Below are 115343 nucleotides of genomic sequence, written 5' to 3' on the forward strand. Positions count from 1 at the left end.
TCGGAGAAACCGTTACCGATTTCACGACCGCCGATGAAGAATTCAAAGCGGTCGGTGATTTCCGGGTTCTCGTCGTTACGACGTGCCAGTGGTGACACTTCTGCCGGATATTCGGTGATGAAGGTCGGCTGAATCAGATGCGCTTCGGCAGTCTCTTCGAAAATCTCCGTCACCACACGGCCCAGACCCCAGCTCTTCTCGACTTTGATGTGCAGGGCGTTGGCAATCGCCACCGCTTTGTCGAAATCATCCAGATCCGCCAGATCGGTTTCCGGGCGGTACTTTTTGATCGCTTCGCGCATGGTGAGTTTTTCGAACGGCTTACCGAAATCGAAGGTGTTGTCACCGTACGGGACTTCAGTGGTGCCCAGAACGTCCTGCGCCAGAGTGCGGAACAGGCTTTCGGTCAGCTCGATCAGATCTTTGTAATCTGCATACGCCATATAGAGTTCCATCATGGTGAACTCTGGATTGTGACGCGGAGAGATGCCTTCGTTGCGGAAGTTACGGTTGATCTCAAACACGCGATCAAAACCGCCAACCACCAGACGCTTCAGATACAGCTCCGGCGCAATACGCAGGTACATATCGATGTCGAGCGCATTGTGATGGGTGATAAACGGGCGGGCTGACGCGCCACCCGGGATCACCTGCATCATCGGGGTTTCCACTTCCATAAAATCGCGACCGACCATGAACTGGCGAATACCGGCCATGATTTTTGAACGCACCTGGAAGGTGTGACGCGATTCGTCGTTGGCAATCAGATCCAGGTAACGCTGGCGGTAACGGGTTTCCTGATCGGCCAGGCCGTGGAATTTGTCCGGCAGCGGGCGCAGCGCTTTGGTCAGCAGGCGCAGTTCAGAACAGTGGATCGACAGCTCGCCGGTTTTGGTTTTGAACAACTTACCGCGCGCGCCGAGGATATCGCCGAGATCCCACTTTTTGAATTGCTCGTTGTAGACACCTTCCGCCAGGTCATCACGCGCCACGTACAACTGAATGCGGCCACCGACGTCCTGTAACGTGATGAATGACGCTTTGCCCATGATACGGCGAGTCATCATACGGCCAGCAACACTCACCTCGATGCCGAGATCTTCCAGCTCTTCGTTGCTTTTCTCGTCGTAGCTGGCGTGCAGCTGATCGGAGGTGGTGTCACGGCGGAAATCGTTAGGAAACGCCACGCCGGTTTCACGCAGCGCGCTGAGTTTTTCGCGACGCGTTTTCAGTTCGTTATTTAACTCAAGTGCGGCATCGGCGCTCTGCGGTTGTTGTTCAGACATGTCGGTTCCTTATAGCCCTGCTTTTAAACTTGCTTCAATAAAACGATCGAGATCGCCATCCAACACCGCCTGGGTGTTGCGCGTTTCTACGCCAGTGCGCAGATCTTTGATGCGCGAATCATCAAGAACGTATGAACGGATCTGGCTGCCCCAGCCGATGTCAGATTTGTTATCTTCCGCCGCCTGTTTCTCAGCATTTTTCTTCTGCATCTCAAGCTCATACAGCTTCGCTTTCATCTGCTTCATGGCCTGATCTTTGTTCTTATGCTGCGAACGGTCGTTCTGACACTGGGTCACGGTGCCGGTGGGAATGTGGGTGATACGCACCGCAGATTCCGTACGGTTAACGTGCTGACCACCCGCGCCCGAAGCACGGTAAACGTCAATACGCAGATCCGCCGGGTTGATTTCGATATCAATATCGTCATCCACTTCCGGGTAGATAAAGGCAGAACTGAAGGAGGTGTGGCGGCGACCACCGGAGTCAAACGGACTCTTACGCACCAGGCGATGTACGCCGGTTTCGGTACGCAACCAACCGAAAGCATATTCGCCAGAAACGCGAATGGTGGCAGATTTCAGACCGGCCACTTCACCTTCTGACTCTTCAATAATCTCGGTTTTGAAACCTTTGGCTTCCGCCCAACGCAGGTACATGCGCATCAGCATGCTGGCCCAGTCCTGCGCTTCGGTGCCGCCGGAACCGGCTTGCAGATCGATATAGCAGTCGGCGCTGTCGTATTCGCCGGAGAACATACGACGGAATTCCAGTTCACCCAGCTTGGTTTCCAGCACGTCCAGCTCGGCAATGGTGTCGTTGAAGGTCTCTTCGTCGTCGGCTTCAACTGCCAGCTCCAGCAGACCCTGCACATCTTCCAGCCCCTGATACATCTGGTCCAGGGTACCGACGATGATTTCTAACGACGAACGCTCTTTACCCAGCGCTTGTGCACGCTCAGGTTCGTTCCAAACGTCAGGTTGTTCCAGCTCGGCGTTTACTTCTTCGAGACGTTCTTTCTTGGCATCGTAGTCAAAGATACCCCCTAAGAACGTCGCTGCGCTCGGTGAGGTCCTGAATACGGTTTTTGACCGGGTTGATTTCAAACATGGCTTTTCAGTCTTTTTTGACGATTCGTGAGAGGAGAAAAATCTAACGCGCTAGTCTAACCGAAAGCGCGCTTTTTTTATAGCCTCTGTGGCCGCTTATGCCAGCGCCCACAGATGGTCGATAATCAGCTGCACCGAACGGTTGCCGCGATACTCGTTAATGTCCAGCTTGTAGGCCAGTTCAACCTGACGCACGCTGCTGTCCGGCCATAAGGTCGTATCGACATTAAAAGCGATCCCATCCAACAACGGACCACCACCGATCGGCTCCACCATCACTTTCAGATGACGTTCACCCACCAGCCGTTGTTGCAGCAGTTTAAAGCGACCATCAAATACCGGCTCAGGGAATGCCTGGCCCCACGGACCTGCTTCACGCAGCAGCTCGGCGGTTTGCAGCGAAAACTCCTGCGCGCGCAATTCGCCATCGGACCAGATCACCCCCTGCAACGCTTCGCCAGCCAGCCATTCATCGATCAACGCGGCAAAACGCTGACGAAACTCGTCATAACGGGCTTCTTCCAGCGATAAACCTGCCGCCATCGCGTGACCGCCAAATTTGATCATCATGCCAGGAAACAGGGTATCGAGCCGTTCCAGCGCATCTCGCAAATGCAGCCCGGCAATCGAGCGACCTGACCCCTTCAGCGTACCGTCACCTGCCGGGGCGAAAGCGATCACCGGACGGTGGAAGCGCTCCTTCAGGCGTGAAGCCAGAATCCCCACCACGCCCTGATGCCATTCGGGATGATAAAACGCCAGACCGAGCGGCAAATCGGCGTGCTGTCGCTCCAGCGCATCACACAACGCCAGGGCTTCGCTTTTCATGCCCTGCTCGATCTCTTTGCGCGTCTGATTCAACGCGTCCAGCTCGTTTGCCAGCATGCGCGCTTCGGTGATGTCTTCGGTCAGCAACAAGGCGACCCCCACCGACATATCATCCAAACGCCCGGCCGCGTTGAGGCGCGGACCGATCGCGAAGCCTAAATCGCTCGCTACCAACTGCCGTGCATCACGATTGGCAATTTCCAGCAAGGCACGAATACCCGCACGGCATTTCCCGGCGCGGATGCGACTTAAGCCCTGCCACACCAGAATACGGTTGTTGGCATCGAGCGGCACCACGTCAGCCACAGTGCCCAGCGCCACCAAATCAAGCCATTCCGCCAGATTCGGTTCCGCACGGCCATCACTAAACCAGTTTTGCGTCCGTAGATAGGCGCGCAGCGCCAACATCAGATAGAAGGCAACGCCCACGCCTGCCAGCGCCCGTGAGGGAAAATCGCTGTCGTTCAGATTCGGGTTAACAATGGCTTCGGCGGCAGGCAACGTTTCACCCGGCAGATGGTGATCGGTGACCAGCACCGGAATGCCATGCTGATGTGCCGTATCAACACCCGCATGCGATGAGATACCGTTATCCACCGTGAGGATCATCTCGGCACCGCGCGCCCGCGCCTGCTCCACCACTTCCGGGCTGAGGCCATAGCCATCTTCGAAACGGTTGGGCACCAGGTAATCAATGTTGCCGCCGAGGCTGCGCAGCGCCAGTACCGTTAATGCGGTACTGGTAGCGCCATCGGCATCAAAATCCCCCACCACCACAATACGCCGACCATCACGCAGCATCTGATACAGCAGCGTAACGGCGGCATCAATGCCGCCCAACGTTTGCCACGGCAGCAGATGTTTCGCACCTCGTTCGAGTTCCGCAGCATCGCGTACGCCGCGTTGCAGGTAGAGCCGACGCAGCAGCGGCGGCAAATCACCAGGTAAGGTATCGTCGGCATGAAATTCACGCCGACGCAGTTCAACAGAATGGGTCACTGTGGATTAACCGCCACTTTTCTGGCTATCGAGCGCCTGCTTCAGCTCCTGCGGTCCCTGATAGCCAGGGATCATCATGCCGCTGTCAGTCAGGATAGCCGGGGTGCCCTGGATACCGAACAGGATGCCCAGTTTATATTGCTGGTCGAGGTCGATTTTGCAGGTCGCCGGAGCATCCATCTGTGGTGCATTGCCTTTCATCGCTTCATCAAACTGTTTGTTACGATCGGCACTGCACCAGATAGCTCTCATCGCTTTTTCTACCTGCCCATGCAGGCCTTCACGCGGGAACGCCAGGTAACGCACGGTGATGCCCAGTGCGTTGTAGTCAGCCATCTGCTCATGCAGCTTGCGGCAATAGCCGCAGGTGATATCGGTAAAAACGGTGATCACATGTTGTTCTTTCGGCGCTTTGTAGATAATCATCTGTGGTTCCAGCGCTTTGACTTTGGTCTCCAGCAACTGGTTGGTGACGTTCACCGGCTGTGCGCCGCTGACATCGTACAACGGCCCCTGAATCATATGTTTACCATCTTCGGTGACGTACAATACGCCACTCTCCGTCAGCACGGTTTTGATGCCAGGCAGCGGTGACGGTTGAATTTCCGTCTGTTGCAGGCCTAATTTTTTCAAAGCCTGCTGGATAGCGCTGTCATCGGCATGCACCAGCCCGGAGAAAGTGCTGACCAGCAGAGCCAGCATCGTTAACTGTTTTTTCATCTCATTTCCTTGTTGCCGCGAATCAGGCGCGCGGATGATGCTGTTGATGTAACAATCGCAAGCGCTCGGTGGCAACGTGCGTATAAATTTGGGTAGTGGAAAGGTCGCTGTGACCTAACAACATCTGTACGACGCGCAAATCGGCACCATGGTTCAATAGATGTGTCGCAAAAGCGTGGCGCAACACATGCGGCGACAGTTTTTCGCTGTCGATTCCGGCCAGCAAAGCGTAGTGCTTAATACGGTGCCAGAACGTTTGACGCGTCATCTTTTGCGCGCGATTGCTGGGGAAGAGCACATCCAGCGTCTGGCCATTGAGCAACCACGGACGGCCATGCGTCATATAATGCTCAATCCAGTAAATCGCTTCTTCACCCATCGGCACAAGCCGTTCTTTGTTGCCTTTACCAATCACCCGCACCACCCCCTGACGCAGGCTGACATCACTCAACGTCAGACCCACCAGCTCAGAAACACGCAGGCCGGTGGCGTAAAGTAATTCCAGCATCGCTTTGTCGCGCAGTTCGAGTGGAACCTCAATCGAGGGAGCCTGTAACAGGCGTTCCACCTGGCTTTCGCTCAGATCCTTCGGTAAACGCTGCGGCAGTTTTGGGGCGGAAAGCAGTGCGCTGGGATCATCACTGCGCAGCTTTTCGCGATACAGATACTGAAACAACCGACGGATGGCGCTCAGGGTACGAGCCGAACTGGTGGCTTTGTAACCCCCTTCTACCCGCTCCGCCAGAAACTGCTGCAAATCGAGCGCTTCCAGCGTCAGTAGCGTGCGCTCATGGTGATGCAGCCAACCGGTGAGGGTTTGCAGATCCTGACGATAAGATGCGAGGGTATTTTGTGCCAGATTGCGCTCAATCCAGAGCGTATCCAGAAACTGTTCGATCAGGTCGCTGTCTGTCACTTTCTCCCTCCAGCCGGTATGAAATCGTGCTCATTATGCCTGAAAAGCACCTGCTTCTGGTACAATTGCGCCAGAGTCAGTTTCAGACAGAGCATTAATTGCATGAATATCGGCCTGTTTTACGGTTCAAGTACCTGCTACACCGAAATGACTGCGGAGAAGATCCGCGACTTTATTGGCGAAGAATTAGTCACCCTGCACAATCTGAAAGATGACGATCCAGCACTGATGGAGCAGTACGATTTGCTGATCCTTGGTATCCCTACCTGGGATTTTGGTGAGTTACAGGAAGATTGGGAAGCGATTTGGCCGCAGATTCCGGCGCTGAATCTGCGCGGGAAGATCGTCGCGCTATATGGTATGGGCGATATGATCGGCTACAGCGAATGGTTTCTCGACGCGCTGGGCATGCTGCATGAACTGTTGCAGCCGATGGGCGTGCAGTTCGTTGGCTACTGGCCGCTGGAAGGCTACGAATTTACCAGCCCGAAACCCTTAACCGCCGATGGCAAACAATTTGTTGGTCTGGCGCTCGATGATGTGAACCAGTTCGAACTGAGTGATGAACGTATCGAACAGTGGTGTGAACAGATTCTGACGGAAACCGCCGCCCTGCTTTAAGGCGTAATGCTTGCTCACGTAGCGGCGTGATTTATCGCGCGTATTTTTGCCATCGTAAAAGTCAAAAGAGCGCGATAAATCGCGCCGCTACGGGCTTAAGCAGCAGGCGCGCAATCTGCGCCAGCTGCCTTCTGGCATGTTGTCATACATCAGCCATAACCGCCTGCGCTGCCCCTGCTCGTTACGCAGCACCAGCAACACGCCGAACGGCAACCATTCTGGCGTACGCACATTGCACCAGCGCATATTATCCCACTGCCAGATACCCTGTTGATCCAGTGAGAGTGGCCCGCAGCGCTGTTGCAGCTGGCGTTGGTGACGCCAGCCCTCTGCCAGCAACAGTAACAGCAACGGAACTTTGCTCCAGCGCCACATTTCCGGCCACGGCAGGCAAACCACCAACAAACAGCAGAACAGTAGCATCAGCGCCTGTATTATCCGGGCGCTGCGCGAGGGATGCAGCTTACATCGCCACCGGACCGCGTTCACGATTACGCTGCTGAATCAGTTTCACCATGCGTTGGAACTCGGGGTCGACCGGTTCACCGTGGTTCATCATCCAGTTGAATAAATCCGGATCATCGCTTTTCAGCAGCGCCACAAACACCTGTTTGTCGGCATCAGTCAGCGAATCATACTCATATTTGAAAAACGGCATGATGGCGATGTCCAGCTCCAGCATGCCACGACGGCACGCCCATTGGACGCGGGCTTTGTCATGAATATCCATGTCTCTTATTCCACAGCGGCAAACAATGGCGCTCAGTGTACCTGCTTTTTTTCGCGGGTGCAGGCGTCACTGCGCTGGCTGTGCAGCAACGCGCAAAACCCTTTTACACAATGCAGGGTTATCACGCGATTTGTGCGTCGGATTCCGCAAACAGGTTGCAATGCCGCGCTGCTCTTTTAACATGGAAACATTGTCTACGGATGAACCCATTGATCAGGAAAAACCCATGCCCATATTTACCCTTCCTCCTCGTCAGCCGACTGCATCATCTCGCCTGCCTTTAACCCTGATGTCACTCGATGAGTGGGCGCTGGTCGCGGTGCAGGGCAAAGACAGTACTTCGTATTTGCAAGGCCAGCTGACGCTGGATGTGGCCGCGCTGGATGCGACGCAGCATCGTCCGGCAGCGCACTGCGATGCCAAAGGGAAAATGTGGAGCAGCCTGCGTCTGTTCCATCGTGGCGAAGGTTATGGCTACCTGGTACGCCGTAATCTGCGCGATACTCAGCTTCCTGAGCTGAAAAAATATGCCGTATTCGCCAAGGTGACTATTGCCGCCGATGATGATGCGGTGCTGCTGGGTATGGCCGGTTTTCAGGCGCGCACCGCGCTGGCAGACCTGTTTCCGGTGTTACCGGATGCCACAACCCCGGTAGTCCAGCAAGGTGACACGACTCTGCTGTGGTTTGAACAACCAGCCGAACGCTTCCTGCTGGTCACCACGCTGGCTCAGGCCGAAGCGCTGAAGGATAAACTGACCGGTGATGCGCAGTTCAATGACAGCACGCAATGGCTGGCGCTGGATATTGAAGCCGGTATCCCGGTGATCGACAGCGCCACCAGTGCACAGTTGATCCCGCAGGCCACCAACCTGCAAGCGCTGGACGCCATTAGCTTCAAAAAAGGCTGCTACACCGGCCAGGAGATGGTGGCACGCGCGAAATTCCGTGGTGCCAACAAACGCGCACTGTACTGGCTGGCCGGTCATGCCAGCCATCTGCCACCGGCCGATGGTTCGCTGGAATTACAGATGGGTGATAGATGGCGTCGTACCGGTACGGTACTCACCGCCGTTCAGTTGGATGACGGTGAGGTATGGGTGCAGGTGGTGATGAATAACGACCTGGAGCCGGATAGCGTGCTGCGGGTCGAGGGCGATGAAGGCGGCAAGCTGACCATCCAGCCGCTGCCCTATTCTCTCGAAGATTAATCCAGGCCAGGCTCCGTAATGGCGCGATTTATCGCGCCTTTACATCACATAGAAATAAATCGCGCAGAAGTGGCAAACGCTGCCACCCAGCACAAAAGCGTGCCAGATCGCATGGTTGTAGGGGATGCGTCGCGCAACATAGAAGATCACCCCCAGCGAGTAAACGATCCCTCCCGCCGCCAGCAGCCAGACACCGCCCGCTGATAATTTTGTCGCCAGCTGATAAATCACCACCAGCGATAACCAGCCCATGCTGAGGTAAGTGACCAGTGACAACACTTTGAAGCGATGGGCGATGGTCAGCTTAAAGATAATACCCGCCAGCGCCAGGCTCCAGATGACAATCATCAGCCCTTTAGCCAGCGACGATGTTAGTCCTACCAGCAGGAATGGCGTGTAAGTGCCCGCAATCAGTAAATAGATGGCGCAGTGGTCCAATTTCTTCAGCCAGTACTTGGCCTTTTGGTGCGGAATGGCGTGATAAAGAGTCGACGCCAGGAACAGCAGAATCATGCTGCCGCCATACAAACTGTAGCTGGTGATCGCCGTGACATCTGCCTGCATTTCAACAGCTTGCGTCAGCAATAATACTAAACCAATAATGCCAAACAGGCAGCCCAATCCGTGGCTGATACTATTAGCGATCTCCTCTGCCAGCGAATAACCCTGAGCGATAAGACGTTTCTGTACCATGCGAGTGCGTCCCGAAAACGAAGAAACTGACTGTGCTTTTTCTGTGCATCAGAGTAACCAGAATTAATTTCAGTGTACACATGTACGCTTAAATTAAACTGTGAATCGGTGTTACAACCTGCGTGATCAGACAACGGGAAAGTGTGTAGCGGCGCGATTTATCGCGCAATTTCGTGCGCGGTGCCGGAAAACCTGCGCGATAAATCGCGCCGCTACGGATCGGAGAATATTTTGTTTACCGCCCACCCGCCGCATCAATGATGGTGCCGGTGATATAAGATGCTGCCTCGCTGGTCAGCCAGACAATAGCCTCAGCGATCTCCTGCGGCTGACCGCCGCGCCCCATTGGGATGACGCTGGCAAGCCGATCTACTCTGCCCGGTTCGCCGCCATCAGCATGCATCTCGGTGTAAATAAATCCCGGACGTACGCCGTTAACGCGAATCCCCTGCGCCGCAACTTCCAGCGATAAGCCTTTGGTGAGCGTGTCCATTGCCCCTTTGGACGCAGCGTAGTCGACATATTCCCCTGGCGCCCCGGTTCTGGCTGCCGCGGATGACACGTTGACGATGGTGCCACCGCTGCCGCCGTGATGTGTTCCCATGCGCTTCACCGCTTCGCGGCAGCACAGGAAAGTACCGGTGACATTGGTGGCAAACACGCGCTGGATACGCGCAGCTGTCAGGTCTTCAGTGCGGCACTGCTGAAACAGAATGCCAGCATTGTTGACCAGCACCTTGAGCGAAGCATCGTGACGATCAAGCTGCTGAAACATTTGCATCACCTGCGCTTCATCGGCGATATCTGCCTGCACCGTGAAAGCCTGGCCACCCTGTGCTTCGATGTCCGCCACCACCTGTTGCGCTTCGACCTCACGCTGACGGTAATTTACCGCCACACAATAACCTGCCTGCGCCAGTAATAACGCCGTGGCACGACCGATGCCGCGACTCGCTCCCGTGACTAAAGCCAGTTCCATTTTGCCTCCAAAGAAAAAGGCCGGTTTCCCGGCCTTCAATAACGTGTGGTTCAGTGTAGCTTATGCATACTCGCTCATCGGTACGCAGCTACAGAATAGGTTGCGATCGCCAAACACATCATCCAGACGTTTTACCGTCGGCCAGTATTTGTTGGCACTCCCTGCCGGGAATACCGCCAGCTCGCGGCTGTACGGATGCGCCCACTCACCGACGATTTCCATCTGAGTATGCGGCGCATTGACCAGCGGGTTGTCTTCTGCCGGCCATTCACCATCGGCCACACGATCAATTTCCATACGGATGGCCAGCATCGCATCGATAAAGCGATCCAGCTCGATTTTGCTCTCGGATTCCGTCGGCTCCACCATCAGCGTACCCGCCACCGGGAACGACATGGTCGGCGCATGGAAACCGTAATCGATCAGGCGTTTGGCGATATCCATTTCGCTGATACCGGTTTGTTCTTTCAGCGGACGAATATCCAGAATACATTCGTGCGCCACGCGATCATCGCGGCCGGTATAGAGAATCGGATAGGCGGACTGCAAACGGCTGGCAATGTAGTTAGCATTGAGGATCGCTACCGAACTCGCCAGCTTCAACCCTTCTGCACCCATCATGCGGATGTACATCCAGCTGATCGGCAGAATCGAGGCGCTGCCGAATGGCGCTGCGGAGACCGCCCCCTGCTGCGTCAGCACGCCGTCAATCTGTACCACGCTATGGCCTGGTACAAATGGGGCCAGATGCGCTTTCACACCGATCGGCCCCATACCCGGGCCGCCACCGCCGTGCGGAATGCAGAAGGTTTTATGCAAGTTGAGGTGCGAAACATCCGCGCCGATATAGCCTGGCGTGGTGATCCCCACCTGAGCGTTCATGTTGGCACCATCAAGATAAACCTGGCCGCCGTACTGATGCACGATCTGGCACACTTCACGGATGGTCTCTTCGTACACGCCGTGTGTAGACGGATAGGTCACCATGATGCAGGAGAGTTTATCCCCCGACTGCGCCGCTTTTTCACGCAGATCACCAAGGTCAATGTTGCCCTGCTTGTCACAAGCCACCACTACCACCGACATCCCGGCCATCTGTGCCGACGCCGGATTGGTGCCGTGTGCAGAGCTGGGGATCAGACATATATGGCGCTCGCCTTCGTTACGGCTTTCGTGGTAGCGACGGATCGCCAGCAGGCCTGCGTATTCGCCCTGCGCGCCAGAGTTCGGCTGCATACATAGCGCATCGTAGCCCGTCAGTTGCACCAGCCACTGCGACAGTTGACCGATCATTTGCAGATAACCACCAGCCTGTTCTGCCGGGCAGAACGGGTGCAGTTCGGCGAATTCCGGCCAGGTGATCGGGATCATTTCCGCCGCCGCATTCAGTTTCATGGTGCAGGAACCCAGCGGGATCATCGCCTGGTTCAGTGCCAGATCCTTTTTCTCCAGGCTGTGCATATAACGCATCATCTCAGTTTCGCTGTGATGACGGTTAAATACCGGGTGCTCCAGAATCGCGCTCTGACGCTGCTGGCCCGCCGGGATGGCGCTGTTTTCAGCGGCCACGGCGCTGTCCAGTGCATCAATGTCCAGACCGTGCTCATCACCAAGCAAAATGGCGAACAGCGCCTGGACGTCTTCACGACGGGTGGTTTCATCCAGCGTGATGCCCACGGCGTTATGAATGTCACTACGCAGGTTCACACCGAAGCTCAGCGCACGGTTTAGCACCGCCGCTTTGTCAGCCACTTCCACCGTCAGGGTATCGAACCAGCTGTTGTGACGTAGTTTCAGACCGCCATTTTTCAGCCCAGTCGCCAGAATACTGGTCAGACGGTGAATGCGTGAAGCAATACGCTTCAGACCTGCCGGTCCGTGATAAACCGCATAGAAACCGGCGATGTTCGCCAGCAGCACCTGTGATGTACAGATGTTGGAGTTGGCTTTCTCACGGCGGATATGCTGTTCACGGGTTTGCATCGCCATGCGCAGCGCGGTGTTACCGGCAGCATCACGCGAGACACCGATGATGCGGCCAGGCATCGAACGTTTGTGCTCGTCACGGCTGGCAAAAAATGCTGCGTGCGGTCCGCCGTAACCCATTGGCACGCCGAAACGTTGAGCAGAACCAAATACGATGTCTGCGCCCTGCTTGCCCGGTGCTTCCAGTTGAACCAGCGCCATAAAATCAGAGGCGACACTCACCACCACTTTGCGGCTTTTCAGCTCGGCAATCAGGGAACGGTAGTCATGCACTTCACCGGTGGTGCCAGCCTGCTGTAGCAACACACCAAACAGGTCATCATGATCGAGCGCTTTGGCTGCGCTATCGATGATCAGTTCAAAACCAAAGGTTTCTGCACGGGTACGCACCACATCCAGCGTCTGCGGATGGATGTCGTCGGCGATAAAGAATTTGTTGGCATTTTTCAGCTTGCTGACGCGTTTGGCCATCGCCATCGCTTCGGCGGCTGCGGTGGCTTCATCCAGCAGCGATGCAGATGCGATATCAAGACCGGTCAGATCCAGCGTCAGGGTCTGGAAGTTCAGCAGTGCTTCCAGACGGCCCTGCGACACTTCCGGTTGATACGGCGTGTACGCGGTATACCAGCCTGGATTTTCCAACATATTACGCAGGATCACCGGTGGGGTGATTACGGCGGTATAGCCCATACCAATCCAGGATTTGTAACGCTGGTTCTGACTGGCAATTGCCTTCAGCTCTGCCAGCGCCTGCTGCTCGGTGGCCGCATCACCCACTGCGGGCGGACCCGGCAGTTGGATATCGGCAGGCACAATGGAACCGATCAACGCTTCCAGCGAGCTGGCACCGATCGCTTCCAGCATGGTGGCCTGTTGTTCCGGCGTAGGTCCGATATGGCGCTCAATAAAAGCGCCGTTATGTTCAAGCTGGCTGAGAGTCTGAGTCATTAGCAGTAAATCCTGAATCGAGCTGGGTATTAACAGACAAAAAAGAAGGTGCCGCCACGCGACACCTTCTGTTACTGGCGCTTATTCTTCGATGGTTTTTTTATAACCGTCGGCATCCAGCAGCGAGTCGAGTTCTGACTCATCGCTGGCTTTGATTTTGAACAGCCAACCGTCGGTGTATGGATCGCTGTTGATCAGTTCCGGTGAACCTTCCAGTTCTTCGTTGACGGCCAGAATTTCGCCACTCAGGGGAGCGTAAATATCAGAAGCTGCTTTCACCGATTCCGCTACCGCGCAATCTTCACCGCTCTCAACGACACGGCCCACTTCCGGCAGGTCGACAAACACCATATCGCCCAACAGCTCCTGAGCATGTTCGGTGATGCCGACGGTATAAGTACCGTCAGCTTCTTTGCGCACCCACTCATGGCTGTCTTTGTACTTCAATTCGTTTGGTACATTGCTCATCGCCAAATCTCCTGAAAAAGTTACTGTGCGACCGGCTTACCGGCGCGAACAAAAATTGGTTTGGTGACCTTCACCGGCATTTCACGGTTGCGGATTTCCACAATCGCCTGCTCGCCAATGCCCGCTGGTACGCGCGCCAGCGCAATGCTGTAGCCCAGCGTCGGAGAGAAGGAGCCACTGGTAATAATACCCTGCTGCGGCTGACCCTGTTCATCGGTGAAACGTACCGGCAAACCGTTACGCAGCACCCCTTTTTCGGTCAGGATCAATCCGACCAGTTTTTCCGTACCGGCAGAACGCTGAGCTTCCAGCGCCTCGCGACCAATAAAATTACGGTCGCCCGGTTCCCAGGCAATGGTCCAGCCCATGTTAGCCGCCAGCGGTGAAACGCCTTCGTCCATCTCCTGGCCGTAGAGGTTCATCCCGGCTTCCAGACGCAATGTATCGCGTGCGCCGAGTCCCGCCGGTTTGACACCTGCTGCCAGTAGACGCTGCCAAAAATCCACCGCAGCAGCGGCAGGCAGCGCAATTTCGTAGCCCGCTTCACCGGTATAACCGGTGGTAGCGATAAACAGATCGTCTGCCTGTACACCGAAGAATGGCTTCATGCCCGCGACAGCATCACGTTGTGCCGCACTGAACAGCGACTGCGCTTTCTGCTGGGCATTCGGTCCCTGCACTGCAATCAGCGCCAAATCGTCACGTTCAGTCAGGGTAATGCCATACGGCTGCGCGTGTTCACCAATCCATGCCAGGTCTTTTTCACGGGTGGCCGAGTTCACCACCAGACGGAAGAAGTCCTCGGTCATAAAGTAAACAATCAAATCATCAATGACGCCAGCTGAGGCATTTAACATGCCGGTGTACAACGCTTTGCCCGGCTGAGTCAGTTTGGCGACATCGTTCGCCAGCAGATAGCGCAAAAATTCGCGGGTGCGTGCGCCGTGCAGGTCAACAATGGTCATGTGGGAAACATCAAACATGCCGGCATCAGTGCGTACCGCGTGATGCTCATCCATTTGCGAGCCGTAATGGAGGGGCATCATCCAGCCGTGAAAGTCCACCATACGTGCGCCGCAGGCCTGATGCTGTTCGAATAGAGGCGTTTGCTGAGTCATAACCATCCTGTAGAAACAAGTGAGCGTGACGCGCCTGCGCAGCCGATTGCGGCTGACGCAAACGTTCTCTTTGCGCTGACGTTACCACCGAACGGCGTAATTAACCATAAGCAAAACGAGGGTGAACCATCACTAAGCGTCAGCACAGCGCCGAACAGAATGCAGGATAATTAACTGTAATTCAGTGATTAACCACGAATAAAATACAACAAATTAACTTTTATACAGAAAAATAATGCAATCCAACACCTTTCATGGGCAAATGGCACCGCATCAGAAAACCTTTTGCATGAGAAAATATAATGCGAATCAGGGCGTAAAATTAGAATAAATCAAACGAGGCGCAAAAAGGGTGCGGTAATGCATCAGGATGGTGCAAGGAGGGGCAATGATCGTAGCGGCGCGATTTATCGCGCGGCTTTTACCGGCATCGCGCACGGATTCGCGCGATAAATCGCGCCGCTACGGAATGGGTGCGATGTGAAGGAGGGATTAACGCAGCCAGCCGGGGATATCATTCAACCCCATGGCTTGTTTGAGCATCATCGATTTGATACCGGGTAGGGTATCGGCCAGCTTCAGCCCAACGTCACGCAGCAATTTTTTTGCCGGATTGCTGCCCGCAAACAACTCGCGGAAGCCCTGCATACCTGCCAGCATCAGCGCCGCGCTGTGCTTACGGCTGCGCTCATAACGCCGCAGATACAGATGCTGACCAATATCCTTGCCCTGACTGTGCAAACGTCGAATTTCACCGATCAATTCTGCAGCATCCATAAAGCCTAAATTTACGCCCTGGCCTGCCAATGGGTGAATGGTATGGGCAGCATCACCAACCAACGCCAGGCGGTGCGCGGCAAAGTTTCGCGCATAGCGCGCCATCAGCGGGAAGGTTTTACGTTCGCTTTCCACCTGACATAAGCCAAGGCGCATATCAAAAGCCACGGAAAGCTGTTGATTAAACAGCGCTTCTGGCATCGCCTGCAAACGGCTGGCTTCCTGTGGTGACAGCGACCAGACGATCGAACTGAGATGCGGATCCTGCATCGGCAAAAAAGCCAGAATGCCGTCACCGTGAAAGACCTGGCGCGCCACGGCGTCATGCGGCAGATCAGTGCGAATATTCGCCACTAGCGCGTGATGATCGTAATCCCAGAAGGTGATCGGGATATCGGCCTTATCACGCAACCACGAGTTGGCACCGTCGGCGGCAATCAACAAGCGCGCACTCATCATGCTGCCATCCTGGAGCGTGATAAAGGCTTCATTGTCGCCAAACGCCACCTGCTGCAACTGCGCCGGTGCCAGTAAGGTGATATCGCTACAATGGCTGGCTCGTTGCCACAACGCGCTGTGAATCACCGGATTTTCAATGATATGGCCGAGATGCGCGAGCCCCTGCTGCTCGTCATCGAAACTGATGCTGCCAAAGCTGTCCTGATCCCAGACTTCCATGCCGTGATAAGCGCTGGCGCGCAGGGCCAGAATGGTTGACCAGACATCCAGTTTTTGCAACAAGCGTTCGCTGGCTGCATTGATTGCCGATACGCGGATCGATGGTGCAGCCGCCGGATCAAACTGCGGTTCTGCGGCCTTCTCCAGCACCGCAACGCGTAATCCGCTACCTTGCAGCCCACAGGCGACGGCCAGTCCGACCATGCCACCGCCAGCGATAGCCACATCAAAAGTTTGCATTGCTGCCCCTTAATTCATGCTTAACGTTTTACCCAGCCGAGCGTACGCGCGGCAAGGGGGTTTCGCAGCCACGGCAGGTGGTCCATCGCCACCAGCCCAAGATTTCGTCCTGCCACCAGCGGAGCATAACGGTTGGCGAACAACCGCACCAGACCATCGGTGACGCCAATGGTGGCGGCACGGTCTGGCTGGCGTCGCGCGGCGAAATGATGCAACACCGCATAACTGCCAGGGTCCTGACGCTGACGCCAGGCACTGGCGAGATTTTCCGCCAGTGACATCACATCACGCAGGCCGAGGTTAAAGCCCTGTCCGGCAATCGGATGTAGCGTTTGCGCCGCATTCCCCACCAGCGCCAGGCGGTGCGCCACCTGGCGTTCCGCGGTTTGCAATGCCAGCGGGTAGATTTCGCGCTGACCGGTATGGGTGAAGCGCCCAAGACGCCAGCCAAATGCCTGTTGCAGCTCGCGCAGGAAAGTGGCGTCATCCCACTGCGTCAGGTTTGTTCTGGCGTCCAGTGGATGGCACCACACCAGTGACATGCGGTTGCCCGACATCGGTAACAGCGCCAGCGGGCCGTGTTCGGTAAAACGCTCGAAAGCGCGTCCCTGATGCGGAAGCTGCGTGGTGACATTGGCTATCACCGCCAGTTGCTGGTAATCCTCACGCTGCCAGTGAATGCCGCAGGAGGCTGCCAGCGGTGAACGCGAGCCATCAGCCGCCACCAGCAAGGCACCGTCCAGCTGTTCGCCACTGTCCAGCGTTACCTGCACGCTATCAGCGCTGCGTGACACCGCCGTGACATGATTCGGGCAACGTACCGTCACACCCGGAGCCTGTTTCAGACGCTGAAACAGGCGTTGTCCAACATCGAACAACTCCACCACCTGACCCAACGCCGGTAACTGATAATCCGCCGCCTGCATCGAGACAAACCCGGTATGACCACGATCAGAAACGTGCACATGGGTGATGGGGGTGGCACAATCCTGCAATGATCGCCACAGATCAATCTCCGCCAGTTGCTGGCAAGTGCCCGCCGCCAGCGCGATAGCACGACCGTCATATCCCGGATGCGCACGGCTTTCCGGTTCGCTGCGTTCAATCAACGTTACCGGCAGTTTTCCCTGGGTCAGATGAGAGAGTGCCAGCGCCAGGGTGGCACCGGTCATGCCACCACCTGCAATCAGAATACTCATGCCTGTCGTGCCGCCGCCATTAAGGCTTCAATCGCGTCAGCATCTTTCACCACGCTGTCGGTCAGATTCTCGTTGCCGTCTGCGGTGATGACGATGTCATCTTCGATGCGAATACCGATACCGCGATATTGCGCGGGAACCTTAGCATCCGGCGCGATATACAGGCCCGGTTCGATGGTCAGAACCATGCCAGGTTCGAGGATGCGGTCGCGGCTTGGCGTGCCATAGTGGCCGACATCATGCACGTCCAGCCCCAGCCAATGGCTTAGCCCGTGCATAAAGAACTGACGGTGGGCCTGCTCTGCCAGCAGCGCATCCACTTCGCCTTCCATCACGCCCAGCTCCACCAGACCGGTCACCATGATGCGCACCACTTCATCGTTGACATCATGGATGCTGACACCTGGACGGAATAGTTCCAGCGCTTTGTACAGTGAAGCCAGCACGATGTCGTAAATAGCGCGTTGCGGGGCGCTGAATTTGCCGTTAACCGGAAAAGTTCGGGTGATATCTCCCGCATAGCCCTGGAATTCGCAACCTGCGTCAATCAGCACTAAATCGCCATCACGCATCTCGCATTCATTTTCGGTGTAGTGCAGGATGCAGCCATTTTCGCCCGCACCAACAATGGTGTTGTAAGACGGGAAACGCGCGCCGTGGCGATTGAATTCATGCTGGATTTCACCTTCCAGCTGATATTCGAACATCCCCGGACGGCAAGCCTGCATGGCGCGGGTATGCGCCAGCGCGCTGATTTCACCAGCACGGCGCAGGATGGCGATCTCCTCTGGTCCTTTGAACAGGCGCATATCGTGCACCCACGGACGCCAGTCGGTGAGCGTGTCCGGCGCGCTCAAATTCTGGCGGAAGCCGCGACGCAGTTTTTCCAGCGCGCTGAACACCAGTTGGTCCGCTTCGTCATACAGCCCCTGAGCGTGATACACCACATCCAGCCCGTTCAACAGCTGATGCAGTTGCTCGCCAATATCATCCCACGGCAATGCCCGGTCCACACCGAGCTTCTCCGGGGCAGCATCCTGGCCCAGACGGCGGCCAAACCAGATTTCGGCCGTCAGATCACGCACGCGGTTGAACAGTACGCTGTGATTATGTGTCTCGTCGCTTTTAATCAACACCAGCAACGCTTGCGGCTCGTTAAAACCGGTGAAATACCAGAAATCACTGTTCTGGCGGAAGGGATACTCGCTATCGTTACTGCGCGTCACTTCCGGCGCAGCAAAAATCAATGCGGCACTGCCGGGTGCCATACGGGCAATCAGCGCCTGACGACGTTGCTGGAAAGTTTCCAGTGTAATCATGTTTGCACTCCCTGTTGAAAAGCGGGCACGGCAGTACCCGGAATGACGCGCTTAATGTAGCGTGGGTTTCTGCACCTCAGGTGCTGTTGGCGGCCGTGGCTGGTTGAAGGTGTCGTGACACAGCAAAGCGGCAACGCGTACATACTCAATCACCTCTTCGAGTGATTGCTCAAGTTCTTCCTGATCTTCATCTTCGTCATAGCCCAGTTGAGCGATGGTGCGCAGGTCATCAATCGCTTCGCCGGTTTCGCCAGTGACTTTGTCCAGTTTCGGCTGGGTCACGCCGAGTCCCAGCAAGAAATGGTTGACCCATCCTGCCAGCGCATCAGCACGGTCAAATACCGTGATGTCATCGTCTTCAGGCAACATCAGCTGAAACAGGAAACCCTCTTCAGCAAGGGTGTTGGTCAGGCTTTCATGGAGCGCCTGCAACGGCTGCGACAGGCTTTGCGAAAACGCCATGCCTTCGTTGGTGAGATCGTGCACCAGCGTCTTCCAGCTGTTATCCTGGTTACCGCCGCATAGTATGCCGCAAATCAAGCCGTGCATTTCGGCGGGGGTCATTCCCACGCCCTGCTGGGAAAGCGCCGCTGCCAGCGCATTGTAAGTGGGGGTTGCGTTCTGTAAAGACATAAGCTTTGGTCGTCGTTGGCAGAATAAGTTCGTGTTATGCTACCACCAGGTGCCTCAGGGTTTCCAGAAAAGGGGTTGTAACTTATCACCCAGGTCTATATAGTTGCGCTCCTCCCAAGCCATTGACTGCTAAGGGAGATGCGGGCAAAGTAATCAGTCAGGAAGGTGGCATGTCTGCACAACCGGTAGATATTCAGATTTTTGGTCGTTCGTTGAGAGTGAATTGTCCGCCTGAACAGCAAGATGCGCTGAATGCGGCAGCTGAGGACCTCAATCAACGGTTGCAAGATTTAAAAGTTCGCACTAGAGTCACAAATACAGAGCAACTGGTGTTCATCGCCGCGTTAAACATCTGCCATGAGCTGGCACAAGAGAAAGGTAAGACGCGCGACTATGCAGCCAATATGGAACAACGTATTCGTATGCTGCAACAGACCATTGAACAAGCATTAGTTGAGCAAGGTCGCATAACTGATCGCCAGGGCACAAAGTTTGAATAACACTTCATGGTTATCGTGATACAGTAACGGTGAAGTAAATTTTCTCTGAGATGTTTGCATGCGGGCCAGTCCCCTGAGCCGATATTTCATTACCACAGAATGTGGCGCTCCGTAACTTGTGAGCATGCTCGGTCCGTCCGAGAAGCCTGATAGTTGCGACGACACATTCACCTTGAACCAAGGGTTCAAGGGTTACAGCCTGCGGCGGCATCTCGGAGATCTCCTCTTAGTTCCACTTCTGTTATCCCCCGGTACGCATGATATAGTGGCTGGCAACAGCCGACTTTGCCGGGGATATCATGTCTGAACCCTCATTTCGCGACCGACAAGACATTCGTCAACACGTGCGTCATTTGCGCCGCAACCTCACGGCTGAACAGCAGGAACAAGCTGCCGACTTGCTGGCAGAACATGCCATCAATTTTGCCCCGATCAGTAATGCCGAACGTATCGCGCTGTTTCTTTCCGTCGATGGTGAGCTGAATACGCGCCCATTGATCGCCAAACTCTGGCAGCAGAAAAAACAGGTTTATCTGCCGGTGCTCCACCCTTTTGCCCCCGGCAATTTGTTGTTCCTGCGTTATACGCCCGACACGCCACTCAGCCCGAATAAACTACGCATTCCAGAGCCTCCGCTGGATATCACCCAAATGGTAACCCTTGATCAACTGGACGTAGTGATGGTACCGCTGGTGGCATTTGACCATAGCGGTCAGCGATTGGGTATGGGGGGCGGTTTTTACGATCGCACGCTACAAAACTGGCAGCAGCATGGTTTTCTACCGGTGGGGATTGCGCATGATTGCCAGCGTGTTGAAACGCTGCCCGTGGCAGCCTGGGATGTGCCGTTACCGGTAGTGATTACACCGTCGAAATTGTGGCAATGGTAAAAGCGTTGTGGTGCGATAAATCGCGCCGCTACGATATCTGTAGCAGCGCGATGTTAAATCAGTACAGCAGACGTGCGCGCATGGTGCCCGGAATCGCTTTCATCAGTTGCAGCGCTTTATCCGCCACATCCTGTTGTGCATCGATATCGATCACCACGTAGCCCATCAACGGAGAGGTTTGCAGATACTGGGCGGCGATGTTGATGCCCTGCTCAGCAAAAATCTGGTTGATGGCGGTCAGCACACCCGGGCGGTTTTCGTGGATGTGCAGCAGACGGCTGGCGCTGGCGGCATGCATCGGCAGCGACACTTCCGGGAAGTTAACCGCTGACAGGGTTGAACCATTGTCAGAATACTTCGCCAGCTTGCCAGAGACTTCCAGACCGATGTTTTCCTGGGCTTCCTGCGTCGAGCCACCGATATGCGGTGTCAGGATCACGTTATCGAATTCACACAACGGTGAATTGAACGGATCGCTGTTGGTCGCCGGTTCTACCGGGAATACGTCAATCGCCGCCCCCGCCAGATGTTTGTTCGACAACGCATCGCACAGTGCCGGGATATCGATCACCGTACCGCGCGCGGCGTTGATCAGCAGCGCACCCGGTTTCATCAGTGCCAGTTCGGCGGCACCAATCATATTCTGCGTTGACGGCGTTTCCGGCACGTGCAGGCTGACCACATCGCTCATGTTGAGCAGGTCAGACAGATGACGTACCTGAGTGGCATTGCCCAGCGGCAGCTTGTTTTCGATATCGTAGAAGAATACATGCATGCCAAGGCTTTCTGCCAGCACACCGAGCTGCATGCCGATGTGGCCATAACCGATAATGCCCAGCTTTTTGCCACGCGCTTCATAGGAACCCGCCGCAATTTTATTCCAGATACCGCGATGCGCTTTGGCGTTCGCTTCCGGAATGCCACGCAGCATCAACAGCATTTCGCCAATGACCAATTCGGCTACTGAGCGAGTGTTGGAGAATGGGGCATTAAATACCGGCACACCGCGTTTTGCCGCCGCATTCAGGTCAACCTGGTTGGTGCCGATACAGAAGCAGCCGACCGCGACCAGTTTCTCAGCCGCAGCGAAAATCTCTTCGGTCAATTGGGTACGGGAGCGGATACCAATGAAGTGTGCGTCACGGATCGAGGACTTCAGCGTCTCCGCATCCAGCGCACCTTTGTGGAATTCGATGTTGGTGTAACCTGCCGCACGCAAATTATCCAGCGCACTCTGATGGACACCTTCCACCAGCAGGAACTTAATCTTGTCTTTTTCCAGTGATAACTCTGCCATTTCCCGACCCTATTCAGAATTCAACGAGGGCTGCCATAAGCCAGCCTTCTGTCAAAATATCAAAAAATTCGTTTGCAGCAAGACAATCGATTGCCTCAACCTCAGCACGCGTCAGTGCTACGGCAGCACAATGCCGTACAAAATCGGGATATGCGTCCAGGGCGAAGAATGAACCTGCTGTTGATGACCATTTTGTGACATAAGTCACCGAATTTCAGCATACGAAGAAAAGATGTTTTGCGTATGGAAATAAGCGGCGCGGCAACCGCGCCGGACAGATCATTTGGTAATGGTTTTTACGCCGTCCGCCGTACCAATCAGCGCAACATCGGCACCGCGTGCCGCGAAAAGCCCCACAGTCACCACACCCGGCAGCGCATTGATGGCTTTTTCCAGCGCGATCGGATCCAGGATGCGCAGATTATGCACGTCGAGAATAATGTTGCCGTTATCGGTCACCACGTTCTGACGGTATTCCGGCAGACCGCCCAGCTTCACCAGTTCGCGTGCCACATAGGAACGCGCCATCGGGATCACTTCAACCGGCAGAGGAAAATGACCCAGCACATCGACTTCTTTCGAGGCATCGGCAATACAGATAAATTTCTCAGCCACGGCGGAGACAATTTTCTCCCGTGTCAGCGCCGCGCCACCACCTTTGATCATTTGCATCTGCGGGTTGATCTCATCCGCACCGTCGACATAAACCGAGAGCGAATCCACTTCATTGAGATCAAATACGTGAATGCCGAGGGACTTCAGTTTCTGCGTTGAGGCTTCCGAACTGGAAACCGCACCCTCAATTTGATGCTTAATAGAACCTAACGCATCAATAAAATGGGCAGCGGTTGAACCGGTGCCAACGCCAACAATGGTGCCCGGCTGCACATATTGCAGTGCTGCCCAACCTACCGCTTTTTTCAGTTCATCCTGGGTCATGGTATGTTTAAAACCTGTGCGACAACGAGGTGCGCGTAGTATAAAACAAGGCGGCGTAAAAAAGCGCGGCTGTTAAAAGCTTTGTAACTCAGCCCACAAAAACCATCTTTTGATTTTTTGTGGCATAGTACCCTCCACCCTGAACGAGAGAGAACAACAATGAAACGCCCGGATTATCGAACGCTTCAGGCGCTGGATGCTGTGATTCGTGAACGCGGCTTTGAGCGCGCCGCACAGAAACTTTGTATTACGCAGTCTGCGGTGTCGCAGCGCATCAAGCAGCTGGAAAATTTATTTGGACAGCCGCTGCTGGTGCGTACCGTACCGCCACGCCCGACGGAACAAGGGCAGAAGCTGCTGGCGTTATTGCATCAAGTGGAGCTACTGGAAGAGGAGTGGCTGGGTGATGAAAGTGTCGGCACCACACCACTGCTGCTATCGCTGGCGGTCAACGCCGACAGCCTGGCAACCTGGTTGCTGCCCGCGTTGAAAGATGTACTGGCCGATTCCCCGGTGCGCCTCAACATCCAGGTCGAAGACGAAACCCGCACTCAGGAGCGCTTACGCCGTGGTGAGGTAGTGGGAGCAGTGAGTATTCAGCCGCAGCCATTGCCGAGCTGTCTGGTTGATCAACTGGGTGCGCTTGATTATCTGTTTGTGGCTTCGCCCGAGTTTGCCAATCGCTACTTCCCGAATGGTGTGACGCGTTCAGCGCTGTTGAAAGCCCCGGCCATCGCCTTTGATCATCTGGATGATATGCATCAGGCGTTTCTGCAACAGAATTTCGATTTATCACCGGGTAGCGTGCCCTGCCATATCGTTAACTCGTCAGAGGCCTTCGTACAGCTGGCACGTCAGGGATCGACCTGCTGTATGATTCCACATTTGCAGATTGAGCGTGAACTGACGAATGGCGATCTGGTGGATTTAACGCCCGGCTTGTACCAGCGGCGTATGCTGTACTGGCATCGTTTTGCGCCAGAAAGCCGTCTGATGCGCCGCGTCACCGATGCATTGATTGCCCACGGCCATCGCGTATTGCGCCAGGACGATTTAGCCGCTTAACAGCCTGGACAAATTCGTAGCGGCGCAATTTATCGCGCATTTTTTGCACGCACGGGATTGCGCCGCTACGGAAACATTACGGTGTATTCGGTTTGATATCGAATACCACATCCACCTGATCGTCAAAGTGAATAGCCTGCTGCTCATAGGTTTGCTGCGCTGAGGTATCCGCCTCGGCTGCTGCGGCTTTGTACATGCGCGCCATTGGCATCGGCTGATAGTTGGCAACGTGATAGCGGATGCTATACACCGGGCCGAGTTTAGCGTTGAAACCTTCCGCCAGTGCCGCCGCCTGCTGCGTCGCATTGGCGATAGCCGCCTTACGCGCCTGATCCTTATAGGTCTGTGGATTTGCCACGCCAAGATCCACTGCACGAATCTCGTTCAGACCGGTTTTCAACGCGCCATCCAACAGTTCATTCAGCTTGTCCAACTGACGCAGCGTAACCTGCACCTGACGCACCGCGCGATAGCCTTTCAGCACCGATTTCCCCTCTTTGGTGTAATCGTATTCCGGCTGAGTACTCAGGTTGGCTGCATCGATATCTTTCTTCTCGATGCCATTTTTTTGCAGGAAATCAAAATATTGTGCAACACGACTGTCAGCCTGCTTTTTGGCATCTGCCGCGTCTTTCGACGAAACATTCACTACAATCGAGAGCGTAGCAATATCCGGGCGCGCCTCGACACTTGCCTGCCCTGAAGTGACCACATGCGGGCCATTCGGCAGCTCGTCGGCCTGAACCATCGCAGGCAATGCGCCCGCGCTCATTACGGCGGCCAGCGCCAGTGCTTTGAGTTTCACGAAAGTCCTCCTTGAAGATTCAATTCTGAGGTCGCCACTATGGCGAAGCCTGCTACACATTACCATGCGTGATGGTCTGAGTTTTGATTCAGCGAAAAGTTCGGGCACTCTGCTGTTATATCGTCTCCGCGATCACAAAATAACCACGGTTTATTCGCTGAATCTTCACACAACTGTTTCTATAAAAGAAACATCCTGACTTCCGGGAGTGTTCCACGATGACAGAGCAACCGATAGCCCAACCTCGTGTCAGCGTCCGTGCCGGGCGTACACGCTTTCTGATGCTTGGCCTGGTGTTTATCAACATCATCATTAATTACATGGATCGTACCAACCTTTCGGTCGCCGCTACCGCGATAACCGGTGAACTACGCTTTACCCCGCTGGAGATGGGGTTGATTTTCTCCGCATTTGGCTGGATTTATGCCGCATTACAGATCCCTGGTGGTTTCTTGATCGATCGTCTTGGCGCGCGGCTGGTATATGGCATCGGGTTATTTGCCTGGTCGATGGTGACGGCGCTACACGCCTTTGCCGGTAGCTTCCTCGCGCTATTTGGCCTGCGTTTGGGTGTGGGTGCCTTTGAAGCCCCGGTGATGCCCGCCAACAACCGGGTGATTTCCAGCTGGTTCCCGGAACAAGAGCGCGCCAGCGCCATCGGTATTTATTCGTCGGCACAGTTTGTCGGCCTCGCCTGCATGACGCCGTTGCTATTCCATGTGCAGGATGCGTTTGGCTGGCGTGGTTTGTTTCTGATTACCGGCGTCGTCGGCATGATTTGGTCGCTGGTGTGGTATCGCCTGTACCGTGAACCCACCGAACACAAAGGCGTTTCACAGGCGGAGCTGAATTATCTGCGCAGCAATGGCGCGCTGCTGGCAGCTCGCCAAAACACGCCACAATCACGTGCCCGCTGGCAGGATCTGGCGCAGATGTTTCGCAGCCGCAAACTGGTGGGGATCTACATTGGTCAGTTCACCATATCCGCCACCTTTTGGTTCTTCCTGACCTGGTTTCCGACCTATCTGGTGGAATATCGACATATGACGTTTATCAAGAGCGGCTACGTGGCGTCACTGCCGTACTTCGCGGCCTTTTGTGGCGTACTGCTGGCGGGCTTTGCCTCGGACCGCATGATACGCCGGGGCGTTTCAGCCAGCGTGGCACGCAAGCTGCCGGTGATCCTCGGTCTCTCTCTGACGTTGTTTATTCTCGGCGCCAATTACACTGACAATTCCGCGCTGATCATCCTGTTTATGTCGGTCGCCTTCTTTGGTAACGGTTTGGCGACCATTACCTGGGTGTTTGTCACGGCGCTGGCACCACGCCATTTGATTGGGATGGCCGGTGGCGTGTTTAACTTCACCGGCGCACTCTCTTCAATCGTGGTGCCGATTGCCATTGGCGCATTGATCGATGGTGATAATTTTGCGCCAGCGTTAGCCTTTATCGCTGTACTGGCCGCCATTGGCATCGCCAGCTACCTGTTTATCGTCGGGAAAATCGACCATGTCAGCGCGCCATAATCAAGCGCTGCGCCAGCGCCTGCAACTGCGCCAGTCGCTGCTGGAGATACGCCTCATCCGCCTGCCAGATTTTGGCAAACGCCAGTGCCGCGCGATTGTTATTAATCGGCTGCGCCATGCTGACTTCACCATCATCACGATGCCAGATGAGAGTGTCCTGGGTGCGTTTACGCGCCAGCAACGGAGCAATCTGCGCCCATTGCTCGTCAGTGAAACGTGGCCGCAGGGCTTCATCGCTCTCCGCCGCCAGCAGCGATACGCCGATCACCGACTGCCAGGCAGGCAACATATGGTAGCCCGCCAGCGCCTGGCTGGTGCTGGTGCGCTCACCCGGCTCCGAGTGCCAGATATAGATCACCTGATCCTCCCACAGCACGCCCAGCGCCACCACAATATCGCGCGGCGCATTGGCTTCCAGTTGTGGCAGCGCCTGAGCAAACAACGACGATCCGCGAATCGCCTGCGCCGCCAATGCATGTACCCCCGGTCCTGGCAGGTAGCGACGATGCTCATCCTGCATCGTCAGACCAATCGAGGCCATGGTCATCAGCAGGCGGTTGACCCGCGTGCTGTTCATCCCCATCTGACGGGCCAGTTCGCGACAGCCAACGGCTTTGCCACTGGAAACCAAATATTGCAAGCAGCGAATACCGTCAATCAGGCTTTGATTGGGTTGAGAAGACATAAGTCACCCTGTGGCGGTCAAAAATTTAATCTTAGCGTCAGAGTTACAGGAATGAAATGATGCAAATTTTCTCCTCTCAGGATGCACGCCAATTTCCCCTGCAACCTTTGCAGGCCGATGTGTTGGTTGCCGGTGGCGGTCTGGCCGGTGTCTGCGCGGCGCTGGCCGCAGCACGTGATGGCATGACGGTGGTGCTGATTCAGGATCGCCCGGTACTGGGCGGCAATGCCTCCAGTGAAGTCCGCTTATGGGCCAATGGTGCCACCTCGCACATGGGCAACAACAATCGCTGGGCGCGTGAAGGCGGCATCATGGGCGAGATCATGGAGGAGAACCTGTGGCGCAACAAAGAAGGCAACCCGGTGCTGTTTGATCTGGTGCTGCTGGATCTCGTCCAGGCACAACCCGGCCTGACGTTGCTTTTGAATACCACCGTCAGTGATATCGAGAAATCAGATCGCCAGTTGCAGGCGGTACATGCCTTTAACGCTATCAACCAGACGCGCTATCGGGTTACGGCCCAACAGTTTATCGATGCCAGTGGTGACGGGGTACTGGGTTATCTGGCCGGAGCCGCTCACCGTGTCGGTGCGGAATCCGTGGCGGAATTTGGCGAAAAAATGGCACCCGGCGAGCATTTCGGCCACAAACTTGGCCACTCCATCTACTTCTACACCAAACGTACCGCCACACCCGTGCGTTTTATCCCTCCCAGCTTTGCCCTGAAGGATATCCAGGCCATCCCGCGCTATAGACGCCTGACCTCAGAACTGAACGGCTGCGACCTGTGGTGGCTGGAATGGGGAGGACGGCTCGACACGGTGCATGAGAGTGAAACCATCAAATGGGAACTGTGGAAAATCGTCTGGGGAGTGTGGGATTACATCAAGAATTCCGGTGAATTTCCCGATGCCGAAAACCTGACCATCGAGTGGGTCGGTCTGATCCCCGGTAAACGTGAAAGTCGCCGCTTTCTCGGCGATACGTTGCTGTGCCAGCAGGATATTGTCGAACAACGCGATCATTATGATGCCGTGGCCTATGGCGGCTGGTCGATTGATCTGCACCCCGCGGATGGCGTCTACAGCGAACATGATGGCTGTCGTCAGTTTCACAGCAAAGGCACCTACACCATCCCATTCCGCGCCTTGTACAGCCAGTCGCTGGATAACCTGCTGCTCACCGGTCGGCTGATCTCCGCCACTCATGTGGCCTTTGGTAGCGCACGCGTGATGTGTACCTGCGGCGTACTCGGTGAAGCGGTGGGCCGTGCCGCCGCGTTATGCCAACAACAACATCTCACCCCAGCCGAGCTGGCCGCTGCTGAACATATCGGGCAGTTGCAGCAGCATCTGCTGCGTTATGGGGCTTATATTCCGCGCCAACGGCTGATCAGTCCGTCCGGCCCAGCAAAGGTGCAGGTCAGCAGCACGCTTCAACTCAGTACCCTGCCCGCAGATGGCGGCTGGCAGCCACTGGCATCACGTTGCGCGCTGTTGCTGCCATTGAAAGCCGGAGAGCGTTTGCCCGCACTGAAGGTGTATCTGCGGGCGGCACAACAACAGTCGTTGCAGGTAGCGCTGCTGACCAGCGACAATCCGGCCAATACTTGTGGCGACCGATATCTGACCAGTCAGACGCTGAAGGTGAGCGATCAGGGTGAATATCGGCTGGATTTTGCGTATCGCGCTGACGGCGATCGTTACCTGATGATAGCCTTCGACGAGAACCCGGCGATTGAGATTGCCCTGACCAATCAACGCCTACCGGGTATTATGATGGTGTTTAACAGCCTGAATCCACGGGTGGCGAAACGTACCCGTCAGCTTAATGATGGCGATTATGGTGTCGATGAGTTTGATTTCTGGCTACCGCGCCGCGCACCACAGCAGATTCTCATCGCCTTTGCCCTTGAGACACCGTTGCAACTGTGGCACCGCGACTATCTGCTGAATGGCAAGCTGCGGCCGGAAAGTCATACCAACTGCTGGGTGCCAGCAGTGGATGATGCCGCACCGCTGGTGAGCTGGCAGTGGCCGCAACCGCAGCAGGCCAGCCAGCTCACCCTGTTGTTTGATAACGATTTTGACCATGCCATGGAGACAGTACAAATGGGCCACGCGCAGGCGGTCACGCCGCATTGCACCACCCATTACCGCGTATGGCTGGATGAGATGTTGTTGGCCGAAGTGAACGATAACCACCACTCACTTTGCCATCATGCCTTACCCCAGGGAGTGAGCTTCCGCCAGATCCGTCTTGAGTTGCCTGGCACCGCGGGCGCACTGCCCGCGCTGTATGGTCTGCATTTACATCACCAGTTGGCAATGCCCTGACGCGCCAGTTGGAAAGCAATCACCCACATCACCGCGCCTACCAGCAGGTTGATGATACGCTGCGCCTGTACGGTACGCAGTCGGGGTGACAGCCACGCGGCCAGTAACGCCAGGCCAAAGAACCAGATAATCGAGGCGCTGACGCTGCCAAGCGCAAACCAGCGCCGTGCCTCTTCAGACGGCAACTGCCCACCGAGGCTCCCCAGCACGACAAAAGTATCGATGTAAACATGGGGGTTGAGCCAGGTCACCGCCAGTATGGTAGCGATAATGCGCCAGCGTCCCTGTTTCATCACTTCCGCCGATGCCAGCGATACATCCCCCTGCCAGGCATTACGCAGCGCTCCCCAGCCATACCAGGCCAGGAATGCCACGCCAGTCCAGGTGATGAGCATCAGCAGCACTGGCGACTGATGCAGCAAGGCGCTGCCGCCAAAAATACCGCCACAAATCAAAGCAATATCACTCAGGGTACAGAGCGCCGCCGTCATCAAATGATAATGGCGCTTGATGCCCTGGTTCATAACGAATGCGTTTTGCGGTCCCAACGGCAGAATAAGCGAAGCCCCAAGAGCAAGCCCTTGTAAATAAACAGATAACACGGGAATTTTTCCATCAACAGTGGCGATGACGTGAAGTATAGAGAGGCACTTACATTAGAGGAAATTGAAAAATTTAATAGGTCATTAGCAAAAATGATATCGTAGCAGCACGATTTATCGCACGTCTTTTCAAACCACGCGCGATAAATCGCGCCGCTACGTAAGGGTGATTATTCAGCGCGCTCGGCTAACGCAGCTTCATTTTTCACCGGATGGAAATGCACATCCATCTGCGGATAAGGGATGCCGATACCATGCGCGTCCAGCGTGCGCTTGTAGTTCTTCAGCAGGTCCCAGTAGACGTTTTGCAGGTCGCTGCTTTTGCTCCAGCAACGCACCACGAAGTTGAGCGAAGAGGCCGCCAGTTCGTTCAGACCAATCTGGATACCCATATCCTTCAGCACACGCTCGTCGGCTTCGGTGACCTCTTTCAGTAAGCTAATCACCTGATCAACATCCGCATCGTAGGCCACGCCGATAATAAATTCGTTACGGCGAATCGGCTCACGAGAGTAGTTCACGATATTACCGGCAATGATTTTGCCGTTCGGTACCACCACAATTTTACCATCGGCGCTTTTCAGGGTGGTGGAGAAGATCTGCACGTTCTGTACCGTACCCATCACGCCACCGAGATCAACAAACTCGCCGGTACGGAACGGACGGAAAGTCACCAGCAGAACGCCAGCAGCGAGGTTGGAGAGCGATCCCTGCAATGCCAGACCTACGGCCAGACCTGCGGCACCCAGAACGGCGATCACCGAGGCGGTCTGCACGCCCACGCGTCCCAGCGCCGCAATAATGGTAAAGGCGATAATGCCGTAGCGCACCAGCGCTGACAGGAAGTCAGCCACGGTAGCATCAATATGACGCGCCACCAGCACCCGGTTGATCGCATTCGAAATGATACGTGCCACAATCATCCCGATGATGATGATAGCAATCGCCGCCACAATATTGACGACATAGCTCAGGATCAATTCCTGATTACGTACCAGCCATCCACCCGCGTTGTTAATGCCGTCAACGACATTTAAATCTTCCATTTGTTAGCCCTGTTGTTGAGTTTCCCGCAGGAAAGAACAAAAACTGCCAGAATGAATCCGACACTCCCGCGTACAAGGGTAAACAATAATGGGAGCCAGCGCCAAAGATGGTCAGAATTTACTGAATAATCCGAAAATAATGCATAAAAAAAGGCCCTTTCGGGCCTTTTTTGTACTGTAAGGAAAAATTACAGCACGTCGATAGCGTTAAGCTCTTTGAAAGCCTGTTCCAGACGAACCACCATAGATGCCTGGGCAGAACGCAGCCATACACGCGGATCGTAGTATTTCTTGTTCGGGCTATCTACGCCGTTCGGGTTACCCAATTGACCTTGCAGATAGTCTTCGTTCTTTTTGTAGTACTGCAGAATACCGTCCCAGGTCGCCCATTGGGTGTCGGTATCGATGTTCATCTTGATCACGCCGTAGCTGATAGATTCTTCGATTTCCGCAGCAGAAGAACCGGAACCACCGTGGAATACGAAATCCAGCGAGTTGTGCGGCAGGTTGTGTTTCTTAGAAACATATTCCTGAGAATCGCGCAGAATGGTCGGGGTCAGCTTGACGTTACCCGGCTTGTACACGCCGTGCACGTTACCAAAGGATGCCGCGATGGTGAAACGCGGGCTGATTTTGCTCAGCTCGGTGTACGCGTAATCCACGTCTTCCGGCTGGGTGTACAGGGCAGAAGCGTCCATGTGGCTGTTGTCCACACCATCTTCTTCGCCGCCGGTGCAGCCCAGTTCGATTTCCAGGGTCATATCCAGTTTCGCCATACGCGCCAGATATTTGCTGGAGATCTCGATGTTTTCATGCAGTGACTCTTCAGACAGGTCGATCATGTGAGAAGAGAACAGCGGTTTACCGGTTTTGGCGAAATGAGCTTCACCTGCGTCCAGCAGACCGTCGATCCACGGCAGCAGTTTTTTCGCGCAGTGGTCGGTGTGCAGGATGACCGGCACGCCATACAGCTCAGCCATCAGATGCACATGATGCGCACCGGCGATAGCGCCAGCAATTGCCGCGCCCTGCGGTTTGTCGGTTTTGTAACCTTTACCCGCGATGAAGGCAGCACCACCATTGGAGAACTGAACGATGACCGGCGATTTCACTTTCGCTGCCGCTTCCAGTACTGCGTTGATGGAATCTGTGCCGACGCAGTTTACTGCTGGCAGGGCGAATTTGTTCTCTTTCGCCACTTTGAAGATTTTCTGAACGTCATCACCAGTGACAACGCCGGGTTTTACGAAATCAAAAATTTTAGACATGGTTGTGTCCTGTTTCGTTTACCGTTCATCCCCGAATCGAGGGGGACTGGATTTTATGCCCCATAGCGTCAGGGCAAGTCTTCAGGCGACGCCAAAGCGCCGCCCCCAAATGATTACTGCTTCGCGCGCTCTTCCAGCATGGCAACGGCTGGCAGTTTTTTACCTTCCACGAACTCGAGGAATGCACCACCACCGGTAGAGATGTAGGAGATCTTGTCTTCGATACCGAACAGATCAATCGCTGCCAGGGTGTCACCACCGCCTGCTACGGAGAACGCTTCGCTGTCCGCGATAGCGTTAGCAACGATTTCAGTGCCTTTGCGGAAGTTCGGGAATTCGAACACGCCAACCGGGCCGTTCCACAGAATGGTTTTTGCGTCTTTCAGCAGTTTCGCCATCGCCAGTGCGGTTTCATCGCCGAAGTCCATAATTTCTTCGTTATCCGCCACTTCGGAAACCTTTTTCACGGTTGCCGGTGCGGTTTCAGAGAATTCTGTGCCCACGCGGGAGTCGGTCGGAACCGGGATGCCGTACTGGTCGCGCAGACCTTTAGCCGCTTCAACGAAGTCTGGCTCGTACAGAGATTTACCGACGTTGTTGTCGATAGCCACGAAGGTGTTAGCGATACCGCCGCCGACGATCACGGTGTCCGCGATTTTCACCAGCGATTGCAGCACGTCGAATTTGGTTGAAACTTTAGAACCACCGACAACGGCAACCAGCGGACGCTGCGGGTTGCTCATCACTTTACCCAGTGCTTCCAGCTCAGCAGAGAGCAGCGGACCGGCACAAGCGATCGGAGCGAACTTGCCCACGCCGTGCGTTGACGCCTGCGCGCGGTGGGCAGTACCGAATGCGTCCATCACAAACACGTCGCACAGGGCAGCGTATTTTTTTGACAGCGCTTCATCGTCTTTCTTTTCGCCTTTGTTGAAACGCACGTTTTCCAGTACCACCAGCTCACCGGCACCGACTTCAACGCCGTCGAGGTAATCTTTAGCCAGGGTAACTGTGGTGCCGTTCAGCTTGTCTTTCAGATAGTTAACAACCGGCAGCAGGGAGAACTCTTCGTTGTATTCACCTTCGGTCGGACGACCCAGGTGAGAGGTAACCATCACTTTCGCGCCCTGTTTCAACGCCGCTTCGATGGTGGGCAGAGAAGCACGGATACGTGCATCAGACGTCACTTTCCCTTCTTTCACTGGTACGTTGAGATCGGCACGGATCAGAACACGTTTTCCAGCAAGATCCAGATCGGTCATCTTAATTACAGACATGGTGAACCCTCTCGTTGATTCTCATAAGTTTTGCCAGACGCAGACCGCGTCTTACCTGAAACCGCTTGCGGCCATTGCTAACGTTGTGTCGAGCATGCGGTTAGCAAAGCCCCATTCGTTGTCACACCAAACCAGGGTTTTGATAAGGTGGTGACCACTGACCCGCGTTTGCGTGCCATCCACAATGGCACTGTGCGGATCATGGTTGAAATCTACTGAGACTAACGGTAATTCCGTATAGTCAACTATACCACGAAATGCCCCTTCTGATGCGTTTTGCAGCAAGGCATTGACCTCACACGCCTTCACCGCCTGACGTACCGAAACGCTCAAATCAATGGCCGTGACATTGATGGTTGGCACACGCACCGCGATAGCTTCGAAGCGATCGTTAAATTTCGGAAAAATGCGCGTTATGCCCGCCGCCAGCCGCGTATCCACCGGAATGATCGATTGACTGGCGGCACGGGTACGACGCAGATCGCTGTGATAAGCGTCGATCACCTGTTGATCGTGCATCGCCGAGTGGATAGTAGTCACGGTGCCTGACTCAATGCCAAAGGCGTCATCCAGCAACTTTATCACCGGAATAATACAGTTGGTGGTGCAGGATGCGTTGGAAACAATGCGGTCAGTTTGTTTAAGAGCCTGTTCGTTCACGCCGAACACTACCGTGGCATCCAGGTCGTTACCGCCCGGATGCGAGAACAACACCTTCTTCGCGCCTGCCTGCAAATGGGCTTCGCCATCGGCACGGCTGCCGTAAACCCCGGTGCAATCCAGCACGATGTCAACATTCAGTTCCTGCCACGGCAGGGTGGCGATATCGGCCTGATGCAGGATGCGAATGGTATCGTCACCGACAAACAGTTGGTCGCGCTCCTGGCGCACGTCAAAGGCAAAACGTCCGTGGCTGGTGTCGTACTTGAGCAGATGCGCCATACCAACGGCTTCTGCCAGTTCGTTAATCGCCACCACGGTGATTTCCGCCCTGCGGCCTGTTTCATACAGCGCACGCAGCACATTACGCCCGATACGACCAAAACCATTTATAGCTATGCGAACGGTCATCTTTCCTTCAACCACACCTGAAAAAACGTGCCGATAGCCTGAGCGTTTCACACCCTTTTGTACAGGGAATTATTGTCGATTACCTGTGGTTGTCAGCGGATTTTACGCCACAACTGAAACGGTTCAGCTAGGATAAAGCAAGGAAGGAATAACAGGAATGATTGTGATCAACTGCGCTGCTGATTATTGGATCTGCGTCACAAAATCAGCCATTTTAAGATTATTACTGGAGGAATAATTGGGCGGCCACCAGGCCGCCCGCAAGCATTACAGAATGGATTTCGCGGTCGCGACCACATTGGCCACGGTGAAACCAAACTCTTCGAACAGCTTCTCTGCCGGAGCAGATTCACCGAAGCTGGTCATGCCGACGATAGCACCGTTCAGACCGGTATACTTGAACCAATAGTCCGCGATACCCGCTTCGATAGCCACGCGTGCGGCCACCGCTTTCGGCAGCACGGATTCACGGTAAGCCGCATCCTGTTTGTCGAAAGCGTCGGTTGACGGCATAGAAACCACGCGTACCTTGTGGCCTTCGGTGGTCAGCTGGTCGTATGCACCCGTCGCCAGTTCCACTTCTGAACCGGTGGCGATCAGGATCAGTTCCGGCTGACCGGCACAGTCCTTCAGCACATAACCGCCGCGTGCCACGTTTGCCAGCTGCTCGGCCGTACGATCCTGCTGCGCCAGGTTCTGACGCGAGAAAATCAGCGCACTTGGGCCATCTTTACGCTCGATGGCGTATTTCCACGCCACCGCAGACTCGACCTGGTCACACGGACGCCACAGGCTCATGTTCGGGGTGGTACGCAGGCTCGCCATCTGCTCAACCGGCTGGTGAGTCGGGCCATCTTCGCCCAGACCGATGGAGTCATGGGTATACACCATGATCTGACGGATCTTCATCAGCGCCGCCATACGCGCCGCGTTACGCGCATACTCCACGAACATCAGGAAGGTGGCGGTGTACGGCAGGAAGCCACCGTGCAGCGCGATACCGTTGGCGATAGCGGTCATACCGAACTCACGCACGCCGTAATGGATGTAGTTACCGGCCGCATCTTCGTTGATCGGCTTCGAGCCGGACCACATGGTCAGGTTGCTCGGTGCCAGGTCCGCAGAACCGCCGAGGTATTCCGGCAGGATTTTGCCGAAGGCTTCGATGGCATTCTGTGACGCTTTACGGCTGGCAATTTTCGCCGGGTTCGCCTGTAACTGCTCAACAAATTTCTGCGACTCTTCCGCCCAGTTGGCCGGCAGTTCGTTGTTGGTACGGCGTTTGAATTCCGCTGCCAGCTCCGGGTGTGCCGCCGCATAGGCCGCGAATTTCTCGTTCCATGCCGCTTCTTTCGCCTGGCCCGCTTCTTTCGCATCCCACTCAGCATAGATATCTGCCGGGATTTCAAACGGTGCGTAGTCCCAGCCCAGCTGTTTGCGGGTCAGTGCCACTTCGGCGTCGCCCAGCGGTGCGCCGTGGGAGTCGTGCGTACCGGCTTTGTTCGGTGAACCGAAACCGATGATGGTTTTGCACATCAGCAGCGACGGCTTGTCGCTGACCGCTTTGGCTTCTTCCACCGCTTTTTTGATCGCGTCAGCGTCGTGACCGTCCACGCCGCGCACCACGTGCCAGCCGTAGGCTTCAAAGCGTTTTGCGGTGTCGTCGGTGAACCAGCCATCTACGTGACCGTCGATGGAGATACCGTTGTCGTCATAGAAGGCGACCAGTTTGCCCAGCTTCAGCGTACCGGCGATGGAGCACACCTCGTGTGAGATACCTTCCATCATGCAGCCGTCGCCCATAAACACGTAAGTGTTGTGGTCCACGATGTCGTGGCCCGGACGGTTGAACTGGGCCGCCAGCGTGCGTTCGGCAATCGCGAAGCCCACGGCGTTGGCAATCCCCTGACCCAGCGGGCCGGTGGTGGTTTCGACGCCTGCGGTGTAGCCGTATTCCGGGTGACCTGGAGTTTTGGAGTGCAGCTGACGGAAGTTTTGCAGCTCGCTCATCGGCAGATCGTAGCCAGTGAGGTGCAGCAGGCTGTAAATCAGCATCGAACCGTGACCGTTAGACAGCACAAAGCGGTCGCGCGCGGCCCATTGCGGATTTGTCGGGTTGTGGTTCAGGAAGTCACGCCACAGAACTTCGGCAATGTCCGCCATGCCCATTGGGGCACCCGGATGTCCCGATTTGGCTTTCTGTACTGCATCCATACTTAACGCGCGAATGGCGTTGGCAAGCTCTTTACGAGAGGGCATTTTCTACTCCAGGTCGGATTAATACTTCGCCGCTCCTAACTTATTGTAATTAATCAGCTATCAGGCGAAGCAAGGAAAAAGTCGCACATCAATGTACATGAAAATCGGGGCAAAAGTACATGCTACGGGGTGCTAAATCTGGTGGTCAGAGGTTGCAATTCAGCTGCTGTCTGCTAGCCAGCCAAGCACTTGCAGGCTATAAACAAAACGTTTAAACACCGGCATCAAGTTCAGGTGTTTGTTTTTACTACCTTGTTACTCTGAGGATTCTAAAATGAAGATCCAACCGACCATCATTGCCTTTGGCATAGCTGCTTTACTCAGTGGCTGTGAAGGACTCGACAACAATGCGTTGCTGCAATCGGGAGCGCAGGCGTATCAGGCTTATGCGTTAAGTGACGATCAGGTGAAGCAGTTAAGCGATCAATCCTGTGCGCAAATGGATAAAGAAAATCAGCTCGCCCCGGCGAACAGCGAATACCAGCAACGCCTGAATAAAATCGGGGCGGCGCTGGGCGACAACATCAACGGGGTGCCCGCTAACTATAAGGTGTACCTGACCAAAGATGTTAACGCCTGGGCGATGGCGAATGGCTGTATCCGCGTTTACAGCGGCTTGATGGATATGATGACCGATAACGAGGTTGAGGGTGTGCTGGGCCATGAAATGGGCCACGTTGCGCTGGGTCATACGCGTAAAGCGATGCAGGTGGCCTTCGCGACCACCGCAGCCCGCACCGCAGCCACATCGATGGGCGGAGTGATCGGTTCATTATCACAGTCACAATTGGGGGAACTGGGAGAGAAGCTGGTGAACGCGCAGTTCTCACAAACGCAAGAATCAGAGGCGGATGATTATTCGTATGAGCTGCTGAAGAAGCGTGGCATCAATCCACTAGGGCTGGCGACCAGCTTCGAGAAACTGGCTCAACTGGAACAGGGACGTCAGAGTTCAATGTTTGATTCACACCCCGATTCCGAAGCGCGTGCGCAGCATATTCGTGATCGCATTGCCGCCGACGGGAAATAATAAGCAGGAATGGCGCGATTAATCGCGCCGTTCCCAGAGCTTGCCTAACGTTTAAACAGCTGATCGACCATTGACCCCAAATCCAGCTGGTTATCATGCAAACTCTGCTCATCCAACTGGCCTTGCGGCGACATCTTATCAATCAGTTGCGGCAGCAGCAGCGCCAGCGTACCGGACGCGCCCTGCACATCGGTGCCGAGCTTATCCGCTAACGACTGTAACTCCGGCTGACCAAACGCCGACTGCATATCGCCACTGTCCACCGGCTGATTATTGCCAGTGCCAATCCACGAACCCAGCACCTCGCCCAGCCCGCCCTGCTGAAACTTGTGCAGCAGCGCTTCAATACCGCCCTGCTCTTGCACCCAGCTCCAGATGGCCTGCAATTGGCCCAGCTGGTTGCCCTGCCCCTGGCCGCCTTCTAACGATCCGACTAAATCATCCAGTAAGCCCATCATGACCTCCGAAGATTAATTGACCGTCAGTAAGTTTAGCCCTTATTCGCCGCCTGCACGTGCAGCATATCCAGCGCCAGCGTAGCTGCGGCCAGCGAGGTGAGATCGGCGTGATCGTAACCCGGTGCCACTTCCACCAGATCCATCCCGACGATGTTCATGCCTTGCAGACCACGAATCAGCTTGGTGGCTTTATCGGTGGTCAGGCCGCCAATCACCGGCGTGCCAGTGCCAGGCGCATGGGCCGGATCAAGACAGTCGATATCAAAGGTCAGATACACCGGCAGGTCGCCCACAGTACGCTTCACTTCGGCCAGGATGTCGTCGACGCTGCGATCGTTGACCTGTGCCGCATCCAGCACGTTAAAGCCGAGGCTCTTATCAAACTCAGTACGGATACCGATCTGCACAGAGTGATTAGGGTCGATCAGACCTTCTTTCGGCGCGGTGAAGAACATGGTGCCATGGTCAAAAGTCGGACCGTTGGAGTAGGTGTCAGTGTGCGCATCGAAATGTACCAACGCCATTTTGCCAAAGTGTTTAGCATGGGCGCGCAACAGCGGCAGCGTGACGTAATGGTCACCACCGAACGTCAACATACGTTTGCCGTTTGCCAGCAGTTTCTCGGCATGGGCCTGGAGTTTGTCAGACAGATCCTGCGAGTCGCCAAAGGCATACACCAGATCGCCGCAATCCACCACGTTCAGGCGCTGACGCAGATCGAAATCCCACGGCCAGCGGCAACCTTCCCAGGCGAGGTTGGTGGAGATCTGACGGATGGCTCCCGGCCCTAAACGGCTGCCCGGACGGCCCGAGGTTGCGGCATCGAAAGGTACGCCGGTGATGACCCACTCAGCATCGCTGTCGTAGGGTTGGAAATTAACCGGGAAACGCATGAAACCGAAGGCGTTCGAAACCAGTGAGTTATCGTACTGATTGCCGAGGGTGTTATACATAAATCGTCCTCTTGAGATCCTGAATCCGCGTGACATTAAGGTATAGATGAAATATGACCAAAAAAAATCCCCTCCGCGTCGTTAAACCCGACGAGGAAGGGATTTGATGCGGCTGATTATCGCCAGGATTGGCGTTGTCTGCAATTAACGTTCGCGCAGGGCTTCTTTGGCGCGGTTAAACGGTTTAATCAAATAATCCATCACCGTCTTCTCGCCAGTTTTGATATCCACCGTGGCGACCATTCCGGGGCTGATCGAGAAACGCTTACCGGCTTTATTCTGCACAAAATCGTGATCGGTACGGATATACACGCGGTAGTAATAAATCTCCGGTTTCACCTCATCCTGAATGGTATCCGGCGAAATGCTCTCCACCACCCCATCCAGGCCACCATAGATCGAATAATCATAAGCAGAAATTTTCACCAGCGCTTTCTGATCCGGGTGAATAAAAGCGATATCGCGCGGCGAGAGACGTGCCTCGATCAACAGATGATCATCCATCGGCACGATGTTCATCAGCTCGCCATTGGGTGGGATCACCCCACCTACCGTGGTCACCTTGATATCTTTCACCACACCACGCATCGGCGCACGAATGGTCAGGCGACTGACGGTATCCTCACGCCCGCGCACCGTCTGCAACAGGCTGTCGGCTTCCGCCGTGGCTTTCGCCAAATCCTCACGCGCCTGGACATAATATTGCGAGCGCATGTCGGTCATCTTCAGCTCAAGGTCGGATTTGTCACGCTGCAAACGCAGCACTTCGACGCTACTGGCGGCACCGGTTTTTGCCAGACGTTCGGTAATCGCCAGCTCGCGGTTGGCCAGATTGAGCGATTGCTGGATCTGCGCGGTCGAATCCTTCAACTGCGCGCGGCGCGTTTTGTACAGCCGGGTTTCTGACGCCATCAGGTCGGGAAATTTATTCAGCTCCGCCGGGAAGCTGAGCGGCAGATCGTTGACCTCCGCGTTGAGACGCGCACTGGCCGCCAGTGCCGCACGATAGCGTGCCGCACTCTCCCCGACGCTCGATTCTGAACGGATCGGGTCGAGTTTTGCCACCACCTGACCAGCTTCAACATGGCTGCCCTCGTGCACATAGATTTCATCAAGGATGCCGCCCTCCAGCGATTGCAGCACCTGATCATGGGAACTGGGGATCACCTTGCCGGTGCCGGTGGAGACTTCATCCAGCACGCCAAAATATGCCCACACGCAGGTGACCAGCAATAAAAAGAAGCTGATCACAATCAGCCGTACCGCGCCTGAATAGTGAGTCTCTGATTGCAGATCGCCCGCCAGATCGTCGGAGGAGTCCCCTTCCGCCGCCACCAAACGCAATTTCGCAGGTAACTGTTTCATGAGTGGGCCTCCGGACGCGCATTACCGGCACGCGGTGGCGGCAGCGCATTCTCTTTCGGGCTATCCATCACCAGTTGCCCCTCCTTCAGCACCAGGATGCGATCCACCAGCGCGAGGATCGCCGCCCGGTGAGTCGCAACCACCAGGGTGCGGCCATTCAGCCAATGACCAAGTCGCTCGATAAACTCTTTTTCGGTGTGATCATCCAGCGAAGCGGTTGGTTCATCCAGCAGCACGATATTAGGATCGCGCAGCAGCATGCGGGCCAGCAGCACCGACTGACGCTGTCCACCGGAGAGTCCCACGCCCCCTTCCATCACCGGGTGATCAAGGCCAAGTGGTAACCGATGGATAAAATCGGCTCCGCCGCTGACTACCAGCGCGGCAAAGATGGCGTCATCGGTGGCGTGGGCCGCGCCCATGGTCAGGTTTTCCCGCAGGGTGCCGTGGAACAGGCGCGCGTTCTGCGTCATCAGACCGACATTGCGCCGCACATCCGCCAGATCGATATGCGGCAGGCTGAGGTTATCCAGCAACAACTCACCGCCGATCAACTCCACGCCACCAATCATTGCCTGCAACATGGTCGATTTACCGGCCCCGTTGCGTCCCAGTATCGCAATGCGCTCGCCCTGTTTAATGGTCAGACGGTTAATCCGCAGGGCGACGGTGAGCGTGTCGCTGTAGTAACGGAACATCGCGTCGTTGAACTGATAGTTACCAAACAGTACCGGGCAATGAACACGGGTTTCATCGGTGCTGTTCTCCACTGGCAGCGCCATCAGGCCATCAAGGCTGGTTTTCGCCGCTTTGACTTGCTGCCAGCGCGCCAGCACGCCGCACAGCGTTGCCATCGGCGCAATCATCCGTGATGACAGCAACGATGCCGCGACAATCGCACCGGTGGTGATATCACCGTTAATCACCATCGGTGCACCAATCACAATCACCGTGGCGTACACCATCCCCTGAATGGTGATCCCCCAGCTAATCAGTGAATGCATCGCCTTACGGGTCTCCACCCCTGACTGCGCGGTGATGCGGATGTAGCTGTTCCACTGTTGCAGAAAGCGATCTTCCGCCTGCATCAGCTTGATATCCTCCAGCCCCTGCACGCTCTCCACCAGCACGGCGTTGCGTAACGTCGACTCTTTCAGTGCCTGCTGCGCCAGCTTCGACAGTTTTTTCTGCATAAACAGGCCCGGCAGCACCATCAGGATCACCGCAACCGGCGCGATCCACGCCAGTTGCGGCGCAATGATCGCCATCACCAGTAAAAACAGCAGGAAGAACGGCATATCAACAATCGCCGTCACGGTAGTGGAGGTGACCATCTCACGGATCGCCTCCAGCTCGCGTAGCTGTGAGATAAAGGTGCCGGTTGAACGCGGCACGGCGTTATTACGTAAGCGCAACGCATGACCAAACACCCGATCCGACACGCGCATATCCGCACGCTTGCCGAGCAGATCGGTCACATGGTCACGCCCGACGCGCAGGATATAGGTGAACACCACCGAGATAATCACCCCGATATAAAGTACATACAATGTCGGATAGGATTGCGCCGGTATCACCCGGTCATACACCTGCATTGAGAAGATAATCCCGACCAGCGCCAGCAGGTTGATCAGGAAAGATCCCAGCATCACATAGCCGTACGGACGCAGATCTTTCAGTACCAGACGGCGCAGCCAGTCCGGTTTGATGGTCTCAAGATAGCGATCGACCCGACTGTCTTTAGCGGGCGCCAGTGGACGAAACGCCGCGGCATAGCTGACATCCGGCAGCAACGCAATCAGAGAAAGCGGTGTGGGTTGTTCATCTCCGGCAAAGTGCACCCGAACTTCGTCTTCCCCATCAAATGAGGTGATCACCCCCACCTGTCCATCATGCAGTTCAACCGCCAGCGGTAACCGCCAGTGGGTCACTTCCCATTTCTGGTCTTCGTATAATTGCAATGATAAACCCGCCTGGCGCGCCAGATGGCGCAACGCCTTATCGCGCGTCTGTTTCCCCTGCCATGCGCTGGAGGCAAGGATCATGCCTGGCGAGCAGGGTAAACGATAATGGGTGGCGATCTGGATGATTGCCGTCGCCCACCCCTCTAACGGCACGCCGCCTTCGGCGTGATCGGGCTTTGCGTCTGGGGTTTCGGGGATCTGCATTTGCGTCATGGCTGAATCTCCACGGACTGGATGCGCTGATTATTCAGAGCAAACGCCGACCGCATATGCCCGGTGCTGTAGAGGCAATCGAGTTGCAGTGAGCGTAACTGACTGATGGTTTGCTGAAGCGTAAAGCGAGTCTGGTAGACCTCCTGTTCGGCGTTCAGCACGTCGAGCAGCGGGCGGGTGCCGAGCTGCAAATATTGGTCCTGGTAGAGTTGCTGCGTTTTCTCGCTTAGCTGTTGTTGTCGTCCCAAAATGTTGAGACTCAGTGCCAGACTTTGCGACGTGTTCTGCGATTCACTCAACTGTTGGCGCGCTTTAAGCCGTGCTGAGTTAACTGCGGCATTGGCCGCGCTGAGGGCATTAGCCGCTGCATCACGACTGGCGGTCATCCCGCCCCCCTGATAGATCGGCATCTCGACCTTCACCCAGGCGGAATACTGGGTACGATCCAGCGTTTCGCTGCTGGCATAGTGATCGTTGAGGTAATGCGTCACTTCCGGTTCCAGTGAAATGGTTGGCAGCATCTGCGCATTGGCATTTTCCAGCTTGGCCTGCGCCTGATTTGCCGCCGCCCAGGCGGACAGCACCGCCGGGATCAAACGGTCCTCCGCCTGGGACGACTGGCAGGATCGCATCAATTTGCCAGGAAAATCATCACTGACTTTGTTGACCGTTGGCCAACCAAGATAGGTTGCCAGCGTGGCGCGCCAGCGATCCAGATTGGCCTGATACTGTATCAGGGTGGTGCGCGCCCCTTCGATACGGGCATCGGTTTGCGTGGCATCAGAAAGGGATGCCGCCCCTTCATCATTACGCTGTCTGGCTAAACCGCCAATCTTATTCAGCGAGGCCAGTTGTTGTTGCGCGATGACCACCAGTTGCTGATAACCCTGCACCTCGATCAACGCAGCAGCCGTGTCATGCGCCACCGTATCAATGCTGACCAGCACGTTGGCCTGCTCTTCAGCGACCCCGGCTTCTGCCGATTTCACCGAGCTGCTGACCTTGCCGAAGTCATACAACATCTGCGATACCGACAGGACAAACGAGGGGCTGTAGCCCTTTTCGGTATAAGTATTGGAGTAGCCGTTGTTCATCCCGGCACTCACCTGCGGATAATATTTTGCCTTCGCCACATCAACCTGATTGGCTTGCTCCAGCAGTTTTCCCACCGCTTCAGCAATATCCGGATGCCAGTGCACCGCTCGCTGCACCGCCTGATCGAGCGTCAGGGTGTCCGGGACGCGGTTCAACGCGGGTTCGGCGACTGCGCCAGTTAGTGAAGGCAGGTCCGGCTGTTGCGACAGACCTTGAGTGGTGATGCGACCGGCTCTTGTCAGGGCGTTATCGGCCGCCATTGATTGCGAATGAGAGAGAAAAGCGATGCCAGCACAGAAAACGCTGAGCTTCCAGGAACGGCGATATATTGCGCTTGATTGCATCAGGTCCATCGATACTCCACCAGTCATTAAGAGAAAGGGGCACCTCCTGTGCCCTGAGTGCATCCTGCCTTAGATAACAAGGGTTACGCCGTGTGATTCTGGTGCGGTTGTTGCAGCAACTCCTCCAGTGATGCGTTAGTGCCTTCCACTGTCACCAGCTGGGTGCTGCTGTACGCCGTTCCGGTTCCGTCACGGTCAATCGAGAGCACGGTGCTGCCATCAGCGGTATGATCCACTTTCACAAAATCATTAACGTTACTTGTGTCATCATTCCAGCCAATAAGCAGGTTACTGACGTCGATCTTGTCGCCATTTGCGACAGAGAAATCAGTCCAGGTATCGTGTCCATTACCCCCGGTGGCATCCGCCGCGTTCAGCAGGTGGTAAACCAGCGTGTCTGCTCCGGCACCCGAGGTGATGGTGTCGTCATAGGCGCTGCTGGTCAGCGTATCCGCTCCCGAGGTTCCGGTAATGGTTGGATGCAACTCAATGGTGAACGAGTTGCTGGTAAGGGTGCCGTCGGTCGATGCCAGGGTGTAACTGAAGACCTCCTTGTGCGTGATGCTCTGCACGTTAATCTCGGCACTCAACGCGTAGGTGTAACTACCATCGGCGGCAATACTCAACGTACCGTAATCGCCTGCCACCAGGGTATTGCCACTGCTGCTCACGGTGGTGGAGTCGCCATGCTCATTAGTAATGGTCAGCGTACCGGTGTGGCTGGTACTGCTGTCGGCCCAGATGCTGCCGCTGACTGAATGATCGCTGTCCGTGGTGGTGGTGGTTTCCGCGAACAGGCTGTTGACGCTAAGCAACGAAGCCGTGCCGGTGGCGTGTACCAGGGAAACCGACAGCGAGGCGGTGGTCACCACTCCCTGGGCATCCGTCACCGAATAGCTGAAGGTATCGGCGGCTGGCAGGGTGTCGATATCCAGACCGGCCTTCAGGGTATAGGTGTAGTTACCGTGCGAGTCGATGGTCAGCGTACCGTAGGTAGTGCTGAACGAGGTGCTGGTGCCCACCGTATGACCTGAAACTGAAGTCACCGCCGTGCCCGATGGCACCGTACCCGCTACCGAGCTGGTGTCGTTGGTCAGCAGATTGCCAGTCACTGTGGCGGCCACTGTAACCGCCATTACGGTGGTATCTGTTACCGTGGTGATGGTGGTGGTGGGCAACACCGAGATACCAGAACTCGCCCCCAATACCACCGCATAAGTCCCCGTTCCAAGGTTGGAATAGGTCACGTTGGCACCGGTCTGCGTGCCAATGGTCAGGAGCGTCGTTATATAGTTCGCGGTGCTGGCCTTCAATGCCCAGGTACCATCTGACTGCTGCTGATACAAATACAAGGTGTAGTTGCCAATCAGCCCCACCAACGTGGTGGTTGACCCATTAAGGGTTACATTACGGGTATCGTCATTCCCCACACTGAATATATAAGCGTTTCCGTTCGATAACACATTGACGCCCAGCAATCCCCCCAGGTTGGCACTCAACAACGAAGTATGCTGAACGCTGGTGGTGCCGTTATTCACCGTTGCTGTGGATGTCGAGTAATCCACCTCCGCCGCGTCATTAACCGCGACGATTTTGATGGCACCCAGCACGGTAGCGGTCGGCGAGGTATTACCTGCCGCATCCGTCAGGGAAACGGACAGCGTTGCCCCGGTGGTCTGCGCGGTGGTCAGCGTGACCGAGAAGCTGCCGGTGACGCCGACGGTGCCCGTCCCGATGGTGTTACCTCCGGCATCTTTCACCGTAACGGTGGTGCCTGCTTCGCCGGTACCGGTCAGGGTGGTTCCTGCGTTGTTAACCGCCAGCCCGGTAGCTGCTGTTGGCGCGACGGTATCCACATTCACCGTCGCGGATGTGATACCGCTGACGTTGCCTGCGGCATCCGTGACCGTGACGCTTAACGGATGCGAACCGTTGGCAAGGACCGCCGTGGTGTAGCTCCATGTCCCCCCAGCCCCGACAACCACAGAACCGAGGATCGTCGCACCATCGTAAATGGTGACACGACTGCCCACCTCTGCCGTACCGCTCAGCACCGGGGTGGTATCTCTGGTGTATCCGCCATTTGGTACGGTGACATTTGGTGTGACGTTATCGGCGGTGATGGTCAGCGTTGAGTTGGTCGGCGCGACACTATCCACCGTCAGCGTCACCGAGGCATTCGGGCTAACGTTACCCGCCGCATCGGTGGCAGTGACGTTCAGGGTATGAGTGCCTTCAGTCAGGGTGGAAGTGGTGAAACTCCACGCCCCACTGCTGGCCGCCGTGGTGGTGCCGAGCAGCGTCGCACCATCGTAGATGGAGATCTTCGCTCCGGCTTCCGCCGTACCACTGAGCAGCGGCGTGTTGTCGTTGGTGGTGCCATTGTTGGGAATGGCTACCGCCGAACCGCCGTTGTTGTTACTGGCCGCCAGCCCCGTCACTGCTGCCGGAGCCACGGTATCGATGATCACGCTGGCAGACGTGGTGCCGCTGATGTTACCTGCCTGATCAGTCACCGTGACGCTCAGCGGATGGGTGCCGTTGGAAAGCGTTGCGGTGGTGAAGCTCCAGGTACCGCCGCCCCCTACGGTTAATGTACCCAGCACCGCGCTGCCGTCGTAAATAGTCACTTTACTGCCCGCTTCCGCCGTACCGCTCAGCACCGGCGTGCTGTCGTTAGTGGAACCGCCACTTGGCACCACCACGCCAGCCGCATCGTTGGTTATTACCAGGGTAGAGGCTGTCGGGGCCACAGTATCGACAATCACCGTCGCCGCCGTGGCCGGGCTAACGTTGCCCGCCGCATCTTTCACCGTCACGCTCAACGGATGGGTACCGTTACTCAGCGCACTGGTGGTGAACGTCCATGCGCCACCCGTACCTGCGGTAACGGAACCCAGCACCGTAGAGCCATCGGAGATGGTCACCACTGCACCTGCTTCCGCCGTGCCGCTCAGGGTTGGCGTGTTGTCATTGGTATAGCCGCCGCTCGGTATCGTCACGTTTGGCGTGACGTTGTCGGCGGTGACCGTCAGCGTAGAAGCCGTCGGCACGCCGGTATCCACGGTGAGCGTTACCGAGGCATTCGGGCTGACGTTGCCCGCTGCATCGGTGGCGGTGACGTTCAGGGTATGAGGGCCGTCCGCCAGCGTCGACGTGATAAAGCTCCACGCCCCGTTACTGCCGGCTGTGGTGGTCCCCAGCAACGTCGCGCCATCGTAAATGGAAACTTTGCTGCCCGCCTCCGCCGTGCCGCTCAGGGCCGGGGTGTTATCATTGGTGCTACCGTTGTTGGCAATCGCCACCGGCGTACTGCCGTTGTTGTTGCTGGCAGCGAGGCCAGTCACCGCTGTTGGTGCCACGGTATCAATGATCACGCTGGCAGACGTGGTGCCGCTGATGTTACCTGCTGCATCGGTTACCGTGACGCTCAGCGGATGGGTGCCGTTGGTCAGCGTTGCGGTGGTGAAGCTCCAGGTGCCGCCCGTACCCACCGTTACCGTACCCAGCACTGCGGCACCGTCATAAATGGTGACTTTGCTGCCTGCTTCCGCCGTACCGCTCAGCACTGGCGTGCTGTCGTTGGTGGAACCGCCACTCGGCACCACCACACCAGCTGCATCATTGGTAATGGTCAACGTTGAGGCCGCAGGAGCCACGGTATCCACCGTGATCGAGACGGTGGTCGAGGCCGGACTGACGTTGCCCGCCGCATCTTTCACCGTCACGCTCAGCGGATGCGTGCCGTTACTCAGCGCGCTGGTGGTGAACGTCCATGCGCCACCCGTGCCTGCCGTCACAGAACCCAGCACTGTGCTGCCATCGTAGATGGTCACCACTGCGCCCGTCTCTGCCGTACCGCTCAGGGTTGGCGTGTTGTCATTGGTGGAGCCACCGCTCGGCACCGTCACGTTTGGCGTGACGTTATCGGCGGTGACCGTCAGCGTTGAAGCCGTCGGTACGCCGGTATCCACGGTGAGCGTCACTGACGCGTTCGGGCTGACGTTGCCTGCCGCATCGGTGGCGGTCACGTTCAGGGTATGAGGGCCATCAGCCAGCGTTGAGGTGGTGAAACTCCACGCACCGTTGCTGCCTGCGGTCACCGTACCCAGCACAGTGCTGCCATCAGAAATGGTGATCTTCGCCCCGACCTCTGCCGTACCGCTCAGGGCTGGGGTGTTGTCGTTAGTCGTACCATTGTTGGCAATCGCCACCGGCGTGCTGCCGTTGTTGTTACTGGCCGCCAGCCCGGTTATCGCTGTCGGTGCCACGGTATCGATAATCACCGTGGCGGACGTGGTGCCGCTGACGTTACCGGCTGCATCCGTTACCGTGACGCTGATAGGATGAGATCCATCCAGTAGGGTGGCGGTAGTGAAACTCCAGGTGCCGCCCGTACCTACCGTTACCGTGCCCAGCACCGTGCTACCATCGGAGATAGTCACTTTGCTGCCCGCTTCCGCCGTACCGCTCAGCACCGGCGTGCTGTCGTTAGTGGAACCGCCACTCGGCACCACCACGCCAGCCGCATCGTTGGTTATTACCAGGGTAGAGGCTGTCGGGGCCACAGTATCGACAATCACCGTCGCCGCCGTGGCTGGACTGACGTTTCCGGCAGCATCTTTCACCGTCACACTCAGCGGATGCGTACCGTTACTCAGCGCACTGGTGGTAAAGCTCCATGTGCCACCCGTACTTACGGTGACGGAACCCAGCACCGTAGAACCATCAGAGATAGTCACCACCGCACCGGCTTCCGCCGTGCCGCTCAGGGTTGGCGTGTTGTCGTTGGTCGCTCCACCGCTTGGTATCGTCACGTTTGGTGTGACGTTATCGGCGGTGACCGTCAGGGTTGAAGCCGTCGGTACGCCGGTATCCACGGTGAGCGTTACCGAGGCATTCGGGCTGACGTTACCCGCTGCATCGGTGGCAGTCACGTTCAGGGTATGGGGGCCATCAGCCAGCGTCGACGTGGTGAAGCTCCACGCTCCGTTGCTGCCTGCCGTCACCGTACCCAGCACGGTGGTGCCATCAGAGATGGTGATTTTGCTGCCCGCTTCCGCCGTGCCGCTCAGGGACGGGGTGTTGTCGTTGGTGGTGCCGTTGTTGGCAATCGGCACAGCGGCACTGCCGTTGTTGTTGCTGGCCGCCAGAGTCACTGCGCCCGGTGCGACGGTATCAATCACCACCGTTGTCGTGCTGGATGCCACACTGACGTTACCGGCGGCATCCGTCGCCCTGACGGTAAGTGCATGGCTGCCCTCAGCAAGGGTGGCAGTGGTGAAACTCCAGATACCGCCCGCACTCGCTGTAACCGAACCCAACACCGCGCTGCCATCGTAGATGGTGACCACACTATTCGCTTCCGCCGTGCCGCTCAGGGTTGGTGTGCTGTCGTTGGTGGAACCACCATTTGGCACCACTGTGCTGGTGACATCGTTGGTCACCACCAGCGTCGCAACAGCTGGCGCATGGGTATCCACGGTGAACGTCACCGATGCGGAGTTAGCGCTGGCATTACCCGCGGCATCGGTCGCTGTCACGCTCAGGGTATGTGAGCCATTGCTCAGGGTTGGGGTATTGAAACTCCAGTTACCCGATGCATTGGCGAGGGTAGAACCGACCACGTTGCTGCCATCGTAAATGGTGATGATGGCATTCGCTTCTGCGGTACCGGTGAGCAGTGGCGTGCTGTCATTGGTTGAACTGCCGTCAGCAATCGCCACGGGCGTGCCGCTGCTGTCGTTGCTGACCACCAGGTCAACCACTGTCGCCGGAACTGCGGTGTCAACGGTGATATTGATGGTATCTGACGTAGCACCTGGGTTACCCAGACCATCCACCGTAGTGATGAACAGTGCATGGGGACCATCAGTCAGAGCCGGTGCGGGGGTGAAGGTCCACTGCCCGCTGGCATCCACCAGCACTGACCCCAACACCGTCGCCCCATCGTGGATGGTGATGATATCGTCCTCTGCGGCTACACCGCTGAGAACCGGCGTATTGTCCTTGGTATCCGCGCCATCAGCCAGCTGTACCAGGGTACTGCCGCTATCATCGGTAATTTCCAGCGTACTGGTGGCAGGCGGTTGCCCGGCGCTAATGGTAAGCTCAAACGCTGGCGACGAGGCTGCACTGACGTTTCCAGCCGCATCCGTCACGGTGACGGTAAAACTGTGGCTGCCATTACTCAGGGCTGCTGGCGTGAAGCTCCAGACTCCAAAGGTTGCCGTGACGGTGCCAAGTAATGTGGTGCCATCGTAGATGGAGATCACATCACCGTTATCTGCGCTACCACTCAACGTCGGCGTGTTGTCATCGGTCGTATCGCCGGTTGCCAACTCACCGGTCTGCGCCCCGGCATCGTCCGTCACCACCAGATCGCTCACGGCATCTGGTGCCACGGTATCGATGTTAACGATATAGTCCGCAGACACTGAGCTGGTGTTACCCGCCGCATCGCTCACCGAGACCGCATAGGTATAAGGACCATCCGTCAGGGTGGTGGTTTCAAAACGCCAGGTACCGTTATCCGCTACCGTCGCGGTGCCGATTAAGGTGCCATCCTGGAAGATATTGATGGTATTTCCAGCCTCAGCGTTACCGCGCAGCACCGGCGTTTCATCATTGGTAGAGCCATTATTGGCGATCAGCACCGGCGTGGTGCCATCGTTATCATAGATAGCAAAGTTAGTGACCGGATCAGGTACCACGGTATTCACCGTTACGGTGACGGATGCGGTCGAACTCACGTTTCCTGCCTCGTCAGTGACGGTGACATTTAACGTATGCGTATCATTTGACAGTGAAGGAGTGGTGTAGCTCCAGTTGCCGTCACCGTCTGACGTGGTTGTGCCCAACAGCGCATTACCATCATAAATGGAGACAATGCTGTTGGCCTCTGCCGTACCACTTAGTTCCGGGGTATCGTCATTGGTGGTGCCGCCGTTGGCAATGACTACGGACGGCGTGCTGTCATTGTTTTCCAACACCAGATTACCAACCGGTTCTGGCGCTGTCGCATCCACCGCCACCGTGATGGTGGTGGAAGCGGTACTGACGTTACCCAGCGTATCCGTTACCGTGGCGCTCAGCGTATGGGTACCATCCGTCAGCGTCGGTGCGCTAAAGCTCCAGTTGCCATCACCATCGGCGGTGGTCGAACCAATCACCGCGCTGCCATCATAGATGGTGATAATGCTGCTGGCTTCTGCCGTACCGGTCAGCAACGGCGTGTTGTCGTTGGTGGTGGCACCATCGTCCAGCGGAACCGGCGTGCTGCCGTTGTCATTGCTCACCACCAGGCTGGTAGCTTCCGGTAGTGCGGTATCCACCGTGAAGGTGATCGGCGTCGAAGCCGCGCTGGTGTTGCCCGCCGTATCGGTGACGGTCACGCTCAGGCTGTGGGAAGCATCGCTCAGCGTCGGCGTGTTGAAACTCCAATCCCCATTGCTGTCCACCACCACCGTACCCAACACCGTTGAACCATCCAGAATGGTCACGATGCTGCCCGCCTCTGCCGTACCGGCCAGCAGTGGCGTATTGTCCCCGGTGGTGCTGCCGTTGGTGATGGCTGTCGATGTGGTGCCGTTATCGTTGCTGAGCGTGATATCAGCCGCAGCGTCGGGTGCCGTAGCATCGACCTGCAAGCTGATGGTTGCCGGAGCACTGGCGTTTCCGGCTGCATCGGTTACCGTCACGCTCAGAGTATGGCTGCCATCGGTCAGCGCGCCGGTGGTAAAGTCCCAGGTGCCGCCATCCCCGACGGTCACCGAACCGAGCACGCCGTTCTCATCAGAGATGACGATAATGCTGCCCGCCTCAGCCGATCCGCTCAGTACTGGCGTGCTGTCATTGGTCAGCCCACCATTCGGGATATCCACCGGGTCGGCGCCGGCGTTGTTGGTTAGCACCAGATCGGCGACCGCAGACGGTGCCACGGTATCCACAGTCAGCGCGATCGGGGCGCTCGCATCGCTGACGTTACCTGCCACATCGGTGACCGTCACGCTCAGGCTGTGATCCCCATCGTTGAGCATTGGTGTGATGAAGCTCCAGTTGCCATCACCATCGGTGATGGCAGTGCCCAGTACGTTGCTGCCATCCGACACGGTCACGATACTGTTGGCTTCCGCTGTACCGCTCAACACCGGCGTGTTGTCGTTAGTGGAGCCACCTGCTGCAATCGGCGTATCGTTCAGGTCATTAGTCAGTGCCAGATTATCCGCTGCGTCTGGCGCTTCACTGTCAACGGTGAAGTCAACCGTTGACGAGTTGGCGCTGGTGTTACCCGCTGCATCGCTGACGGTCACGCTCAGGCTATGCGCGCCCTGGCCCAGGTCAGACGTGGTAAAGGTCCAGTTGCCATCCGCACCGGCAGACGTAGAGCCGAGAAGATTGTTACCGTCATAGACGCTGACAATGCTGCCCGCTTCAGCCGTACCGCTCAGTTCCGGTGTGGCATCGTTGGTCAGGTTGCCATCGACGATCGGCACCAGCGTACTGCCCTCGTTGTTGTTAACAACCAGATCATTCACTGGGTCCGGCGCGACGGTATCAATGTCGAAGTTCGTCACCGCAGACGATGGGCCGATATTGCCTGCCGCATCGGTTACCGTGATGCTCAACGCATGGCTGCCATCCAGCAATGGCGTCGTGATAAAGCTCCAGTTGCCACTGCCATCGGTCGTCACGCTGCCAATCTCGTCTGTGCCATCGTAAATGGTTATCAGACTATTTGGCTCTGTGGTGCCGCTTAATACTGGCGAGTTATCGTTGGTGATGCCGCCATTATCAATCGGAATTGCCGTGCTGCCGTTATTGTTGTTGAGCGTAAACGCCGCTGCATCCGGTACGGTGGTATCAACCGTCAACGCCACCATATTACTTGGTGCGCTGATATTACCTGCCGGATCAGTCTCGGTGACCATCAGGTTGTGATCGCCATCGGTCAACGTCTGTAGCGTGAAACTCCATTCGCCCGTGGTGGCATCCGCCTGAACCGTACCGATCAGCGCCATGTTGTCATAGATGCTGATGATACTGCCTGCCTCTGCCGTACCGTTCAGCGTTGGCGTGTTGTCATTGGTCAGCCCGTTCAGCGTATCGCCAGCGTCGTTGGTTGCGGTCAGATTCGTTACCGGATTCGGGGCCGTAGTATCCACGGTGAGGAGGATCGGATCGGAAGCGTCTCCGGTATTCCCCGCCGGATCGGTCACGGTGGTGGTCAGGCTGTGATCGCCTTCATCCAACGTCGGTGAGGTAAAGCTCCAGTTGCCGTCGCTATCAACAATCGCGGTGCCCAGCACATCAGTCCCATCAGAAACCGTGACGGTGCTACCGGCTTCAGCCGTTCCGCTCAATACCGGGGTGGTATCGTTGGTGGCACCGGTAGTGATCGGCACCAGCGTTCCGCTGTTGTTATTACTGAGCTGCAGATTATCGGCAGCTGCCGGGGCGGAAGTATCGATGGTAACCGCGATTGGATCCGATACCGGGCCAGCGTTACCCGCCGGATCGGTGACGGTGGCAGTCAGGCTGTGATCGCCTTCATCCAGTGCCGGTGTGGTAAAGCTCCAGTTACCGTCGTTATCAACCGTTGCCGTACCCAGCACGTCAGTGCCATCGCTAACCGTGACGATGCTGCCAGGCTCCGCATTGCCGCTTAGTACGGGTGTGGTGTCGTTGGTCGCTCCACCGGCAGCAATCTGCACCGGGATGCCGCTCGAATCATTGCTGAGTTGCAGGCCAGCCGCTGCCGCTGGCGGCTGAGTATCCACCGTAAACTCCACCGGATCGGAGGCGACGCTGGTGTTACCTGCCGGATCTGTCACCGTGGTGGTCAGACTGTGATCACCCTCGCTCAGTTCCGGCGTAGTGAAGCTCCAGTTACCGTCGTTATCCACGGTTGCTGTACCCAACACCGCGCTGCCGTCAGAGACGGTGACGGTGCTGCCCGGTTCAGCCGTGCCACTTAACACCGGTGTGGTGTCGTTGGTGGCACCCGAGGTGATCGGTTCTGATGTGCCGCCGGAATCATTGCTGAGCAGCAGATCGTCCGCCGCCGCCGGGGCCGAGGTATCAATGGTGACGGCAATCGGATCCGATACGTCGCCCACGTTACCTGCGGCATCGGTCACGGTGGCGGTCAGGCTGTGATCGCCCTCATCCAGCGTCGGGGTCGTGAAGTTCCAGTTTCCGTTGCTATCCACGATTGCCGTACCCAGCACGTTGGTACCATCAGCGATGGTGACGGTGCTGCCGGCTTCAGCATTGCCGCTTAACACCGGTGTGGTGTCGTTGGTCGTGCCGCCTGCAACAATCGGAACCTGGGTGCCGCTGCTATCATTGCTCAACTGTAGCCCGGTCGCCGCGTCAGGGGCGGTAGTATCGACAGTGAAGTCAATCGCGGACGATGGTGGGCTACTGTTACCTGCCGGGTCGGTCACGATGACGGTCAGGCTGTGATCGCCCTCACCCAGCTCCGGTGTGGTAAAGCTCCAGTTACCGTCGTTATCAACCGTTGCCGTCCCCAGCGGCGTGCCATTGTCGGAGACCGTCACAATGCTGCCCGCATCGGCGGTGCCGCTTAATACCGGCGTGGTGTCATTAGTCGCTCCTCCGGCGACAATCGGCACAGACGGGGTGTTTTCGTCATTGCTGAGTTGGACATCGCCTGCGATTGCCGGGGGCGTGGTATCAATGGTCACGGCGACCGGATCCGAAACAGCGCTGATGTTGCCCGCTGGATCGGTGACGGTAGCGGTCAGGCTATGATCGCCTTCACCCAGTGGCGTAGTGGTAAAGCTCCAGTTACCGTCGTTCCCTACGGTTGCCGTACCCAGCACGGTACTGCCATCAGAGACGGTCACGGTGCTGCCCGGCTCGGCGGTGCCGCTCAATACAGGTGTGGTGTCGTTAGTGACGCCGCCAGCCGTAATCGGCACTGATGTGCCATTCAAATCGTTGCTGAGTTGCAGCCCGGTAGCTGCATCCGGCGCAGTGGTATCCACATTCACCGCAATCGGGCTGGAGGCGGCCCCGGTATTGCCTGCCGTATCGGTAACCGTAGTGGTCAGGCTGTGATCGCCTTCATCCAGCGGCGGTGTGGTAAAGCTCCAGTTACCCTCGTCATCAACCGTTGCCGTACCCAGCACAGTATCACCGTCGGAAACAGTCACAGTACTGCCTGGCTCAGCCGTACCGCTTAGCACCGGCGTGGTGTCATTGGTGGCACCTGACGAGACCGGTACGGAGGTACCGCCCGAGTCATTACTCAACAGCAGGTCGTCGGCAACGGCTGGCGGGGTGGTATCCACGGTGAACACAAACGGATCAGAGGCTTCGCTGGTGTTACCCGCCTGATCGGTCACGGTGGTGGTCAGGCTATGCTCACCTTCCGTCAATGTGGGGAGCGTGAAGCTCCAGTTGCCGTCGTTATCCACTGTGGCCGTGCCCAGCAAATTGTCACCGTCCAGGATAGTGACAATGCTGCCCGATTCGGCACTGCCGCTGAGGACTGGCGTGTTGTCATTGGTTGCACTGCCCGCTTCGATCGGCACCGGTGTACCGCTTTCGTCATTACTGAGCTGCAATCCACCCGCAGCACCCGTCGCCACCGTATCGATGGTGATGGTGATAGTGTCAGAATTGGTGGTGTTGCCATTGATATCGGTAATGGTGGCCTGGAACGCATGAGTACCATCGCCCAGCGTGCCAGGGGTGAAGACCCACTGACCATTACTGTCGGCAGTCACACTGCCCAGTAAGGTAGTGCCGTCATACAGGGTGATCAGGTTATTCGCACCCGCCAGACCACTGAGCACCGGTGTGCTGTCGTGCGTAAAGTCACCGTCCGCCAACTGTACTAGCGTGTTGCCGGTGTCATCCGTCACCTGCAACGAGCTGGTAGCAGGCGGCAGATCGGCATTGATGGTCACGTTAAACGGAGTGGTTGCCGGGCTAACGTTACCTGCCGCATCGGTCACGGTCGCGGTCAGGCTGTGACTGCCATTGGTTAACGCCTCTGGCGTGAAGCTCCAGTTGCCGTCGCTTCCTACGGTGACAGTACCCAGCAGCGTATCGCCGTCATAAATGCTGACGACGGTATTTGCCTCCGCCTGACCACTCAGGGTCGGGGTACTGTCATCGCTGAAGCCACCCGAGGTCAATGGCCCCTGGCTGTCACCAACATTATCCGACACCACCAACCCGCTGACTGCGGCAGGTGGTGTGGTATCCACGGTGAAGGTGATGGGCGCAGAAGCCGGGCTGGTGTTACCTGCCGCATCGGTCACGGTGGTGGTCAGGCTATGGTTGCCATCACTCAGCACCGGTGTGGTGTAGCTCCAGTTGCCATCGCTGTCGACCGTTACGGTGCCGAGCACCGTATTGCCGTCAGAAATAGTGACGGTACTGCCCGGTTCCGCTGTACCGCTCAATTGCGGAGAACTGTCGTTGGTAGCCCCTCCCGCAGCAATTGGTACAACGGTAGTGCCGTTATTATCGCTGAGCTGCAAATCATCAGCGGCTGCCGGGGCCTGAGTATCAATGATGATATTAATGGTGATGGAGTCGGTGACGTTGCTGTTGGCATCCGTGATGGTGGCATGGAAATCATGCGAACCATCAGGCAACGTGGTGGTGGGGGTAAAACTCCACTGTCCATTGCTGCCAGCCACTACGCTGCCAAGTAAGGTCGTACCGTCATACAAGGTGATCAGATTGTTAGCACCGGCCAAACCACTCAGCACCGGCGTGCTGTCCTGGATGCTGGCACCATTAGCCAGCGACACCAGGGTATTGCCGCTATCGTCTGTCACCTGCAACGACGTGGTGGCTGGAGGTAAGTCAGCTGCGATGACCGCATTGAAAGCAGGAGTGGCCGCGCTGACATTACCGGCGGTATCGGTTACTGTCACCGTCAGACTATGGCTGCCATTGGTCAGCGCAGGGGTGGTAAAGCTCCAGTTCCCATCGAGGCCGGTGGTAGTCTGTCCCAACAATGTGGTGCCGTCATACACGCTGATCAGACTATTGGGTTCCGCCTGGCCGCTCAGGGTTGGCGTATTGTCATCGGTGGAAACCCCTGAAGTGATCGGACCCTGACTATCGCCCACGTTATCGGCTACCGTCAGACCACTCGCTGGCGCGGGTGGCGTAGTATCGACGATAAAGTTGATGGGATCAGATGCCGGGCTGGTATTGCCCGCCTTGTCGGTTACAGTGGTGGTCAGGCTATGCTGCCCCTCACCCATTGCAGGTGTGGTGAAACTCCAGTTGCCGTCGCTTGCGACAATTGCGGTGCCAAGCACGGTCGTCCCATCAGAAATAGTGACGGTGCTGCCCGGCTCAGCAGTACCAGTCAACACCGGGGTGGTATCGTTGGTCGAACCGCCCGCAGGCACCGGTATTACCGTGCTGCCCTCGTTGTTAGCGAGCTGCAAATCACCGGCCGCTTCCGGTGCCACCGTATCAATAATGATCTGGATGGTGTTGGAGTCGGTCACATTGCCATTAGCATCGGTAATGGTCGCGTGGAAGCTGTGCGTACCATCGGCCAGAACGCCCGGCGTAAACACCCATTGACCATCACTGCCTGCCACCACGCTGCCCAGCAATGTCTCGCCGTCATACAGGGTGATCAGGTTGTTAGCACTGGCCAAACCGCTCAATACTGGCGTGGTGTCATGGGTACTGGATCCATCGGGTAATTGCGCCAGTGTAGTGCCGCTATCATCGGTCACCTGCAACGAGGTGGTGGCTGGTGGGAAGCCCGCCGCAATGTTAACGTCAAACGCCGGGGTTGCCGGACTGACGTTGCCCGCCGCATCCGTTACCGTCACAGTCAAGCTATGGTTGCCGTTACTCAGCGCCGGGGTGGTAAAGCTCCAGGCTCCGTTCGCACCGACTACGACACTGCCCAACAGCGTCTGACCATCATAGATTTTGATGATGCTGTTGGCTTCAGCCTGGCCGCTCAGGGTGGGCGTATTATCATCGGTGGTCGCACCGGAGGCCAGTGCCCCCTGGCTGCCGCCGACGTCATCTGTTACCACCAGGCCTGTGGCAGCTATCGGTGCAACGGTATCGACAATGAAGTCGATAGGATCAGAAGCGGAGCTGGTGTTACCCGCAGCATCGGTTACGGTAGTCGTCAGACTATGTGACCCATCCGCAAGCGTTGGTGTGGTAAAGCTCCAGGTGCCATCTGCACCGACGATCACGGTGCCCAGCAAGGTTGAACCATCATAAATACTGACGGTGCTGCCCGCTTCAGCCGTTCCGGTTAAGGTTGGCGTGCTGTCATCGGTACTTGCGCCATTTGTAATAGCGCCCTGGATGCTGCCAGCACTGTCGGTCAGGACCAGGCTACTGGCCGTGCCAGGCGCAGTAGTATCACCACCGCCGCCATTATCACCACCACCGCCATTATTACCTCCACCGCCGTTATCACCACCGCCGTTATCACCGCCGCCAACGTTATTGCTGCCCCCTTCAGAACCACCGCTACCTGTCGAGCCGGCAAACATCGCGCCAATCCCCGCCAACAGTGCTCCCCCCATACCAAAGGCGGCGATGGCGTTATCATGGGTGGTGTTTTCTGCTAACAGACCATCGGTGCTATCGATCGAAACATACTGGAAACCCTCCTCACCAGGATTCTCAACCCACCACAAAGCCCCCTTATCATCCTGTAGAACAAGGTCGCTTTCGCCATTCGGCCCATAAAAATTATGAATAACAAGATGTTCACCCGACTTCGTTGTGACAATCAGGTCGTTACCATTGCGTGTGTAAGATTTAATATCTGATTGATTCAGATTGAGTTTAACCAAGCTCGGAGTCGCTAACGTTACTTCGCTACCATTGGTCAGCGAGGCAATCGTGCCTCCTTTAGGCGTTACTGAGATATTATTCATTTTCTCTATATTCCACCGAGGTTATTAGAATCCATAAAAACGCCCGAAATCCGCAGATCCCGGTCTCACCAGTGAATAAACGTTGGATATTCACTCTTTCTCTTTGACGACTTCATACATGCTGATGATGAAATCGTACTGAGCCTTGTTAAGCCGCCATCCTGGTAATGGGGACGTTTTATTTCTTAAAATAACAACGGGGAAAATATCTTTTTTATCTAATGGCACTGCGTGAACTACATGAAACTCCTTAAATTCTTTTTTTGGCACGGGTGTTTTCCACACAGATCGGAGGCACTGGAGTCGCTCCATGACTTACCAATAAAATCATTAAGATAGACACTATCCCAATGATAGCCCTGCATACCGCGGATGGCTTTATGCGCCAGAATCTCGATATGGTGTTGATTCTCAATCCCCTCAACAATTACACCACTGCATAAATCGTTGAGATGGCCTAACAGAATGTCGAATATATGACTCTCGCCATATTGCCAAAAAAAAGCCTTATCAATCTTGACACATTCAAATATTCCGCTACTCATCATCGTGAGACTGGAATATCCTGGACCAAAGTCATCCAGCCATAAGGGCGCTATTTTTGCTAACCCTCTTAAAATTAATAGGTCGGCACGAGTGAAACGGGCAATGAAAAAGGCAGAAATTTCGAAGCGGAAGAAAGGCAATAGATCCAGTCTTTGTTGAGTTTTTTCATCAGAAAAGATGCTGGAAACGATATCCCTGTTAATGTTCACACTGATGACCTGCTGAAACCCCTTTTGATAAAGTCGTTCCAGTTGATCAACCTGTCGCAGGAATAGTTGCCATTTTTCCTCAGCCGGTAAGTGGCTGAAAAAACCCGCTTCTCTTGCCGGATTTCTTTCATGTTTAATATCTGCATCATCTGCAAAACGCGTCAGCAACTCCCAGGAAATCACCTTACCGGATAATCCGTAAACAGGTTCCAGTATGAAAGTGTATTGTTGCGGATTGCTCATCAACGCGCCCTTTCGTCACGATTCTGACACACCTGAAATGTCAGAATTTCTCATGTTAAATCCAAGGAAAACATTGGAAAAACTTAACACCTTAACTGAAGATTAACGTATAACTTACAGTTTGAAAAATAGGTTAAGCCAAGCCATTCTTAAGTTTTGATAGGAATGACATATTGATTTTGACATGATGGGTTATAAATCCATGGAAGCGATTTCAGACACTTCCTGGAAAAAATATTGTTTTTTTCGATCTTGACATAAACAGGATTTCGGCAACTAACTGATAAATATTACAAAATTAAATATTAAACGCTGGTTTTAAGTTTTTTATCTGCAAAGTTACAAATTCTTAATAAGAAATTTTTTCCAAAAATTTCCCATAACACATTAGTAATTTAACGTTACTATTGTCACCTCAATGATCAAATTTTAATTATGCATGAAAAATATAACATAACAGAAAATCTGTTTTTTCTGGTCCTATGGCATCATAATTATTGTGGGTATCGAAGGCGACAAATGGCGTGCGGCTTCGCTTTTTTAAATAAATGAATAAGATAGCGTCGCCATCTGTGCTTCATTTCCTCTTTAAATGACGAACGAAATTATCACGGTGATCGCGATCGCAATTTTAATAAAAAAGATAAGGGTAAAAAAATAACGGAGAAATAAATGGACCGAGCCACGAACGTGGCTCGGTAAAGAAGCGATTAATTATTCGTCTTCAAGGTAGGTATAGCCGTATAAACCACTCTCAAACTCTTCAAGGAACTGCGCACGCAGATCTTCGTCGATATCAGTTTGCTTCACCTGATTGCGGAACAGCGTCATCAGCTCCGCCGGGTTCAGCTGCACGTATTCCAGCATATCCGCCACGGTATCGCCTTCATCCGACAACTGCACTTCCACGCTGCCATCCTGGAAAGCGAACACATCAACCGCTTCGGTATCGCCAAACAGGTTATGCATGTTGCCGAGAATTTCCTGATACGCGCCCACCATAAAGAAGCCCAGCATCGGTGGGTTATCGATATCATATTCCGGCATTGGCATGGTGGTGGCAATGCCGTCACCATCCACATAGTGATCGATGGTGCCATCGGAATCACAGGTGATATCGAGCAGCACCGCACGACGCTGCGGCATTTTGTTCAACCCTTCCAGCGGCAACACCGGGAACAGTTGATCGATACCCCAGGCATCCGGCATCGACTGGAACAGCGAGAAGTTGACATAGATCTTGTCAGCCATGCGCTCCTGCAACTCATCAATGATCGGGCGATGTGCGCGGTTGCTCGGATCAAGGTGCTGCTGGATGTAATGACAGATGCTGAGGTACAGCTGCTCCGCCCAGGCACGTTGACGCAGATCATAAGTACCAGAGGAGTAACCGGTGTGGATGTCGAACAGATCCATCTGGCTATCGTGCAACCACTCACGCAGCGAACGACGCACGTTCGGCTCGTGCATCTCCTGCCAGGTATCCCACATGCTCTGGATCGGACGTGGCGCATCCGCATCCGGCGCTTCCGGGTTACTGAATTCGTTACGTTCCACGCCAATAATATTAGAAACCAGCACGGTGTGGTGCGCCGTTACCGCACGGCCCGACTCGGTAATCACTGTGGGATGTTCAAGACCGTGTTCATCACAGGCATCACCAATTGCCCAGATCACGTTGTTAGCGTATTCATTCAGGCCATAGTTAACCGAGCAGTCCGACTGAGAACGCGTCCCTTCGTAATCGACACCGAGACCGCCGCCAACGTCAAAGCATCTGATGTTAACGCCGAGCTTCGCCAGCTCCACATAGAAACGGGCTGACTCACGCACCCCGGTCGCGATATCGCGGATATTTGCCATCTGCGAACCGAGATGGAAATGCAGCAGTTGCAGGCTATCGATACGCCCCGCTTTACGCATGATTTCCACCAGCTGCAACACCTGCGACGCTGCCAGACCAAACTTAGATTTCTCACCGCCGCTCGACTGCCACTTGCCGGAACCTTGTGATGCCAGGCGCGCGCGAATGCCAAGACGCGGCACCACATTCAGGCGTTCGGCCTCTTCCAGCACCATGCGTACTTCCGTCATCTTCTCGATGACCAGATACACCTTGTGGCCGAGTTTCTCGCCAATTAACGCCAGACGAATGTATTCACGATCTTTGTAGCCATTACAGACGATAACCGTCCGTGTTTTGCCTGCATGCGCCAGCACCGCCATCAGTTCCGCCTTGGAACCCGCTTCCAGTCCCAGCGGTTCGCCGGAGTTGACCAGCGACTCAATCACACGTTTGTGCTGGTTTACCTTGATGGGATAGACCAGGAAGTAGTCACCTTTATAGCCGTAAGATTCACGGGCGCGTTTAAAGGCACCATTAATCGAACGCAGGCGATGTTGCAAAATCTGCGGGAAGCAGAACAGCGCGGGCAGGCGCTGACCATCAGCTTCACGTTCTTTTACTAACTTAGCGAGGTCGACGCGAACTTCCGGCATGTCCGGATCCGGGCACACGCTAATGTGGCCTAATTCATTGACGTCGTAGTAGTTATTGCCCCACCAGGCAATATTGTAGGTGCGCAGCATTCGGCTCGCTTCCTGATCATTCATCGCCACCTCCTGCATGGAGCGGAGTACACCCTGTTCGCCAGCTGACGAACCCTTGATATTCTTCATGTCGTCAGACATCACGAACCTCAATTTTCCGTTGAAATATGAAAAAGTTGCCGGGTTTTGTCGTTAATACGCCGGGATAAAAATGCCCCATTTTGCCTGCTTATCCTCAAGAACTGCTGACGTTAAGTGTAAAACACCAGGCCAGGATGCGCGCAACCGGGCCAAAAATAGCCAGGAGTGTCATCATCACCCAAGCGTGAGAAAAATCACCAGGAATGTGGGAACAAGTTAGCCGGCGCTCGTGTCGGGATAATTACCGCAACGAACAAAACTTCGACTGGAGTGAAAAACAGAAGTGGAAATGGAAAGGATTGCCAACGCGCACGTTGAGCGCAGTGAACCGTAAAAAGAGAAAGGTTGGCTCATTACTTTTATCACCTCCAACGCATGGGGAAAACACGCGGAAAACGGCCTGGGTGAAAGCCAGACAAATGCTTATCTGACGGGCGCGACGCACGGCGGCGTCATCCTCTTGGGCTGTGGTCGACAGCAGCGGCGATTTATACAGCCTGACGCATAAAATTGCAAAAGCTTTTGCCTGACCGGCCGATACCCAGATCAATACGGTGATCCGTGTCAGGAAAATTTTCCAGTTCAGCTGTTGCGTAAAATGCGGAAACAGAAAAAGGGCTGGTAATTCGCTCAGTGAGTAACCTAGAATAGCCATCCAGATGCTCATCCATCTAAACTGGTTAACATCCAAGCTTTCTTACTGCTCGCGGCTTTGCCTGAAGGGGCGTTGAGCCTGGTACAACCTCGCTTACGCTATGCAGTCGAATTCAAACCATTTGTAAGGTAAAGAACAGAATGGCTAAACACCTTTTTACGTCTGAGTCCGTATCAGAAGGACATCCTGATAAAATCGCTGACCAAATTTCCGACGCCGTGCTCGACGCCATCCTTGAACAGGATCCGAAAGCGCGCGTGGCCTGCGAAACTTACGTGAAAACCGGTATGGTACTGGTTGGCGGCGAAATCACCACCAGCGCATGGGTCGATATCGAAGAGATCACCCGTAATACCGTTCGTGAAATTGGCTATGTTCATTCCGATATGGGCTTCGATGCCAACTCTTGCGCAGTACTGAGCGCCATTGGTAAACAGTCTCCGGACATCAACCAGGGCGTTGACCGTACCGATCCGCTGGAGCAAGGTGCTGGTGACCAGGGCCTGATGTTTGGCTACGCCACCAACGAAACTGACGTGCTGATGCCTGCACCGGTGACTTACGCGCACCGTCTGGTTCAGCGTCAGGCTGAAGTACGTAAAAACGGCACCCTGCCGTGGTTGCGTCCGGATGCAAAAAGCCAGATCACTTTCCAGTACGATGGCGGCAAAATTGTCGGTATCGATGCCGTGGTGCTGTCGACTCAGCACGCGGAAGAGATTTCTCAGGCTGACCTGCGTGAAGCTGTGATGGAAGAGATCATCAAGCCGGTTCTGCCGACTGAGTGGATCAATGCCAGCACCAAATACCACATCAACCCGACTGGCCGCTTCGTTATCGGTGGCCCGATGGGTGACTGCGGTCTGACCGGCCGTAAAATCATCGTGGATACCTACGGCGGCATGGCGCGTCACGGCGGCGGTGCTTTCTCCGGTAAAGATCCATCTAAAGTTGACCGTTCTGCGGCTTACGCTGCACGCTACGTGGCAAAAAACATCGTTGCGGCTGGCCTGGCTGATCGCTGTGAGATTCAGGTTTCCTACGCTATCGGCGTGGCTGAGCCGACCTCTATCATGGTGGAAACCTTCGGTACTGAGAAAGTGGCAACCGAGCAGCTGACCCTGCTGGTACGCGAGTTCTTCGACCTGCGTCCGTACGGTCTGATCCAGATGATGGACCTGCTGAAGCCTATCTACAAAGAAACTGCTGCTTACGGCCACTTTGGTCGTGAACACTTCCCATGGGAAAAAACCGACAAAGCTGCACAGCTGCGCGAAGCTGCTGGTCTGTAAGTTTTTACCCTTGCAGTACCCCAACAGGGAGGCCATTTGGCCTCCCTGTTTGTTTTCAACCCTAATAACCCCGCCTGCTATGCTAACAACAATCCATTCACAACAAATTGTTAACGATTACATTTTGAAACGCTTTAAATATCTGTGATTTAGGAATTTTGCAGCGTGGTTATTCCTGTAAAAATGCGTTATTTTCAGCGTCGTCTGATAGCCGATATTTAGAATGATGTCAGAAACTTAACGGGTGCTATACCTTACTGGTTACAGAACCATTTTGGGCGAAAAATGCTGAATTCCAGGGTTTCAGCGAGTGTAACCGATTACATTGATGTGATCGCCCTCACTTTTTCTCGCAAGCAGGTTCCTTAACATTGATAAAAACAACGATAGATAAATTTGGAGGCAATATGCCTGGCAATACTCATAAAAGCAGAACCTCAAATAAGGCCATGACCTTGTTTGTCTGCTTTCTCGCGGCTCTGGCCGGCCTGCTGTTCGGCCTGGATATCGGTGTTATCGCTGGTGCCCTGCCCTTTATCGCTAAAGACTTTAACGTGACTGCACACCAGCAAGAGTGGATCGTCAGCTCTATGATGTTTGGTGCAGCCGTTGGTGCCATCGGCAGCGGTTGGATGTCATCACAACTGGGCCGTAAAAAAAGCCTGATGGCCGGAGCCATTCTGTTTGTCATTGGTTCCCTGTGGTCGGCCTTTGCACCTAACCCGGATATGCTGATTGTTGCCCGCGTGGTGCTCGGCCTGGCCGTGGGTGTGGCGTCTTACACCGCACCGCTGTATCTTTCTGAAATCGCTCCAGAAAAAATCCGCGGCAGTATGATTTCCCTGTATCAGCTGATGATCACCATCGGTATTCTGGCGGCTTACCTGTCCGACACCGCGTTCAGTGATGCTGGCGCCTGGCGCTGGATGCTGGGCGTGATCACCATTCCGGCGCTCCTGTTGTTGGTTGGTGTGGTGTTCCTGCCAAACAGCCCACGCTGGCTGGCAGCAAAAGGCAACTTCCGCGATGCGCAGCGCGTGCTGGATCGTCTGCGTGACACCAGCGAGCAGGCGAAACGTGAGCTGGATGAGATCCGTGAAAGCCTGAAGATTAAGCAATCAGGCTGGCAGCTGTTCCAGAGCAACAGCAACTTCCGCCGCGCAGTGTTCCTCGGCGTGCTGTTGCAGGTGATGCAGCAATTCACCGGTATGAACGTCATCATGTACTACGCACCGAAAATCTTTGAAATCGCCGGTTTCGCCAATACCACTCAGCAAATGTGGGGCACGGTGATTGTCGGTCTGGTGAACGTCCTCGCGACCTTCATCGCTATCGGCCTGGTAGATCGCTGGGGCCGTAAACCGACTCTGGTGCTGGGCTTCCTGGTGATGGCTGCCGGTATGGGCATCCTGGGTACGATGCTGCACGTGGGCATTCACTCAGAAGGTGCGCAGTACTTCGCGGTGGCTATGTTGCTGATGTTTATCGTTGGCTTTGCCATGAGCGCCGGTCCGCTGATTTGGGTGCTGTGTTCTGAAATCCAGCCGCTGAAAGGCCGTGATTTCGGTATCACCGTCTCCACCGCGACCAACTGGATCGCCAACATGATCGTCGGTGCCACCTTCCTGACCATGCTGAACTCGCTGGGCAACGCGCCGACCTTCTGGGTCTACGCTGGACTCAACGTATTCTTCATCCTGTTGACCCTGATGCTGATTCCGGAGACCAAAAACGTCTCACTGGAGCACATCGAGCGCAACCTGCTGTCAGGTAAAAAACTGCGTGAAATCGGTCAGGAATGATCGCAAGCGTAACGAACAAGGGCTGCCTGCGGGCGGCCCTTTTTTATGGCACATCCCGCAGTAGTTGAGTTCCCCACCGCAACACCTTATGCTTTCCGCCATGAAAACGCCCCGCCTGCCGATTGCCATACAACAAGCTGTGATGCGCTCACTGCGCCAGTTCCTGCAACTGGCAAATGAGCGGCTGGAACGCAGCTATCCCGAACCGAAGCTGATCTATCAACAACGCGGCACGGCAGCAGGCACCGCCTGGCTGGAGAAGTGGGAAATCCGCCTTAACCCGGTGTTGCTGCTGGAGAATCAACAGGCGTTTATCGACGAAGTAGTGCCGCACGAACTGGCGCATCTGCTGGTATGGAAAACCTTTGGCCGTGTGGCTCCTCATGGCAAAGAGTGGAAATGGATGATGGAGGAAGTGCTGGGCATTCCCGCACGTCGCACACACCAGTTCGAAATCGACTCAGTGCGAAGCCGCACCTTTGCCTACCGCTGCCGTTGTCAGCAACATCAGCTCACCGTGCGCCGTCACAATCGCGTGCTGCGTGGCGAAAGCGAATATCGCTGCGTACATTGCGGCACCCTCTTGCAAGCCGGTGAATTTTCAGCAAGTTAGTCGCAAATCTCATTTCACCTCCGAACACATTCTGCTAACCTGCCGCCTTTTTTCGCATCAGGTTAAGTTTGGAATATGTCTCGCAAAATTATTATCGCCCTGACCTTGTTAGTCGCCCCGCTGAGTGCCTGGAGCCTCAACCTCAATAATTATCATCAGAACAACTTCCAGCAGGCCAAAGAATATGCGGCATATATCAATGCCGATGCGCCCGGCAGTTTCTACTGCGGCTGCAAAATCAACTGGCAGGGTAAGAAAGGGTTACCGGATCTCAGCAACTGTGGCTATAGCGTGCGTAAAAATGCCAATCGCGCAGCCCGCATCGAATGGGAGCATGTGATGCCAGCCTGGGAGTTCGGTCATCAGCGCCAGTGCTGGCAAAACGGTGGTCGCAAAAATTGCAGTAAAGATGCCGATTACCGCCGTATCGAGAGCGATCTGCATAACCTGGAGCCAGCAATAGGTGAAGTGAATGGCGATCGTGGTAACTTTCAGTACAGCCAGTGGAACGGTGGTGATCAGCCCTATGGCCAGTGCAGCATGAAGATCGATTTTAAACAGAAGCTGGCGCAACCGCCGGAACGCGCCCGTGGTGCCATTGCCCGTACCTATTTCTATATGCGCGATCAATACAAACTGAGCCTGTCACGTCAGCAAACTCAGCTATTTACCGCATGGGATAAGCAATATCCGGTCACGCCGTGGGAGTGCGAACGCGATCAACGCATCGCCAAAGTGCAGGGCAATCATAATCCTTATGTGCTTCAGGCTTGCCAGCGCTAAAACCGCTACCCTACACTAGCTGCTTTCCGATTGAGCCGTGCCGTTGGCACGGCGTTAACGCTGGCAGGAACTACATGCGTATACCTCGCATTTTTCACCCCGACCCCCTTGCTGTGAACAGCGAAGTCTTCCTTGATGAAGACGCCGCCAACCACGTTGGACGTGTGCTGCGTATGAGCGCAGGCCAGCAGCTTGAGCTGTTTGATGGCAGTAATCTGACTTTTGTCGCCGAAATCACCCAGGCTGATAAAAAGCGTGTAAAAGTAAGAGTCCTTGACAGTCAAGAGGATGATCGCGAATCACCGCTGCATCTGCATCTTGGGCAGGTGATGTCGCGCGGCGAAAAAATGGAATTCACTATCCAGAAATCAATCGAACTTGGCGTCAACGTTATTACCCCCTTGTTTTCTGAGCGCTGCGGCGTAAAGCTGGATGCCGAGCGTCTGGCGAAGAAAATTCAGCAATGGCAGAAAATTGCAATTGCCGCCTGTGAGCAGTGTGGCCGTAATCGCGTGCCGGAGATTCGTGAAGCAATGATGCTGGAAGCCTGGTGCAGTGAAGCTGATGACGGGCTAAAACTGAATTTACATCCACGCGCCAGCCACAGTATCAACACGCTGCCGCAACCCGTTGAACGCATCCGTCTGTTGATTGGTCCTGAAGGGGGTCTGTCGACAGAGGAGATTGGCATGACAGCACAGCACGGTTTCACTGATATTCTGTTGGGACCACGCGTGTTACGCACCGAAACCACCGCCCTCACCGCCATTACGGCACTTCAGGTGAGGTTTGGCGACCTCGGTTAAGGGATACTTTCGGGTTGTAAGAAGGCGTCAGCCTGAGAATGGCGTCCAGACTAAGCAGGGGCAGTGACTTCCCCCCTTTGAGGAGAGAATAATGATTAAGCTTGGCATCGTTATGGACCCGATTTCGTCCATCAACATTAAAAAAGACACCAGCTTCGCCATGTTGCTGGAAGCGCAGCGTCGTGGTTACGAAATTCATTACATGGAGATGAACGATCTCTCCCTGCGTGGTGGCGTGACTTATGCCCGCACGCGTCTGCTCAGCGTCGAGCAAAATTACGATAAATGGTATGAATTTGGCAGCGAGCAGGAGATCAAGCTGGCTGACCTCAATGTGGTGTTGATGCGTAAAGATCCACCGTTCGACACCGAATTTATCTACGCCACCTATCTGTTGGAGCGCGCTGAAGAGCAAGGCACGCTGATCGTCAACAAACCGCAGAGCCTGCGTGACTGCAACGAAAAACTCTACACCGCGTGGTTTGCCGATCTCACTCCGGACACCCTGGTGACACGCAGCAAAGAGAAACTACGCGCCTTCTGGCAGGAACACGGTGATGTCATCCTGAAACCGTTGGATGGTATGGGTGGTGCATCGATCTTCCGCGTGAAGCAGGATGATCCTAACTTCGGCGTTATCACCGAAACCCTGACCAATCACGGGCAAAACTTCTGCATGGCACAAAACTACCTGCCTGCAATTAAAGAAGGTGACAAACGCGTGCTGGTGGTTGACGGTGAACCGGTGCCTTACTGCCTGGCGCGTATTCCGCAGGGCGGTGAAACCCGTGGTAACCTCGCAGCAGGTGGACGTGGTGAAGCACGCCCACTGAGTGACAGCGATTGGGAGATCGCGCGCCGCGTTGGGCCAACGCTCAAAGCAAAAGGGCTGATTTTTGTCGGTCTCGACATCATCGGTGATAAACTGACGGAAGTGAACGTAACCAGCCCGACCTGCGTGCGTGAAATTGAAGCCGCCTTCCCAATCTCCATCACCGGTATTCTGATGGATGCGATTGAGAAACGTCTGGGCTAAGGATGCCGTCGGAGCAAGCCGCTCCGTGAATCTCCCCAATACCGGTATTGCTGCAGCAATGCCGGTAATTTTTGGTATACGAGTGAGAATGAATTTACAGCATCATTTTTTGATTGCGATGCCATCCCTGCAAGATCCCTTCTTCAAACGCTCGGTCGTGTACATTTGCGAGCATAACGAAGATGGTGCTATGGGCTTGATTATTAACAAGCCGATGGAGAATCTGACGGTCGAAGGCATCCTTAAAAAGCTTAAAATCAGCCCATCAGATCGCGATCCAGCTATCAGGCTGGATAAACCGGTATTCGCTGGCGGCCCGCTGGCGGAGGACCGTGGCTTTATTCTGCACTCTGCTCAGCGTGTCTACTCCTCCAGCATCCGTATTTCCGACACCACCGTGATCACGACCTCCAGAGATGTGCTGGAGGCGATTGGCAGCAGCTCGCAACCCGAGCACGTGCTGGTGGCGCTGGGTTACTGCGCATGGGAGAAAGATCAGCTGGAAAACGAATTGCTGGAAAACGCCTGGCTCACTACGCCTGCCTCCAGCACCATTCTGTTCCAGACGCCAATCGCTGAACGCTGGCGTGAAGCCGCGAAATGTCTGGGCGTGGATATCCATAATATGACCAATGATGCAGGGCACGCCTGATGACCAGTGAGACCTTACTGGGTTTTGATTTTGGCACCAAAAGTATCGGCGTCGCCGTCGGTCAGCAGCTGACTGGTACCGCACGTGCGCTGACCGCGCTTAAAGCGCAGGACGGTACACCGGACTGGAGCCTGATCGAGCGGCTGCTGAAAGAGTGGCAGCCCGACTACGTAGTGGTGGGTCTGCCGCTCAATATGGATGGCAGCGAACAGGAATTGACCGCCCGTGCACGTAAGTTTGCCAACCGCCTGCATGGCCGTTTTGGGGTGCGTGTTGAACTTCAGGATGAACGCCTCAGTACCGTCGAAGCCCGTGCCGGTTTGTTTGAACGTGGTGGCTACCGGGCGCTGCAAAAAGGCGCCGTTGATTCGCAATCGGCGGTCATCATTCTCGAAGATTGGTTCGACACCCACTGATCATTCAGATCAACCCGGCCTGTTGTCGCGCCTGTTCGCTCTGGGCGAAAGTTTGCATACCGGCCTGTGCGCCGGTTTGCAGTACCCCCGGCAACTGATGCATTTTTCCTTCGCGAATCAGGTTAGCCACCGCAGGCGTAGCCACCAGCACTTCAAACAACCCAATCCGCCCTCCCTGCTTAGCGGACACCAGCCGTTGCGCCAACACCGCTTTCAGGCTTCCCGCTAACTGACTCCGTACCAGGTTTTTCTCCTCAGCGGGGAACACATCGACCAGCCGATCCACTGCCTGGGTCGCACCACGCGTATGCAGGGTAGCCAGCACCAGATGACCAGTCTCGGCGGCGGTTAATGCCAGACGGATGGTTTCGCTATCACGCAGTTCCCCCAGCAGAATCACATCCGGGTCTTCGCGCAGCGCCGCTTTCAGCCCCTGACGAAACGAAGCGCAGTGTGCCCCCACTTCCCGCTGCTGAATCAGCGAACGCTGGCTGTGATGGACAAACTCGATGGGATCTTCCAGCGTCAGAATATGCCGTGACTGTTCGCGGTTCAGGCTATCGACCAACGCCGCCAGGGTGGTGGATTTTCCGCTACCGGTCGCGCCGGTGATGAGGATTAAGCCCTCTTCCAGCAGAAGCAATTGCTCAACCACCGGCGGCAAATCCAGGCTGGCGAGCGTTGGTACCTGGCAGGCAATCAACCGCAAGGCCAGTGACAACCCCTGGCGTTGCAGAAACAGATTGGCGCGTAAGCGCACACCATCTGTCATCGTGATGGCAAAATCGACGTGCCCTTCGGCCTCCAGCGCCGTTTGTTGCGTGGTATCCAGCCACTGCACCATAAAGGCTTCCAGCCAGGCCGGTTCCAACGCGGGTTGCTCCGGGATTGGCTCCAGCACCCCTTGCCGCCGCCAGTGTGGCAAATGTCCGCTGCAAAGGTGCAGATCAGCAGCGTTATGCTTTACACTAAGCGCCACAACTTTATCCAAATCCATTGAAATTCTCCTGACTATGACTTCCATTGAGCACAACTTACAGCAAGTACGCGAGCGTATCGCCGCTGCTGCCGCGCGTTGCGGACGCGCTCCAGAAGAAATCACGCTGCTTGCAGTGAGTAAAACCAAACCTGTGAGTGCGGTCGAAGAAGCCATTGCTGCCGGCCAACGGGCGTTTGGCGAAAATTACGTGCAGGAAGGGGTTGAAAAAGTCACCACGCTGGCCGCACATCCTGATCTGCAATGGCACTTCATTGGGCCATTGCAGTCGAACAAAAGCCGCCTGGTGGCGGAGCATTTTGACTGGTGCCATACCGTGGATCGTCAACGCATCGCGCAACGTCTCAATGACCAGCGTCCGGTGCACCTGCCACCACTTAATGTGTTAATTCAGGTAAATATCAGTGACGAGAACAGCAAATCTGGCATCATGCTGGAGGCGCTGCCGACGTTGGCACAAGAAATTTCTGCCTTGTCACAGCTACGTTTGCGAGGCCTGATGGCGATTCCGGCACCCGAACAGGATTATGATCGTCAGTTGGCGGTCTGCCAGCAAATGGCTGCCGCGTTTCATGCCTTGCAACAGGATTACCCTGACGTCGATACGCTTTCTCTGGGAATGAGCGACGACATGGAAGCGGCCATCGCCGCTGGCAGTACTATGGTGCGCATCGGCACCGCCGTATTTGGCGCGCGAGATTATGCGCGCACTTCACAACAATAATTGAGGAACCTCATGTTAACAATGACGTTTTTAGTCAAAACGCTGATCGACCTGTACGTGATGGTATTACTGCTGCGTATCTGGATGCAGTGGTCGCGCTGTGACTTCTACAACCCGCTGTCGCAGTTTGTCGTGAAGATTACCCAGCCAATCATCAAACCGCTGCGCCGGGTGTTGCCCGCCCTGGGACCGATTGATACCGCCTCGTTACTACTGGCATTTGTGCTGACCACCCTGAAATACCCGATTCTGCTGTTGATTCAGGTTGGCGTGTTCTCAGTCGATCCGACCAACCTGCTGGTTGGCTTGTTATCTTTGCTGAAGTCGGCCGGTTATCTGGTGTTCTGGGTGATTATCATTCGTTCACTGATGAGCTGGATCAGCCAGGGTCGTGGCCCGATTGATTACGTGTTGATCCAACTGACCGAACCGCTGATGGCACCGATTCGTCGTATTCTTCCGGCCATGGGTGGCATCGATTTTTCTGCCATGATTGTGATTCTGGTGCTGTATGCACTGAATTTCCTCGGCATGGACCTGTTCCCGGGTCTCTGGTATTTGCTGTAATTCGTTAATCTGGAACTGTTATGCAAAAAGTTGTTCTCGCCACCGGCAATCCGGGCAAAGTACGTGAACTGGCCGACCTGCTGGCGGCCTTTGGTCTCGATATCGTGGCGCAAACCGAGTTGGGTGTGGAGTCAGCGGAAGAAACCGGTCTGACTTTTATCGAAAACGCCATTCTCAAAGCGCGCCATGCCGCGCAGATCACCGGTCTGCCCGCCATTGCTGACGACTCAGGTCTGGCGGTCGATGCGCTCGGCGGCGCGCCGGGTATCTACTCCGCCCGTTACGCGGGCCTCGATGCCAGCGATCAGCAGAATCTCGACAAGCTTCTGGTCGCACTGGAAAACGTAGCGGATGGCGAACGTCAGGCACAGTTCCACTGTGTGCTAGTTTATGTGCGTCATGCCGCCGATCCAACGCCGCTGGTGTTCCACGGTAGCTGGGCCGGTGAAATTACCCGCTCCGCTGCCGGTCAGGGTGGCTTTGGTTACGATCCGATTTTCTATATCCCTGAATTGGGCAAAACAGCGGCTGAGCTGAGTAAAGATGAAAAGCGCGCCGTTTCTCACCGTGGCAAAGCATTGACGCTGTTACTGGATGCGATGCGCAATGCCTGATTTACCACCGTTAAGCCTGTACATCCATATTCCATGGTGTGTGCAGAAGTGCCCCTACTGTGATTTCAACTCGCACGCATTGAAAGGCGAAGTGCCGCACATCGAGTATGTGCAGCACCTGCTGAACGATCTTGAGCAGGATTTGCCGCTCACCAGCGGACGCGAAGTCCGTACCATCTTTATTGGTGGTGGTACGCCGAGTCTGTTAAGCAGCAATGCGATGCAGATGCTGATGGATGGCGTACGCGCACGACTACCGCTGGCGGCCGATGCAGAAATCACCATGGAAGCCAACCCCGGTACGGTAGAAGCCGATCGCTTTAGTGGTTATCAGCGAGCCGGGATTAACCGTATTTCGATTGGCGTGCAGAGTTTCAGCCCGCAAAAGCTGGAACGTCTCGGACGTATTCACGGACCGGAAGAAGCAAAACGCGCAGCGCATCTCGCTGCTGGTCTTGGGCTACGCAGCTTCAACCTCGATTTGATGCACGGCCTGCCGGACCAGTCGCTGGAAGAGGCGCTCGACGATCTCCGCCAGGCGATTGCGCTCAATCCACCACATCTGTCGTGGTATCAGCTGACGATTGAGCCAAATACGTTGTTTGGTTCACGTCCTCCAGTGCTGCCGGATGATGACGCGCTGTGGGATATTTTCGAGCAAGGCCATCAGTTGCTGACTGCCGCCGGTTATCAGCAATATGAAACCTCAGCCTACGCGAAACCCGGTTATCGCTGCGAGCATAACCTCAACTACTGGCGCTTCGGTGATTACCTCGGTATTGGTTGTGGTGCCCATGGCAAGCTGACGCAGCCAGATGGTCGCATTGTGCGCACGGTGAAAACCCGTCATCCACGTGGTTTTATGAAGGGTAACTACCTTGATAAACAGCATGATGTCGCGGATGCAGACAAACCGTTCGAGTTCTTTATGAACCGTTTTCGTCTGCTGGAGGCCGCACCGCGCGCCGATTTCCGCCGTTACACCGGGCTGGATGAAGCCGTGATTCGTCCGCAGATTGATGCGGCGATTGCAGCGGGTTATGTGCTGGAAACGGAACAACATTGGCAGATTACGGAAAAAGGTAAGTTGTTCCTGAATTCGCTGCTGGAGTTGTTCTTAGCTGAAGAATAGCCCCGACGTAGCGGCACGATTTATCGCGCGTGTTTAAAAAACGCGTGATAAATCAGCCTCGCTCGGTATTTTGTCGCAGCTGAAGCAGGTTGGTATTAATCAGCGCGATATTCACTTCGCATGGCGTGCCATCATCCAGATAGACCGTTTCGCTGATCTCCAGCACCGCATCATTTTCATTCAAACGCAAAAGATTAAGTTGATCGCTATCGGTTAAGTTGATGGCACTTAAGTTCTGATCCCTGCGCTGAACTTTCTTCCCGGTAAGCTGTTCAATATACGAGTATTTGGATATCTCCAGCTTGCTGAATTCCATACTGCTAAACATGCTGACCGGCAGATGGATATGTTCCAGCGCCACCGGGATATCATCAAAACACATCAGACGGACGATTTTATACACCTGATCGCTGTTCTTAATGCGTAATGACTGCGCCATATCCGGCGTTGGCACCTTCATGATGCTGACAGTGATAACTTTCCTTATGCCTTTATAGCCTTTTTTCTGCGCCTGATAATCAAAAGGTGACAGCGCATGAAAACGGCCAGAATGGTTACTTTTGCCGATCGAGCCAACAAACAGACCGGATCCTTTAACCCGGTAAATTCGCTGCTGTTCAATCAAAATCCTTGTTGCTTCGCGCACCGTCGCTCGGGTAATACCGATGTTCTTGGCTATCGCAATTTCGGTGTCGAGCTTATCGCCAGGCAGAAGCCCGTCCTCTTTTATTTTACGGAGGATGTAATCGACAACCTCTTTCTGCTTCTCAGTAATGCCATCGACCATCAACGTTCTTCCCGATAAGAGTAGGCTCCGGCACATGTATGCCCGAGTTTATTTTCTGAGTACCAGCCTGAGCGCATGAGGATGTGATCCAGTTAACGAATTTGCACTCAACCTCAGGGTGTCCAGCCAGATTTCAATCTTACATATTGTATCTATACACGTCCATGTGCATTATCAAGATGACTAGACACATTAAACATGTCTAGACTTAATTACAAATGCAAATGTGTGACCAAAGATACAAAAACACGCACACCATAAAATACTAATATATTGATATTAATCATAAATAAAAAACACATCATGTATCGACAGTATGACGCGCACAACACCAGGGCGCAGTAACAATCAGGTCGCAAGAACTATATGACTGTACATACTTGTCATTAGCTTCCTGCCAAGAGTCCAGGTTACTGTAGAATACAGAGCTAAAGCGAGAGCCGTTCATGGTAAACAGAGAGTTAGCAAACGCGATTCGATTTCTGAGCATTGATGCAATCCAGCAAGCCAATTCAGGGCATCCTGGCGCGCCGATGGGAATGGCGGATATTGCCGAAGTGGTGTGGCGTCATCACTTACGCCATAACCCAAAGAACCCGCAGTGGTTCAACCGTGACCGCTATGTTCAGTCCAACGGGCATGGTTCCATGCTGCTTTATTCCTTGCTGCATCTGACCGGCTATGATGTGACCATTGAAGACATCCGTCAGTTTCGTCAGCTGCACTCCCGCACCCCAGGACACCCCGAATACGGTTATACGCCGGGCGTAGAAACCACCACCGGCCCGCTTGGCCAGGGCGTGGCGAATGCGGTTGGGATGGCAATTGCCGAAAAAGCGCTGGCGGCTCAATTTAATAAACCGGATCTCGCACTGGTCGATCACTATACCTGGCTATTTTTAGGCGATGGCTGCCTGATGGAAGGGATCTCCCATGAGGCATGTGGTCTGGCGGGCACCTTGCAGCTTGGCAAATTGATTGCCGTCTGGGATGACAACGGCATCTCTATTGATGGTCATGTGGAAGGCTGGTTCTCTGAAGATACTGCCGCCCGCTTCCGCGCTTATGGCTGGCATGTGATTGAAGGTGTCGACGGGCATGATGCGGCGGCAGTGGATGCTGCGGTACGTGAAGCCAAAGCGGTGACGGACAAACCCAGTCTGTTATGTTGCAAAACCATCATCGGTTTTGGTTCACCGAATAAGGCCAACAGCCACGATTGCCACGGCTCAGCCCTCGGCAGCGCAGAGGTTGCACTGGTGCGTGAAGCACTAAACTGGCCGCATGCCCCCTTTGACATTCCTGATGCGATCTACCAAGCCTGGGATGCAACCGAGCAGGGTGGCAAAAACCAGCAAGAGTGGGATCACCTGTTTGCCAGTTATCAACAGCGTTGGCCGGAACTGGCAGCTGAATTTAGCCGTCGTATGCAGGGTGAACTGCCCGCGAACTGGGCAGCCGATATGGATAGCTACATCACCGCATTGCAGGAGACGCCAGCCAACCTGGCTACTCGCCAGGTCAGCCAGCAGTGCCTGAATCATTTTGCCGATTTGCTGCCAGAATTGATGGGCGGCTCGGCGGACCTGTCACCATCAAACCTGACCCGGCAGCAAACCTCTGTTGATTTCAGCGCTGAAAATCCGGCAGGAAATTACATCTCATACGGTGTGCGTGAATTCGGTATGTCCGCCATCATGAATGGCCTGGCGCTGCACGGCGGTTTTATCCCCTACGGCGGCACCTTTCTGATGTTTATGGAGTACGCACGTAATGCGGTGCGTATGGCGGCGCTGATGAAAATCCGTTCGGTCTTCGTCTATAGCCATGACACCATCGGTCTCGGCGAGGATGGCCCGACACATCAACCTGTTGAACAGTTAGCCTCACTGCGACTGACGCCAAATATGGAAACCTGGCGTGGCTGTGATCAGGTAGAAGTGGCGGTGGCATGGCGTCAGGCCATTGAACGCCAAAATGGGCCAACCGCACTGATTCTCACCAGGCAACCGCTCGAGCAGCAGCCACGTTCGGCCAGCCAGGTCGCTGATATTGCCCGTGGCGGTTATGTCCTTGCCGATTGTAATGGCAAGCCCGAGTTGTTGCTGATCTCATCCGGTTCAGAAATCGAGCTGGTGGTCGCCGCTGCTAAAGTTCTGCGTGAAGAAGGACGTAAAGTGCGGGTGGTTTCCCTGCCCTGTACCGAACGTTTCGATCAACAGGATGAGCATTATAAAGAATCGGTGCTGCCAAAAGATGTGCGTCAACGTCTGGCGGTGGAAGCCAGCATTGAAGGATTCTGGCAACGTTACACCGGTCTGGATGGGAAGGTGATTGGCATGAAATCATTTGGTGAGTCAGCACCTGCCAACGTCCTGTTCAAACATTTTGGCTTTACGGTGGAAAATGTACTTGAGACTGCCCGTAGCTTGCTGAAGTAAGCACCGAACACGACTTTAATTCAGGAAATAACTATGTCGAATCTGTCACAGTGGCTGAATGAGGAAAAGATCCAGTACCTGGAAAACGTCTCCGACTGGAAAGAAGCCATTCAGGTTGCAGGCCGCCCCCTGCTGAATGAAGGGGCCATATCTCAGCAGTATATTGATGTCATTATCCAGCAAAAAGAGAACATTGGTCCCTATTTTGTTATCGCGCCACGCATCGCCATGCCACACGCGCGCCCTGAGCAGGGAGCACAAAAACTCGGGTTATCGATTGTCAAACTGGGTCATGCGGTCAAATTTGATGCTGATGAAAATGATCCAGTTGATGCTATTTTTATGTTCTCAGCACCGGACAGTAACAGCCATATTGAAATGATTTCGCAACTGGCTGAAGTCCTTTCCGATGACGAGACAATGAGTCGATTATTCAACTCTCGCAGTAAAGAAGAATTAAGCGCCATTTTATTGGCAGATTAATTAAAAAGACTAGAAACCAAGAGGTGTGATATGAAAATCATGGCGGTTTGTGGCTCAGGCCTGGGAAGCAGTTTCATGATGGAAATGAACATTAAAAAAGTTCTTAAAGCCATCGAGATCTCTGCGGATGTTGAACATTCTGATCTGGGTTCTGTTACCCCTGATGTTGCTGACGTTTTTGTGATGGCTAAAGACATTGCCTACAGCGCTAACTTGCCTGAAGACAAAGTGATCATTATCAATAACATTATTGACATCAAAGAGCTTGAGCAAAAGATTCGCGAATATTTTAATAAAGTCTGACTCAACCTTCTCTACCCTTGATAATTCAGGTTGCAACCAGGGTCTATGCAACCTGAAAAAATAGAACGCTTACCGCTGAGGTTAATATGTTTATCCAAAACCTTTTATTGGTAGTTGTCGACGTGCTGAAAGTGCCTTCAATTCTGGTAGGATTGGTGGCGTTATTTGGTCTGGTCGCGCAAAGAAAACCGTTCCCGGATGTGATTAAAGGTACGGTAAAAACTATTCTGGGTTTTTTAGTGCTGGCTGGTGGTGCCTCTGTATTGGTCGGTTCACTGACCCCACTCGGTGATATCTTCAAGCAGGCATTTGATGTACAGGGTATTATTCCTAACAACGAAGCGATGGTCTCCATTGCACTGGAAAAATACGGTGCGCCTACCACGCTGATCATGGCGTTTGGTATGGTGGCGAATATTGTTGTTGCCCGCTTTACCCGCCTGAAATATATCTACCTTTCCGGTCATGTGACGTTTTATATGGCCTGCATGGTGGCAATTATTTTGTCGGTGGCGGGTTTCGAAGGCGTCCAGCTTATTTATACTGGTTCGCTGGCACTTGGCATGCTGATGGCATTTTTCCCGGCACTGGCGCAACCGCATATGCGTAGAATTGTCGGACATGACCAGGTCGCCTTAGCCCATACCGGGACGGTCGGTTATGTGCTGTCTGGCTGGATTGGTTCATTGGTCGGTAAAGGTTCAAAATCGACCGAAGAGATGAACATGCCAAAAAACCTGAGTTTTTTGCGCGACAGCACCATCTCAATTTCCCTGACCATGATGATTATCTACTTTATTTTGTCTGCTTCAGCGGGTAAAGAATATGTGGAAACGCATTTCAGCCACGGTCAAAACTATCTGGTCTATTCATTCGTACAGGCCATCACCTTCGCAGCTGGCGTATTTATTATCCTGCAAGGTGTGCGTTTAATTCTGGCTGAGATCGTACCGGCGTTCACCGGCTTCTCTGAAAAGCTGGTGCCAAATGCCCGTCCGGCGCTCGACTGTCCGATTGTGTTCCCTTACGCGCCGAATGCGGTACTGGTTGGCTTTATTTCCAGCTTCGTCGGTGGTCTGGTTGGATTATTTATCCTCGGCCAGCTGAAATGGGTGCTAATTTTGCCTGGGGTCGTACCTCACTTCTTCTGCGGTGCCACCGCCGGGGTATTTGGTAATGCGACCGGAGGTAAACGTGGTGCTATGCTGGGTGCATTCGCCCATGGCGTATTAATTACTTTCCTGCCGGTAGCGCTGTTGCCGGTGCTGGGTGCACTTGGATTAACCAATACCACTTTCTCGGATACCGACTTTGGCGTAACCGGGATCATTCTGGGTAATATGGCCCGATATATGGACAAGGGCACCATCACCATGGTGATTACCGGGATTTTCGCTCTGCTGGTTATTTATAACTTTGCCACCAGCAATAAAAGCGTGGCAAAAGAAGTGAAAGGCGAATAAAACACATTTCCTTAAAGCAGCGGCGCGATTTATCGCGCCGCTACGAAATTAACCTTTGAAACGTTGCACCAGACCTTTACGCTGCCCTTCCAGGTCCGTCACGCGGTTACACACCTCATGACCAAAATTCTGGAAATCCTGCTCCTGCTTGTTCCATTCAGTTTGAATCGACTGCTGTAAACCACCGAGATTACCCATTAGCTCCTGCAACGGGTTGTTACCACCGCCAGACTGTTGGCTGCCCATCTCGTTCAGGCTGTCCTGCAAGATGCCACCCATGGTGCTTTGCACCAGCTTTTCACCGTCGGCACGCACCTGATCAATTGCCTGATGATGGAACGTCAGACCATCGCTACGATGCTCGATGATCCGGTTCATCTGCTGCTTCAGCTGACCATCCAGCTTGCTGAGACGGTTACGCACGTTGCTGTTTGGCCCCAGTTTTTCAACAATCACCTGGTCCAGGGCTACACGACTGCGCTCCAGGCGGGAAGTCGCCCCCTGATCGATCCAGGGTAAATCACGGCGCAGTGCGTTTTGATAGTCGATCGCTTTCTGGCGTGTGGCATTATCAACGCTTACTTTCTGACCATTGAACTGCACATCACCCTGCGGCGAGATTTCGAGGTTGCCGTTCTCTCCCACCACCTGCACGCTCTGCGGCTTAATAATCACATCATCTTGTGGCTTAACGCTGCATTCATAAGCAGCCTGAGCCTGAGTCGCCGCCAGCAATAACGCGGCGAGAAGCGCTTTACGAACCATGAAATCTCCTGCATCCATATATCGATCATAGCGGCGCAATTTATCGCGCCGCTACGGGATGAACCGATAAGTACCGTTTACAAGATTCTTAGTCCCACCAAACATCAAAGAGTTCAGTCACCTGCACGTCCGTCAGCTGACGATCCTGTAACCATTTGCGAACCAGCTCGCGATGTTCATCGGTGCATTTTCCGGTCTGTTGCAGGCATACCAGCCCTTCCCATACCAGGTAGCCGCTGCCATCGTAGGCCAGACCATTCGGATCGATCACCTCGTTGATGAACGCATCCAGGGTGCTGTCAATCTGTTCCTCGCTGGTGCCCTCGGCAAAACGCCAGGCAACAGAGAAACCCAGTTCCTGAAACTCATCAATGTGCAATTTTTTACGTAAACGACGACTGCGCTGTGTAGCCATTATTTCACCCTCTCAAACATCAGATCCCAAACACCGTGGCCCAATCGCTGCCCGCGTTGCTCAAATTTAGTTAACGGACGCGTTTCCGGACGCGGCACGTAATCATGGCTGGTTGACTGATTGTGATAACCATCAATACTGCTCAGCACTTCCAGCATGTGCTTCGCATAGGCCTCCCAGTCAGTCGCCATATGGAAGACGCCGCCCAGCTTCAGCTTACGCATGACCAGCTCGGCAAACGGCACCTGCACAATGCGACGTTTGTTATGACGCACTTTATGCCACGGGTCCGGGAAGAACAGCTGTACCATACGCAGCGAATTATCCGGGATCATCTTCTCCAGCACTTCGATAGCGTCATGGCACATCACGCGCAGGTTTTCCACGCCCGCTTCTTTTGCCGAACCGAGGCAAGCCCCCACTCCCGGCGCATGCACTTCAATGCCGAGAAAGTTCTGATGTGGGTTATTTTTCGCCATCGTCACTAACGACGCCCCCATACCAAAACCAATCTCCAGTACCAGCGGCGCATCGCGACCGAACAGCGCCGTCAAATCCAGCGGTTCCGGCTGATACTCGACGCCCATCTCCGGCCAGTATTGATCGAGCGCCAACTGCTGTCCCTTGGTTAAGCGCCCCTGGCGGCGCACAAAACTGCGGATACGGCGTAATGGCCGCCCGTTCTCATCAAATTCTGGGGTGATGACGTCATTAATCATGTCAAAGCCTGTTGATTAGCGTGTTCAGGGAAACGCGCATTATGCAAAGTTCAATAGCAGAAGCAAGCCTTTGCAAACTTCCGGTTTACACCCTGATGTCTGTATGCTGGAATTCCTGCCTGAGTGTAGAGTAACCACGGAAAATTTCCTTCTTATGATGCAAGCGCCGCAGTTCGCGCAACAGGTGCTGGACTGGTATCAGCGCTTTGGTCGCAAAACCCTGCCCTGGCAGCAGGAGAAAACGCCGTATAAAGTATGGCTCTCTGAAGTGATGTTGCAGCAGACCCAGGTTGCCACCGTCATTCCCTATTTTGAACGCTTTATGGCGCGCTTCCCCACGGTTGCTGACCTGGCGGCTGCGCCACTGGATGAAGTCCTGCATCTGTGGACCGGTCTCGGTTATTACGCCCGTGCGCGTAACCTGCACAAAGCGGCAAAACAGGTGGTGGATAAGCACAGCGGTGAGTTCCCGCGTAACTTCGATGATGTGGCCGCGTTACCCGGTGTTGGTCGTTCCACTGCGGGGGCCATTTTATCACTGTCGCTGGGCCTGCACTTTCCCATCCTCGACGGCAATGTCAAACGCGTGCTGGCACGCTGCTACGCCGTGGCTGGCTGGCCGGGGAAAAAAGAGGTGGAGAAACGTCTGTGGCAAATTAGCGAAGAAGTCACACCGGCGCTGGGCGTCAGCCAGTTTAATCAGGCAATGATGGATCTCGGTGCGTTAGTGTGTACCCGCTCACGTCCGAAGTGTGAGATTTGCCCGCTCAGCAGCGGCTGCGTCGCCTATGCCAACACCAGTTGGGCCAGTTATCCCGGCAAAAAACCCAAGCAGACGCTGCCCGAACGCAGTGGCTGGTTTCTGATGATGCAGCACGGTGATGATGTCTGGCTGGAGCAACGTCCACCAGTGGGCCTGTGGGGTGGCCTGTTCTGCTTCCCGCAATTCACCACCGAGCAAGCGATGATCGACTGGCTGGCAGAGCGTGGCATTCACGCCCGACCACAGCAGCTCACCGCCTTCCGCCACACTTTCAGCCATTTCCATCTGGATATTGTGCCTATGTGGCTGGCATGGCCTTCGTCCGGGTCGCTGATGGATGAAGCAGGCGGTCTCTGGTATAACTTAGCGCAACCACCGTCAGTGGGTCTGGCTGCGCCGGTCGAGCGCCTGTTGCATGAACTGCGACATCCCCAGCAACTGGCACTGCATACGCGAGTGACCGAAGAGGAAGAGTAATGAGCCGCACCATTTTTTGTACTTATCTGCAACGCGACGCTGAAGGTCAGGACTTTCAGCTTTATCCTGGCGAGCTGGGTAAGCGCATCTACAACGAAATCTCCAAAGAAGCCTGGCAGCAATGGATGTCCAAGCAGACCATGCTGATCAACGAGAAAAAGCTCAACATGATGAATCCAGGCGATCGCAAAGTGCTGGAGCAGGAGATGGTGAATTTCCTGTTTGAAGGCAAAGATGTGCACATTGAAGGTTACACACCGCCGGAAAAATAAACTTTCTGGGCCTCACCTTGAGGCCCTTTTCAGGTCAGGCTTGCATTAACAATGAATAAAAAATTGATCGCCCTGCTGGCAATCGCACCGTTGTTGGTTTCCTGCTCCGGACACAAACAAGGGCAATATCACGAAGAGTGGGTTAAGGACACCAACGGTTTCGACATTCTGATGGGTCAGTTTGCCCATAACATTGAAAATATCTGGGGAATCAATGAAGTTCTGATCGCTGGCCCAAAAGATTACGTCAAATATAGCGACAACTATTACACCCGTAGCCATATCAACTTTGATAGCGGCAGCATTACCATTGAAACCATTTCCGGCACTGATCCGATGGCGAGCCTGCGCCAGGCAATCATCACCACGCTGTTGATGGGTGACGAACCGGGTAATGTCGATCTCTATTCAGATGCCAACGATATTCAAATCAGTAAAGAGCCGATGTTGTACGGCCAGGTGCTGGACAACACCGGTCAGGCGATTCGCTGGCAGGGCCGTGCTGGCAGCTTTGCTGACTATCTGATTCAGAATAAACTACAGAAACGCACCTCGGGCCTGCATGTTATCTGGTCTGTAACCATTCCAATGGTGCCCAACCATCTCGACAAACGTGCGCATAAATACTTGCCAATGGTGCGCAAAGCCGCTGAAGAATATGGCGTGGATGCGTCGTTGATTCTGGCGATTATGCAGACCGAATCGAGCTTCAACCCCTATGCAGTGAGCAACTCGGATGCGCTGGGGCTGATGCAGGTGGTGCAGCATACCGCAGGGGTTGATGTGTTCCGCATGAAGGGTAAATGGGGCAAACCAAGCCGCAGTTATCTGCTTGATCCGGAAAACAACATCGATGCCGGTACGGCCTATTTGTCGTTGTTGCAGAACACCTATCTGGGCGGGATCCAGGATCCGGTATCACGGCGTTATGCGGTGATTACTGCCTATAACGGCGGCGCGGGCAGCGTGTTGCGCGTGTTCTCCAGCGATAAAGATCGCGCGTTTTCCATGATTAACAGTATGTCGCCGAGCCAGGTCTATCAGACGCTGACCACCAACCATCCATCAGCAGAATCACGTCGTTATCTGTACAAAGTGAACAGCGCTCAGCGCAGTTATCACCGGTATTAACAGCAGAGGAGCGGCCCTCAGGCCGCTCCCGGCGATTAAATCATCATATTCGCCACTAAATGCTTACGTCCGCTGTCATCCTCTTCGGTGTATACCCCCTGCAACTCCGGTGAGAAGCCCGGCAGCAGGTTGATCCCCTCTTCCAGTGCGAGGAAATAGCGCTGTACCGCCCCGCCCCATACTTCTCCTGGCACCACGCATAGCACGCCCGGTGGATAAGGCAACGCACCTTCAGCGGCGATACGCCCTTCCGCTTTGGCAATCGGCACCAGCTCAACATCGCCGCGAATATACGCCTGATGCGCATCCTGCGGGTTGACCTTGACCGGCGGGAAGCAGTCTGCACGGAACATGGCTTTTTGCAGATCTTTCACGCCATAGCTGACGTATAAATCATGCATTTCCTGGCACAGGCGACGCAGAGTATAGCCCTGATAACGCGCCATATTTTTGCGATACACACTCGGCAGCACCTCCGCCAGCAGCGCATCTTCTTTCACGTGCTGCTCGAACTGCTCCAGCATCGCCACCAGATGCGCCATCTTCTCAGCACTTTCCGCAGGCGTCAGCAGGAACAGGATTGAGTTGAGGTCGCATTTCTCCGGCACGATACCGTTTTCGCGTAGATAGTTAGCCAGAATGGTCGCCGGAATACCGAACGCGGTGTATTCCCCGCTGGCCGCATCAATGCCTGGCGTGGTCAGCAGCAGTTTGCAGGGGTCCACCAGATATTGCTCGCTGGCATAACCGGCAAAACCATGCCATTTCGCCCCAGGTTCGAAGCTGAAGTACGCCGGATCGGCGGCAATCGTCTCGGTTTCCGCTGCCTGCCACGGTTTACCGTACACCTGCTCCGGCAGGAACGGCTGGATCATCTCGCAGCGTTCCAGGATCGCTTTACGCGCATCAATGCCCAATGTGACGCACTCGTGCCACATGCTGCGGCCCGCCTCACCCTGATGCATGCGCGCGTTGATATCCAGCGCGGCGAATAACGGATAGAACGGGCTGGTCGAGGCATGCAGCATAAAGGCGTTGTTCAGGCGCTTGTGCGGGCAAAAGCGTTTCTGTCCACGCAGATGGTTATCTTTCTTGTGAATTTGCGAGGTCTGCGAGAAACCGGCCAGTTGCTTATGCACCGACTGAGTGACGAAAATTCCCGGATCGTTCTCGTTCAGCTCCAGCGTCAACGGCGAGCAGCCTTCCATCAACGGAATAAATTGCTCGTAGCCCAGCCAGGCAGAATCAAACAGGATGTAGTCACACAGATGGCCGATGCGATCCACCACCTGACGTGCGTTGTACACCGTGCCATCGTAGGTGCCGAGCTGGATGATCGCCAGACGGAACGGACGCTGCTCTTTGGCACGCTTCGGTGCGACTTTCTTCACCTGCTCGCGCAGGTACGTTTCGTCAAAGCAGTGCGCATCAATACCGCCAATAAAACCGAACGGGTTGCGCGCCGCTTCGAGATATACCGGCGTAGCGCCGGCCTGAATCAGCGCACCATGATGGTTGGATTTATGGTTGTTGCGGTCGAACAGCACCAGATCGCCGCGCGTCAGCAGCGCGTTGGTCACCACTTTGTTGGCGCTTGAGGTGCCGTTCAGCACGAAATAGGTTTTGTCGGCGTTGAAGACTTTCGCCGCATACTTCTGCGCATCTTTGGCGGAGCCTTCGTGGATCAGCAAATCACCCAGTTTGACATCCGCGTTGCACATATCGGAACGGAAGACGTTTTCGCCATAGAATTCATAGAACTGACGACCGGCGGGATGCTTTTTGAAGAAGGCTCCGCCCTGATGCCCCGGACAGGCAAAGGTGCTGTTCTGCATATCGACATAGCGCGTCAGAGTGTCAAAGAACGGTGGCAGTAGCTCAGCTTCATAAGCCTGTGCCGCTTCTTCTAACGCGTCCCACTCCTCCGGCGCGCCGTTGATTTCAGCAACCACGCCCGGCAGTTGCAACACCTCTTCGTCAAAGGCATTGGCAACGAATACCGGCAGGTTGAAGCCGGTCTGGCGCAACAGCGCCAGCACGCCACTGCGCGTATCCGCCAAAGAGACGACAACAGCCGCTACGTCGGTAAAGTCAGTATTGTCCAGCGTCACCACGTCGCGCATGGTGTTCAGGCTCAGGTTCGGCGCTACAGCAGCGCTGGCAGCAATTTTTAGTGGTGTCATAACACAAATCCCCAGAGGTCAAGGATGAGTGGGTGCCAGTGGCACAGCAATGAGGAAGATTCCCCGGCGAATAACGTCAGACGGATGGGTGCAAACGTGGGTCACAGCCGCAACCGATAGACATCAGTAAAGTCAGATCGCGTCTGTCTTTACTCATGTCCAACAGCGAGCGCGAAGCTGGCCTCACCGCATGGTGAGCGAGAAATACGAACAACAGATGACGGAGGAACGCTTGCGGCGAAGCGTACGGGAACAAGTGCAGATGCGCATTGTACCGACCATGGCGGCGTCCTCAGTAATAAAGGGGGTTGATAACCATCAGGGGCGCAATAATGTCATCTTTTTTTTGTCGTAACAACCCGTTAGCCGCAATTTTTATATATACGTAAGACTTTGATAAAAAAAGACTTTCATTATTTAACAAAATTAAAAATGCTTAATTATCCGCACCTTATGCAAAATTATGCAAGGTGCGGATATTGATAACAAAGCATTACAACCAATGCTGCGCGCGAATCTTCTCGCCATCGCTAAAACGGCTGAAGCGGAACGGATGGGCATCCACTGATGGCGTGCTGTTCAGCACCAAATCTGCCATCAACTGACCAGCGCCTGGCGCGATGCCAAATCCATGCCCGGAAAAGCCGGTTGCCAGATACAATCCGGCCACCTGATCAATCCCGGAGATCACCGGAATGGCATCCGGCATAGTGTCGATCAGCCCGCCCCAGCACTGCGCCACCGGCAGATCGCGCAACGGCGGCAGCAACTCTGCCAGGCTGTGGCGCATGCGCTGCACGATCAAGGGATTAATCAGCGGATCGAGCACGCGCAGCACTTCATAGATCGATCGTTTATCCGCCTGACCGGGCTTCCAGCGCAATGCCTCATCGACAAAACGCTTGCCAAGACGCAGCTGCAACGATTTACGCTCCACCCAAAATGCGGGCATAAAGCGCGGGCTAAAACGTAACGAATCCAGCGTGATATCGGCGGTATTGGTCGCCGAACTGGCCACCGTCAGGCCACCATCCAGCCGTTTACGCAACGCGACGCTACCGAAGCTGGCGCATACGCCGGGATCGAAATCCACCGGACGCGTACGTAACACGGTCGACAACACCTTCAGCTGCGGCAGCGTCACGCCCACCCCTTGTAACAACAGACGTGACCAGGCACCACCCGCCACCACCACCTGCTGACAACGGATCGCGCCGTGCTCAGTGACCACTTCACTCACTCGGCCATTGGTACGTTCGATGGTGCGTACCGCGCAATGTTGTTGCAGATTCAGCCCCTGCTCCATCGCTGCCGCCACCATAGCCGGAGCCGCTTTTTGCGGCTCGGCGCGTCCATCCAGCGCGGTATATAACCCACCGGGATAGCTGCCCTGTAGCTGTGGCAGATGCTGACTCAACTGTTGCGGCGTCAACATCTCGCTGTGAATGCCGTAGTGTTGCGCTTCATTGACCCAGCGCTGATGCCGCTCGCGCTGCTGCTCGGTGCGTGAGGCGTAAACGATGCCGTTGCGACGAAAACCCGTTTCGCGGTTTAAATGCGCATTCATTCCTTCCCACAGCTGCATGCTGAGGTTGATCAACGGTAGCTCGCGCAAATCGCGCCCGGTGCGGCGACACCAGCCCCAGTTGCGGCTCGACTGCTCCGCCGCTACCGTGCCCTTCTCCAGCAGCACGGTGCTGATACCGCGCTGCACCAGCGACAACGCGGTCGCCACGCCGATAATCCCACCACCAATCACCACCACATCGGCGCTCGTCGGAAACGTTTCCGAAGAGGGAACTGCATCAACGCTGGGGCCCATGATTATTTCCTCGTCAGGTAAAAGGGCATCAATAGTTATCTTCTACCGTCCAGTTCACCGGAATTTCGGCGATGCTGGTGGTGGTGGGTAATTCCAGCACCGTACGGATCAGGTGCGCCAGATCTTCCGGCTGGGTCATTTTTTCAGCGGGCACTTCAGTCAGCGCCGTGCCCATATCGGTGGCGACAAAACCAGGGCAGATGGCGGTGCAGCGAATGCCATCGGCATCACCGATTTTGCGCAGCCCGTGGGCCAGCGCCAGCGCCGCATATTTGCTCATGGCGTACAGGCTGGAACGTTCCGCTTTGACGCGTTTACCGGAGAGTGATACCAACATCACGATGCGCCCGGCCCCGCTGGCCTGCAAATGAGGCCACGTCAGGCGACTCAGGCGCATCGGCGATTTGACGTTGACGTCAAAGGTGCGATCGAACTCGTCGTCAGTGGCTTCCAGGATCGACAACGGCAGCATCATGCCGGCGTTATGCACCACCGCATCGATACGACCGAATTTCGCCATCGTGGCATCCACCCACGCTTGTTCAGTGGCCGCATCGAAGGCATCAAAGCGGCACACCAGCTGGTTTTCGCCGTCACTGATGACTACATCCTCGGGTGAACGGCAGCCGAGGCTCACCGCCCAACCGTTTGCCAGCAGATTGGCGGCAATCGCCGCCCCGATACCGCGGCTGGCCCCACTGATTAACGCGACTTTACGTGTTGATTTGCTCATGGCTCTCCCCTGTAAAATTTTTTGCGCGATAAATCGCGCCGCTACCGAATGTGCAGAATTTATCGCGCGTTTTTACAACGATGCCCGCAACCGCGTATCCAGCGGGCTGATCAACGGCGCAATCGCCGCCACTTCTTCTTTCAACAACGCCACATAACGTTGCTGCACTTCAGAATTCAGCCGTGGTGAAAGAAAGGTCAGCCCCAGCGACCCCACCACACCCGCACCGGACACCAGGATCGGCACTGCGATCCCGGCGATCCCCGGAATCAATTCCCCAGGATCGATGGCAAAACCCTGCTGTCTCGTCTGCTCCAGCTTGAGCTGCAAGGCTTGCGGCGTCAGTTGCGGCCAGCTGTCGAGACGTGCCCGGTTACGCGCCAGAATCGCCTGCTGCTGCTCCTCCTCCAGAAACGCGAGGATCGCCAGGCTGCCCGGCCCGAGACCCAGCGGCACCGCGCCGCCCACCGAACCGGTCAGCGTTTGCATCTGATATTCACTGTCATAACGGTCGATACACACCGAATCATCACGATCGCGCGCCATCAGCATCGCCGTTTCACCGGTCTGCTGCCGTAACCGCTCCAGCGCAGGCTGGAACTGACGGCGCAGGCCAGGTCCGCGCGCGGCTTTGGCACCAAACACCAGCAGCTTGGTACCCAGTCGGTAACATTTGTCGCTTTGTACCTTCTGCAACAGCTGATGTTCCACCAGCGAATTGAGAATGCGATGGCAGGTGACTTTGTTGAGGCCGGAAAGATCACACAGCGTTTTCAACGTCGCCCCTTCACTACCCGCATCTGCCACCAAATCGAGCAATATCACCGCACGATCCAGTAGTTGTACCCCATTTTTCCCCGAATTTTCGCTCATCGGCCTCACCGCTAAAGTTCCACATTGTGAAACTTTAAATCATAAGATTTCAATATATGGTTTTTTGTTGACTAATTTTCTAGCAGATTTCATATTCGGTTGACAAGTGAGCAACGCGTTTCAACAAAAAAAGTCGCTCACAGAACAAAATTTACAACACCTGCAGATTCACCCCGACAGAGGAAATATCTATGAAAAACCATCGCATGCGTATTCTGGCGGCCTCGATGTTGCTGTTGGCTGCCCCGGTAATTACTCACGCGGACACCCTGTCCGACATCAAGGCCCGCGGCGTATTAACGGTCGGGGTGAAGAATGACTACCCGCCTTACGGCTACATGGACAACAACGGCAACACCGTCGGCTTTGAGATCAGCCTGGCGCGTTATATCGCCAACGAGCTGCTCGGCTCACCAGACAAAATCAAGCTGGTGCCGGTGAACGCCTCCAACCGCATGCAATTCCTCAATTCCGGGCAAATCGACCTCATCATGGCAACCCTTGGCGTCACGCCGGATCGCGCCAAACAGATCGATTTTACCGATGAGTACGTTTCCGCCGCTGGCCCATCGATTCTGGCGCGCAAAGCGGTGAAATTTACCCAGTGGGAGCAACTGAAAGGCCAGAAAATCTGTGGCATCCAGGGTTCTTACTTCAACAAAACCGTGACTGAAAAATATGGCCTGCAACTGGTGAACTTCACCGCGTTGCCGGAAGCGTATCGTGCGTTGCAGGACAACCGCTGTGTGGCGATGGTATTTGATGATATGTCGCTGCAAAACAAGCTGAAAGAACCGGGTTGGAGCGATTACAAAATCGCGGTGAAACCCTATGAATACCTACCGATGGCCGGTGGACTGCGTAAAGGTGATGATGCCTTCCGCGCCGCCGTCGATAAAGCCATTGTGAAAGCTGAGGGCGAAGACAAGCTGATTGGCTGGGAAAAAGAGTTTTCTATGCCAGCATCGCCGTATATCGCCAAACGTGCGGAAGCGGCGCGCGCAGCGGCTAAGTAAGCCGTCAGGAGCGAAATATGTTCGGACTCGATTTCTCCTGGCTGCTCGACCCCACGTATCAGCAATGGCTGCTACAGGGCGTGTTGCAAACGCTGGAACTGGCAGCGCTCTCTTCGGCGTTCGCCATTGTTATCGGCCTGTTGGGTGCTTTCTGCCTGACGCTCCGTCTCGCGTGGCTGGATGCCAGTATCGAGCTGTTCGTCGAGCTGTTTCGCAACACGCCGCCTCTGCTGCAAATGTTGTTCTTCTACTTCACGCTGACGCAGATTGGTTTTACCAGTGAAGATCCGGTGACCGGCCTGGAGGTGCCGCTGATTAGCGCCTTTATGTCGGCCACCGTATCGCTCAGCCTGTTCGGTGGCGCGCTGTGTATCGAAGCCTTTCGTTCTGGCTTCGATGCAGTGCCGAAAGCCACGCTGGAAGCGGCGCGCTCGCTCGGCTACACGCGCTGGGGATTGTTCCGTCATGTGCAGGTGCCGATCGCCGCGCGCATCTGCCTGCCACCGCTCACCAATGTGCTGACCAACCTGTTCAAAACCACCTCACAGGCGTCAGTGATCACCGTCCCGGAACTGATGTATGCCGCCGGACAGATCTACAACGACACTTTCCGCACGCTGGAAGTGATGCTGCTGATCCTGGTGATCTATGTGGTGCTGGTAAGCCTGGTGGTGTGGCTGATTGGCTGGGTGCAACGCGCCCTCGCGTATCCTGGTTATGGAGCCTGATCCATGAGCGATATTCTCTATCTGAAACGTAAAAAGCAGACACGCCACGCCTTTCTGTTTATTGGCTTGTTGATCCTGCTGTTCAGCATGGTGACCGACCGCGGCGGCGAGTGGCGTCAGGTGTGGGAAAAACTGCCGCTGCTGCTCACCGGTTCGATGCACGGCTGGCCGCTCAACGGCGGTTTTATCCTCAACATCTTTATCGGTATTGCCAGCATGGCGATTGCCACGGTGCTTGGGCTGTTTCTCGGTTTGCTGATGATGGCGAAGCGCCGCTGGCTGAGCATACCGGCACGCGCCGTAATGAACTTCCTGCGTAACGCCCCGTGGCTGGTGCTGCTGTTCTCGATGCTGTATCTGCTGCCCTATCGCGTGGAGTTGCTGGGCTTACAGTTCACGCTGTCGCCGCTGTTTAAAGCGATTGTCGGCCTGAGCCTGCCGACGGCCGCCAACTTCGCCGAAGTGATTCGCGGCGCAGTGAACTCGGTGCATAGCGGTCAGTGGGAATCGGCCCGTTCGTTGGGCTACAGCCCGTGGCAAATCTATCGCATCGTGATCCTGCCGCAGGCGCTGCGCCGCATTATTCCCGGCTGGATGAACCTGTATGCGCTGCTGGCCATCTCTACCGCGCTGGCGACCGTAACCGGCGTACAGGAAGTGGTCACGCTGCTGCGCACCACGCTGGCAACCGAAAGCGAAGGCTCACTGGTCTATTTCTACGTCACCGTGCTGCTGATGTTCTTCTGTTATTGCTATCCGATTGCCCTGCTGGCGCGTCGGCTGGAAAACCATACCAAAGGGGATGCCATATGATCGCTCGCACTCCGTCCCTGATCGAGCTGGACAATATTCACAAATCCTTCGGTAACACCGAGGTGTTAAAAGGCATTTCGCTGGAAGTCACCAAAGGCGAAGCGGTGTGCATTATCGGGCCTTCAGGCTCGGGTAAATCCACCATTCTGCGCTGCATCAATGGCCTGCTGCCGATCGACGATGGCTTTATCCGCGTCGGCGAGCACCGCGTGCATGAGATTGAAAGCGAAAAAGCGATGCGCCCACTGCGCCATCAGGTGGCGATGGTGTTCCAGCAATACAACCTGTTCCCGCATCGCACGGTGCTCGACAACGTGATGATGGCGCCGATGCAGGTACTCAAGCATCAACGCGAAGCGGTGCACGAGCGCGCGCTGCGTCTGCTGAAAAAAGTGCGGCTGGAAGGTAAAGAGGCACGTTATCCCGGCGAGCTATCTGGCGGTCAGCAGCAACGCGTCGCCATTGCCCGAGCGCTGGCGATGCAGCCAGAAATCATCCTGTTTGATGAAGTTACCGCCGCACTGGACCCGGAAACGGTGAAAGAGGTGTTGAATACCATTCGTGAACTGGTGGATGACGGTCTGACCTGCCTGTTGGTGACCCATGAGATGCGCTTTGCGCGCGAGGTATCGCACCGGGTGTGCTTTACCGACCAAGGCAAAATTGTGGAGATGGCGCCCCCGGCGCAGCTCTTTGACGATCCGCAGGATGCGCGCACGCGCGAGTTCCTCGGCCAGGTGTTGTAACGGAGTTGAGAGACATCATGTCTGATCAGGCAATTTTTACTGAAGATTTCAAAACCACCCCGTACTGGTGGGAAGCCGCGCCGCCGGAAACCTGTCGCGATCCGCTCCCGGCGGAAACCGAGATCGTGATCGTGGGTTCCGGCTTTGCCGGGCTGAATGCGGCGATCGAGCTGGCACGGCACGGCAAAAAAGTGGTGGTACTGGAGGCTAACGAGCTGGGCAGCGGCGGCAGCACCCGCACTGGTGGCATGATCAGCAGCGGACAGAAACTGGTGGTGGGCGGTGCAATTAAAGGCATCCCACCGGAGCTGTTCCAGCGCATGATCGCTGACTCCATTGCCTCCTTTGCCTTTATTCAGGATCTGGTGCGCGAGGAGCAACTGGACGCGGATCTGTTTATTGGCGGCCGCTATTTTGGCGCACACACGCAAAAGCAACTTGCCGGTTTATATCAGATGGGCGATATCCTGCATCGCGTTACCGGCGTCACGGTGCATAAGATCGAGCGTGCCACTCAGGCACCGATCATCGGTTCCGATTTCTATCACGGCGGCATTCTGGTGGATGAGTACGGCGGTGTGCATCCAGGCAAATACAACCGTGCATTACGCGAACTGGCACGTAAGCTGGGAGCGCAACTGTTTTCCCATGCCCGTGTGACCGGCGTGGAAGCGGAAGGTGGCAGCAAGGTGATTTACACCGAACGCGGCACGTTGCGCGCGCGTCAGGTGATTTTCCTCACCAATGGCTACACCGATGCGCAAGCGTCACCCAATCTGGCAAAACGTATTGTGCCGGTGAAAAGTTACCAAATCGCCACCGAGTCGCTGCCGCCCGAGTTGATGGCGAAGCTGATCCCCGGTGGCCGGATGATCACCGATAGCCGCCGCGATCTGATCTACACCCGTCCGTCGCCAGACGGCACCCGCCTGCTGTTTGGATCGCGTCCCGGCATTATGGATTGCGATGATAAAACCGCTGCGATCCGCATTCGCCAACGTATGCTGGCGATCTGGCCGGAACTGGCCCCCTATCGCATCAGCCATGCCTGGAGCGGTTATGTGGGCATGACGTGGGATAAAACTGCCTATGCCGGAGAGATGGATAACGCGCGTTTTGCCGTGGGCTGTAACGGTAATGGCGTGGCGCTGATGAGCTGGCTGGGTTATCGCGCCGCACAGAAGTTGCTCGGCACCGAACCGCGTCCGCTGTCGTTTGAGCGCAACACCTTTAAACCGATCCCGCTGTACGGTGGGAAGCCGTGGTTTTTACCGCTGGTAACCGGCTGGTATCGTTTCAGGGATGCGGTAGATAAGGCGCGGGATTAAGGTCATTCGCGCCGCTACCCCACTGGCAGCCTTTAGGTTGTGGGAGTACCATAACCCCACTTTCCTCAACCAGCCGGAGGCTGCATGTTTAAGGCACTGGTCATTGATAATGACGAACAGGGATACCGTACCACCCTGAAAGATCTGGAAGAAAAACAACTACCAGATCAGGATGTCACGCTCGAAGTTAGCTATTCCACCCTTAACTACAAAGACGCCCTCGCCATCTGCAATAAAGGCCCGATCGTACGCCAGTTCCCGATGGTACCCGGCATCGATTTTGTAGGTCGGGTGATCAATAGTCGCCATCCACAATGGCAGCTGGATGATGTCGCGCTGCTGACCGGCTGGGGTGTCGGCGAGAAATATTGGGGTGGACTGGCGCAGAAGGCCAGTGTCTCTGGTGACTGGCTGGTCAAAGTACCTTCCGCACTCAGCCCACTGCAAACCATGGCGATCGGTACAGCCGGGTTTACCGCCATGCTGTGCGTGCTAACACTTGAAAAACAAGGGATTACGCCGCAGCACGGTCCGGTGCTGGTTACTGGTGCCAGCGGTGGTGTCGGCAGCTTCGCCGTCAGTCTGCTGGCGCGACTTGGCTATGACGTGGTGGCCTCCAGCGGCCGTGCCAGTGACAGCGACTATCTGATCTCCACCCTTGGTGCTAAGTCAGTCATTGACCGCAATGAACTCAGCCAACCCGGCAAGCCACTGGCAAAAGAGCGCTGGGCCGCGGCTATCGATAGCGTGGGCAGCCATACGCTCAGCAACGTGCTGGCGGGCATCAAACGTGATGGTGTGGTGGCCGCCTGCGGTATGGCGCAAGGGTTGGATCTGCCAACCAGCGTCGCCCCCTTTATTCTGCGCGGCGTGATCCTGGCGGGCGTGGATAGCGTGATGTGCCCACAACCACTGCGTCAGCAGGCGTGGCAACGCCTGGCGGAACTGGTGGACGGCGAGCAATTGCAAAAACTCACCCGCGTGATTCCGCTAAGCGCGGCTCGCGCAGGGGCGGAGCAATTGCTGGCGGGTGAGGTGCGTGGACGTTTGATCGTCGATTGTCGATAACATTTAGCCAAAATAGCGCGATAAATCGCATGCAACCGTAGCGGCGCGATTTATCGCGCAAATGTTATTCAGGCCCGCAGCTGAATCTGCGGCCTGCCCTGTTCCACCTGCCGCACCACATCCAGCTCCGCCTGATACCATCGCGTCAGCGTCTGCTCGGTCATCACATCCTGCGGTGCCCCCTCTGCCACCAGCGTTCCCTGATGTAACAGCAGAATACGATCCGACCATAACGACGCCAGATTGAGATCGTGCAATACGGTACACACGCTAAACCGACCATTGCGCGTTAAGCGGTGCAGCAGGCGCAGGCTGTGCTGCTGCCAGAACAGATCCAGTGCCGAAGTAGGCTCATCCAGGAACAGCCAGCCACGCGGGCCATCCTCATGCCACAGCTGTGCCAGCACCCGCGCCAGCTGCACGCGTTGCTGCTCGCCGCCAGACAGCGAACGATAATCACGTCGCGCCAGCTCCAGACTACCGGTGATATGCATAACTTCCTCAATCACCGCTTGCGATCCCGCAGTCGGCCAGGGAGCACGTCCCATCGCCACCACATCTTTAGCTGGCATCGGGAAGGTCATGCTGTTTTGCTGGCGCATCACTGCACGCCGCTGGGCCAATGGTTCACGCGGCCAATTCGCCAACGGAGTATCGCCCAGCCAGCAGTCACCGACTTCCGGTGTGAGAAAACCGGTCAGCAGACGCAGCAACGTGGATTTCCCGGCACCATTTGGGCCGATCAACGCCACCATTTCGCCCGGCTCCAGCGTCACTGAAACATTATCAATCAGCGCCCGATCGCCGTGACTAAAGTGCAGACCGCGTGCCTGCATCCGATCACTCATTTATCCCCCTCTGCTGGCGCAGGATCAGCCAGAGAAACCACGGACCGCCAATCAGGCTGGTTAACAGACCTACCGGCATTTCTGCCGGGATCACCACCGTACGCGCCAGGGTATCCGCCAGCAGCAACAGGATCGCCCCTGCCAGCGCCGATCCCGGTAACATCCAGCGATGATCGCTGCCAAGGCAGAAACGCATCACATGCGGCACCACCAACCCGACAAAGCCGATGATTCCACTCACCGAGACCGCCGTGCCGACCAGTAAGGCGCTAAGTACCAGCAACTGACGCTGGGTGCGCTTCACATCGATCCCCATGTAATGCGCATCTTCTTCACCGAGTTGCAGCAGGTTAAGACGACGTGCACGGGTCTGGATAGCGATCAAAGCCGGTAAAATCAATAGCGTACACACCGTCAGACTCGGCCACTGTGCCGAGCTGAGGCTACCCATGCCCCACAGCGCCAGCTGGCGCAGCTGTTGATCATTACTGATCCACGACAGCACCCCCACCACCGCCCCGCACAACGCATTGATGGCGATGCCCACCAACAGCAGACGTGATAGATTGCCCAAGGCCAGACGGCTAAAGCTGAAGATCAGCAACGTCACCACCAGGCTGCCAACAAAGGCCGCCAACATGGGTAGCCACAGGGCGAGGATCGGCGGCAGAGCCACCGGCACGATAATTGCCAGCGCCACTGCCAGACCGGCTCCGCTGCTGATACCCAGCAAGCCCGGATCGGCCAGCGGGTTGCGGAAAAGTCCTTGCATCACCGCACCGGACACCGCCAGCGCCATGCCGAGCAGTACCGCCAGCAACACGCGCGGCAGACGGATATTCAGCCAGATCTGCCACACCATATCGCTGAGCGGTGCGTGCCACAGGGTACGGAACGACAACGGCATCGCGCCAAAATTGGCGGCCATCAGCATACAAATCACCGTGCTGATGGACATCAGGCTGAGCCAGCGCAGTACCGCAACGCTAGTCATGCTTTGCCGCTTCGGCTGCGTGACGTAGCCTGACGATGGCATCCGGCGTGTCGAGGCCAAAGCTCAGCAGCGCCATCTCATCCACCACCAGCAACGCGTGATGCTGCCCGGCTGGCGTTAACGCCAGGCCCGGCAGCGACCAGACTTTCTCTTCACCACCGAGAGTACGCAGTCCATCCTTGCCGACCACCACCAGATCCGGCGCGGCAGCCACCACGCCTTCCTGCGACAGCGGCTGATAATGCGGCACGGCAGCCATCGCATTCACCAGACCGGCGCTGCGAATCGCGCCATCAGCCCCAGTCTGCGATCCCGCCGCCAGGGTGTTCATGCCGCTGTGCGCCATGATAAACAGCACCTTCACCGGCAGCGGCTGACTCGGCAGTTGCGCCAGTTGCTTCTGCACTTTCTCGGTCAGCGCTTTGGCAGCCTCTTCACGATGCAGCGCTTTGCCGATGGTAGCGATCTTTTCCGGGATTGCGTCGATGCTGTTTTTGCCGGTGACTTCCACCACCTTTACCCCCGCCTGTTCCACCTGTTGCAGCACCAGCGACGGTTTTGCCAGTTCGCTACTCAGCACCAGCGTCGGTTTCAGTGCCAGAATGCCTTCCGCATTCAGCTGACGCATATAACCGATATTCGGCAGCTTATTCACCTGGGCAGGCTGCTGGCTGGTGCTGTCGCGCGCCACCAGATCCTGCTGGGCATCCAGCGCGTAAACGATTTGCGTGACATCTCCGCCAATGGAAACCACGCGTTCCTCTGCCAGCGCCGGCAACGCCAGCGCGGTCAGCAACAACAGGGTCAGACGTTTCATGCGGCAGCTCCTGGGGTGGTGAGCAACGCCAGCTGTTCACGCCAGCGCGCCTGCTCCGGCGTACCTTCGCTGCGCTGGCCGTAAAGTTGCGCGATCTGCGTGCCATCAGCGGCGAACAGTTCAAGGCTGGTAACGAAGCCATCGCCGCTCTGCTTACGCGTCACCCAACTTTCACTGATGTGATCCGCCAGCAGATGTAGCGTGAATGCCGGGTTGAAGATGTTGATCCAGTTGTCCATCGGCATCAGTTTTTCTACCGCACCGGTGAAGATTTGTGTGCAGCCACGGTTGCCGACAAAGATCATGATTTCGTTGCCATCTTGCTGCGCCTGATTCAGCAACTGTGCCAGTGAGTCATTGCTAACCTGCCAGGCCAGATCGTCCGCTACCGCGCGGAATGCCTGCTGACGCGAAATGTTATGGCGCTTCAGCAAACCGAAGAATTGGTGCACATCGGTCATGGCACGCCATTCGGTTTCAATCGCGCTGGCATCAACAATGGTGCTGTGCTGCGGGCCGCTGGCCGGTGTGAGTTCCAGTGCGGCGTGGTCGTCGGTGGTGAATTGGGCAATCAACGCATCCCAGGCGGCGATGTCGGTGTTGTCGGTGGTATAGATTTTCAGCACCGCGTCACCGTGCCTGTCAAAAATCTGGATGCTTTGACGTTCACCACGCGCAGTCATTTCTTGCAGGAAGAAGGCGCTATGCCACTGCTGGGGAAACAGACGCTGATCCAGTGCGCGCGGGTTGAGGATCAGTCCAGCATGTTCGCCGAGGTGCAGGTTTTCATATTTTCCTACCTGCTCATGCACCGCGTATTCGTTACGGGTGATGCTTTTGGTTTCGCCCACCGCTTCAAGGGCGGCCAGCAGCGCCGGGAAATCGGTTTTCAGGGCCTTTACATCGTGGCCGAGGCGCGCTTCACACAACTGCGCTTCGCCAATGCCCATCAACGCCGCCAGATCGCGGGCGTATTTTTTCGGATGTTCGCCTTTCAGGGCCAGATAGTGTTCGTAACGTTCGTTCATTGCGCATGCTCCCATGAAAATGCCCTGCGTTACCGCAGGGCGAAGTGATTTATTAGAAATCGACGTTCACACCCAACTGGAAGGTGCGTCCGGGTTGTACCGCCAGCGCGATATCGTTGCGATCTTGTGCGGTATCGCTGGTCAAATCGCGGCTGCTCAGATAATCCCAGTATTTACGGTCGGTGATGTTATACACGCCACCGCTCAGCTTGACGTTCTTCATCACCTGCCAGTACGCAGTCATATCCACCATGCCATAGCCCGGTACACGCATGTATTCGGTGGTGGAATCGGTAATGGCTGTGCCGGTGTTGGTGTAGCTCTGGCGGTTGGTTGCCGTAGCTTTTTTACCCTTCACGAAGGTTGCCGTGACCGCTGCGCCGTACTCTTTCTGCGGAGCATCCCACGCCAGACCCAGCACCGCCTTCATTGGTGGTACGCTTTCCAGATCGACGTAACGGTCGCCGAGGTAGCTGGACTTCGACTTACCTTCGTTATAGCTGAAGGCAAAGCGTGCGCTCAGACCCTGTACGTCTTCGAACCAGGTGCCGAAGTTCACCGCCCCGCTCAGCTCAGCACCATAGATATAGGCTTTGTCACGGTTCTCTGCCTGATAGGTGGTGTAAATGTTGCTCGGAACGTTGGTGAATTTCTCCGGGTTACCAGCACGGGTGTAGCGGTTGTAAGCAATGAAGTTTTTGTAGGCGTTGTAGTACAACGCGGTATTCATCGTCACGCCTTCGGTCGGTTGTCCTTTCAGACCCCATTCAAAGTTATTGCTGGTTTCGGTTTTCAGATCCGGGTTACCAATCAACGCATACTGCGCGCTACCGGCATAGCTGGAGCCGAGGTTCCAGGAGCCATACAGCTGGCTGGCGTTCGGGAACTGCGCACCACGTTTGTATTGCAGGTAGGTCATCAGGTTCGGTGTCAGGTCATACTGGAGTGCCAGCGATGGCAGCACCTGAGTATCGCTGTTGCCTGAGCCGTACAGGGCCTCCACTTCTGACTCGCTCAGTGCGGTGCTGCCGCTGGTCAGGCTGGAGAGATTGCGTGGCTTGGTGTTCTGATAAGCTACGCGTACGCCGGGAACAATGGCGAAGTTGTGGCTATCAAGGTCGAAGTTGATCTTATCCTGTACGAAACCGCCCAGCGTGTAGCTCCGGCTGTCAGCATCCGGCTGCATGATCACGCTGTAGACGCTTGGCGTGGGCGATTGACGGAACGGACGTTCGGTTTTTTCCAACTGGCCATTCAGACCGGCGGTGATCTCATGGCGACCGATATTTTTCGCCATGTGCGTATCAAAACCGAAGCTGTCGGTGTTGTAGTCCGAATAGACGGTTTGATAGGCGGTAGCGCTGGAAGGCATGTAAGTGTTGTCATGCGCTTCGGTGTGCTGCCAGTAAATGCGGCTGGACAGGCTGTCGATAAAATCGTTATACGGCGTGTATTCGTCGGCCAGGCTCAGACCCCAGCGGCGTGTATCGCTCTGCTGCTGTGCGGTGCCCCACACGGTGTTGCCCGACGTATCCCAGCTGTCGTAATGGGTATGGTTGGTTTTGTGGTAGAAATCAGCCGTACCGGTAATTTTGTGCGCATCGTTCGGCTCCCAGATCACGCTGCCCAGCAGGGCATCGGAGTGCCAGTTGGCCGGGTAAGCATCTTTGGTGCCGCTGTTGTTCTGGGTTTCCTGACCGTCGCGACGGCTCAGCACGAAGATGCCGCGCAGATCCTGATCGCCAGCAGCGGCGGTGATGCCGTTGTGCCAGCTACGGTTAGAAGAGTCATAATCGCTCTGGTAGCCGAAATAGGTGGTTTTACCCGGATGCAGATAGTCATCCGCGCTTTTGTTGCGGAACGATACCGCCCCACCGATGGCGGTATTCGGCTGTTCGACCGAGGTTGCGCCTTTATCGATATCCACACGGCCAAACATGTAAGGATCGATATAGTCACGACCAATACCAAAGGTATCTAAACCGGCGCGGCTGACATAGCTACGACCGGTGGCATCTGGCAGAGAGACGCCATCGACGTTGATATCTACACGGTTGCTTTCCAGACCTCGGATGTTGTAACCGGTGTAGCCTGCGCGGTCAAAACCGCTTTTGCCGGATGAGGAGCCGCCGCTGGCACCGGTGGCGGTGACGCCGGGTTCATAGCGCATGATGGTACCGAAGTCGTTGCCGCCATCACGCTGCATATCGGCGGCGGTGATGGTGCTTTTGCTGCCTGCTTGTTTCTCGATCTTCGGTGCGGTGACGGTAAGTACTGGTTCAGCCGTGGTGGTTTTATCCGCCGAGACGGCCAGTGCCGAGCTGGCAGCATAGCCACACGCGGCATGAATAGCAGAAGCGAGAATCGCCGTTTTAAAAAGACGCTGGTGAGTTAACCCCGAAAATAATGAGGACATAGACGCGAAATACCTGGTTAATTGTTAGTATTCGCTCACTTGCTTGCCGCCAGAAAACCACAGGTTTTGTATATAAAACCGTAAAAAGTTACAGACTTTTTTTATGTTATAAATGATTTCGTCAGGAATGTAATGTAAGTGGTAATCATTATCAATAGCATTTACACTAAGATGTATCTTAGACAGCACAATTTGTTAACCATAGTTAACTTAATACTAATCAATTAATTAAGATGAGCGATGCGATGACACAGAAACCCGCAGTGAATATTCATTACTGCACCCAGTGTAACTGGCTGTTGCGGTCGGCGTGGATGGCACAGGAGTTGCTGCATACCTTTGCGGATGATTTGGCCTCGGTGACACTGCAGCCCGGCACGGGTGGCGTGTTTGAGATCACCATTGATGGCAACCTGATTTGGGAACGCAAGCAGGAAGGCGGCTTTCCTGATGCGGCGGCGTTAAAGCAGCGAGTGCGAGATTATTGCTTCCCGGAGCGTGAGTTGGGCCATGTGGATAAGAAAAAAAGCTAACGAACCCAATCGCGCCGCTACGCCACTTCATGTTCCAGCGGCCACAGCAAGCGATCCTGCGCGGTGCTCAGCGCGACAATCGCCGGATGGTAAATCGCGAACGGTTCTGCCAGCGGGCACACCATATATTTGCCCTGCGCGCTGGGGATAAACTCCGAGCGCGGTAAAAATGCCGCGCCATCAAACCCCTGCTCCATCATCTCCAGCACCAGACGCGGTTCTGAAACCTTGATACTGATATTCACCTGATCGAGGCTACTGAACAGCTTACTGCGCAGCACTTCATAGGTCCCTTCCCCACCGATGCGGTGCAACAGAATCAGCGGAATGCCGCTAAGATCGGCGAACTGCAAAGCTTTGCCTGCCAGCATTGGGGCGTAGTGCATGGATATCACCGCAATGGTATCGATCGGTTCCAGCTCGCGCACAAACCACGCCTGCCGGTCGCCGGGGGTTTGCATCAACGCAATATCGACCGTGTTATCCAGCAGCATTGCTTCAAGATGGCTGGAATCGGACACGATAACGTTAATATCCCAGTCGGGGCGATTACGGTAATAATCCATCAGGATGGTGTTGAAATAGCGCAGATACAGGTAGGAGATACCGATATTCACCCGACGCTGCTTGCGTGTGGCGATGGTGATGGTCTGACGCTTCAGTTGATTAACCCGGCTCAGAATGTCGCATGCCTGACGATAAAGAAAAGTTCCGGCCTCTGTGAGCACCATACGGCGTGGGGTTCGGGTAAACAGCGGCGAACCAATTTCCTCTTCCAGTTCCTGGAGACGTTTACCCAGCGGCGGTTGTGCGATGTTCAATAGCTTCGCGGCCTTACTGATGGAGCCTTGTTCCGCTATTGTGCAAAAGTAATGCAATCGTTTGAGATCCATGATGCTCCGCGCCTCCTCGCGCCTGATCCGACATGGCTGACCACGATCCAACCGCGGCTGACATACCACTTAATGAATAAACATCGTCCACAGATGGCTGATCGGCATCACCAGCACCAACGCTGGCAGCATATTCGCCACCGGGAATGATTTAATTCCGGCGATACGGAAACCCGCCGCTAACATGATAAATCCACCCGCTGCGGTAAAGTCACTCATCATGGTCGCCGTGGTATGCGGCATAATCAGCACTGCGGCTGACGCCAGCACCAGTTGAATGATTAGCTGCGGCACCGCAATCACGGCCACCGCATAACCCAACAAGGTAGCAAAAATCGCGGCGGTGAAGATATCCATGATTGATTTAACAAACAGGATATTGGGATCGTGCGTCATCCCTTCGGTCATCGCCCCGATAATGCCGGTGCCGCTGGCACAGAACAGCACCAGAATCGCCACGTACTTCTCGGTAAAGGCCGCACCCGTCAGACCGGTTTCGGTTTGTTCGCTCTGGAAACGCCCAACCAGCCCTTTTGCCAGATTACCGAGGCGGCCAATTTTCTCTTCCAAAAACACCAATTCACCGAGTGCAGCACCGATAATCAGCGCCAGAATCACCGCCGGTAAACTGTGAATCTTACCAATCAACACAATCCCGAGGCCCATCGACGACAGGCCGAAGGTCATCGGCAGTGCTACGCGTAAGCGTTCCGGCACTTTGGTGCCGAGAAAAGCGCCAGCCAGCCCACCAATCAGCACGGCACTGCCGTTGACAAAGGGTCCCACTACCATAATTTACTCCTTAGGCTTCATTATGTTTTTCACCCCAGCGTTTCAGGTTGCCAACGTCGAGATCAAACAGGTCGAGGGCGCGCGATACGCTGTGATGTACCATTTCATCCACGGATTGTGGCTTCTGGTAAAAGGCCGGAACCGGCGGGTAAACGATCCCGCCCATTTCCGTTACTGCTGCCATATTGCGGATGTGTACCAGATTGAGCGGCGTCTCACGTACCATCAGTACCAGCCGACGCCGCTCTTTCAGGATCACATCCGCTGCACGGGTCAGCAGATTGCCGGTCAGACCATGCGCGATGGACGCCAGCGAGTTCATTGAGCAGGGCGCAATTAGCATGCCGAGGGTTTTGAACGAGCCGCTGGAGATCGAGGCACCAAGATTGCTGATGCTGTGCACCTCGTCTGCCAAATCGGTGATTTCCTGCCGCTGCCATGCGGTTTCCATGGCACGCGTCACTTCTGCGCCTTTGGTCACCACCAGATGCACCTCAATATCCTGATCGCGCAGCAGTTGCAGCGCCTTCATGCCGTACTGAAAACCGGATGCGCCACTAATGCCGACGATAATGCGCCTTCTGCTCACTACAACCTCACTTACTCAAAATCGGGAAGGAAACGTTTTACATCTACTTTTTTGAACTTAGAACGCTCGAAGTGGGCTTTCAGATGCCACGGAACGGTGCAGTCAAAGATGGTTTTGGTGGTCATGCCTTGCTGGGTAATGCTGGCGCTGTAGGCAGGATCCTGCGATGGATCAAGCGGATGGCAACGCACCCCGGCGATGGTGGCGATATCAACATCACCCTGGAAGCGCGTCTGCATCGCCCACAGGATGTCATCGGTGTCGAACACATCCACGTCGTCATCCACCAGAATGACGTGCTTCAGTTCCGAGAAAGCCGCGAAAGCAATCAGGGCGGCCTGACGTTGACGACCTTCATCCACCGGGGAAGATTTTCTGAACTGGATCACCGCCAGCAGTTTGCCGCCACCTGATGTGTGCGCATTGACGTTCACCACACGGCCCGGCATCGCACGTTCCAGCATATCGAGAATACTGGCTTCAGTCGGGATACCCGCCATGCTGACGTGTTCACCGCTCGGGCCAAGCGTGGTTTGCAGAATCGGATGTTTACGATGGGTTACCGCTTTCACCTTGATGACCGGCAGCTCGGCTTTCGCTTCGCCGGTGTAACCCGGGAATTCCGGCATCGCTTTACCGGTGTTGGTGTTCTGATCTTCACGCACCCGCACATTGGGCAGCAGTTCGCCTTCAATCACGATTTCAGCATGCGCAATGGCTTTTTCGTTGATGCTGACACAGGGTGCCAGTTCAACCGGTTTGCCGCGCAATGCACCGGCAATGCTCAGCTCGTTAAAGCCCAGCGGCGTAGTGGGCGGCTCAAAGCAGGCGGCGATTTCGATTGCCGGGTCAACACCAATGCTGATGGAGATCGGCAGCGGTTTACCGGCTTTTTCGGCTTTCTCACGGAAGGCATCAATATGACGGCCTGGGGTCAGCCACATCGACAGTTCGTCACGGCTCTGGATACACAGACGGTGGATGGTGATATCCGATTCGTGGGTTTCCGGGTCGGAGGCGTAGCACATCCCCATGGTGAAGTAAGGACCGGCATCTTCTTCGGTGTTAGTCGGCGCGGGCAATAGGGTACGCAGATCGAAATTCGGGTCTTCTGCGTAGTGCACCACTTCCTGACACTGAGGTTTTTCGCTGATCACCACCGGCGCAACTGCGTGATGGACGGAATCTTTCAACAGAAAACCGAGTTTTTCCGGCGCGCAATCCAGCAGATGACCGACACGTTCACGGGTAGACATCAAACCGGTGACTACGCGTACATCAGGAAAACCTTTGACCTTGTTGAACATCATCGCCGGGCCTTTGCGCGTCGGACGTTCACAGGTGCCACCGGCACCGACATAGCGGTACACGCCGGAGAGTTCCGCATGCGGATCGACTTCAGTATCGGTACTGACGAATTCGCCTTTCAGGCTTTGCAGCAGCGCGATAGCCGAACGCAGATCATGTACCGGTTGTTTTTTTGTTTCAGACATATTCTTCTCCCTTAACGCTTCAGAGTGAATGCGATGAGGGGAAAGTAGCGCTGAATAATGGCGGGAAAAACTACCGTTTATATTTATCCCCCAAACCTTTTTGGTTTGGATGATATTTATGCTACAGGTTTGTTTTTATTTGTTTATTTAAATAAAACAATGTTGCAACAAATTACGGGATAAAAATGATTCAGATCAACTCTTTGCGATTTTTTCCGCAGCTTCATTCAATGCCGCGATCACAATATCCAACGCTTCTTCAGAAATATTTTCCTGCGCCAGACGATGATTTAACGTGAATTTAATATTGTGAATCGCCTGCTCCACCGCCGGAATGCTGCGATTATTCACCAGAATAGCCAGCGAGGTTAAACGGCCAATGATGGCATCCACATTTTCACGGTTTTCTGCCAGCAACGCGCGACCGCTATCGTTCAGCGTGTAGGCCTTACGCGACTCCTGCGCATCCACCACGCGAATGGCATCGGTTTCTTCCAGCAGAGTCAGATTGGGATAGATAATGCCGGGACTGGGGGAGTATTCCCCTTTGGAGAGTTCTTCAACCGATTTGATCAGCTCGTAGCCGTGAGCATTGCTTTGGGCGAGAAAGTGCAGCATTAACAGGCGGATATCGCTGGCATCAAGCATACGCTCCCGACGCTTTTTACGTGCGCCTGCACAAAATGCACGCTGGGCGTGGTCGCCGTGCCAGGGAGAATCGCGATGCTGTTTCATTGCCTGCCTGAGGGGTCGGTTAAGGGAGGTTGATAGTAGTCTGCCGCCTGGCAAAATTCAACACAGGCGGCAACTGGACGGGCAAGTGTCGGTTATTTCTGATGCCAGTAGGCGACGGCGCGGACAAAATCGGTATCCGCACCACGGCGTTGGGTGAAGTAATCGCTCAGCAGTTTCACCGCCTCGCCTTCGCCGGTCAGCCAGATAAAGTATTCCTCGCTGGGGATCGAAATCTTATCCAGCTTAGCAATCAGCGCGCCGAGGTTGTCACTCTGCATGGTGCCGCTGCCCAGCCAGCTGATATTCACGCCGTCGAGATCGCCCAGATAATCACGCCCGGTGGCTTCATCGACAAACGCCAGCAGATGAACTTCCTGCGCCGCCACTTCCGCCAGACGGCGTTTGATTGCTGGCAGGCCGGTCTCATCAAAGACATAAACCTGGCAGTCATAATCAACCGGTACCACACAGGAACCGCGCGGGCCACCCATCGCCAGCTGGTCGCCCGGCTGTGCATCGTTGGCCCAACTGCTGGCGACGCCGCCATCATGAATATAGAAGTCGAGGGTCAGCGAATCGACGCCGTTGAACTCCAGCGGGGTGTAATCACGCGCGGCCGGACGCACTCCAGCTGGCCATACCACGCCTTCGTCGGTCATGGTCGGCAAGGCCAACACGCTGCCCGGTTCCGGGAAGAACACTTTGATGTGGTCATCATAAGAGGGCGAGTTAAAACCGGCCAAATCGCTGCCGGTAAAGACGATACGCCAAAATTGCCCGGCGATGCGGGTTTTGCTCGCCACAGTGAGGTGGCGGAAACGCAGTTCATTGCGCACGCGACGCGGCGCGCGCGGATTACCCGAAGAGGTCTGTTTTCTCAAGTTATATCTCCCTGCGAGGATCAGCCGAGCATAATGCCGCCGTCCACCGCGATTTGTTGTCCGGTAATAAAGTCATTTTGTATTAAGAACAAATAAGTACTGGCGAGCTCGTCAATTTCTGCGGTACGCCCTAGCGGAATTAGCTCCGCAAAGTGCTGGCGAATTTGTTCCACCTGCTCCGCTGCCTGCTGCCGCCAGAACGGTGTCACTGTCCAGGTGGGGGCAACACAGTTGACGCGTGCTTTGGGTGCCAGCTCCACTGCCAGCCCCTGCGCCAGCGACACAATGCCCTGATTGCCAACATAACTGGCGCAGGCATCCTGAGCACGGCCACCCGTTCCGGCGGTGAAGGTCAGGGAACCACCCGCCTGCACTTTTTCTGCCGCCAGTTTGCCAATCAACACATTGGTGAGGAATTTCGAGTAAATCACTTTCTCAATCAACGCCATGTCGGCGCTGAGAAATCCGCCGCCCATCGCATCGCCGACCATCGAGACCAGATGATCGAACGCGTCGAGCTGTTTAAACGCACTGCGCAGTGCGTCATGATCGTGCGCATCCACCGTCAGCGTCGCCACCTGAGCGCCCTGCTGCGTCAGTGTGGCTTGCGCCTGTGCCAGGCGTTCAGCGTTGCGACCGAGAATCGTCAGTTGTACGCCCTGCGCTGCCGCCAGTTGCGCCACCTGCAAGCCGATGCCGGAGCTGCCGCCAATCACCACCAGATGTTTACCCTGTAATGATGCCATTCCCTGCTCCTTAGAATGCGGCCAGCGCTTCAGCCGCCAGTTCCGCCACCAACGAATCGTTTGCGCCGTGCGCACCACTCACGCCAACCGCACCGATCACCTCGCCATGCAGCCACAGCGGAATGCCACCTTCCAGCGGCGTCACGCCCGGTGTAGCGAGAAAGCTGGGGCTGCCGCTGTTGATAAAGCTTTCAAACTCTTTCGAAGGGGCGCGCAATAACGCAGCAGTACGCGCTTTACCCTGCGCCACACTCGGGCTGATGCCAATCGCCGCATCGCTGCGGTCGAGACTGACCAACTCGCCGGCTCGATCCACCACCGCCACGCTGATATGCCAGCCATGCTGTGCGGCAGTAGCCAGCGCTGCCGAGATAACGGTGCGCGCCGCCGCCAGCGAAATCGAGTGGTAGGTCTGGGCCAGCACTGCGCTGGTCGATTCAGGTTTTTTTTCCATTATTTTGCCTCGCATCGGGCGTCAGAAGCCCGCGCATGAATCAAATATGAAAGCGAAACTCATTCTCATCTGACGCCGGACAGAATAGTTATGATATATCTTAAGCGCAATGCCGAAAAATGCTATTCCGGATGTATCCCACCTGCGCGATAAATCGCGCCGCTACCAACGGGCACTCTTTTGTAGCGGCGCGATTTATCGCGCAGGATGCTACATACACAGCTTTACACAGCAGACCTTTCTCATTTGATTAGCAACTGCTATAAAGTATAGCAATTGCTATATCAGATCGCTTTTCACTCACTTCGGGACTGACGATGAAAATGATGAAAGGAATACTGCTCGGCACGCTGCTGAGCACGCTGTTCAACCCCGGCGCTTACGCCAGCGAGAAACTGAAGGTAATCACCACCTTTACCGTGATTGCTGATATGGCGAAAAACGTCGCCGGGGATGCCGCAGAGGTGAGTTCGATCACCAAACCGGGGGCAGAAATTCATGAATATCAACCGACACCGGGTGATATCAAACGCGCCCAGGGTGCGCAGCTGATTCTCGCCAACGGCATGAATCTCGAATTATGGTTCCGCCGTTTTTATCAGCACTTAAAAGATGTGCCCGAAGTTATAGTCACCCAGGGCGTGACACCGATGGGCATCACCGAAGGCCCGTACAACGGCAAACCCAATCCTCACGCCTGGATGTCACCCGATAATGCGCTGATTTATGTCGATAATATTCGCGACGCGCTGGTGAAGTACGATCCAGACAATGCGGCGATCTATCAGCGCAACGCCGCCGCCTACAAACAGAAAATCACGGATACGCTGCAACCGTTGCGTCAGCAGGTGGCACAGCTGCCAGAAAATAAACGCTGGCTGGTGTCGAGTGAAGGCGCATTTTCCTATCTGGCACGCGACCTGGGGCTGAAAGAACTCTATCTGTGGCCAATCAATGCCGATTCGCAAGGCACACCGCAGCAGGTACGTCGGGTGATTGACCGCGTGCGTGCGGATCAGATCCCCGCAGTGTTCAGTGAAAGCACGGTATCAGATAAAGCGGCACGTCAGGTGGCACGCGAAACCGGTGCACATTACGGCGGCGTGTTGTATGTCGACTCACTGAGTGGCCCTGACGGCCCGGTGCCGACCTATCTCGACCTGCTCAACGTCACCACCCGCACCCTGGTGCAGGGTATCAAAGACGGTTTGAAGGAGTAATCCATGACAAAGGTGCCAGCTATTACCGCTTCCGGGGTCAGCGTTACTTACCGTAACGGGCATACCGCGCTGCGTGAAGCCAATTTCAGCGTACCGGGCGGCTCGATTGCCGCATTGGTCGGGGTTAACGGCTCCGGCAAATCGACGCTGTTTAAGGCGGTGATGGGCTTTGTGCGCCTGGCACAGGGGGAAATCCGCATTCTCGGCATGCCTACGCGCCAGGCGCTGCGGCGCAATCTGGTCGCCTATGTGCCACAGGCAGAAGAGGTTGACTGGTCTTTTCCGGTACTGGTTGAAGACGTGGTGATGATGGGACGCTACGGCCACATGGGGATGCTGCGTATCGCCAAAGAGCACGACCACGCCATCGTCAATGCCGCCCTGGAACGTGTTGATATGCTGGCCTTTCGCCAGCGCCAGATTGGCGAGCTGTCTGGCGGCCAGAAAAAGCGGGTATTTCTGGCGCGTGCCATTGCGCAGCAAGGGGAAGTCATCCTGCTGGATGAACCCTTCACCGGGGTGGATGTGCAGACCGAGGCCAAAATCATCAGCCTACTGGGCGAGCTACGTGACGAGGGTAAAACCATGCTGGTCTCAACCCATAACCTCGGTTCTGTCACTGAGTTTTGTGATTACACGGTAATGGTGAAAGGCACGGTGCTGGCAAGCGGCCCCACCGCTACCACCTTCACAGCGGAAAATCTCGAACGCGCCTTCAGCGGGGTGCTGCGCCATGTGGTGCTGAACGGCTCGGAAGACCGCATCATCACCGATGATGAACGCCCGTTTGTGTCACATCTGCCTCCGGGCAGCGAGAGGGTCTGACCATGCAATGGCTACTGGAACCTTTCACCTACCAATATATGCTGAACGCCATGTGGGTGTCGGCGCTGGTCGGCGGCTTATGCGCCTTTCTCTCCTGTTATTTGATGCTGAAAGGCTGGTCGCTGATTGGCGATGCGCTATCGCACTCAATTGTGCCCGGTGTCGCGGGCGCGTATATGCTGGGTTTGCCGTTTGCCCTCGGTGCCTTTCTCTCGGGAGGACTGGCGGCGGGCAGCATGTTGTTTCTCAATCAACGCACCCGTTTAAAAGAAGATGCGATTATCGGCCTGATTTTCTCCTCGTTCTTTGGCCTCGGGTTGTTTATGGTGTCGCTAAACCCCACGGCAGTGAATATCCAAACCATTGTTTTAGGTAACATTCTCGCCATCGCCCCCGCCGACATCCTGCAACTGACGCTGATTGGCGCAGTCTCCATTTGTGTGTTGTTTTTCAAATGGAAAGATTTGCTGGTGACCTTTTTTGATGAGAACCATGCGCGCGCCATCGGCCTGAATCCGCAGCGGCTGAAACTGCTGTTTTTCACCCTGCTGGCGCTCTCAACCGTGGCAGCACTGCAAACCGTCGGCGCATTTCTGGTGATTTGCCTGGTCGTCACGCCAGGGGCCACCGCCTGGCTACTGACCGATCGCTTTCCACGCCTGCTGGCTATCGCCGTCGCTATCGGCAGCGTTACCAGTTTCCTCGGTGCCTGGGCCAGTTATTACCTTGATGGTGCCACTGGCGGCATCATCGTAGTGGCGCAAACGCTGCTGTTTTTGCTGGCATTTGTCTTTGCTCCGCAACAGGGGTTGCTGGCGCAACGCCGCCGCGCCCGCGCGCATCAGGAGGATGTCCCATGTTGACGCTGCTGCTGGAACCTTTCCAGTTTGCCTTTATGAATCAGGCGCTGTTGATTGCGCTGGTGGTGGCGATTCCCTGCGCGTTGTTATCGGTATTTCTGGTGCTGAAAGGCTGGGCCTTGATGGGTGATGCCATGAGTCACGCGGTGTTCCCCGGTATTGTGCTGGCATGGATACTCGGCCTGCCACTGGCGTTGGGGGCTTTTGTTGCCGGGGTATTTTGCGCTGTCGCCAGCGGTTATCTGAAGGACAACAGCCGCATCAAGCAGGATACGGTGATGGGCATCGTCTTCTCCGGGATGTTCGCGGTTGGGCTGATTTTGTATATCGCCACCAAACCGGAGGTCCATCTGGACCACATCCTGTTTGGCGACATGTTGGGCATTACCCTTGCCGACATGGTGCAAACCACAATCATCGCGCTGGTAATTTTGCTGATTATGGCGGTGAAATGGCGAGATTTTTTGCTGTTCTGCTTCGATCAACAGCAAGCCCAGGCCAGCGGATTACGCACCGGCTGGTTGCATTACGGCCTGCTGTGTATGGTGGCGCTGACCATTGTCGCTACCATGAAGGCGGTAGGGATAATTTTGTCGGTGTCGCTGCTGATTGCACCGGGGGCAATTGCCCTGCTGCTGACCCAACGCTTTTCACACGCGTTGATGGTGGCGGTAACGGTGGCGGTGCTGGTTTCGCTCAGCGGGGTGTATCTGTCGTTTTATCTGGATAGCGCACCTGCGCCCACCATTGTGGTGTTATTTGCCCTGGTGTTTATTGTGGCGTTTATCCGTGCCAGTTTACTGGCGCGGCGGGCTGAACGTCAGACGCTGCAAACTTAGTTTTGCAGTGCGTCGTTGTGACCACACTCCAGCATGCCGCCATTGTTCTGCGGTAACGGGTTATCGCCGGAAATCTCATGCTGCTGGCAGGTCTGGTGCGGATGCAAACCGGCTGGCGGTGAGAACGGTTCAGAGAGCTGAGCGCCGGCAATGGCCGAAAACGCGGTCAGCGCTGTCACAAGGAACAACGATAAAAGTCGCATCATTTTTCTTCTCTTTAGTGGTCCGGATGGACCAGGAGTGCAGGTGATTATGCAGCCTGATTCGGCAGCGTCAGGGTTTTACGCGGAGGATCAGGTTTCGATGGAGAATTTTACGCCGCTTATGGGAAGTAATTTATAAAATCGTGCGGTTTATCACAGATCACCGCACGAATTATGCATTATCCGGCACTAACAGGAATGAAGAAGGTGCCGGTTAATAAATCTGGGGTGCTGTTTTGCAGATCCAAACGCAGCAGATCCTTGCCCTCACGGCGAGCGACACCCAACGCAGGCAAATGGATGTAATACATATCGGCGGTAAAAGCGTTGATCTGCTCCGGCGGCCCCTGCCAGTCAATTTCGGCATACAAGCCACTTTCACCGGTCCAGTTGACTGCATTGTTCGGCAGGACATCGCCATGCTGGCTTTCCAGCGCCTGAAACAGGCTGATATGTTGCTGATCGGCAGAACCTTCCCCCGGACTGAACTGAAAACCGAGCCAGCCTTTATTCACATGCTTTCCGGCAAAGGCCACAAATTCTCGCGCATGCTGCGCCACGACGTCACCATGGTCGTGGATGTATTCACCGAAACGGCATTCCCATTCAATCACTTCACCACACAGGCGCAGTTCAGGCTTTTCTGCCAGCCGCACGTCAACCCAGCGATGCTGCGTGGGAATGCGGCTGTGGAAATCCTTCAACTGGAGTTCCGGGATACGGCGATAAGCGCCCGGCGTCAGCGAGAAATGGTTTTTAAACACGCGGGTGAAATTCTGTTGGTTATCAAAACCAAAACGCACGGCGATATCAATCAACGGCATACGTGTCAGGCGCAGCGCCATCGCCGACATGGTCAGACGACGCTTGCGGGTATATGACGCCAGCGTTTGCCCGGTCATTTCTTTGAACATGCGCTGCATGTGCCATTTGGAATAACCGGATTTCAGGCTAATCAGATCGATGTTGAGTTCGTCGGTCAGGTTCGCTTCAATCCAGTCCACCAAATCGTTGATGTACTGTTTTTTCAGAGTCAGGCTAAGCATTTTCTGTGATGATCGAAAGGAAATGGAGACGCAGAATTTGCGTTATCGGTCACATAAATATAACAAAAACGTATTATGAATGTAAGGAAGAGTAAAGAAAGCGTAACGGGAAAAGCATTAATTGCTTAGTTCGCTAATATTTTCTCCAGCAATGAATAACAACACAACTCACAAATCACGTAGCGGCGCGATTCATCGCGCGTTTTTTTCTCACATCGCGCACGAAATTGCGCAATTTATCGCGCCGCTACGCTCAATTGTGGTTATTGATCAATGCGAACGCATACCCGCCGCCGTCATCATCATACGAAACAACGATGCCACCACACCCAGTGCCAGCACGCTTGCGCCGTAAATAATCACCAGCCACATCACCCGTTTCCAGAGTGGCGCTTTCACTTCAGTGTGTTCTGACATATCAATGATATCCTTCGTTGGCTTTCACTTTTCCCCGGAATACGTAGTAACTCCAGAAGGTATACATCAGGATCACCGGGATAATCAGCAGCCCACCCACCAACATAAACGCCTGGCTGATCGCGGGAGATGCCGCCTGCCAGATGGTGATAGAAGGCGGAATGATATACGGCCACACGCTAATCCCGAGGCCGGAAAAACCGAGGAAAACAAGCAGCAAAGTCAGCAGGAATGGGCTGTAAT

100 protein-coding genes and 1 other RNA gene (2 of these 101 cut by a window edge) are annotated in these 115343 nt (G+C 55.3%); 39 read left to right on the top strand and 62 right to left on the bottom strand.

Annotated features, from left to right (window positions below):
• From lysS to xerD, 5 genes are all read right to left on the bottom strand, one after another.
• Positions 1–1286 carry the 5' portion of a lysine--tRNA ligase gene (gene lysS, locus AC6I8W_RS16780; protein ID WP_497835912.1) on the bottom strand. 235 nt of this gene lie to the left of the window's left edge, so 1286 of the gene's 1521 nt are visible here — the first part of the coding sequence; it begins with the start codon at positions 1284–1286; its stop codon lies beyond the left edge, outside the window.
• Between the two features lie 9 nt (positions 1287–1295).
• Positions 1296–2394, bottom strand: a protein-coding gene (prfB, locus tag AC6I8W_RS16785; RefSeq protein ID WP_152521887.1) for a peptide chain release factor 2 whose coding sequence is annotated in 2 segments (ribosomal slippage) — positions 1296–2318 and positions 2320–2394 — 1098 coding nt in all. Because the reading frame shifts where the segments join, the coding sequence is not laid out codon by codon here.
• A 95-nt stretch (positions 2395–2489) separates the two neighbouring features.
• Positions 2490–4220, bottom strand: a complete 1731-nt coding sequence (recJ, locus tag AC6I8W_RS16790) for a single-stranded-DNA-specific exonuclease RecJ (RefSeq protein ID WP_497835913.1) — start codon at positions 4218–4220, stop codon at positions 2490–2492.
• Positions 4221–4226: 6 nt separating this feature from the next.
• Positions 4227–4940 (bottom strand): bifunctional protein-disulfide isomerase/oxidoreductase DsbC, encoded by a 714-nt coding sequence (dsbC, locus tag AC6I8W_RS16795; RefSeq protein ID WP_497835914.1) that lies wholly within the window; start codon positions 4938–4940, stop codon positions 4227–4229.
• A gap of 22 nt (positions 4941–4962) precedes the next feature.
• On the bottom strand, positions 4963–5856 hold the full coding sequence (xerD, locus tag AC6I8W_RS16800; RefSeq protein ID WP_497835915.1) for a site-specific tyrosine recombinase XerD: 894 nt from the start codon (positions 5854–5856) through the stop codon (positions 4963–4965).
• A 102-nt stretch (positions 5857–5958) separates the two neighbouring features.
• Between xerD and fldB the strand changes: the two genes are divergently transcribed.
• On the top strand, positions 5959–6477 hold the full coding sequence (gene fldB, locus AC6I8W_RS16805; RefSeq protein WP_021184617.1) for a flavodoxin FldB: 519 nt from the start codon (positions 5959–5961) through the stop codon (positions 6475–6477).
• An 87-nt stretch (positions 6478–6564) separates the two neighbouring features.
• Here fldB and AC6I8W_RS16810 read toward each other — a convergent pair whose 3' ends face one another.
• Complete coding sequence (locus AC6I8W_RS16810; protein WP_497835916.1) at positions 6565–6900, bottom strand: protein YgfX; 336 nt, start codon at positions 6898–6900, stop codon at positions 6565–6567.
• Between the two features lie 40 nt (positions 6901–6940).
• On the bottom strand, positions 6941–7207 hold the full coding sequence (gene sdhE / locus AC6I8W_RS16815; protein WP_013510327.1) for an FAD assembly factor SdhE: 267 nt from the start codon (positions 7205–7207) through the stop codon (positions 6941–6943).
• A gap of 226 nt (positions 7208–7433) precedes the next feature.
• Here sdhE and ygfZ point away from each other — a divergent pair, with 226 nt between their 5' ends.
• A complete protein-coding gene (ygfZ, locus tag AC6I8W_RS16820) occupies positions 7434–8417 on the top strand; it encodes a tRNA-modifying protein YgfZ (RefSeq protein WP_497835917.1) in 984 nt (327 codons plus the stop codon).
• A gap of 39 nt (positions 8418–8456) precedes the next feature.
• Here the strand turns inward: ygfZ and trhA are convergent, their stop codons facing one another.
• The 9 genes from trhA to AC6I8W_RS16865 all read right to left on the bottom strand — a co-directional run bounded on the left by trhA (position 8457) and on the right by AC6I8W_RS16865 (position 19455).
• On the bottom strand, positions 8457–9110 hold the full coding sequence (gene trhA / locus AC6I8W_RS16825) for a PAQR family membrane homeostasis protein TrhA (protein ID WP_497835918.1): 654 nt from the start codon (positions 9108–9110) through the stop codon (positions 8457–8459).
• 235 nt (positions 9111–9345) lie between these two features.
• Positions 9346–10089 carry an SDR family oxidoreductase gene (locus AC6I8W_RS16830; RefSeq protein WP_497835919.1) on the bottom strand — a complete coding sequence of 248 codons (744 nt, stop codon included), beginning with the start codon at positions 10087–10089 and terminating at the stop codon, positions 9346–9348.
• A gap of 60 nt (positions 10090–10149) precedes the next feature.
• Positions 10150–13023, bottom strand: a complete 2874-nt coding sequence (gene gcvP / locus AC6I8W_RS16835) for an aminomethyl-transferring glycine dehydrogenase (protein ID WP_497835920.1) — start codon at positions 13021–13023, stop codon at positions 10150–10152.
• 81 nt (positions 13024–13104) lie between these two features.
• Positions 13105–13491, bottom strand: a complete 387-nt coding sequence (gene gcvH / locus AC6I8W_RS16840) for a glycine cleavage system protein GcvH (RefSeq protein ID WP_497835921.1) — start codon at positions 13489–13491, stop codon at positions 13105–13107.
• Between the two features lie 20 nt (positions 13492–13511).
• The gene (gene gcvT, locus AC6I8W_RS16845; protein ID WP_497835922.1) at positions 13512–14609 is read right to left on the bottom strand and encodes a glycine cleavage system aminomethyltransferase GcvT; all 1098 of its coding nucleotides are present in this window, start codon (positions 14607–14609) and stop codon (positions 13512–13514) included.
• A 492-nt stretch (positions 14610–15101) separates the two neighbouring features.
• Positions 15102–16304, bottom strand: a complete 1203-nt coding sequence (gene ubiI, locus AC6I8W_RS16850; protein WP_497835923.1) for an FAD-dependent 2-octaprenylphenol hydroxylase — start codon at positions 16302–16304, stop codon at positions 15102–15104.
• A 20-nt stretch (positions 16305–16324) separates the two neighbouring features.
• A complete protein-coding gene (ubiH, locus tag AC6I8W_RS16855; RefSeq protein WP_497835924.1) occupies positions 16325–17503 on the bottom strand; it encodes a 2-octaprenyl-6-methoxyphenyl hydroxylase in 1179 nt (392 codons plus the stop codon).
• Entirely contained in the window at positions 17500–18822 is a 1323-nt protein-coding gene (pepP, locus tag AC6I8W_RS16860; RefSeq protein ID WP_497835925.1) for a Xaa-Pro aminopeptidase, read from the bottom strand. The genes ubiH and pepP overlap by 4 nt, the downstream gene beginning before the upstream one ends.
• A gap of 51 nt (positions 18823–18873) precedes the next feature.
• Positions 18874–19455, bottom strand: coding sequence for a YecA/YgfB family protein (locus AC6I8W_RS16865; RefSeq protein ID WP_497835926.1), 582 nt, complete (start codon positions 19453–19455; stop codon positions 18874–18876).
• A 170-nt stretch (positions 19456–19625) separates the two neighbouring features.
• Between AC6I8W_RS16865 and zapA the strand changes: the two genes are divergently transcribed.
• The 3 genes from zapA (at position 19626) to AC6I8W_RS16880 (ending at position 20845) form a co-directional block, all read left to right on the top strand.
• Positions 19626–19955, top strand: a complete 330-nt coding sequence (zapA, locus tag AC6I8W_RS16870; RefSeq protein ID WP_013510338.1) for a cell division protein ZapA — start codon at positions 19626–19628, stop codon at positions 19953–19955.
• 39 nt (positions 19956–19994) lie between these two features.
• Positions 19995–20178, top strand: a non-coding RNA gene (gene ssrS, locus AC6I8W_RS16875) — 6S RNA.
• 76 nt (positions 20179–20254) lie between these two features.
• Positions 20255–20845, top strand: coding sequence for a 5-formyltetrahydrofolate cyclo-ligase (locus AC6I8W_RS16880; RefSeq protein WP_497835927.1), 591 nt, complete (start codon positions 20255–20257; stop codon positions 20843–20845).
• A gap of 58 nt (positions 20846–20903) precedes the next feature.
• On the opposite strand, the gene serA is transcribed toward AC6I8W_RS16880, so the two are convergent.
• From serA to rpiA, 3 genes are all read right to left on the bottom strand, one after another.
• On the bottom strand, positions 20904–22142 hold the full coding sequence (gene serA, locus AC6I8W_RS16885) for a phosphoglycerate dehydrogenase (RefSeq protein WP_497835928.1): 1239 nt from the start codon (positions 22140–22142) through the stop codon (positions 20904–20906).
• Positions 22143–22155: 13 nt separating this feature from the next.
• A complete protein-coding gene (locus AC6I8W_RS16890; RefSeq protein WP_150105794.1) occupies positions 22156–22350 on the bottom strand; it encodes a hypothetical protein in 195 nt (64 codons plus the stop codon).
• A gap of 71 nt (positions 22351–22421) precedes the next feature.
• Positions 22422–23081, bottom strand: coding sequence for a ribose-5-phosphate isomerase RpiA (gene rpiA / locus AC6I8W_RS16895; RefSeq protein ID WP_021184632.1), 660 nt, complete (start codon positions 23079–23081; stop codon positions 22422–22424).
• 159 nt (positions 23082–23240) lie between these two features.
• Here rpiA and AC6I8W_RS16900 point away from each other — a divergent pair, with 159 nt between their 5' ends.
• The gene (locus AC6I8W_RS16900; protein ID WP_497835929.1) at positions 23241–24146 is read left to right on the top strand and encodes a LysR family transcriptional regulator ArgP; all 906 of its coding nucleotides are present in this window, start codon (positions 23241–23243) and stop codon (positions 24144–24146) included.
• Between the two features lie 76 nt (positions 24147–24222).
• On the opposite strand, the gene AC6I8W_RS16905 is transcribed toward AC6I8W_RS16900, so the two are convergent.
• Positions 24223–24951 carry an oxidative stress defense protein gene (locus AC6I8W_RS16905; RefSeq protein WP_497835930.1) on the bottom strand — a complete coding sequence of 243 codons (729 nt, stop codon included), beginning with the start codon at positions 24949–24951 and terminating at the stop codon, positions 24223–24225.
• Positions 24952–25169: 218 nt separating this feature from the next.
• Between AC6I8W_RS16905 and AC6I8W_RS16910 the strand changes: the two genes are divergently transcribed.
• Positions 25170–26477: an MFS transporter gene (locus AC6I8W_RS16910; RefSeq protein WP_497835931.1), complete on the top strand. Its 1308-nt coding sequence runs from the start codon at positions 25170–25172 to the stop codon at positions 26475–26477.
• On the opposite strand, the gene AC6I8W_RS16915 is transcribed toward AC6I8W_RS16910, so the two are convergent.
• Positions 26464–27162, bottom strand: a complete 699-nt coding sequence (locus AC6I8W_RS16915; RefSeq protein WP_497835932.1) for an IclR family transcriptional regulator — start codon at positions 27160–27162, stop codon at positions 26464–26466. The genes AC6I8W_RS16910 and AC6I8W_RS16915 overlap by 14 nt on opposite strands.
• A 59-nt stretch (positions 27163–27221) precedes the next feature.
• Here AC6I8W_RS16915 and AC6I8W_RS16920 point away from each other — a divergent pair, with 59 nt between their 5' ends.
• Positions 27222–29498: an FAD-dependent oxidoreductase gene (locus tag AC6I8W_RS16920; RefSeq protein WP_497838216.1), complete on the top strand. Its 2277-nt coding sequence runs from the start codon at positions 27222–27224 to the stop codon at positions 29496–29498.
• Here the strand turns inward: AC6I8W_RS16920 and argO are convergent.
• The 6 genes from argO to tkt (AC6I8W_RS16950) all read right to left on the bottom strand — a co-directional run bounded on the left by argO (position 29477) and on the right by tkt (AC6I8W_RS16950) (position 37021).
• Positions 29477–30100, bottom strand: coding sequence for an arginine exporter ArgO (gene argO, locus AC6I8W_RS16925; RefSeq protein WP_497835933.1), 624 nt, complete (start codon positions 30098–30100; stop codon positions 29477–29479). The genes AC6I8W_RS16920 and argO overlap by 22 nt on opposite strands.
• 170 nt (positions 30101–30270) lie before the next feature.
• Positions 30271–31146, bottom strand: coding sequence for a small-conductance mechanosensitive channel MscS (mscS, locus tag AC6I8W_RS16930; RefSeq protein WP_497835934.1), 876 nt, complete (start codon positions 31144–31146; stop codon positions 30271–30273).
• A gap of 188 nt (positions 31147–31334) precedes the next feature.
• Positions 31335–32414, bottom strand: a complete 1080-nt coding sequence (gene fbaA / locus AC6I8W_RS16935; protein ID WP_480365574.1) for a class II fructose-bisphosphate aldolase — start codon at positions 32412–32414, stop codon at positions 31335–31337.
• Between the two features lie 113 nt (positions 32415–32527).
• Positions 32528–33691: a phosphoglycerate kinase gene (gene pgk / locus AC6I8W_RS16940; RefSeq protein ID WP_480365578.1), complete on the bottom strand. Its 1164-nt coding sequence runs from the start codon at positions 33689–33691 to the stop codon at positions 32528–32530.
• A gap of 51 nt (positions 33692–33742) precedes the next feature.
• Complete coding sequence (epd, locus tag AC6I8W_RS16945) at positions 33743–34762, bottom strand: erythrose-4-phosphate dehydrogenase (RefSeq protein WP_208723671.1); 1020 nt, start codon at positions 34760–34762, stop codon at positions 33743–33745.
• Positions 34763–35029: 267 nt separating this feature from the next.
• The gene (gene tkt / locus AC6I8W_RS16950; protein WP_497835935.1) at positions 35030–37021 is read right to left on the bottom strand and encodes a transketolase; all 1992 of its coding nucleotides are present in this window, start codon (positions 37019–37021) and stop codon (positions 35030–35032) included.
• A 274-nt stretch (positions 37022–37295) separates the two neighbouring features.
• Between tkt (AC6I8W_RS16950) and loiP the strand changes: the two genes are divergently transcribed.
• A complete protein-coding gene (gene loiP / locus AC6I8W_RS16955) occupies positions 37296–38051 on the top strand; it encodes a metalloprotease LoiP (RefSeq protein WP_497835936.1) in 756 nt (251 codons plus the stop codon).
• 44 nt (positions 38052–38095) lie between these two features.
• Here the strand turns inward: loiP and AC6I8W_RS16960 are convergent, their stop codons facing one another.
• The 9 genes from AC6I8W_RS16960 to AC6I8W_RS17000 form a co-directional block, all read right to left on the bottom strand.
• Positions 38096–38506: a YidB family protein gene (locus AC6I8W_RS16960; protein ID WP_497838217.1), complete on the bottom strand. Its 411-nt coding sequence runs from the start codon at positions 38504–38506 to the stop codon at positions 38096–38098.
• Positions 38507–38541: 35 nt separating this feature from the next.
• Positions 38542–39462, bottom strand: a complete 921-nt coding sequence (gene speB, locus AC6I8W_RS16965; RefSeq protein ID WP_313683609.1) for an agmatinase — start codon at positions 39460–39462, stop codon at positions 38542–38544.
• 144 nt (positions 39463–39606) lie between these two features.
• Positions 39607–40827, bottom strand: a complete 1221-nt coding sequence (locus AC6I8W_RS16970; RefSeq protein ID WP_497835937.1) for an HlyD family type I secretion periplasmic adaptor subunit — start codon at positions 40825–40827, stop codon at positions 39607–39609.
• The gene (locus AC6I8W_RS16975; RefSeq protein ID WP_497835938.1) at positions 40824–43004 is read right to left on the bottom strand and encodes a type I secretion system permease/ATPase; all 2181 of its coding nucleotides are present in this window, start codon (positions 43002–43004) and stop codon (positions 40824–40826) included. The genes AC6I8W_RS16970 and AC6I8W_RS16975 overlap by 4 nt, the downstream gene beginning before the upstream one ends.
• Entirely contained in the window at positions 43001–44452 is a 1452-nt protein-coding gene (locus tag AC6I8W_RS16980) for a TolC family outer membrane protein (RefSeq protein ID WP_497835939.1), read from the bottom strand. Before AC6I8W_RS16980 ends, AC6I8W_RS16975 begins: the two co-directional genes overlap by 4 nt.
• A gap of 74 nt (positions 44453–44526) precedes the next feature.
• A complete protein-coding gene (locus tag AC6I8W_RS16985) occupies positions 44527–59364 on the bottom strand; it encodes an Ig-like domain-containing protein (protein WP_497835940.1) in 14838 nt (4945 codons plus the stop codon).
• A 236-nt stretch (positions 59365–59600) separates the two neighbouring features.
• The gene (locus AC6I8W_RS16990; RefSeq protein ID WP_497835941.1) at positions 59601–60362 is read right to left on the bottom strand and encodes an EAL domain-containing protein; all 762 of its coding nucleotides are present in this window, start codon (positions 60360–60362) and stop codon (positions 59601–59603) included.
• Positions 60363–61076: 714 nt separating this feature from the next.
• On the bottom strand, positions 61077–63053 hold the full coding sequence (gene speA / locus AC6I8W_RS16995) for a biosynthetic arginine decarboxylase (RefSeq protein WP_497835942.1): 1977 nt from the start codon (positions 63051–63053) through the stop codon (positions 61077–61079).
• A 241-nt stretch (positions 63054–63294) separates the two neighbouring features.
• Complete coding sequence (locus AC6I8W_RS17000) at positions 63295–63708, bottom strand: hypothetical protein (RefSeq protein WP_497835943.1); 414 nt, start codon at positions 63706–63708, stop codon at positions 63295–63297.
• A gap of 140 nt (positions 63709–63848) precedes the next feature.
• On the opposite strand from AC6I8W_RS17000, the gene metK reads away from it, so the two are divergent.
• The 8 genes from metK to ruvX all read left to right on the top strand — a co-directional run bounded on the left by metK (position 63849) and on the right by ruvX (position 71108).
• A complete protein-coding gene (metK, locus tag AC6I8W_RS17005; RefSeq protein ID WP_013510363.1) occupies positions 63849–65000 on the top strand; it encodes a methionine adenosyltransferase in 1152 nt (383 codons plus the stop codon).
• Between the two features lie 407 nt (positions 65001–65407).
• Entirely contained in the window at positions 65408–66802 is a 1395-nt protein-coding gene (locus AC6I8W_RS17010) for a sugar porter family MFS transporter (protein ID WP_497835944.1), read from the top strand.
• 100 nt (positions 66803–66902) lie between these two features.
• Positions 66903–67415: a SprT family zinc-dependent metalloprotease gene (locus AC6I8W_RS17015; RefSeq protein WP_497835945.1), complete on the top strand. Its 513-nt coding sequence runs from the start codon at positions 66903–66905 to the stop codon at positions 67413–67415.
• Positions 67416–67490: 75 nt separating this feature from the next.
• Complete coding sequence (gene endA, locus AC6I8W_RS17020) at positions 67491–68198, top strand: deoxyribonuclease I (protein ID WP_497835946.1); 708 nt, start codon at positions 67491–67493, stop codon at positions 68196–68198.
• Positions 68199–68272: 74 nt separating this feature from the next.
• Positions 68273–69004, top strand: coding sequence for a 16S rRNA (uracil(1498)-N(3))-methyltransferase (rsmE, locus tag AC6I8W_RS17025; protein WP_497835947.1), 732 nt, complete (start codon positions 68273–68275; stop codon positions 69002–69004).
• A gap of 91 nt (positions 69005–69095) precedes the next feature.
• Complete coding sequence (gshB, locus tag AC6I8W_RS17030; RefSeq protein ID WP_497835948.1) at positions 69096–70040, top strand: glutathione synthase; 945 nt, start codon at positions 69096–69098, stop codon at positions 70038–70040.
• Between the two features lie 88 nt (positions 70041–70128).
• Positions 70129–70692, top strand: a complete 564-nt coding sequence (locus tag AC6I8W_RS17035; protein ID WP_208723660.1) for a YqgE/AlgH family protein — start codon at positions 70129–70131, stop codon at positions 70690–70692.
• Complete coding sequence (gene ruvX / locus AC6I8W_RS17040) at positions 70692–71108, top strand: Holliday junction resolvase RuvX (RefSeq protein WP_497835949.1); 417 nt, start codon at positions 70692–70694, stop codon at positions 71106–71108. The genes AC6I8W_RS17035 and ruvX overlap by 1 nt, the downstream gene beginning before the upstream one ends.
• A 4-nt stretch (positions 71109–71112) precedes the next feature.
• On the opposite strand, the gene AC6I8W_RS17045 is transcribed toward ruvX, so the two are convergent.
• Entirely contained in the window at positions 71113–72105 is a 993-nt protein-coding gene (locus tag AC6I8W_RS17045; protein WP_497835950.1) for a type IV pilus twitching motility protein PilT, read from the bottom strand.
• 16 nt (positions 72106–72121) lie between these two features.
• Here AC6I8W_RS17045 and AC6I8W_RS17050 point away from each other — a divergent pair, with 16 nt between their 5' ends.
• Genes AC6I8W_RS17050 through hemW form a run of 4 tightly spaced genes read left to right on the top strand, consistent with a single transcriptional unit; the run spans position 72122 to position 75142 of the window.
• The gene (locus tag AC6I8W_RS17050) at positions 72122–72829 is read left to right on the top strand and encodes a YggS family pyridoxal phosphate-dependent enzyme (RefSeq protein ID WP_497835951.1); all 708 of its coding nucleotides are present in this window, start codon (positions 72122–72124) and stop codon (positions 72827–72829) included.
• A 12-nt stretch (positions 72830–72841) separates the two neighbouring features.
• Positions 72842–73396, top strand: coding sequence for a YggT family protein (locus tag AC6I8W_RS17055; RefSeq protein WP_021186199.1), 555 nt, complete (start codon positions 72842–72844; stop codon positions 73394–73396).
• A 20-nt stretch (positions 73397–73416) separates the two neighbouring features.
• Complete coding sequence (locus AC6I8W_RS17060; RefSeq protein WP_497835952.1) at positions 73417–74010, top strand: XTP/dITP diphosphatase; 594 nt, start codon at positions 73417–73419, stop codon at positions 74008–74010.
• Complete coding sequence (hemW, locus tag AC6I8W_RS17065; protein ID WP_497835953.1) at positions 74003–75142, top strand: radical SAM family heme chaperone HemW; 1140 nt, start codon at positions 74003–74005, stop codon at positions 75140–75142. Before AC6I8W_RS17060 ends, hemW begins: the two co-directional genes overlap by 8 nt.
• A gap of 52 nt (positions 75143–75194) precedes the next feature.
• Here the strand turns inward: hemW and AC6I8W_RS17070 are convergent, their stop codons facing one another.
• Positions 75195–75929 carry a GntR family transcriptional regulator gene (locus AC6I8W_RS17070; protein WP_497835954.1) on the bottom strand — a complete coding sequence of 245 codons (735 nt, stop codon included), beginning with the start codon at positions 75927–75929 and terminating at the stop codon, positions 75195–75197.
• A gap of 446 nt (positions 75930–76375) precedes the next feature.
• Here AC6I8W_RS17070 and tkt (AC6I8W_RS17075) point away from each other — a divergent pair, with 446 nt between their 5' ends.
• From tkt (AC6I8W_RS17075) to ulaA, 4 genes are all read left to right on the top strand, one after another.
• Positions 76376–78370, top strand: a complete 1995-nt coding sequence (gene tkt / locus AC6I8W_RS17075; protein WP_497835955.1) for a transketolase — start codon at positions 76376–76378, stop codon at positions 78368–78370.
• Between the two features lie 33 nt (positions 78371–78403).
• Positions 78404–78853: a PTS sugar transporter subunit IIA gene (locus AC6I8W_RS17080; RefSeq protein WP_497835956.1), complete on the top strand. Its 450-nt coding sequence runs from the start codon at positions 78404–78406 to the stop codon at positions 78851–78853.
• Between the two features lie 30 nt (positions 78854–78883).
• A complete protein-coding gene (locus AC6I8W_RS17085) occupies positions 78884–79156 on the top strand; it encodes a PTS sugar transporter subunit IIB (RefSeq protein ID WP_497835957.1) in 273 nt (90 codons plus the stop codon).
• 86 nt (positions 79157–79242) lie between these two features.
• A complete protein-coding gene (ulaA, locus tag AC6I8W_RS17090) occupies positions 79243–80619 on the top strand; it encodes a PTS ascorbate transporter subunit IIC (protein ID WP_497835958.1) in 1377 nt (458 codons plus the stop codon).
• Between the two features lie 48 nt (positions 80620–80667).
• On the opposite strand, the gene AC6I8W_RS17095 is transcribed toward ulaA, so the two are convergent.
• The 3 genes from AC6I8W_RS17095 to trmB all read right to left on the bottom strand — a co-directional run bounded on the left by AC6I8W_RS17095 (position 80668) and on the right by trmB (position 82518).
• Entirely contained in the window at positions 80668–81384 is a 717-nt protein-coding gene (locus AC6I8W_RS17095) for a YggN family protein (RefSeq protein WP_497835959.1), read from the bottom strand.
• A gap of 88 nt (positions 81385–81472) precedes the next feature.
• Complete coding sequence (locus AC6I8W_RS17100; RefSeq protein ID WP_497835960.1) at positions 81473–81799, bottom strand: YggL family protein; 327 nt, start codon at positions 81797–81799, stop codon at positions 81473–81475.
• Positions 81799–82518, bottom strand: coding sequence for a tRNA (guanosine(46)-N7)-methyltransferase TrmB (gene trmB, locus AC6I8W_RS17105; RefSeq protein ID WP_497835961.1), 720 nt, complete (start codon positions 82516–82518; stop codon positions 81799–81801). The genes AC6I8W_RS17100 and trmB overlap by 1 nt, the downstream gene beginning before the upstream one ends.
• A gap of 154 nt (positions 82519–82672) precedes the next feature.
• Here trmB and mutY point away from each other — a divergent pair, with 154 nt between their 5' ends.
• The 3 genes from mutY to mltC are packed head-to-tail and all read left to right on the top strand — an operon-like array spanning position 82673 to position 85161.
• Positions 82673–83758 (top strand): A/G-specific adenine glycosylase, encoded by a 1086-nt coding sequence (mutY, locus tag AC6I8W_RS17110; RefSeq protein WP_497835962.1) that lies wholly within the window; start codon positions 82673–82675, stop codon positions 83756–83758.
• The gene (locus AC6I8W_RS17115; protein ID WP_299459904.1) at positions 83758–84030 is read left to right on the top strand and encodes an oxidative damage protection protein; all 273 of its coding nucleotides are present in this window, start codon (positions 83758–83760) and stop codon (positions 84028–84030) included. Before mutY ends, AC6I8W_RS17115 begins: the two co-directional genes overlap by 1 nt.
• A 51-nt stretch (positions 84031–84081) precedes the next feature.
• Positions 84082–85161 (top strand): membrane-bound lytic murein transglycosylase MltC, encoded by a 1080-nt coding sequence (gene mltC, locus AC6I8W_RS17120; RefSeq protein ID WP_497835963.1) that lies wholly within the window; start codon positions 84082–84084, stop codon positions 85159–85161.
• A gap of 35 nt (positions 85162–85196) precedes the next feature.
• Here mltC and AC6I8W_RS17125 read toward each other — a convergent pair whose 3' ends face one another.
• The 4 genes from AC6I8W_RS17125 to AC6I8W_RS17140 all read right to left on the bottom strand — a co-directional run bounded on the left by AC6I8W_RS17125 (position 85197) and on the right by AC6I8W_RS17140 (position 90772).
• Entirely contained in the window at positions 85197–87344 is a 2148-nt protein-coding gene (locus AC6I8W_RS17125) for an ornithine decarboxylase (protein WP_497835964.1), read from the bottom strand.
• Positions 87345–87837: 493 nt separating this feature from the next.
• Entirely contained in the window at positions 87838–89166 is a 1329-nt protein-coding gene (locus AC6I8W_RS17130) for an NAD(P)/FAD-dependent oxidoreductase (RefSeq protein WP_497835965.1), read from the bottom strand.
• Positions 89167–89194: 28 nt separating this feature from the next.
• Entirely contained in the window at positions 89195–89899 is a 705-nt protein-coding gene (locus tag AC6I8W_RS17135) for an SDR family NAD(P)-dependent oxidoreductase (RefSeq protein ID WP_497835966.1), read from the bottom strand.
• A 72-nt stretch (positions 89900–89971) separates the two neighbouring features.
• Positions 89972–90772 carry an IclR family transcriptional regulator gene (locus tag AC6I8W_RS17140; protein WP_497835967.1) on the bottom strand — a complete coding sequence of 267 codons (801 nt, stop codon included), beginning with the start codon at positions 90770–90772 and terminating at the stop codon, positions 89972–89974.
• 191 nt (positions 90773–90963) lie between these two features.
• On the opposite strand from AC6I8W_RS17140, the gene AC6I8W_RS17145 reads away from it, so the two are divergent.
• The 6 genes from AC6I8W_RS17145 to acuI all read left to right on the top strand — a co-directional run bounded on the left by AC6I8W_RS17145 (position 90964) and on the right by acuI (position 96471).
• Positions 90964–91788, top strand: a complete 825-nt coding sequence (locus AC6I8W_RS17145) for a transporter substrate-binding domain-containing protein (protein WP_497835968.1) — start codon at positions 90964–90966, stop codon at positions 91786–91788.
• Between the two features lie 17 nt (positions 91789–91805).
• A complete protein-coding gene (locus tag AC6I8W_RS17150) occupies positions 91806–92516 on the top strand; it encodes an amino acid ABC transporter permease (RefSeq protein ID WP_497835969.1) in 711 nt (236 codons plus the stop codon).
• 3 nt (positions 92517–92519) lie between these two features.
• Entirely contained in the window at positions 92520–93329 is an 810-nt protein-coding gene (locus AC6I8W_RS17155) for an amino acid ABC transporter permease (RefSeq protein ID WP_497835970.1), read from the top strand.
• Positions 93326–94075, top strand: coding sequence for an amino acid ABC transporter ATP-binding protein (locus tag AC6I8W_RS17160; RefSeq protein WP_497835971.1), 750 nt, complete (start codon positions 93326–93328; stop codon positions 94073–94075). Before AC6I8W_RS17155 ends, AC6I8W_RS17160 begins: the two co-directional genes overlap by 4 nt.
• 17 nt (positions 94076–94092) lie before the next feature.
• Positions 94093–95403 (top strand): NAD(P)/FAD-dependent oxidoreductase, encoded by a 1311-nt coding sequence (locus tag AC6I8W_RS17165; RefSeq protein WP_497835972.1) that lies wholly within the window; start codon positions 94093–94095, stop codon positions 95401–95403.
• Positions 95404–95487: 84 nt separating this feature from the next.
• Positions 95488–96471: an acrylyl-CoA reductase (NADPH) gene (acuI, locus tag AC6I8W_RS17170; RefSeq protein WP_497835973.1), complete on the top strand. Its 984-nt coding sequence runs from the start codon at positions 95488–95490 to the stop codon at positions 96469–96471.
• Positions 96472–96539: 68 nt separating this feature from the next.
• Here the strand turns inward: acuI and AC6I8W_RS17175 are convergent, their stop codons facing one another.
• Genes AC6I8W_RS17175 through AC6I8W_RS17195 form a run of 5 tightly spaced genes read right to left on the bottom strand, consistent with a single transcriptional unit; the run spans position 96540 to position 102574 of the window.
• On the bottom strand, positions 96540–97319 hold the full coding sequence (locus AC6I8W_RS17175) for a heme ABC transporter ATP-binding protein (protein WP_497835974.1): 780 nt from the start codon (positions 97317–97319) through the stop codon (positions 96540–96542).
• Positions 97312–98313, bottom strand: a complete 1002-nt coding sequence (locus AC6I8W_RS17180; RefSeq protein WP_497835975.1) for a FecCD family ABC transporter permease — start codon at positions 98311–98313, stop codon at positions 97312–97314. The genes AC6I8W_RS17175 and AC6I8W_RS17180 overlap by 8 nt, the downstream gene beginning before the upstream one ends.
• The gene (locus AC6I8W_RS17185; RefSeq protein ID WP_497835976.1) at positions 98306–99130 is read right to left on the bottom strand and encodes a heme/hemin ABC transporter substrate-binding protein; all 825 of its coding nucleotides are present in this window, start codon (positions 99128–99130) and stop codon (positions 98306–98308) included. Before AC6I8W_RS17185 ends, AC6I8W_RS17180 begins: the two co-directional genes overlap by 8 nt.
• Entirely contained in the window at positions 99127–100158 is a 1032-nt protein-coding gene (locus AC6I8W_RS17190; protein WP_497835977.1) for a hemin-degrading factor, read from the bottom strand. Before AC6I8W_RS17190 ends, AC6I8W_RS17185 begins: the two co-directional genes overlap by 4 nt.
• Positions 100159–100210: 52 nt before the next feature.
• Positions 100211–102574, bottom strand: a complete 2364-nt coding sequence (locus AC6I8W_RS17195) for a TonB-dependent hemoglobin/transferrin/lactoferrin family receptor (protein ID WP_497835978.1) — start codon at positions 102572–102574, stop codon at positions 100211–100213.
• Between the two features lie 245 nt (positions 102575–102819).
• Here AC6I8W_RS17195 and AC6I8W_RS17200 point away from each other — a divergent pair, with 245 nt between their 5' ends.
• Positions 102820–103107, top strand: a complete 288-nt coding sequence (locus tag AC6I8W_RS17200) for an Rdx family protein (RefSeq protein WP_497835979.1) — start codon at positions 102820–102822, stop codon at positions 103105–103107.
• 17 nt (positions 103108–103124) lie between these two features.
• Here AC6I8W_RS17200 and AC6I8W_RS17205 read toward each other — a convergent pair whose 3' ends face one another.
• From AC6I8W_RS17205 to AC6I8W_RS17240, 8 genes are all read right to left on the bottom strand, one after another.
• Positions 103125–104000 (bottom strand): LysR family transcriptional regulator, encoded by an 876-nt coding sequence (locus AC6I8W_RS17205; RefSeq protein WP_497835980.1) that lies wholly within the window; start codon positions 103998–104000, stop codon positions 103125–103127.
• 69 nt (positions 104001–104069) lie between these two features.
• On the bottom strand, positions 104070–104792 hold the full coding sequence (locus tag AC6I8W_RS17210; protein WP_497835981.1) for a DUF554 domain-containing protein: 723 nt from the start codon (positions 104790–104792) through the stop codon (positions 104070–104072).
• 10 nt (positions 104793–104802) lie between these two features.
• Entirely contained in the window at positions 104803–105381 is a 579-nt protein-coding gene (locus AC6I8W_RS17215) for a UbiX family flavin prenyltransferase (RefSeq protein WP_497835982.1), read from the bottom strand.
• Positions 105382–105392: 11 nt separating this feature from the next.
• Positions 105393–106874: a UbiD family decarboxylase gene (locus AC6I8W_RS17220; protein ID WP_497835983.1), complete on the bottom strand. Its 1482-nt coding sequence runs from the start codon at positions 106872–106874 to the stop codon at positions 105393–105395.
• 195 nt (positions 106875–107069) lie between these two features.
• On the bottom strand, positions 107070–107609 hold the full coding sequence (locus tag AC6I8W_RS17225) for a PadR family transcriptional regulator (protein WP_497835984.1): 540 nt from the start codon (positions 107607–107609) through the stop codon (positions 107070–107072).
• 92 nt (positions 107610–107701) lie between these two features.
• A complete protein-coding gene (locus tag AC6I8W_RS17230; protein WP_497835985.1) occupies positions 107702–108490 on the bottom strand; it encodes a siderophore-interacting protein in 789 nt (262 codons plus the stop codon).
• Between the two features lie 20 nt (positions 108491–108510).
• Positions 108511–109236 carry an SDR family NAD(P)-dependent oxidoreductase gene (locus tag AC6I8W_RS17235; RefSeq protein ID WP_497835986.1) on the bottom strand — a complete coding sequence of 242 codons (726 nt, stop codon included), beginning with the start codon at positions 109234–109236 and terminating at the stop codon, positions 108511–108513.
• A 10-nt stretch (positions 109237–109246) separates the two neighbouring features.
• On the bottom strand, positions 109247–109690 hold the full coding sequence (locus AC6I8W_RS17240) for a GlcG/HbpS family heme-binding protein (protein WP_013510411.1): 444 nt from the start codon (positions 109688–109690) through the stop codon (positions 109247–109249).
• A gap of 317 nt (positions 109691–110007) precedes the next feature.
• Between AC6I8W_RS17240 and AC6I8W_RS17245 the strand changes: the two genes are divergently transcribed.
• Genes AC6I8W_RS17245 through AC6I8W_RS17260 form a run of 4 tightly spaced genes read left to right on the top strand, consistent with a single transcriptional unit; the run spans position 110008 to position 113434 of the window.
• Positions 110008–110910 carry a metal ABC transporter substrate-binding protein gene (locus AC6I8W_RS17245; RefSeq protein WP_497835987.1) on the top strand — a complete coding sequence of 301 codons (903 nt, stop codon included), beginning with the start codon at positions 110008–110010 and terminating at the stop codon, positions 110908–110910.
• 3 nt (positions 110911–110913) lie between these two features.
• Positions 110914–111735, top strand: a complete 822-nt coding sequence (locus AC6I8W_RS17250; protein ID WP_497835988.1) for a manganese/iron ABC transporter ATP-binding protein — start codon at positions 110914–110916, stop codon at positions 111733–111735.
• A 2-nt stretch (positions 111736–111737) separates the two neighbouring features.
• Positions 111738–112598, top strand: a complete 861-nt coding sequence (gene sitC / locus AC6I8W_RS17255; protein ID WP_497835989.1) for an iron/manganese ABC transporter permease subunit SitC — start codon at positions 111738–111740, stop codon at positions 112596–112598.
• Positions 112592–113434, top strand: coding sequence for a metal ABC transporter permease (locus AC6I8W_RS17260; RefSeq protein WP_497835990.1), 843 nt, complete (start codon positions 112592–112594; stop codon positions 113432–113434). The genes sitC and AC6I8W_RS17260 overlap by 7 nt, the downstream gene beginning before the upstream one ends.
• Here the strand turns inward: AC6I8W_RS17260 and AC6I8W_RS17265 are convergent.
• The 4 genes from AC6I8W_RS17265 to cydB all read right to left on the bottom strand — a co-directional run.
• Positions 113431–113640 carry a hypothetical protein gene (locus tag AC6I8W_RS17265; RefSeq protein WP_497835991.1) on the bottom strand — a complete coding sequence of 70 codons (210 nt, stop codon included), beginning with the start codon at positions 113638–113640 and terminating at the stop codon, positions 113431–113433. The two genes, AC6I8W_RS17260 and AC6I8W_RS17265, sit on opposite strands and share 4 nt — an antisense overlap.
• A 176-nt stretch (positions 113641–113816) precedes the next feature.
• The gene (locus tag AC6I8W_RS17270; protein WP_497835992.1) at positions 113817–114683 is read right to left on the bottom strand and encodes a helix-turn-helix domain-containing protein; all 867 of its coding nucleotides are present in this window, start codon (positions 114681–114683) and stop codon (positions 113817–113819) included.
• A gap of 270 nt (positions 114684–114953) precedes the next feature.
• Positions 114954–115100, bottom strand: a complete 147-nt coding sequence (locus tag AC6I8W_RS17275) for a DUF2474 domain-containing protein (RefSeq protein WP_497835993.1) — start codon at positions 115098–115100, stop codon at positions 114954–114956.
• A gap of 1 nt (position 115101) precedes the next feature.
• Positions 115102–115343 carry the end of a cytochrome d ubiquinol oxidase subunit II gene (gene cydB / locus AC6I8W_RS17280; RefSeq protein WP_497835994.1) on the bottom strand. Its footprint extends 763 nt past the window's final position, so 242 of the gene's 1005 nt are visible here — the last part of the coding sequence; its start codon lies beyond the right edge, outside the window — the gene reads right to left on this strand; it ends in the stop codon at positions 115102–115104.

This window comes from Pantoea sp. X-Soil-TKNS-1211, assembly GCF_059730495.1.

Bases quoted from the DNA above. Each gene is read 5' to 3' on its own strand.
- AC6I8W_RS17060 (WP_497835952.1), top strand. From the start codon at position 73,417: ATGCAAAAAGTTGTTCTCGCCACCGGCAATCCGGGCAAAGTACGTGAA.
- zapA (WP_013510338.1), top strand. From the start codon at position 19,626: ATGTCTGCACAACCGGTAGATATTCAGATTTTTGGTCGTTCGTTGAGA.
- AC6I8W_RS17160 (WP_497835971.1), top strand. From the start codon at position 93,326: ATGATCGCTCGCACTCCGTCCCTGATCGAGCTGGACAATATTCACAAA.
- tkt (WP_497835935.1), bottom strand. From the start codon at position 37,021: ATGCCCTCTCGTAAAGAGCTTGCCAACGCCATTCGCGCGTTAAGTATG.
- AC6I8W_RS16900 (WP_497835929.1), top strand. From the start codon at position 23,241: ATGAAACGCCCGGATTATCGAACGCTTCAGGCGCTGGATGCTGTGATT.
- AC6I8W_RS16980 (WP_497835939.1), bottom strand. From the start codon at position 44,452: ATGGACCTGATGCAATCAAGCGCAATATATCGCCGTTCCTGGAAGCTC.
- gcvP (WP_497835920.1), bottom strand. From the start codon at position 13,023: ATGACTCAGACTCTCAGCCAGCTTGAACATAACGGCGCTTTTATTGAG.
- AC6I8W_RS16880 (WP_497835927.1), top strand. From the start codon at position 20,255: ATGTCTGAACCCTCATTTCGCGACCGACAAGACATTCGTCAACACGTG.
- AC6I8W_RS17205 (WP_497835980.1), bottom strand. From the start codon at position 104,000: ATGGATCTCAAACGATTGCATTACTTTTGCACAATAGCGGAACAAGGC.
- AC6I8W_RS17080 (WP_497835956.1), top strand. From the start codon at position 78,404: ATGTCGAATCTGTCACAGTGGCTGAATGAGGAAAAGATCCAGTACCTG.
- AC6I8W_RS16810 (WP_497835916.1), bottom strand. From the start codon at position 6,900: ATGCTACTGTTCTGCTGTTTGTTGGTGGTTTGCCTGCCGTGGCCGGAA.
- AC6I8W_RS17100 (WP_497835960.1), bottom strand. From the start codon at position 81,799: ATGGCTACACAGCGCAGTCGTCGTTTACGTAAAAAATTGCACATTGAT.
- AC6I8W_RS17055 (WP_021186199.1), top strand. From the start codon at position 72,842: ATGTTAACAATGACGTTTTTAGTCAAAACGCTGATCGACCTGTACGTG.
- AC6I8W_RS17240 (WP_013510411.1), bottom strand. From the start codon at position 109,690: ATGGAAAAAAAACCTGAATCGACCAGCGCAGTGCTGGCCCAGACCTAC.
- rpiA (WP_021184632.1), bottom strand. From the start codon at position 23,081: ATGACCCAGGATGAACTGAAAAAAGCGGTAGGTTGGGCAGCACTGCAA.
- trmB (WP_497835961.1), bottom strand. From the start codon at position 82,518: ATGATTAATGACGTCATCACCCCAGAATTTGATGAGAACGGGCGGCCA.
- AC6I8W_RS17175 (WP_497835974.1), bottom strand. From the start codon at position 97,319: ATGAGTGATCGGATGCAGGCACGCGGTCTGCACTTTAGTCACGGCGAT.
- speB (WP_313683609.1), bottom strand. From the start codon at position 39,462: ATGTATAACACCCTCGGCAATCAGTACGATAACTCACTGGTTTCGAAC.
- AC6I8W_RS16960 (WP_497838217.1), bottom strand. From the start codon at position 38,506: ATGGGCTTACTGGATGATTTAGTCGGATCGTTAGAAGGCGGCCAGGGG.
- ulaA (WP_497835958.1), top strand. From the start codon at position 79,243: ATGTTTATCCAAAACCTTTTATTGGTAGTTGTCGACGTGCTGAAAGTG.
- rsmE (WP_497835947.1), top strand. From the start codon at position 68,273: ATGCGTATACCTCGCATTTTTCACCCCGACCCCCTTGCTGTGAACAGC.
- AC6I8W_RS16830 (WP_497835919.1), bottom strand. From the start codon at position 10,089: ATGGAACTGGCTTTAGTCACGGGAGCGAGTCGCGGCATCGGTCGTGCC.
- AC6I8W_RS17275 (WP_497835993.1), bottom strand. From the start codon at position 115,100: ATGTCAGAACACACTGAAGTGAAAGCGCCACTCTGGAAACGGGTGATG.
- AC6I8W_RS17245 (WP_497835987.1), top strand. From the start codon at position 110,008: ATGAAAATGATGAAAGGAATACTGCTCGGCACGCTGCTGAGCACGCTG.
- AC6I8W_RS17270 (WP_497835992.1), bottom strand. From the start codon at position 114,683: ATGCTTAGCCTGACTCTGAAAAAACAGTACATCAACGATTTGGTGGAC.
- AC6I8W_RS17050 (WP_497835951.1), top strand. From the start codon at position 72,122: ATGACTTCCATTGAGCACAACTTACAGCAAGTACGCGAGCGTATCGCC.
- AC6I8W_RS17235 (WP_497835986.1), bottom strand. From the start codon at position 109,236: ATGGCATCATTACAGGGTAAACATCTGGTGGTGATTGGCGGCAGCTCC.
- AC6I8W_RS17130 (WP_497835965.1), bottom strand. From the start codon at position 89,166: ATGGGCCCCAGCGTTGATGCAGTTCCCTCTTCGGAAACGTTTCCGACG.
- serA (WP_497835928.1), bottom strand. From the start codon at position 22,142: ATGGCAGAGTTATCACTGGAAAAAGACAAGATTAAGTTCCTGCTGGTG.
- speA (WP_497835942.1), bottom strand. From the start codon at position 63,053: ATGTCTGACGACATGAAGAATATCAAGGGTTCGTCAGCTGGCGAACAG.
- pepP (WP_497835925.1), bottom strand. From the start codon at position 18,822: ATGATTACACTGGAAACTTTCCAGCAACGTCGTCAGGCGCTGATTGCC.
- sitC (WP_497835989.1), top strand. From the start codon at position 111,738: ATGCAATGGCTACTGGAACCTTTCACCTACCAATATATGCTGAACGCC.
- AC6I8W_RS17200 (WP_497835979.1), top strand. From the start codon at position 102,820: ATGACACAGAAACCCGCAGTGAATATTCATTACTGCACCCAGTGTAAC.
- AC6I8W_RS17165 (WP_497835972.1), top strand. From the start codon at position 94,093: ATGTCTGATCAGGCAATTTTTACTGAAGATTTCAAAACCACCCCGTAC.
- AC6I8W_RS17190 (WP_497835977.1), bottom strand. From the start codon at position 100,158: ATGAACGAACGTTACGAACACTATCTGGCCCTGAAAGGCGAACATCCG.
- AC6I8W_RS17085 (WP_497835957.1), top strand. From the start codon at position 78,884: ATGAAAATCATGGCGGTTTGTGGCTCAGGCCTGGGAAGCAGTTTCATG.
- AC6I8W_RS17010 (WP_497835944.1), top strand. From the start codon at position 65,408: ATGCCTGGCAATACTCATAAAAGCAGAACCTCAAATAAGGCCATGACC.
- metK (WP_013510363.1), top strand. From the start codon at position 63,849: ATGGCTAAACACCTTTTTACGTCTGAGTCCGTATCAGAAGGACATCCT.
- mscS (WP_497835934.1), bottom strand. From the start codon at position 31,146: ATGGAAGATTTAAATGTCGTTGACGGCATTAACAACGCGGGTGGATGG.
- AC6I8W_RS16920 (WP_497838216.1), top strand. From the start codon at position 27,222: ATGCAAATTTTCTCCTCTCAGGATGCACGCCAATTTCCCCTGCAACCT.
- trhA (WP_497835918.1), bottom strand. From the start codon at position 9,110: ATGGTACAGAAACGTCTTATCGCTCAGGGTTATTCGCTGGCAGAGGAG.
- ruvX (WP_497835949.1), top strand. From the start codon at position 70,692: ATGACCAGTGAGACCTTACTGGGTTTTGATTTTGGCACCAAAAGTATC.
- tkt (WP_497835955.1), top strand. From the start codon at position 76,376: ATGGTAAACAGAGAGTTAGCAAACGCGATTCGATTTCTGAGCATTGAT.
- ubiI (WP_497835923.1), bottom strand. From the start codon at position 16,304: ATGCAAACTTTTGATGTGGCTATCGCTGGCGGTGGCATGGTCGGACTG.
- ygfZ (WP_497835917.1), top strand. From the start codon at position 7,434: ATGCCCATATTTACCCTTCCTCCTCGTCAGCCGACTGCATCATCTCGC.
- mltC (WP_497835963.1), top strand. From the start codon at position 84,082: ATGAATAAAAAATTGATCGCCCTGCTGGCAATCGCACCGTTGTTGGTT.
- AC6I8W_RS17145 (WP_497835968.1), top strand. From the start codon at position 90,964: ATGAAAAACCATCGCATGCGTATTCTGGCGGCCTCGATGTTGCTGTTG.
- gcvT (WP_497835922.1), bottom strand. From the start codon at position 14,609: ATGACTCAGCAAACGCCTCTATTCGAACAGCATCAGGCCTGCGGCGCA.
- fbaA (WP_480365574.1), bottom strand. From the start codon at position 32,414: ATGTCTAAAATTTTTGATTTCGTAAAACCCGGCGTTGTCACTGGTGAT.
- endA (WP_497835946.1), top strand. From the start codon at position 67,491: ATGTCTCGCAAAATTATTATCGCCCTGACCTTGTTAGTCGCCCCGCTG.
- AC6I8W_RS16910 (WP_497835931.1), top strand. From the start codon at position 25,170: ATGACAGAGCAACCGATAGCCCAACCTCGTGTCAGCGTCCGTGCCGGG.
- AC6I8W_RS17265 (WP_497835991.1), bottom strand. From the start codon at position 113,640: ATGATGCGACTTTTATCGTTGTTCCTTGTGACAGCGCTGACCGCGTTT.
- sdhE (WP_013510327.1), bottom strand. From the start codon at position 7,207: ATGGATATTCATGACAAAGCCCGCGTCCAATGGGCGTGCCGTCGTGGC.
- AC6I8W_RS16915 (WP_497835932.1), bottom strand. From the start codon at position 27,162: ATGTCTTCTCAACCCAATCAAAGCCTGATTGACGGTATTCGCTGCTTG.
- AC6I8W_RS17015 (WP_497835945.1), top strand. From the start codon at position 66,903: ATGAAAACGCCCCGCCTGCCGATTGCCATACAACAAGCTGTGATGCGC.
- AC6I8W_RS17035 (WP_208723660.1), top strand. From the start codon at position 70,129: ATGAATTTACAGCATCATTTTTTGATTGCGATGCCATCCCTGCAAGAT.
- AC6I8W_RS17225 (WP_497835984.1), bottom strand. From the start codon at position 107,609: ATGAAACAGCATCGCGATTCTCCCTGGCACGGCGACCACGCCCAGCGT.
- acuI (WP_497835973.1), top strand. From the start codon at position 95,488: ATGTTTAAGGCACTGGTCATTGATAATGACGAACAGGGATACCGTACC.
- AC6I8W_RS17210 (WP_497835981.1), bottom strand. From the start codon at position 104,792: ATGGTAGTGGGACCCTTTGTCAACGGCAGTGCCGTGCTGATTGGTGGG.
- AC6I8W_RS16970 (WP_497835937.1), bottom strand. From the start codon at position 40,827: ATGAAACAGTTACCTGCGAAATTGCGTTTGGTGGCGGCGGAAGGGGAC.
- fldB (WP_021184617.1), top strand. From the start codon at position 5,959: ATGAATATCGGCCTGTTTTACGGTTCAAGTACCTGCTACACCGAAATG.
- AC6I8W_RS17195 (WP_497835978.1), bottom strand. From the start codon at position 102,574: ATGTCCTCATTATTTTCGGGGTTAACTCACCAGCGTCTTTTTAAAACG.
- AC6I8W_RS17250 (WP_497835988.1), top strand. From the start codon at position 110,914: ATGACAAAGGTGCCAGCTATTACCGCTTCCGGGGTCAGCGTTACTTAC.
- epd (WP_208723671.1), bottom strand. From the start codon at position 34,762: ATGACCGTTCGCATAGCTATAAATGGTTTTGGTCGTATCGGGCGTAAT.
- hemW (WP_497835953.1), top strand. From the start codon at position 74,003: ATGCCTGATTTACCACCGTTAAGCCTGTACATCCATATTCCATGGTGT.
- ubiH (WP_497835924.1), bottom strand. From the start codon at position 17,503: ATGAGTATTCTGATTGCAGGTGGTGGCATGACCGGTGCCACCCTGGCG.
- AC6I8W_RS17155 (WP_497835970.1), top strand. From the start codon at position 92,520: ATGAGCGATATTCTCTATCTGAAACGTAAAAAGCAGACACGCCACGCC.
- AC6I8W_RS17000 (WP_497835943.1), bottom strand. From the start codon at position 63,708: ATGGCTATTCTAGGTTACTCACTGAGCGAATTACCAGCCCTTTTTCTG.
- AC6I8W_RS17070 (WP_497835954.1), bottom strand. From the start codon at position 75,929: ATGGTCGATGGCATTACTGAGAAGCAGAAAGAGGTTGTCGATTACATC.
- AC6I8W_RS17180 (WP_497835975.1), bottom strand. From the start codon at position 98,313: ATGACTAGCGTTGCGGTACTGCGCTGGCTCAGCCTGATGTCCATCAGC.
- loiP (WP_497835936.1), top strand. From the start codon at position 37,296: ATGAAGATCCAACCGACCATCATTGCCTTTGGCATAGCTGCTTTACTC.
- AC6I8W_RS17220 (WP_497835983.1), bottom strand. From the start codon at position 106,874: ATGTCTGAAACAAAAAAACAACCGGTACATGATCTGCGTTCGGCTATC.
- AC6I8W_RS16865 (WP_497835926.1), bottom strand. From the start codon at position 19,455: ATGTCTTTACAGAACGCAACCCCCACTTACAATGCGCTGGCAGCGGCG.
- AC6I8W_RS16985 (WP_497835940.1), bottom strand. From the start codon at position 59,364: ATGAATAATATCTCAGTAACGCCTAAAGGAGGCACGATTGCCTCGCTG.
- AC6I8W_RS17150 (WP_497835969.1), top strand. From the start codon at position 91,806: ATGTTCGGACTCGATTTCTCCTGGCTGCTCGACCCCACGTATCAGCAA.
- AC6I8W_RS17045 (WP_497835950.1), bottom strand. From the start codon at position 72,105: ATGGATTTGGATAAAGTTGTGGCGCTTAGTGTAAAGCATAACGCTGCT.
- AC6I8W_RS16975 (WP_497835938.1), bottom strand. From the start codon at position 43,004: ATGACGCAAATGCAGATCCCCGAAACCCCAGACGCAAAGCCCGATCAC.
- AC6I8W_RS17185 (WP_497835976.1), bottom strand. From the start codon at position 99,130: ATGAAACGTCTGACCCTGTTGTTGCTGACCGCGCTGGCGTTGCCGGCG.
- AC6I8W_RS16990 (WP_497835941.1), bottom strand. From the start codon at position 60,362: ATGAGCAATCCGCAACAATACACTTTCATACTGGAACCTGTTTACGGA.
- AC6I8W_RS17125 (WP_497835964.1), bottom strand. From the start codon at position 87,344: ATGACACCACTAAAAATTGCTGCCAGCGCTGCTGTAGCGCCGAACCTG.
- AC6I8W_RS17135 (WP_497835966.1), bottom strand. From the start codon at position 89,899: ATGAGCAAATCAACACGTAAAGTCGCGTTAATCAGTGGGGCCAGCCGC.
- mutY (WP_497835962.1), top strand. From the start codon at position 82,673: ATGATGCAAGCGCCGCAGTTCGCGCAACAGGTGCTGGACTGGTATCAG.
- pgk (WP_480365578.1), bottom strand. From the start codon at position 33,691: ATGTCTGTAATTAAGATGACCGATCTGGATCTTGCTGGAAAACGTGTT.
- AC6I8W_RS17140 (WP_497835967.1), bottom strand. From the start codon at position 90,772: ATGAGCGAAAATTCGGGGAAAAATGGGGTACAACTACTGGATCGTGCG.
- AC6I8W_RS17260 (WP_497835990.1), top strand. From the start codon at position 112,592: ATGTTGACGCTGCTGCTGGAACCTTTCCAGTTTGCCTTTATGAATCAG.
- gcvH (WP_497835921.1), bottom strand. From the start codon at position 13,491: ATGAGCAATGTACCAAACGAATTGAAGTACAAAGACAGCCATGAGTGG.
- AC6I8W_RS17115 (WP_299459904.1), top strand. From the start codon at position 83,758: ATGAGCCGCACCATTTTTTGTACTTATCTGCAACGCGACGCTGAAGGT.
- gshB (WP_497835948.1), top strand. From the start codon at position 69,096: ATGATTAAGCTTGGCATCGTTATGGACCCGATTTCGTCCATCAACATT.
- dsbC (WP_497835914.1), bottom strand. From the start codon at position 4,940: ATGAAAAAACAGTTAACGATGCTGGCTCTGCTGGTCAGCACTTTCTCC.
- AC6I8W_RS17095 (WP_497835959.1), bottom strand. From the start codon at position 81,384: ATGGTTCGTAAAGCGCTTCTCGCCGCGTTATTGCTGGCGGCGACTCAG.